The sequence below is a fragment of the Paenibacillus sp. FSL H8-0537 genome (genome assembly GCF_038051995.1).
Lineage (GTDB): Bacteria > Bacillota > Bacilli > Paenibacillales > Paenibacillaceae > Pristimantibacillus.
This window is the reverse complement of the sequence record NZ_CP150290.1, coordinates 1162568-1277910: the sequence shown is the minus strand read 5'-3', so window position 1 is coordinate 1277910 and position 115343 is coordinate 1162568. Positions and strand designations below refer to the sequence as shown.

Genomic DNA, 115343 nt, shown 5'->3' with positions numbered 1-115343 from the left:
TTAGGCAAAAACTTAAATAAGGTATCCGCTTTATTTGCTAATTTCCAAGTTGCATCTGAGAATTTATCACGCTGCTCTTGCGTCTTCATGAATCGACCATTCTCATTGACGATGTAGTCTTCTTCGACAAAGCCCCATGAGAACGTTTTTTGCCAATCCTCCGTCATAAGAGCATCCAGGAATTTAATAATTCTTTCTGGGTTCTTGGCATTAACGGTAATACCGAAGCCATTGTTTAAATTAAGCGGACCAAGGTCACGATAATAATCTTTAATGCTCGCATCGTAAACCAAAGGCAAGCCTACATAAGTTCTATTGTCTTTTCCTTGGGTAGTCAAGGAGTCCTCTGCCGCTTGGAAATTCCAGTGCTGATCAAACATCCCCAGAACCGTGCCGCTTGACAATTTAGCCATGTACTGATCATAGTTTTGTGTGAAAGTCTCTTTATCAAGAAGTCCAAGGCTATTTATTTCATTAAGCTTTTGGTAATACTTTTTGGAAAAATCTTTATTCGAGAATATTTCCGCTACTCCATCCTTTACAACAACTCCGCCATCGTTCGGGTGCCCGATTAAATGCTGCGGAGCGTTGAACAAGCCCCAGTTTCTCCAATCGCTGTTCAAAATCTCGAACCCGATGGTCGGACTGCCGTCAATCGTCGGGTATTTCTCTTTATATTTGGCAATCAAATCAAAATACTCATCAAGCGTTTTGACTTTCGGATAATTGAATTCCTTCAATACTTCCTTTTGTATCCAGAATGCAGGTCCTGAGTACCATGTACTGTTTACTTTCCCGTTAAACACGCCATAGTTCGGCAAAGTATAAATATGTCCGTCTGTAGGATCCTTCATCATGTTCCAGAAATCTGCATAATGCGCCTTAAGATTAGGAGCATGCTGTTCGATGAGATCCTCAAGCGGAATAAGGGCCCCTGCAGTAACCAGCTTCGTATTGGAGGTCATTACATCTGGAAAATCTGAGCCTGCAATCATTACGCCGAGTTTTTGCTCACTATCACCAGCGAGAAATTCAAAATTAAGTGTTGCTCCCAATTCATCTTTGATCTTCTTATACACCTTGTTATCAGGTGTCGGCTGCTGGCCGGCTTCCCCGATATAGAAACTAATTTCAAACGGCTCCACTTTTGCCGTTCCATCTCCGCCTGCTGCTGATGTTGAAGAGTTGTTGTTTTTGCCGGTGTTTGTATTATTATTTCCGCTGCATCCCGACAGAACCACGCTAAGCGACAACAGCATAACCATACTGAGCCTAAACAGCGGTTTGGACTTGCCCCCCATGTAAAGCACCTCCATCTAATTTTAGCTACATGAAATACCAATTCCTGCATGTAACCTCTCTACATTATAAAAGCGCTTTCATTATTCAACTATTGCTTAATTATAGTTTTAACCCTAAAAACTTTATAACTTATTGCTTTTATACTTATTCGGAGACATCCCCAGCCTTTTTTCAAACTCCTTCAGAAAATGACTGTAATTGCTGTAACCGACACGTTCCGCGATTTCGCAGTTTTTCAGCTTATTATGCTCAAGGAGACTTACCGCCTCAGCAATCCGAAGGTCATGGACCGATTCATTGAAGCCAAGTCCATTCTTCTTCATCAGCAGCTGACCCAAATAAACCGGATTCAAATAAAAAACTTCCCCTAGCTTCTTGATTGTAAGATTTTCGCGGAAATGCTCTTGTATATAGCCGTTGATTTTCTGCACGATACCCTGCGATTTTCGCGTCTGCTCCTTTAATAGGAGCTCTATGCTCTCTTCGCCGCATACTAAGAGCCGACTTAAAAGATCATTGAGATGGAGCACAGAGCCCGATATTTCCGGAATGCTGTATTTTCCGAGCATGGCTTCGGCTGGAGTATCGATAGTCTCCCGTACATACTCGATTATTCTATACAAGAGGTGAATGACGATTTTTTTTACAATATCGGGAGCAATAAGCGTCTCTCGGAAGCTGCTTGCAGCTGAATGCACAGCTTCCTGAAAGCTTGATTTGTGAAGCAGCTCAATCGCCCCCAGCATACCGTCCATGAGATGAATGTCATAGTGATAATGAAAGGGCTTATCCCGGATATCGCTATAATAAACAACTTCATTGTAGTCCGATTTGTAAAAGAGATATGCGATCGCTTGCTTCGCTGTTTGCAAGCATCTGCCTATGCTGAGTAAGGACGACTCTTCCATACCGGCTGCCACAAATAAACGCCGACCCGCATACCGACGCATCAGCTCGTCGATGACAAGGCAAGCTCTGTCCTCATCAACCGTTTCGATCGTATATCCGTAAACGATGCCAAAGCTGTTCTCCTCCAAGTCAATCAGAAACATAAACGGCTCTGGGGCCAGCAGCGATACGGCCGTCTCTCTCAATTCAGCGAACATGAAAGCATCCGCTTGAACGAGATAGAAATTCCATTTTTCCCTTTTGACAGATAGCGTTATGAGCGGCATTGACAGGACGGAATCCTTCGACATCGACTGCTCCGTCAACAATTCTTTGATCCAAACAACCGTTTCTTCGTATGTAGCAATCTGGTCAAAGCTTTGCTTTTCACCCTCCTGCATCAGCTCTCGGTGAATACCTTCAATTTCCATTTCAGCTTCTTCCTGAATGATAGGCTTCAGCAAATAATGATTGATTCCATACCGCATCGCCCGCTGTGCATATTCAAAATCACTGTACCCGCTCACAATCATAAAACTAACTTTTTTCGAATGGCGCTGCCGCCAGGCGGCGATCATTTCAAGCCCGTCCATTATCGGCATATTGACATCCGTCACAACCAAATCAGGCAGCTGCTCTTGGATTTGCTGTAAGCCTTCTAACCCGTTGCTGCACGTTCCACAAACCTCAAAACCTAGTTTATTCCAATCAATCCACAGCTGCATGCCTTCCAGAGCGCCCGGCTCATCATCAATTAACAGTACTTTATAGGTCATGTGTTATGCTCTTTCCTTCGTCAAAGTTGTCTAGCTGCTGGAGCAGCTTTATTGGAATTTCAAAAGATACTTTCGTCTCCTCATTCGGCTCACTCACAATATTGAAAATCACCAGTTCGTTATAATAAAGCTCCAGTCTGCGATACACATTTCGAATGCCGATACTCATATCGGGCGAGCTTTCATTGCGGATAGATATCATTATTTCCTTCAGCTTGTCAGGCTCAATTCCTATTCCATTATCAGTGATCACGACCCGGAGCCGATGATGATTAACTGAAGCGCTGATTTTAACCGTTCCCAGTCCGTATAAGGCTTGTATGCCATGCTTGCAGGCATTTTCAACAAGCGGCTGTATGCTCATCTTTGGAATTTTATAGCGCAGCGCTTCCTTATCGATATCGAATTTGAATTCAAACTTGTCTCTAAAACGAAATTTTTCGATTTTAAGGTACATCTCAATAAACATCATTTCTTCCTGAAGCGAAACGATGTCCTCTTTCCAGCTCAGTAATCGTCGGAGCAGCTTGGACAAGCTTTTAATAATATCCGTCACGTCTGCGTAGTTGTGCTTTGTGCATGCAACAAGAATAGCGTTTAACGTATTAAAAAGAAAATGAGGATTCATCTGGCTTTGCAAAAAATTCAACTCGGCCTGTACCCGCTCCATCTCCAAGCTTTTTTTCTGAATCTCCAGCTTATACACGTTGTTGAACAGCGAGTTGATTCTAGCTGTCATCAAGTTGAAATTTTGAATCAAGCCACCGATTTCATCGTGGCCCTCATCCATATGAATGAGTTCAAACTTCTCGTTCGTCACCTTCTGCATATGCCGGGACAGCCGCTTCACCCGGTAATTGTATGATCTGAGCATGACATAGATGAATAGGGATGCGATCAAGCTGACCACTGCAGCCGAAATCGCTACAAACAGCCGCATATCCAGCATGGCATTCGAAACCTGAGTCCCTTGTGGAAGTCCGATCAAACGCCATCCCTTCACATATTTGGCCCTGCCGATTGCTATCTCATGGATACCTTCTTGCTTGTATGACTCTGGCAGCTTAAATACGGGGTAAGCATCCTTGATATTCCCCCTCTGATAGCCGCTTTGGGCAGACATAATAATTTGATTATGATCATTGACCAAAAACAAATTCAAATAATCTTCTTCCCGCATGATTACATCGTAAATTTTACTAAGGTCGATATCGATTCGAAGCAGCTTGTCATACTTATTGTAGGAATCATAGTAGTTCATACGTTCGATGATGCTGAAATAGGGGACAGTTGAAACCATATCATTCACTCCAGCTGCGCGGTATGCTGAAACGATTACCGGATCGGTCGCCTTCTCCCACTGTTTGTACCATTCGCTTTTCAGCACATTATCATTGATCTTGTGGTAGTTGCCTCCCGACACAACCGATTGATTGTTTGTAAAAATACTGATGCGTGAAATTTGATTATTGACCGGTATATAGCTATTCACCCGGTTTCGAAGCTGTTCATCGAACGCTTCATAGAAATCGGCTTGATTTTCATAGGTACGGTCCAGCATTTCATACAACGTCTTATCGGTGTACAAGGCATGGCTGACAGCCACCCCGCCGTTTATATAATCGTCAATATCCTTTCTCGCCCGCTCCAACGATATTTCAACATTCTGCTCCTCGCGCGACTTGATCAAGTCAGCCATCCGGTCCATAAACAGCAGATTAATGACGATAATCGGCAGAAGAATGCCCACAAAAAAAATAAGAAGAAACTTGTAATTTAAAGGAATATCGTTCACAATTGTACCGAATCTGAATCTTCTTCCCTTCATTTGTACACCATCCCTGCCGCTATCGCTTCCTGTTTTCGAAATCCGTTTTAAATACCGAAGGCAAAACCCCAGTGTGCATTTTAAATTTATTGATAAAATAATCTACCTTCGGGTATCCGACCTGCTGCGCCACATCGGATATTTTCATCTGGGTTCGCTTTAACAGCCGCATAGCTTCCTCAATCCGCTTCTCATTCAAATACACGTTGAACGATTTCCCCGTATGCTTCTTGAACAATTGCCCTAAGTACGCTGAATTCATATGAAAATGCTTTGCCAAATCATGCAGTTGCAGCTTGTTTCGATACTCACGGTCCACATACTGGATCATATGAAATATCGTGTTATTCTCATTTTGCTGGTTTAACGCATGCAGAACGTTAGCAGTCTCCAAGCATAGGCAGCGAACATAGCCCTTCAGAGCGGGATAATCCTCCTTGCTACCCAGGCTGCCATGCTCTCTTTCCATCCCCATCATAAACGTATCCGGGTTTCCATTTTTTTCGGCCAGAAGCCTGCATATCGTCAATTCCAGATCGGCTGCATAGGCCCTAGCCACTTCGATATCCGGCAGATCGCCAGCAGCAATCGAATCGAATGCCTCTTCTACGCAGCTTTCGATGGCTGCGAAGCTTCCCTCGGCCACAATCTCCGGCAGCTGTCTGAATTTGAGCTTGGACACGACATGCTGCTGGTTTCTCTTCTCAACCTCGTGAAAATAAAACACTCCGCTTTTGCCTTGGGTTCGCTTCTGCTTCCAAACTTGCAGCGCTTGCAAATATAACTCTCGTATTGCCCGAATCCCTTCCCCTCTATCACTGATAGCTATAATGACAGGTTGCCCCAGCGTAATCACCAAATTCGTTTGAAGCAGAAGGACCTTTTCCTGAAGCTTTCCGTCCGCATTCGAAGAAGATTCAATGAGCAGCCCCGTTCTTCCCATGCTGTCTTGGAAGGAACATGCGATGTCCTGTGAAAAAACGCCTCCCACCTGATACCTCAAATCGAGAGAGAACGGGAGCGTGTCAATCAAGATACACCTTAACTCCCCGGACTTTTCTTGAAGCTGTAGCGAAAGACGGACTTGCTGCTCTAAATCCGTATTATATTCACCTTGAATGAGACGGTTAACCATATGATTGAAGGCAAAATAATGCTGTTTCAAGCGATTTTTCTCATCTGCTTCCTTCTCCTGTAAATGTTGGTTAAGCTTGACCAATAATGCCTCGATCTCCTCATCGTCAATTGGTTTAAGCAAATACTCCGCTACCCGTTGACGTGTTGCCGCGAGCGCATATTGAAAATCATCATAGCCGCTTAAAATAATAAATTTAGGAGGATGGGGAAGCATCCGATTCGTCTTCTCAATCAACTCCAAACCGTTGATCACCGGCATCCGGATATCCGTGAAGACCAACTCGGGACGCAGCTCCTTAATAAGCCTCAACGCATCCGGACCGTTTAATGCTTCTCCGCAGACTTGAAAGCCATAGCTTTCCCAATCAATCATCATTTTCAGCCCTTCTATGACCCCTGGTTCATCATCAACCAAAAGCACGTTCCACATAACCTCACCCCTATCTATGAGCGCATTCATTCGGTTTGATGTAATCAGAATAAAAGTAAGATATTTCGTCTCCGTTGCATAAAAAAACCCCTCCATTCATTCTTCATCTAGGTTACTATGTTAAGTAAACTAGACTTAGAACTCATTTCAGGGGCCTGAGAGGTATGAAAATATTTATCATCCATGAGCTTCTGGTTGCCGCCTCCTTTCTAGATAATTATAAAATGTAAGCGATTACAATACAACATGATAAATTATAGGCTTAATCCCCTATATTATGTATTCTGTATTCATTCTTTCGTTCTTCTTGATCTTGGTCGGTATATAGGCCTCCACTCCGCCATTATTAATAGAATTATATCAATATCCAATAAAAGAATAATAAAGGAATTTAGGGAAAAAATAAATATAAAACCGCGGAGCACTGAGCTTTCGCGGTTTTATTTTTATGAGGGATATTTTATGATTGGCGCTTCCCAGGCCAAATCTCCCTTATTTTCTTCTATAAAACTTTTCCCAATCGTAAATGATTTCTACGAGTGAAAATTTCGATTGGTATCGTTCATTTTTTTCCCATTCCCTAATTGCTTGTTTTCTTGTTTGATAAAATTTATAATCGCTTATGTTCCAAGAACAATATACTTTTCTGTACCATTTACCATTATTCATACAACCTGCATAACGACGTACAGCTTTAGCAGCTTGGCGTTTTGCCCAACACGTTTCGGGAGTCGTATGATCGCTACTGACGGGTGATTTTTTATAGCTTCTGCTCAATTTCTCTAACCTCCTTCTGGGAAGCTAGAGACCGTCCAACGTTTTCATATTATTCACCCCTTCTCTTTTTCTTTATAATACGTTATATCAAATAATGTCTCTACTCTAACCTCAATATACTCATCTTCTACTGCCCGGCCCTCTGTTCATATCCGCTCCGCCATTTCCCCTTGAGCTGGCGTCCGACTGGGTTATCGCTTGAGCGGTAATGGCCTCGCATGAGGCAAGCACCAAGGAGCAGCTAAGCATCACAATAATTAAAATAAAGCCATATCTTTTACTACGCATCTTTAGCTCACCTCTTTTTAGCGTATAAGCGTTAGCGGAGGAAATATTTTTTCCATACACACTCATAAAAATCCTTAAAGCCCATGTAGGATAACACAATCAGCAATGGATACACCGGGTAGATATAGCGGGACTTGATTTCCCATAGCAGATAAAAGGCGATAAAACCTAAAATGACCAAAATTAAAGAGGTTTCTTCGTATCGTTTGGCTCTAATGCCACTAAGCAAGCGAATGAAAATCCCGCAATACATCAGGAAGCTCATCACATACAGCACCCAGAGCACCCCACTTCTATAATTCGAATCGGCCTTGAATAAGTCTGTAGCCCACGTCGTATAGCTGTACCGCTCCAGTTTAAAGCCCCTACTCCCCCCTGTATCGGAGGAGCCATCGTTACCCATGCCGTACCTCTCCATCTGATACGTTCCTTCCGTCCACGTCCAGATGAGCTTTTTAAAATACATTTTCGCTAAATCGCCTGCACTCGCCTCAGATAGCTTATTGCTGATCGACTCCTTAAACAGCTCTACACTGTCCGCCTTATTATAGCCCGCATCTCTTTGATAAATATTGTAGCTTTGCCTGCTGTCCCAAAACCCAAACGTATTCAGGTTGATGCCCATATTCAGCCACATGTAGACAGGCGCAGAATTATCATTGACCGATTCATCTACAACATTCGTGGCCTGCAGAACCGCGTTCTGCGACCAGGCCGGAACATTAAACAACGCCGCCATTAGGATTAACGAGGCCACGGCCTTTTTCACTCCAATTTTCCTTATGTTGAAAATAATGCTGAGCAGCACAGCAATCAGAAAAATGACGCCGATGCTTCTGAAATAGTTGCCGATGGCCAGCAAAATCGCAGCGAGGATCATCGTCTTAATCGATCTTGTTCGGATAAACCTCACAGAGAAATATAAAGCACTGGTCAGAAAAGCGGTAGCAATCACATCGTTATAAATAAAATTGCTCATAAACAGCGCAGGAATATAGGTTGCTCCAAACACTAGAACGCCATAGTCATGTTCCTTAGACTTGCTATTCAGCTCTCTATTGAGCAAATAAATCATTACTGTAGTAACGAGCGTAAATAAAATATTGAAGATTTTGATGACCAAATAATTATCAGGAAATAGCTGCAGCAGCGTTTTTAAGTATAGAACGATGGAAAAGTTAAACGGAAACATATAAAGATATCCGCCCGTGTTAAAGGTGGAATAATCCTTTTGATACAGCATATTCATCGCCAGAGAAAGCACCGTTTCGGAATCATCCGTCGGCAGGCGGGGAAACAGGAAAATAATCGCGATTTGGAGTGCACACGAGAACAGCAGCGTGGCCGGGATAACGATTTTCCAGCTGTATTTGTTCAGCTTTAAGCAAAGTTTATATAGAAAGATGCTTAACGCGAGGACTGTCCCTATGATTAAAATAAATAAAACAAGCTGCTGCTTTCCCAAGTGTGGGGTGTCGCCGTATTCGTAAAAATGATATTCCGCCCTCACAAAAAATGACGACGCGATAAAAAGCCCTATAAGGCATGCAAGCATGATATACAATATTTTTTGAATGCCCTTAACCATGGACAACCTCCTTTACACCATTAATATAGAAGCATTATAAATCCCTAATCTGAAAATCTCATGAATAGGCAAAATAAAGACGCTCTAGGGGCAAGCTCCCGAGCGTCTGGTTTGGCAGATGTATGGTATTTGGTTTTTGTATTGAATAATCGTTATTAATAAGCCTCATAGATAAGCTCGCTGTCCATTTCAAGCTTATGATTAAAAGCTGCGTAAATGTAAAGTTGCCCCGCTGGACTGTCGCCAGCATCGTAGCCTAATCGAAAAGTGCGGTCTTCGGCAAACTCCAGCTCAGCCAAAACGAGCTCATTTACATCCTCATCAGGATGCAGGCTGGCAATCAGAGCCAGCGCGCTTTCGCATAGCTCGTCAAAGTGCTCCCACATTTTTTTTATAATAGGCGACAGCCGTTTCATGTCCGCTTTGGTGGCGACAGCCACAGTTGCGGCAAGCTCTTTCTCCCTATATTGAAGCGTGGTGGAATAGGATGAAAGAGCGACATCGTATACAAAGGTTCCGACCCCTTTGATCGTATGATTAGGCTCGACAATGAGATTGCTCGAATAATCTACCCGCGCAAGCTTTGGATTATGGCTCGTGTCCAGCTTCGGAATTTTATTTTCTGAGCAATAAAGCTCTTCTAAAAACACATTATGGCTAATGTCCAGGCCTTTAATATGATTATTGAAGCATCTTAAGCTTTGCAGGGCTGAATTGCGCGTTACGTCCAATTCCGTAAGATGATTGTTGTTGCAGCGAATTTCAAGCAGGCTCGGACATTCCTTTACGTTCAAGGCTATTAAATAATTGTTTCCGCAATCAAGACGGGAAAGCTGTTTATTTTGATCCAAATTTAAATTAAAAAGGGCATTGTAGCCGCAGTTGAATTGCTCTAAATTCGCGTTGTGATCCACTTGCAATTCCGTAAGGATGTTCCAATAGCAGTCCAGCTTGACGAGCATGGCGTTGTGGCTGACATCCAGCTTCTGAATTCGGTTGAACCCGCAATCCAATGCTTCAAGCTTCCTATTGTTCGTCAAATTCAGGGCATGAATCTCGTTTTTGTTGCAGTTAAGCTTTTTTAGGTTTATATTGCGGCTAATATCTAGCTCCATCAGGTTATTGTAGGAGCAATCCAGCTCTTCAAGCGACGTAAAATGTTCAATGCCTTTCAAACTTGAATATTTTTGGCTTGCTAGCTGCAACGATACGATTTGCTCCACATCGCTCGTCTGAATCCATTCGCGATTTTCACAATAATTTTCTAAAATATATGTTTTGAATCGTTCATCTCTAAAATCTTCTGTAATATTCATAGCGCTCCTCCTTGGGGCAAGTTCCTAATGAATGTAGAAAAACTAAATTTATCATAGCATAAATTTGGATATTTTTATTCCTATCACTCGACAAAACCCGTCATTTGCTCCTTCTTCTCTACCATTTACAACTGTATTTCAATAAGATATATTGAAATGGCTAGAAATGTTAGCGCTAACATTTAGTGAGAAGGGAATGATGCAGCCTGTTTCGAAAAGCTTTTAGTTTGTATCTAGCTTAGCTTTAAAATAATCCATTTTTGAGAGGGCGGACCATTTATGAAAAAAAGAAGCGCAACATTATTCGTACTTGTTTTGGCAATGTCTCTTATGTTCAGCATGACGGCATCGGCCAGTGCTACTGTCGTAGCCTATGGAATGACCTATTCCGATACACTCACAGCTGGGCAAACCTCTGCCTATTTTCTTTCTAATGCTAAAACGTCTGGTACAAGCGTTAAGGTAACAGCATCGGCAGCAAATGCGATTCAACTGCATTACTACTGGACCTACAATAATACAACACTGGACCTTGGCACATACGTCGTAAACAGCACAAACTACAATGGCGGTGCGGCCTACTACAGCCCTGGCACTTTGACTACAGTAGTAGAGCGCGTTCCAGGATCGACGACTCCTTTACCTTCCGTATCCTATAGCATTTCCTTCAACTAATAGGATCGGACATCGAATAACCACGCCCACTGATCCAAATCAGCGGTAGTGGTTATTTTTCATAGTGACTGAAGTTGCTGGATCAACCTTCCACTGCGCGTATAACGTCACATTTTCCACGCCTAAATTCATAACCGTTAAATACCACAGTAAAGAATTTTATATTCTTCTGCTTCGACCTGTTTCGCGAACTCAATCAACTTACATAGCGTATCAAGAAGCTCTTTTTTGCTAAATGACCATTTATCGTAATAGCCGGATTGTTTCGGGTCTTCTTTGAATCCAAGCTCGCTCTTATTTTTATCAGGATTGTAGGTTTTAATCCATTTTAATGAATCTTGCATATAACCAAACATGTCGTCATGTAAATGGACAACGTTTTGTGGATGTTTTTCCATATACTTTGAAACGCCAGTAAAAATGGGCTCTTGTTCCCAATCTTGATTGGAAATAAGTATGAAGTCATGCACTAGAGTTATATCAAACCTCTCCTTTTTAAATGCTGCCCATATCGTCTGGAGTCAACTCTATTATTTATACAGGTTTTAAATGACATCCCCATTTTAAAATCCCAGTTATATGTATTATATCATCTCCCCCATACCAACAGGATTTTTTTGTAATTAATATAGAAGCATTATAAGTGGCTAATCTGAAAATCTCATAAATAGATAGAACAAAGACGCTCCAGGGTGCAGTCCCCAGAACGTCTTTATTCGTTTAATTATTTGATATTTTATTCCAGCTCCCAAAACACGCTGCCGCTTTCGATCCGAATCCACAGCCGCTGCTTTGCCCGCTGTAGCAGTAGACTCAGCTGCTGTTCCGTCTGCTCTATTGTAAATTCCTTCACCAGCCAAGGCTCCTCTGCTGCCCCGTCTAGATCATGGGGCAGCACAACCGTACTAAGTCCAGCGGAACCGCTCGTTATAAGCTTGGCTGCAATTATGGACGTCTCCTCTTTGGACCCGTAAATCTCCGATACCCAGCCCTGCCCGATAACGATTTCCGGTTTAAGCTCAGTCGCTGTAGCGGCAGCATCAGCGGTCCAATACATCTGCACGCCGATGCTTGATAGTGAATAGTCGATTTGAACCCCCGGAAACGGTTCTGCTTCAATTAATACCGCAGCAGCATCCGGATGAAGGTGAAAGCGCTGCTCCGCCTGATGTCCGCCTTCACCGTCCAGCCAATCAACCAGCAGCAGCAGCGGTACCTCTTTGCCCATTAACAGCCAACGTCGGTGCAGCAGCGGATTACTCAGCCGCAAATACCCGTTATGCGAGGCGTCGACGAACTCATAAGCAGCTGTGCTTTCGCGGCGGTGAGTCGTGCATTCAGCCAAAGGCTCGCCCCAGGCTTGAGTTGAAACATAGGGTGTCTGGTCCATACCATCAATGAGCACCGTATTGTGAGCAGCGGTGCTTTTGAAATAATGCCGCCACTCCCCCTCCTCGTAAGTATAGCGGCCGGGATCAGCAAAGATTAGCTGCCGCCGCCAGTACCACTCCAGATTAAGTGCATCGGCATGGCCGTGGGCTCCTCCCATCGGCGCGGCATCGAAGAACAGGTGCTGGTCGACATTTTTCATAATGTAATATCCTGTCTGCGGGAAGTCTTTCCCCGTCACAGGTGAATATCCGTGCTCCTGCCGCTCGACCAATCGCTGGAATGCTTCAGCTCCAAGCATCCACAGAAAATCCGGGCTGACCTCTCCAAGCATGGTTAACTCCTCGTCGTCCAGTATTCCGCCCAGAATGGCGACTCTGGCACGTCCATTGCTGACCCATTCCGAGTCGCCGATAGCCGTAGAGCGGTTATCGGGCCTAATCATCGCCAGTGTGAAGGAGGTCATCCTGTGGAGCTGCTGTCCATATGCTTCTGGAAATGGATGCCCTGCTAGACGCCCCAACAAATATGGCGTGCCAAACATCTCAATGCTGCCATCATGATAGTGGGTGGTCAGTTCAGTCTGGATGCCCTCTGGCCCAATTTGATGATACTGGCATAGTTGCAGCCGCTCCATCGCTAGTTGGCGCCAATAAGGAGCCTTTGGATGTTCAGCAAGAAACACGCCGATCATGAACAGCCCTTGCATATGCATAATCGCATGGTTGATGTTCGTATCCCCTAAGTAGGTGCTGAGGTAATCTGCATGCTGCTCCAGAGCCTCTTGCAGCCCGGTGAAAAAGTCCTCATCCAGCAGGCGACTGCTCTGCATGTAGGCATAAGCCGATATCCAGGACTGGACACGCAGCCCAGTTTCCAACAGCCGCCACGGCCCTGGCAGCTGGAAGTAAACAGCAGCCTCATAAGGCGGCCGCGGGGACGGCGGCGGATTTTGCTCCCGCCAGCTGCGGAAATGCTCCTTAAAGGCTTGTACATATTTTTCATCCTTGGTCATTAAATAGGCTTTGCCAAGATCCAGCATATGCCAATGACGGTTTACTCCCCAAGTGAACTCGGGATCACGCGAGGGATTGTAGAGCCAATCAACCCGCTCGCCCATCTGTATCCAGGTGGTGAGATCATTTGTATATGGAATCATGAGTTCGTTCCGGCAGGCATGATCAGCAATCAGGATCGAGGCGGCGGCATGGTCCGGGTAATACTCGCCATATCGCTGGGCGGCTTGCTCCAGCTCCGCTCTAGTAAGGTAATAATAGGTGCTCATAGCAGCCTCCTGTTTTTTCTTTGGGCAGTGTCGCACAAGGGCAAGTTCGACTCCCTGATACCGACCGATACAAATCAAATCATCGTCTGCATGACGAAAAAGGAACTGCCCCATAAACATAACGCTCATTTACGGGGCAGTTCTTTCCTAAATCTACTCTAATGTTAATCCGTTATGCCGCTACTCGTTTGACAGCTTGCCCTGCAAGTTCAACGAATTAAAGCTTGGGTCTGCTTCAATTGTTGTCAGTCCGGAATCTCTGGCTTGCTTGAGCGCGGTATTGTAGCGAGTGTTCAGATCAGTTATTGTCTGTCCTACATCTCCACCAACCATTACAAACTTCACGAATGATTCTGCCCACTTTGACCCCTCAACCTGACTCTCCGTTGCTGACATCGGGTTAGCCGGGTAAATCGCATCATATTTTTTCGGCAGAAACCCTGCAATCCCTGGAATTTCCGGCTTCTTGGCATTAGCGAGTACTGTCGGAATCAACGATACGCCATAACCTTGCTCAAAATATTCAGTCTGCAGATCTACGCTGTAGATGTAATTCATGAATTTCCAGGCTGCATCCTTGTTTGCGGAATTGGCGTTAATGCCAATGTATGATCCGCCGATAACCTGCGAAGCACCCGAAATTTGTCCGCTTTGAGTCGGGGGCTGCGCCGCCGCCCAGTTGATTGTTGTCGGGAACTGCCCCTTGTAAACGCCAGGCTCACCAGAGTGATTGAAATACATTCCAATCTTACCCTGTGCGAACTGGGCACGAAGCGGGTCAATGTCGAGGCTCTCTACACCCGGCATCATACTGCCGCTTTCCACCATCTTGCGCATAGCTAAAGCGATATCCTTATACATCCCGAAGTCAAACTCGCCAGTAACGTAATTGTAACCGTCAACGCCAGTCGTCGTGCTGGCTGGCGCAACTGTATTTCCTGGACGTCCAAAGCCGCTTGAACCCTTGAGCGGGCTTGCGAAGCCGTAGATGCCCTCCGCCTTGCCCAAATCCGTAATGAGTTTGGCATCCTCTACTAGCTCGTCCAGCGTTGTTGGAGGGTTAGCAATACCTGCACGCTTGAACAGATCGACATTGTAAATCAAACGCCAAGTCTGTCCGGTATTTGGCAGCGTGTAAATTTTTCCATCAATCTCGTTTTTGTGTTCGATAATAACGCTCTCGAACGTCTTCTTCATTTCATCGCTCATGTAATCGTTAATCGGAGCAAGGTAGCCTTTTTTAACATAAGTTTCGAAATCATCAATTTGCAGCACATCCGGCGCTTGCTGGCTGGCGAAAGCAATATCCACAGCTTGCGGATAATTGTCGCCCATAACGCTCATCTCAACTTCAATGTTGTCCGTGTTGGTCTTGTTGAATTGATCAACCTTACCTTTCATAAACTCAGCATCATGGCGATCGGGAGTCCAGTAGACAATCTTTGTCTTTGTGCCTGAGGAACCTGAAGAGCTTGATGGGCTTGAAGAATTTCCTGATTTGCCGCTGTCCCCGGTTGTTGTGTTTCCCGTGTTGGACGAGCAGGCGGCCAAGGCCATAATAAGCAGTGAACTTACTAGTACTAGCAACCACTTCTTCTGCATTTGCTTTCCCCCCGAATTATGTTTTCTGGAATGAGTTCGTCACTCCTTACTATTAAGAATAACGAGTATGATCTGACATGTGAGTACGGTATCTCAACTGCGGTAAGGGGGGGATTTCATCTTTTCTTCAGATCTTGCTGTTCAAAATAATGCTGCCGATAGGTGGAAGGCGTCATTCCGCAATGCTTTTTAAACATCTCGCTGAAGTACGGGCGATCCTCGTAGCCAAGCTGTAAGGAAATTTGCTGTACCTGCATCCCCTCCATCAGCCACTCCTTTGCCTTCTCAATCCGCACATTGGCAATGTAGCTCGCAAGGGTCAGAGAGGTCTCGCGCTTGAACAAATTCGCCAAATAGCTTGGACTCAAATGCACCGCTTTGGCGCAGCTGTTCACGGTCAGATTGGCATCCAGATGCTCTTGTATATATAGCTTCACCTGATTGATTACTTTGGAGTGCTCCGTATGCTGCCTGCTCTGCAAACAGTCGCAGCATAAGGCGCAGAATTGAACCATCTCGCGCATCCATTCCGCGAAGTTTAGTAGTGGCAGCGCCTGAATATGAGACATTCGCTCCACCAGTTCAGGGGTCAGATCCCCGCTCATTATCTCCAGCATCGTGCGGTAGACAGTCACACTGAGCGATTTAAACTGCTGAACCATCATTTCAGGGTCTGGATAACGATTCTGCAATACCCAGTCAAGGAACAGCTCATCGAGCATATGCTCTGTCTTCACCTTGCTGCCGCTTCGCAAAGCATATAGCAGACCCTTCTCTTTCTCCGGTGCGTAGCGAGGCGTCATTGTATATTCCTGCAACTTAACATAGCTATAGCTATAACTGCCCGGAGTTACACTATAGAAACGATGATTCAACGCCTTCGCGGCCTCCTTATACGCAATGGAAATTCCTTCTGGCCCTTCATGGACCAAGCTGATTCCCACCGACACTGGATCCATGAGGCTCTCCTCAAGCCGAGCCTTAGTCTCCGACCACGTTTTATCCGCTTCAGCAGGATCCTTGCTCTGCAAGAGTACGACTAGCCGCTGACCGCTCTCCTGGAGCAAAATCCCCTGCCCCTGCCCCTCCAGCATCTGCCGAAGCAGCACAAGCATAGCCTCCCCCATAGCCACGGAATGCTCCGGCTGTGCAGGCTGCCCACTATCCAGCAGCAGTACCTGATAAGAGGGCAGACGCTGATCCAGCTCCCATTCCTGCCACTCCAGCTCCCCTCTGGCTGTCTGGGGCTGATAGAGCAGACTGCGTAGATACTCCTCACGCTGGTGCAGCCTGTTTCTGTGCACCTCCTGCTCCAGCAGTCGCATTTTGTCCGATCTATCCTGCTCTTGTTCAATTGCCTCACGGACCTTCAGCACACTCTTCACCACCTGAGCAGGGGTGAACGGCTTCAGCAAATAATCAGAAGCGCCAAGCCGCACAGCCTCTTGAGCGTAGGCAAAATCATTAAATCCACTCATGAAAATCACCTTGGTCGGCAGACGCTCCTCCACAACGGCGCGAATCATCTCACAACCACCCAATTTCGGCATGCAAATATCCGTCAGTACGATATCGGGCCGCAGCTCACGGATGATTTCCAGCCCCTTCTGGCCGTCTTCAGCCGTTCCGACAATTTTGATGCCATGCTCCTCCCAAGGAATCTGATAGGCTATACCGCTTACGACCATCTTTATATCATCCATTACGCACATCGTCAGCATACTCATAGACTATCCCTCCCGTGGAATGGTAATGACAACCGAAGTCCCTTCATAAGGAACACTCTTAAAATACATGGACGCCTGTGCGCCATAATTCAGCTGCAGGCGACTGTAGATATTGTATAGTGCATAGCTTGTATGACCCTGGAACTGTCTCAGCACCTGTAAATTCAGCAGCTCCGCGTCCAACCCCCGTCCGTTATCGGTCACCTGCAGCTCAAGTTGTCCCTCTGTTTGCCGCGCGCGAATGGTTATCACACCCACTGTGTCGAAATCCTTGAAGCCGTGTAAAATGGAATTTTCCACAAGCGGCTGCAGTAAAATTTTGGGCAGAGGCATATCCAGTACTGATTCATCTGGAACCTCCAAGATATACGTAAACAATCCCTCATAGCACTGCTGCTGCAGCAGCATATACTGCTCTACATGCTCCAGTTCCTGACGAAGTGTGATCATCTCCTGACCGTTATTCAGCCCCAGTCTAAATAGCAATGACAAGGAAACAATCATCTCCCCCACCTGCTCGCTGCGGCCTCCCTGGCTTTTCCAAAGTATCGTATTCAGCGTATTGTACAGAAAATGGGGATTAATCTGGGCCTGAAGCGCCTTAATCTCGAATTTCAGCTTTTCCTGCTCCGTATACTTATTCTCTTCAATTAAATTCTCGATCTGAATGAGCATCCGGTTAAAGCGATAGCCGATTACCGCTACCTCGTCCTCATATTTGCTCTCGAAGCGAGCCTCCAAATCATTATTTTCCACTCGTTGAATCAGACGATACAGCTTGTGGAGCGGTTGCAACAGACGACGGGCCAAGAAATTAGAGAACATCAATGCAATTACCATACAGACCAGCATAATACTCAAAATCAGCCAGCGGATCTGTCGCATAGGTCCGAGCAAATCTCCCTTTGCCTGAACGCTGGCTAGTATCCAATCGCCGTTAATACCAAGCCTGGAGTAATTGACAAGCTGCTCGTCCTGATTATTCGTATAGGAAAATGCCCCTTCCCCCTCTTCGGCAAACCGATTAAGAAAAGAAGCACTGCGGAAATCTTCGAGCGGCGGACTTGCCGAAGGCAGTACGCTGTAACCGTCTCCCGTTAGCAAAAAAAGCCTAATCTGATCGTCAATCAGACTCTGCTCAATAACATTACGGAAATATTCTTCTCTAATATTGACAATGAGATACACGCCGGGCAGATTATCATTGTTCACAGAGTTGCGCAGAGGACGCACCATGAGCGTTACCACCTGCTTTCCCCCCTGTAATAGCTTGTCCTCATGTCCAGATTCCCAGCGTACATTCCAAGAATAATCCTTAATCTCTTTCTTATAAAGCTCCGTGAATACCACATTTTCCGCTATTGTATCCTTGGTTGAATAAAATTCGCCGATTGGCGTGGAGAGCAGCACTGATTCGACTGCTGGCTCCACCTGCTTAAGCTGTGCAAACGGTGTTTGCATGAGCGAGAGGTTTTGGTAGAAACGTGTGCTGTTGCCATAACGCACATCGTCCATCACTCGGCTGTACGTCTCGCTCATCATCAGGGAATACGATGAAACAATTATATGCCTCATGCTCTCATCGAGTGCCTGAACCGTCTTGTTCAACATCGTCTGCTTCAGCTTCAGCGCATTCTCCTCAATAACCTTGGCGGCAAAATTATAAGCTAATCCGCCAGTAGCGCTAATGCAGAGAAAGGCTAACAAAACATATAAAATCTGAATTCGATTTTTGAGCGAAAGCTTGTAAAAGCTCCATTTCATAGCTCGTCATCCTTTTACAGCTCCGAGGGTCACTTGCATGAAGGATTTATTCGTAAACAGATAGACGACCAGCAGAGGCAGAATCGAGATGCAGGCTCCGGCCAGCATCAGTTGAGACTCAGACGCCGCGCCAATACCATAGCGTAAATTGGCCAGTCCCACCGGGAGTGTCTGCAACGACTTGTTGCTCAGAGTAAATACCAGCGGCAGTATATACTCATTCCATGAATTCTGGAATACGCTTAGTCCGGCTACCGCAAGCGCAGGGCGCAGCAGCGGCATAATAATTTTCCAGAATACCGCAGCAGGGCTGCAGCCGTCTATCCATGCTGCTTCATCCAATTCACGCGGAATCCCCCTCAGGAAGCCGATTAATATAAAATAAGTTGCCGCGTGGGCACTGATAAGAATAAGAATGACGCCCCAGAGCGATTTTTGCAAGCCTATCATAACCATTAGATCAAATTGAGGCCGTAATACGACCGCACCGATTGAGATAAACAGTGTACTGGCAAGTAGCCCTGTATATGCTTTCTTGCCTGGAAACTCCGTCCGGTCTACCGCGTAGGCCGCCATAGCCGCTACCAGCAGCGTGCCCATGGTCGTCATCGAGCTGACAAAGATACTGTTCAACGTAAAGCGAGAGAAATTCGCTTTATTCCACGCCGTTACATAGTTGTCGAATTGCCACACATCAGGTAAAATTTTAGCTCCCGCAGTCAATTCCATATTTGTCATAAAGGAACCGAAGAGAACGACTACTATCGGAAACAAAGTAATACCTGCACTGATAAGGAGAAATGACCACAGAAGGGTCTTCCCTGCGATTTTTGTTATCATTGACCATTCCTCCTATTATTCATACAACTTGTTCAGCTTCTTGGATAAATAGAAGTAGATAAGGGTTATAATACCAACAATGACAGCTGTTACGAAACCAACAGCACTTCCATAGCCGAGCTGCTGCTGAACTTGAGCATCAGGAGAAATCGGGAACAACAACTTGAAGAGATACAAATACATGACCTCGGTCTTCCCGTAAGGTCCCCCTTCGGTCAGAACCATGATGCTCTCATATCCTTTAAGGGAGATTGTAATTGCCAGCATAATGATCATCTGCATGACAGGTCCGAGCAAGGGAATCGTGATGCTCCAGAACTTGCGCACCTCGCTTGCTCCATCCAGGGAAGCCGCTTCGTATAGATCCTCGGGAATACCTTGAAGTCCGGCGAGAAAGAGCAGCATATAATTGCCGACCGCTCCCCATATAGCGATCATGATAGTAGTAAGCATTGCATAATTTGGTCCTAGCCAGCTGATTGGCTCGCTGATGATATGGTATTTCATTAGAAATTGGTTTAATACTCCATTATAAGAATTGAAGATGATGAAAAAGACGATGGACATGACAGAGGCGCTGAATACAGTTGGCAAATAATAAACGGCCCTAAGCAGCGAACGACCCTTTATTTTCCGATTTAAAATAAAGGCGAAGATCAACGATAGCGGAATGGTCACAATCAGCTTGCCGACTGCGTAGATACCTGTATTTACGACCGAGTTCCAGAAATTCTGATCTCGCGTCAAACGGGCAAAATTACCGAAGCCCACAAAGATCGCCTCACCATAACCTTGATAGTTATAAAACATAAACCGAAGTGCCCACAGCAGAGGATACACGCCTAACACCAGCGTCAGCAGCAGACTTGGAAAAATAAATAAATACGCCGTCCTTTTGTTCATTTAAAGCCTTCCCCCTTTTTCTCCTCTGTTGAAAACAAGTATAACGGAGGGATGATTCGGCAGGAGAGAGGCGATTCAACTTTCTAGTGTAGGATAATCTAACTATCCATTGCGTTTTCGCAAAGAAATGTAAGAAAACATAACATTGAAGCTCGATAAATTTCAAGCACTTGTAAAAAATACGATTTCTATTTCTGGGGCAGACTCAATTGGAATCAAAAAAAGAGAGGTTTGACACCCCTCTTTACGATCTTCTTTCATAAATCCCTATGTCATTAGCTGCTGCTTGGCAGAACACCATCGGAGGCATTGTTCCAATTTACTCGGCGCGGCTCACACGAAAGCCTTGATCCGGGCCAAAGCCGCTCGCCTCGAACTTGCCCCTATAAGATATCTCGTTGTTTCTGATGTCGCCAATCCAGCCGCCACCCTTTACAACCCTTAAAGAACCACTATCGCTATCCAAATCTCCGTCTTCATACCAGTTCCAACACCATTCCCTTACATTGCCTGACATATCGTAAAGTCCTAGCTCATTAGGTTTCTGGACACCGACTGTCTTTGTTTTATTTTTGTTGCTTTCTATCATTGTCCAGTTCCATTCGCCTGATAATGGTTTGTCTCCAGCGTTTTTCCAATACCAGGCCACTTCATCTACATTATTGCTTCCGCTGTAGGTATAGCTGTTACTCGCCTGACCTCCGCCTGCAGCGTATTCCCACTCCGCTTCCGTCGGCAATCGATAACCATTCGCTCCCTCATTGATCGTTACGGTCCATTTTAGATTATCGTGCTCACTCTTATTACTAGGGTCTTTTTTATTTTTGTCTATCTCGTAATACGGCTTCAGGCCCTCTTTTATACTTCGTTTATTACAGTATTCAACAACATCATACCAGCTAACCATTTCTACTGGTAAATCGTCGCCCTTGAATCCGGAGGGGTTGCTTCCCATAACCTCAACCCACTCTTTTTGAGTTATCTCATATTTGTCGATATAAAAGCTTGATATAGTTGCACTTTTCCCATAAAAGTTGGACTTTGTATTCACAAAGTCCCCACCTTTTACAAAGACAAGGCTATCATTATTTTTATTATTTTCGGTCTTTTCCGTCTTTTCGGTCTTCTCGATCTTCTCGGTCTTTATTGCCATTTCGGTCTTCTCAGGCATTTGTTGTGAGCAAGCGGTAACAACCAATATGATTACTGGTAAAAGGAAAATAAATTGTTTTCTCATTCATATTTCTCCTTTAAGCAGATAGAAAAAGGATGCAGGCAGCTATCTTTTATTGAAAAATATAAGGCCGCCGGCTGTGAGGCCGGCAGGCCTTAGCGAGCCTTATTCATAATTAAATAACTTTCTCATTATTCCGAAAACGGTCTAGCGCCTGTCTGCTACCCTACTTGCAGCTGGCCTGTTACCATAACTCTTACCACACCGTTACGTTAGAGCTGCCGCTGCTTTGATACCCCTCTGTCGCAAACACCTGGTAAGCCCAACTGCTGCCCAGATTCATTCCTTTACTTTTCCATGCATTAACGTGGTTGCTGAACGTGATTGCGGAGTTGACCCCAGTTGCCCTCTTCGACTGGCGGACACTCCAATACTGAGGGAACGTTTGTGTGCCGTCAATGGATGGCGCGTTGTATCTCATAGTCGTATAAATGTCATATGTGCCTCCATCGCTGGATACGGTTCCTTTAAACGTTCCGGTAGGACGATACGTGCCCCAGCTGTCAACGACGTAATATTCAATAAGCGAGTTTCTTGTCCACCCGTAAAAAGTCAAATATCCATTGCCAGACGGAGCCCAAAGACCGGCATTGTAGTTAACTACCCGGTTTGGCGATCCGAAATTCCAGCCCTTACCCACAACAAAATTCCCGACATTCGACCATGTCACACTATAATTGCCGCCAGAGCCATTGACAGCATTTACTGATCCGCCACCATCGGTCCAATTTTGCCAATAGTCTGTCGCTGCACTTGAGGTTGCTGAGAACATACCCAAACTCATTGAAGCTGCAAGGCATACCGTCAAAATTTTCTTATTAAGCTTTAATTTAAACATGAAAATACCTCCTAATTTTTTGTCGTTATCTGCCTACCTATATAGTGTGGTTTCTTCTCATTGCAGCACAACACTTATCCTGTGTCATGTCTCAATAGCATTTTACTATCACCTCCTTCTTTAGGTAAATTATAGCAAGTAAGCGCATACATTGATACATTGTAAATTATAGGTTTTTCCATGATGCATCCTTATGCCCCTTGCCTTGCTTTTCTCGGTCGTCATGGCAATATGCGTTTGGATACAAAAAAAAGGAGTTGACACTTTCATGCCCTCCTTTTGCATCTTTACCTTCTGAGATTTTCAGTTGCTCCAGTCGAAATCTAATACCAATTCACTCGTGTGACCGAGAAAATGATAGTTATAGCTTCCGATTAATTTTTCCAGCTCTCCTGTACCGTTAATGATTTGAGCAGGGCTATCAAGAGTACCGTTATCAAACATGCCGTTTTCACAAGCTGTAAAAGCTCCATATTTCCCATCGTAATGACCTTCAAAGTGCAGGAACCCCGCAATTTTGGATTTGGCCTTTTCAGCATCTTCCATATTACTATCTAAGTAATACAGCAAGTATTCTAAAGTTGCTTTCCCTTCCAAAATACCTTTAATTTCATATTCCACTTTTGCAGTATTAATGGGGAAGTTGCTTAGATTATTTTCAATGGGCTGTTCCTCCCACTTTGTTACAGTAAAAATGGCTGTTTCCATATCATCACTCAATGGCATTCATTAATTCATAGAAATACTTGGATTCCTGCGTCTTATTCAGACTATACCAGGCATCTAATGTTTCTGGTGAAAACACATCTAGCTCCCTCAAGACATGTACAGAAAACTCCAATGGCGCTATACCAGATGCAGTAATTAGTTTTCCATCCGTTACAGCTGGCTCCATTTTGTAATATTTTTCTCCCGTATAAGTGGAACAGACCATTTTAAGGTATTCCAAATCATTGCTTGTATGCTGGCGCGAGTTCAGCAAGCCAGATTGGGCAAGTCCCATTGTCGCACCACAAATCGCTGCAATCCATATCTCTTCCTTTAAACACCTCTCTGCCATTTTTAAAATGGGTTGGTGAATGGTTTCCGTCCAGGTATTTCCGCCGGGTAAAATCAATGTATCTTTGCTTTCGATGCTGCATTCATCCAGTCTGATATCCGGCAGTATTTTCAGTCCACCCATTGTCGTTACAGGCGTCTTTTCATTGCTCACGGTAACGATTTTGGCTGGGAACAGCCCCTTTTTAAAATATCTTCCCGAGTTCAGCTCGGCAGTTAAGTAGCCGATTTCCCAGTCTGACATCGTGTCAAACACATAAAGATAGACCGTATTCGTCATTTGCAAGCTCCCCTTATTTTACAAGTCATCAAAGGATACCAACCATCCTTGCATCGGCAATCCATGATTATCTTCATTATAAAATAGCTTCACTGACATCTACTGTCAGTGAAGCTATGAAAGCCGATAATATTCCATTAACTCCGATGCAACAGCAACTAATTTTTCCTTCATGCTCCACGGTTCGATGACTTGAATAGATTTCGCATAGGGAAGCAGAAAATAAGGAACATGTGTAAGCATAGAGGCTTCCTCCAGTAAAAAAACGGCTTGATTGGCTGTCCGCTCTTTCAGATGATGCCCCAAAAACCAATGCAAGCATAAGTCATCCAATGCCTCTGATCTGCCTTCGATCATTAAAGAAATTAACCCAGCCTTTCCCACTAAATCAGGCAATAGATTTTGCATAAAAAATTCACGGGCCGAAAAAGCTTCAGGACGCTTAAAGAGCATTGGAGTCCGCTTGATTTGTACAATCCGTTCTGCCCGAAAACTGCGGATCTCCTTCCTAAGGTGACAAAATCCAACTGTATACCATTTATTGTTCCAGTTAACCATTCCATAGGGGTCGATCACCCGGTTCTTGGGTTGTTCTTCATGGCTTGTCCGGTAATCCATTTCTACAGAAAATTCGTTTGCTACAGCCTGCTCCAATTCCGCCAATACCGGCTGAACAGAAGGGTAGCCACTGCGGTTTATCACTTCAAAACCAGCTAAATGACGGCTAAGCACGTTTTCCTGCTCCTGATTCGAATACATTTTCAATTTGGATGTGGCACTGTCTAATGCCTCACTCAAAGGGTATCCGGCCTCTTTTGCAAAAGCAGCAGCGTGAAGGAGTGCCTTCTTCTCTTCCATATCAAATAGCAGAGGGGATCTGATAAAATGATTCAGCAAGCGATACCCACCATTATGGCCTGTATCGGAGATAATTGGCACCCCACTGGCACATAGTGCATCTATATACCGATAAACCGTCCTTATATTTATTTCCAGCTTTTCAGCTATTTGTTTTGCAGTCATTTTCATGCCCGAATTCAGCATCCAGAGAATCGCCAGCATATTATCATTTTTTGGCATCGTGTACACCCTCAGCTTCTATATAAAACGTAGTATTGGATAGCCGTCAAATTAACGGCGAATATCGCCATAGCACCTTGCATTTGCAGCCCTAACAGACCCGAGGACGAGGCTATGTGATAGCCATGACGGTGTTTTAGTTCACTGTTCTTTGCTTCAATTTTATAACGTTCTTTCGTCTTGGCTTTAACATTGTTTTGGCGTGGCATAATATCCTTAGGCACTATAAGGTCGTACAGTGCCGTGTAAGGGCTGAATGCAAATGTAATTTGAGGCTGTAACAATGAGCTTCCCGTCTTTCACTGTAATCATTTAATTATACAGCAAAGAAGGTACTGCTTCCTATTGAGGAACAGTACCTTCTTCAGTTAGGAGACTTTTTCAGTGGTCTCGTGTAATAAAGAAATCATCTCTGACGTGCTGCTTAAATCAGGTCTGAAATTTGCAAAAGTCTTTGAATAAGGGTTGCAACCTCAGCTCGGGTAATAGACGCCTTCGGTGCAAGCATCGTGGCGTTTCGTCCAGATACTAGGCCAGCCTGCAAGCTGTCTGCAACGCTGCCGTATGCCCAACCGGATACGGTTGACGCATCTTCAAACGGACGAAGTGTTACCTCTTCTGATTGAACGGACAGCTTAGTCGTCAGTCCGGTAATCGTCATCGCTCTGGAGAGAATCGTCATCGCTTGTTCTCTAGTAATCTTGTCGTTCGGTCGGAACGTTCCGTCCTCAAACCCGCTAATCAGTTGATACGCCAATGCCGTGCTGATCGCACTGTTGTACCAGTCCGATGTCTTCACGTCAGCGAAAGCCGTTGACGCGTTTTGCGGTTTCAACCCCAATCCGCGTACAAGAATGGCTGCAAACTCAGCTCGGGTAATATCGCGATCAGGACTGAACAGTCCGCCGCCCGTACCCTCAATGACCATCCGCGATCCCATATCGTTAACGGCATCCTTCGCCCAGTGTTCCGCGACATCAGAGAATTCGAGCGGATGCCAGACGACCGTGTACGTACTATTGGTTAAACTGTTGATCTGAGCGTAAAACTTGCCATCAATCGATACGATTTTAGTCGGTACGTGCCGCACTGTTCCGTCCGCATCAACGACGATCCCCGTTGTAATTCGGTTAGGATCAATGCCATCCGGCAAAGCCACTATGCGTTCAACATAGATGTTGAATGTCGTGACTTCCACTGTTTTCCCGCCATAGGTACCCGTAACCGTGAAGTCCAGCGCGGGCACGACAACGGAGAACTCGCCCTTCGCCGCCGCATTCTCGAGCACCTTCCCCATCGTGTCCGGCGTTTGCGCAACCATAATTTTTAATTGGATGTCCTCCAGCTTCACGTTTGTGCCGAGCTTCCCTGCTAATTCGTCAATGTTGATTTCCTTGGCCGGCAACGTATAGGTTCCCCTGTTCGTCTGCAGAGTGAGCGTCGCTGAGAGGTCCTCCATATTTTTAACCATCTGACCGTTCAGTTCACCAACAATGACATTTGACGCAGACTTAACCGGAATGGTGACGACTGCATTGACGCCCTCCGCATCCAGCTTTGTCTGCAGCTTTACCGGATCGATGGCGACTGTCGTTATCTTGACGCCACCCGAATCAGTCGTTGTCGCTTTTCCTGCATTTTCAATCTTGCCGTTAACCAGTACATCTACCGACTCTTCGTTCGAACTGGCCGTTCCACTCGATGCTCCGTTCGTAGGTTGAGGAGGCGATTGCTCGGCAATCACTATCGCCGCCGTTTGACCAAACTTCAAGACTTGACCTTGCGCGTCTACCTCGGCTACACCAATCTTGTCCCCGTTCGCCGCAGGGATCATGCGGTCGCCTGGTACGGTCAGGTATCCCGTAAGCGTGTCGCCAACATTCGGTACGTTTACAGTGCCGTTACCGAAGTTGAAGTAGACCCGCCTGTAATCACCGTCGGCGGCAGGCGTTACCGTAATCTGAGTTTTGCCGTCGTTCGCCGCGCCAGCCGGATCACTTGCTATCACCGTCAAGCCTCCAGCCGGAACGGAAGCATTCGTCGTGAAGCTCAGCGTTGTAGACGGTCCAGCAGGAACGGAGCCGCTGGCCGCCACCCGCACTTGAACCGTGTGTTCACCGCTCAACTGCGGCATATTGGTTCCGTCGTATCGGACGAAAGCTCCGCTGTCAACCGAGAATTCCATTGTCGTGTCCAGACCAATAATCACATTGTTCACATCGTCGGCACTCACATTCGGTGCCGCTGGAATGGTTGCATCCGATTCATGGATGGTAACTTGAGCGGGAATGGAAGCAAACGCAGATTCCGATGCGATTACTCGCACGTAGTAGATGCCCGGTTCCAGCCCGGCAACCGACGTCCCGGTTATATTCGTCCATATTTCCGTATTTCCTTTTTTGAAGTCCATCGTAACATTCACATTGAGAATCGAACCGTCATTAGCTCCGTTATAAGTGGTATCCGTCACGGTTATATCGACTGGAGCTGACGGACGGACTGGCAGACTCAGCGTCTGCGCCGCGCTGTCGGTCTTTGTCGTGCCATTGCCCTTCTTCACGACGTTCACGGTTGTGCCCAACCAATTGCCGTCGATCGCCACCTTACCATTGCCGTCCACCGTCACCGCTGTTCCGTTAATGGTGTAGGCACCAGCTGACTCCAGTCCCGTCAACTGCTCAGCCGCATAGTCGATTCCTGCCGACGGTGTCGCTTCCTGCGTCGCAATGAATGCCGCGATTGTCACCGTCTGCGCAACAGACGCAAATGCCGATGACGTCGCTTTGACGCGCACGGAGTACGTATCCGGTGCCAGTCCTGTTACACTCGTGCCGGTTACATCCGTCCAGCTGCTAGCCGCCCCCTTCTTGTACTCCATCGCCGCCGTCACGTTCGTCAGCGTGCCGTTGTTCCCGCTTATGGACGTCTCGTCCGTTTTTTCAGCGGTCGGTGTCGACGGGCGAGCCGGCAGACTCAGCGTCTGCGCCGCGCTGTCGGTCTTTGTCGTGCCATTGCCCTTCTTCACGACGTTCACGGTTGTGCCCAACCAATTGCCGTCGATCGCCACCTTACCATTGCCGTCCACCGTCACCGCTGTTCCGTTAATGGTGTAGGCACCAGCTGACTCCAGTCCCGTCAACTGCTCAGCCGCATAGTCGATTCCTGCCGACGGTGTCGCTTCCTGCGTCGCAATGAATGCCGCGATTGTCACCGTCTGCGCAACAGACGCAAATGCCGATGACGTCGCTTTGACGCGCACGGAGTACGTATCCGGTGCCAGTCCTGTTACACTCGTGCCGGTTACATCCGTCCAGCTGCTAGCCGCCCCCTTCTTGTACTCCATCGCCGCCGTCACGTTCGTCAGCGTGCCGTTGTTCCCGCTTATGGACGTCTCGTCCGTTTTTTCAGCGGTCGGTGTCGACGGGCGAGCCGGCAGGCTTAGCGTCTGTGCCGCGCTGTCGGTCTTTGTCGTGCCATTGCCCTTCTTCACGACGTTCACGGTTGTGCCCAACCAATTGCCGTCGATCGCCACCTTACCATTGCCGTCCACCGTCACCGCTGTTCCGTTAATGGTGTAGGCGCCAGCTGACTCTAGTCCCGTCAGCTGCTCAGCCGTGTAGTCGATTCCCGCCGACGGTGTCGCTTCCGGTGACATCGGAGCGGTTACCGTAACGGAGTTAGAATCCTCGGAACTGGAGCTCTTTGCCGCTATATTCGCCGCTTGAACCGAGAACGTGTAGTCTCCTGCGGGTAGACCTGTCACCGTAATCGGACTGGTAGTGCCCGACGCAGTAATGTTGCCCGGTGAGGAAGTAACCGTGTAGCTCTTAATCGCGGCACCACCGTTGCTTGCTGGAGGATTAAAGGATACCCTCGCCTGATTAACGCCACCTACAGCACTAACGTTCAACGGAGCGCTAGGTGCTGACAGGTTGTAGAGGCTGAATTCATATACTCTAAAATAGTTATCGTAATTAGAGGTAATAACAAGCTTGACATATCTCGCAGTAACTGGGGATGAAAAAGCCTTCATGCCCGAGTTATAATACGAGGTTGGAGTCATCGTATCCGCAGCATTCGGGTCGTTGATCTTAGAAAAGTTTACGCCATTCGAACTGACTTGCAATTCGATACCCGAAATGTACCAACCACGATACATTTCCCATGCATTAAAGTTCGTCTGTGTACCTAAATCGATCGTTATATAGCCCCCTGTGGTTGTATTGTTTTGAGACCAGAACGTAGTATTATTGCCATCTACTGCGTTACTTCCCACGTAAGTATTAAAAGTGCCACTTACCGTCACCGACTTGTTCAATGCCAAGTTCGTCGCGGTTTCTGCATGAATCTTTTGCAAATTCACAAAGAACGAAGCGTTAAATATGAGTAAAAATGCCAAAGTTGTTGAGATGAATCTTTTGAGCTTAGTATTTAGTGAGTTCATTTCAGTATCCCCCTAGTTGTTCTGATGCACACTATCGTGCGTGCCAATATAACGAGAACGATAGTAGGAGGCCACTCATGTATAGAGTGACCGGCCTCTCATACCATCGTACTTAGTTGCAGAACTTTATGAGCGTTAAAAGGCTTAAATCAGATCCGATTTTTGCAATAATCGCTGTATGATGGTCGCAACCTCGGCTCTTGTCATATTCCCCTTCGGTGCCAGTAAATCACCGCTTCGGCCGAATACAACGCCTGCTTGCACATTGTCCGCAACGCCGATTTGTGCCCATGCAGCTACTTCCGCTGCATCAGCGTACGGATGAAGGGCAGCCTCTGCCGATTGCTCATATAGCTTCGCCTTCAGACCGGTTATCGCCATCGCTTTGGATAGAATAACCATTGCTTGCTCTCTTGTAATTTTGTTGTTCGGACGGAATGTGCCATCCTCGAAGCCATTGATAAGCTGTAAGGAATAAGCTGTATTGACCGCTCGGTTAAACCAATCGGTTGCTTTAACATCCGAGAACGGCGTTGCTCCATTCTCGAGTTTGAGACCTAATCCGCGAACGATAATTGCTGCAAATTCAGCACGAGTGATTTCCAGGTCAGGGCTGAACAGCCCGTTGCCTGTTCCCTCGACGACCATGCGCGATCCCATATCGTTAACGGCATCCTTCGCCCAGTGTTCCGCGACATCAGAGAATTCGAGCGGATGCCATACAACCGTATAATCGCTGTTCGTCAAGCTGTTGATTTGTGCCACATACTTTCCGTTAATTAGACGGATTTTAGTTGGCACATGACGTACGGAGCCATCTGCCTCAACGACAACTCCTGTCGTAATCTTGGCCGGGTCCACTCCATCCGGAAGCACCATCGACCTTTCCACATATGCATCAAAATTCGTTACTTCGATAATCTTATCTCCGTATACTGCTCTCACCATAAAGCTCAGCGGCTGACCAACAAGCGTAAACTGGCCTTTGACTGCTGCGTTCTCCACAATCTCCAACGTATTTGTTGTCAGATGGGCAATTTCAATTTTCACTTTAATATCTTGCAAGGCGATGGATTCACCTACCTGCTCGGATATGGCAGCAATATTCATTTGTCCTGCCGGAAGCGTGTAGGTCGCATTTTCGGTTTTGAATACGAGGACGGCCTGCTTGTCCTCCATGTTTCTCACCATTTGACCGTTCAGCTCTCCGACGAAAATGTCAGAATTTTGTTCAATTGGAATCGTGACTACCGCTTGAAGCCCTTCCGCAGCGAGTCTCTCATCCAGTTTTTTCTGATCCACAAAGACCGTTATTTCGGTTTGATTGTTTCGTCTTCCAACCGTTGCGTTACCCGCATTCTCAACTTTTCCGTTAACCAGAATATTCACACCGTTGTTCGGAGTGTTCGGCGTATTCGGAGTGCCCGATGTCGATGGAGCGGAAGGCTGGGATGGCGTATTGGATGCTGCCGGAATGACTGCATTCGATTCCGCAGAAGCAGAGCCTCTACCCGTTGCATTAATTGCTTTTACCGTAAAGGTGTAGCTTGTTCCATTCGTCAGGCCTGTGAGCGTAATTGGACTTACTCCTCCAATTATGCTGATATTTCCTGGTGATGCTGTCACCTCATAGCCTGTAATCGCACTTCCACCATTATCCGTTGGAGGCGTAAACGTTACGACAGCTTGCCCGTTGCCCGCCACTGCGGACACGTTCGTTGGCGCTTCAGGAATTGTGGATGAGGTCGCACTTGTGAGATTCGATGCCCCGCTCAAGCCTCCCACGTTTTCTGATTTTACGACGAAGTAATAGGTCGTGCCATTGATCAGGTTTTGTACGTTGAAAGTAGGTGATGTGACAATCGCCACCTCAACGAGGTTATTTGGGTCAGCATCCGTTGCCATATAAATACGGTATTGCAAGGCATCCGATACTGTACCCCAGTTCAGCGTAACTTGACGGTCGCCGCCATCAGCCACAAGATTTTGTGGATTTTCAGGAGCATTCGGCAAGTTTACAACTTGCGTAACGACAAAGGAGACGGATGTCATATGATCTGCAGATAAGGTCACCGTTACCGTATAGGTGCCTGCTGGCAAATCGTCTTTTGTATGAATATTAAAATCGGTTGACGCGCTGTTCATTAGAATGGAATCTGGCTGGGTTATTGCAAAATCGTTAGCGTTTGCGCCACTAAGCGCTGCCGACAGGTTCGACAGGGTGCCCGTTCCCGAATTTGCGACCAGAATGATTTTTGTTTGTTGAGTGCCTGCTTCGTATCCCTGCACAAGTGCCGTTAACGACTGATCCGTAATTGCACCGATAGAATAGGAAGCTGCTGCCGTGACCGTAATCGTCGAGGTACCTTTTTTGCTGCCATCCACCGTCGACGTTGCCGTAATTGTGTAGGTACTTAACGGTGCATCCGCTGCGACCGTGACATTTCCCGTGCTATCTACTTCCACCTTGTTGTTCACATCATCGCTTGTCCAGGTGACTGTCGTCGCTGCTCCTCCCACTGTATCTACTGATGCTGTGAGCTGTTTGCTTCCTCCACGCTCGACGCTCGCACTACCCGGATTCACGCTGACGCTGTTGATAGCTGGCGCGGCCGTGACCGTAATCGTCGAGGTGCCTTTTTTGCTGCCATCCACCGTCGACGTTGCCGTGATCGTATAGGTGCCCGGCGTTGCATCGGACGCTACCGTCACATTCCCCGCGCTGTCTACTTCCACCTTGTTGTTCACGTCATCGCTTATCCAAGTGACCGTCGTCGCTGCTCCGCCTACTGCGTCTACCAATACTGAAAGCTGCTCGCTTCCTCCTTGCACGACGCTTGCAGTGCTTGGACTCACGCTTACGCTGTTAACTGCTGGTGCCGCCGTGACGGTAATCGTCGAGGTGCCTTTTTTACTGTTATCTACCGTCGACGTTGCCGTAATCGTGTAATTACCCGGCGTTGCATTCGCTGTTACGGTTACTTTCCCCGTGCTGTTCACCGCAACCTTGCTCGAGTTGCTGCTCGTCCAAGTCACCGTCGTCGCCGCTCCTCCTACTGCATCCACTGTAGCGGTGAGCTGCTCGCTTCCCCCTTGCATGATGCTTGCCGTGCCTGGGTTCACGCTTACGCTGTTAATAGCTGGCGCTTCTGTGACGGTAATCTTCGAGGTGTCTTTTTTACTGCTATCTACCGTAGACGTTGCCGTTATCGTGTAATCGCCTAGCGCGGCATCTGCTGCTACGGTTACATTCCCCGAGCTGTTCACCGCGACCTTGCCCGCGTCGCTGCTCGTCCAAGTCACCGTCGTCGCTGCTCCTCCTGCTGCATCCACCGTAGCGGTGAGCTGTCTGCTTCCTCCTTGTGCAACGCTTGCAGTGTCTGGACTCACTGTTACGCTATTAATTGTCGGCGGCACAGGCGGCACATGACTGGATGTCCGAATTTGAGTAGTCGTTCCATTGGTCTCCTGCCATCCGACATATAAAACATTGTTTAACGCTGCTGCCGCAGGAAATTGTGCGGCTCTCGAGGCGTTTACGTTCAAGCCCTGGACTGCGTTTCCATCTACGCTCGTCCAACTCGTACCGTCATATTTTTTAACCCGGATTTGAAAAGCCGTTCCATTGTACTCCTGCCACACTGCATATAAAGCGTTATCGAGTGCCGCTAACTTAGCATAATTTGCTCTGAAATTAATATCCTTGTTTATACCATACATCCCGTTGCCGTCTGCACTCGTCCAAGTGCTGCCGTCGTATTTCTTGACTCGAATTTGATTATCATTCGTTCCGACTATTTCGTCCCACGACAAATATAGGCTGTTGTTGAATACAGCAAATGAGAGGTTGGATGCGGTTTTTGCCGCATTTATATTCAAACCGCTCGTACCTCCGCCGTCAATGGACGTCCAATTCGTCCCATCATATTTTTTGGCACGAACTTGAACAGCGCTTCCGTTGGTTTCACTCCACGCCAAATATAAAAAACCATTGTATTCCGCCATTTTAGGGAGACCCGCTCCCAGTGACGTATTTGCGTTCAAACCGTTCACACCGCCGCCGTCAACGCTTGTCCAAGCCGTGCCGTTATACCTTTTGACCCGGATTTGATTCGCGTTGCTGCTGTTAACCTCATTCCAAGCCGCATACAGATTATTGTCATATACAGACAACTCAGGGTATGATACTCCTCTTGAGGCATTAATGTTTAGCCCATCTGGGCCGCCATCAACGCTCGTCCAACTCGTGCCATCATATTTCTTGACCTTTACTTGATTAATGGTGGTGGCTGAGTTTCTTTCAACCCATATAACATATAATTCATCGTCAAAAACAGCCATAGCAGGGGTATCCGTCGCTTTTCCAGAATCTACATTCACTCCACTTGCCCCATTACCGTCTACGCTCGTCCAGCTCGTGCCGTTATATTTCTTAACACGTATTTGGGTCGCCGTTGCATTCGGTTCCTGCCATGCTGCATATACTTCGTTTCTGAATACAGCTAATGCCACGTTGCTGCCATCTTTTGCAGCGTTTACGTTTATGCCATTAATACCTCCGCCATCCACTGATGTCCAGCCGGTTGCCGCCCAAGCCGTACCTCCGCTTGATAGAAGCGATATCAAAAGCATAACGGCAAGTACAAGATGTACCGTTTTTCGGATTATATTGTTCATTCTTCGCTTACTCTTTATTGGAACCAAACTACATCTTCCTCTCCGCATTATCATTCTGTCGCATAGTCCATATGATCTAGCTCAGCATACAGGAAGGCACCTTAAAAAAACCTTAAAAATCGACAATTTTCTACAAGAAAAACAGGCCCCATCGTAAACGATGAGAACCTGTAATGAATGCCTATATGGAGGCCTATTTTGAAGCTCTGTCGCGTTCAGCCTACAGCCTGTTAAACTCGCGAGGCAGGGATGCGTATAGTGACTTTCGTACCAAGCCCTAGCTCGCTCTCCAGCTCCAGCGAAATTCCATATTCGTATTTCAAGCGCTTGTTAATATTACGCAGGCCGACCCCCTGCGGCTCAGCTGTATCATTCCGTTCAAGCAGCGTCTCCAATCGCTCAGATGCGATTCCGACTCCATTGTCGGCTACGACAATTCGCCAGCCCCCATCCAGCTCTTCCACCGTCATTGTGACCATGCCGCCTTCCATGCGATCACCGATGCCGTGACGAATTGCATTTTCTACAAGCGGCTGCAATATAAGCGGCGGCATTCGCAAGCTATATGCAGACTCCTCGATCGTATATTCGAAGCGAATTCGATCCTTGAAGCGGGCCTGCTCAATCTCCACGTACGTACGGATAAGACTAAGCTCTTCTGCAAACCCTATGCGCTCCTCCGTATTGCTGAACCGAAAGCTTCCTCGCAGGTAATCGGCCAGATCGACAATCATCTTCCGACCGCGCTCTACATCCTTATAGCTTAATGCCACAATACTATTCAGCACGTTATACAAAAAATGAGGCTTGATCTGCGATTGTAAAAACGCCACCTCCAAGTGGACAGCACGGCCAAGCGATTCCTTCATGGCGAGCAGGCTGCCGATTCTTGCCTTTAGCTCATTAAGATCGAACGGCTTTGGCAAGTAATCGTTCGCCCCTGCTTGGAAGGCCGCCACCTTATCCTGCGGCTGATAAGCTGCCGTAACCATCAGAACGGGCAGCTCCAGCAGCGAATATTGCCTTCGAATTTCCTGGCATACTTCATAGCCCGACATGCCTGGCATCATTAAATCGAGGATAACGAGATCGATTCTGCCCGATTGATCCAGCTGCTCCAGCGCCTCGTACCCATTCTTGACTGCAATGACATGATAGTCGAGAACTTGAAGGACGTCTATTAAAACCTTCAGGTTCACATACTGATCGTCGACGATTAGAACCGTATGCTTTCCGCTTGGATTCGAATAATATGGCGTTTGGAAGGAATAATCAGGTTCCTTGAGCATCGCCTGAGCATTTGAATAGGATGAAGACCATGATGCTTCTCCCCGTTCTTCGGCAATCGGAAGCGTGAATGTAAAGGTCGATCCGACTCCCGGCGTGGATACAACCGCAATCGTTCCCTTTTGCAGCTCGACCAGTTGCTTGGCAATGGGCAGCCCTAATCCAAAGCCGCGATGCTGTGCTCCCTCAAGTGATTTGAATGGTTCAAAAATATAGGGAAGATCTTGCGGCTCAATGCCTTCTCCTGTATCCTGCACCGAAATTTCGATTTCTCTGCCCTGCTCTCTTCCGGTAATGATGATCTCCCCGTTGTTCGTATGCTTAATCGCATTATCCAGTAAATTTCCGATAATCTGACTCAAGCGGATTTCATCGGCAAGAGCAGAGGACAGCTCTGCAGGCACCTGGTTCACAAGCCGAATCTGGTTTTCCATGCACAGATAGGAATAAAAGCGCACCTGCACCTCCGCTACCGAACGAACATCGATCGGAACCGGAACCATCCTCAATTCTCCCTGCTTCAGCTTGGATAAGTCCAGGATGTCATAAACGAGCTGCGAAAGCTTTCTTGTAATGTCGGTAAGCAGTTGGAGCTTTTCCCGCTGCTCCGCAGTTGGGGGCTGCGCCGTATCGCTTAACATCGATTGGGATATATTTAGCACGCCGTGAAGAGGCGTCTTGAATTCATGCGAGGTTCGGGCGAGAAAATCATCCTTTTGCTTGTCCGCTTGCAGCAATTTCCCGGACAGCTCCTCAATTTTTTGGAAAGCGTTCGAGAAACGAAGCGACATCAGCAAGGCAAGCATTAGCAAAACAAGAAATGGTTCAATCGGTGGAAGCGTATAGATCGGCACACCGAAATAGACGTTCATATTCTGGTTTAACACTAGCGCATTCAATGCCATTGCGGCCACAGCTAAAAACCCGCTGCCCGCTACTTTATGCAAAGCCGTATATACGAATACATATGTGGCGTACAGCAGCGAGATCGTAACATATAGCGACGTCACTTGGCGAAAAGGGCCTGTTGAAAGCTGGGAGGCAAAGCCCATATTCAGCATGACAAGTATCGCTCCAGAGGCTAGCCCTCCTCGCGTAAGCCATTTAAAGCAGTAGGGCCGAAAAGCAGTATAAACATAAAGAAAAAATCCTAAACCAACGCCCACTGTAGAGACCATCTGGATACGAAAATACAGCCAGAATGGAAAGGGGCCGACCGCATTAAATAGCACTCTTTCGCCGCTTACGCTTGTAAATACAGCAATACATAAGCAAACGAAGCCAAACACCACCAATGAAAAATCATTTCGGCGTTGCGAGAATAGCCCGATAAAATATAACCCCATGATCAGAAATGCGGTTAACGCGATCCAATCATGAGCGGTCGCCTGATCGCGAATGCCGGACATTTGCTCAGCCTTGCCTAAGAGAAGGGATTCACCGATCCCGCTGCCAACACGAAATTCATAGTTGGCTACTTGAACCAGAATCTCATTCCAGCCTGGCTGCAATGTAAAATAGCTTACATATGGTTTATTAAGTGCTTTGTAATGCTCTTGCTCAGCCGGATTCCCGCTTGATCCGACAATTTCCCCGTTAACAATGAGCCGATTAGAAATTAGGATCGACGCTGTTTTCAAGCCGTAGATTGCACCCGTATCACCCATCTGAAGCTGCAAGCGATAGGTCGCCATGCCAAGGGTATCCATCTGCTTTGACCATAATCCGGGAACCTGAATGAGCGCAGGTGACATGACCCCCGCAGCGTCAGAGGAGAGAGCGGGCAGCTGGGTGAGCAATTGGTTTGGATAAAATGTCCACTGACCATCCAGCCGAACCGCCCCTTCCTCCTCGAACCTCCACGCCGTTAAGTCCATGACCCCATTCACTGCTGTCGGCATAGGCTTCAGCTGGATCGTTGAATAAGTCAACAGCATGACGTAGGTTGCAATCAATAAGGATAAGGTTATGAGAGCCGCCGCCATTTTTTTTCTCATCAGCCTTGCCGCTCTGTCTGGTCTGTCGTTTCTTCTATTAGCCGCAAGGTCTCTGCCTCTAGCTCAGCTCCCAAATGCAGGCGGACTGCTTGCTGCAGCTGTAGACAAACACGGTACGCCTCATTGCGATTGCCCATCTTCAAGTGCAGCTTAATTAACTCTCTTCCGTCCAGCTCCGAATCCGGGGCTAGCGACAATAGCTTTTGCAGGCTGTCTATTGCAAGTGAAAGCTTTCCCTGACCTTGAAAATGGGAGTGCCCTTTGCGAAGCAAGTGAACGTACGAGGCTTTCAGCTCCAGCTGTCTAGCAGTGGCCCAATTGAAATCGCAGGCTTCCATATATTCACCTTTGTACAGCTCGTTTATTTTATGATAGGATCTTTCATCCAGCTCCACCATCGCCAACGTACTGCTGAGCAGCTGCTCAAATACAATAACGTCGACCGTCACTCCGTCCAAGGAAGCGCCAAAGCCTTGATCTGCTTTTGTAATATGTATCGGAATGTGATGCTCCGCCAGACTTTTCCTTAAATAAGACAGGCATGTATACAAATACGTCTTCGCCTTGCTCAAATCATAGCCCGGCCATAATGCCTCAATAATGGAGGCGGTTCCAACAGGCCTCCCGGCATAATGGATGAGAAACGCGCAAAGCTCCTTTTCCTTCTTCGTTTTCCATGTCAGTCCCTTGTTTGTGTTATCAGGCAATACAAGCTGGAAGCCTCCCAAGCATTGAACAGCAGGTCCGGCCCCCGCTCTCTGACGTGAAAGAATAGCGGACTCGGCTAGGGTCTGCTTGATGCGCGACACCGTGCTCTGCAATCTGTCTATTGTAAATGGCTTCAGCAGGTAGTCAATCGACTGAATTTCAAACGCTTCGACCGCATATTCGGCAAAAGCCGTTGTGAATACGATCGGCATTTGCGGGAACATGCTTCTGATGATTCTAGCAGCCTCCGTGCCCTTCATTCCCGGCATTTGGTTGTCTAGAAACACGGCATCTGCGGGTGACTGACCTAAAGCCTCAATCGCTTGAATCGGATTCATATATCTTCCTACTACTTGAACATCGTCCATTTGCCCTAGCAGTATATCCAATAAATCCAGTGCATCCTCTTCATCGTCAATGAGCATTACACGAACCATTCGTTCTTGTCTCCTTCAACTATTATGCCTGTACCCTCAGAACGTATGAAGCCGCAGCTCATAAAAATACTGCACGCTTGGATGCTTTAGCTTGATTTTTTCACTCAGGTTTACTATTCGTTTTTTTCCGACTCGTCTGTCTACTAAAGCTAAAATATTCAATAGTATATCGCTGCTCTCCATACTTTCCTCTATAGGGGAGGATAAAAAATGATTCGCTACAACGACAAAATTGGATTTGCTTAATGCTGACTGTGCCGACATAAGCTCCTTGGCATGCTCGGATATTTTTCTGCCTCGGGCGATGACTGCCAGTCGATCCTCTGGAACTAACCCCTTGGTCTCTATTCTGACTGCTTCCATTTCAGCAGGGCTGATCGGAATCTGGATACTTGAATCATTTTTAATTTCCAGCTCCGTCTTATACCATCTAATGGAGCTCGCAGCATCATTCATATTAAGCACGTTCTTTTTATCTACCGCCAAATAACAAAGCCCTGCTTTATCGGGCAAATAACGATAGCTGGTTGAACGGTATTCGACTCTTCCAATTAACGCAGGACAGAGAAAGCTCTCCAGATTTTGTTTCATTTTACTCCAGGACATGTGCTCCTCCTATGTTTCGTATCTATTAAGTAAGCTTAAACGTCGTTGCTCAAATAAGTCAATTAAGAATATGCATTCCCTCCAGCAAACTTCAAGCATATTTAAAGCATATTTCAAGCAAAAAAACCTCTGCCGCTGTCGGGAGAGGTTCACTTATTCCTTGCCTTTTGATGAAAAACGACTGGCCTTCATTTGAAAGGCTACACCCTTAGCCAGCCCCGGAACCCTCTAGCACCATAATAGGATTCTGCTCCATTATGATACATGAAGACCATGTTATAGCGACGATCACAAAAAACAGCACCGCCGAGCTCTCTAATATTAGCGGGTGTTTTCACCCAGCTGGACGTTTTCAAATCGAATTTCCCAAGCTCCTGAAGCTCCCGATATTGCTCTTCTGTCAAAAGCTCAATACCCATGGACTCCGCCATTTCTACCGCACTATTTTGCGGCTTATGCTCTTTCCGTGACTCTAGCGCCTCACGGTCGTAGCAAATGCTTCTGCGCCCTTTAGGACTTTCCGCCGAGCAATCCATAAAAATAAACTCGCCCGTCTCATTGTCATAACCAACGACATCCGGTTCACCGCCAGTTCGTTCCATTTCATGAAGCGACCATAGCTTTCCGGCTTGAGCTTCAAGCTTCGCTTGGACGCTCGTCCATTCAAGACCTTGATGCCGATCTGTATTTTTATCGAAACGGGCTTTCAAGGCTTTAAGCAATTCCTCCTGCTGTTCTGCTGACAGCTCCTTTGAAGCACTGTTTGGACTCGTTGTCATCTTTATTTCTCCCTTCTATATTATAATGCCGCCCTACATGATTCAGCCTGACCAAGGCTGCACGGTCCTCTTCAACAAGAGCCAGTGTCAGCATCTTACGTAATTGCGTTTAAAGCCGATTCGGCCTTTATCGACATCCTTCTGAATATTGCCTGCGGCGTCGAGACGCTTGCTCTTGGACTTCGCGTCCGTCACCTCCACCGGCCCGATAGCCGTGGCGGTTTCGACCGCCTTGTCATGCAGCGGCACATAGGATACAGCTGTCGTATAGACGAAATTATTCATCGCGTATTTGGCGCGTTCAGGAGCATCGTGAATCGTATCACGAACCTTATCCAGCATTCCGGACAGCTTGCTCTCGGAAAACTCGCTGTCCTTACGGCTGCCAAGCAGCCAGCAATAGCAGCTCCAGCCTGCCGACATACGCAGCTCCTCGCCGCTTGCCATCCATTTATCAGCCACCTGCTGCGCAATATCTGTTTCCGCTAGCGTTACCGCTACGACGTAATCAGACAGCATGAAGAAATAGGCAGCGTCTATCCAGCGGTCAAAGTCAGCCTCCGACATCGCCTTAGGCTCCGCAATTACGCCGGCAAAATACATCGCGTCGTAATTTCCGGTCGCGTAAAGCTGCTCGGCCAGCGGCTGGTTTTTTTTCGTTTTCCGAGCAATCGGCTTCATCGCGCCTGTCGCCACACCAAACAAGGGCTCATGTGCTCCATTGGATATATATTTTTTTTTGGTGTGCTCCTTGCCAAGCGCTTCAAGCTCCTGCATAACCTCTTCGAACTTCATCAGAATCCCTTCCTTCTCTTGCCATCAACCATCCATATTGTAAAGAGCTTGTCCGATAACTGAAATGAAGCGTTATTCGTACTCCTCTTATTATAGATTTCCCAGAGTGAAAAATCAGCAAACCTTCTACCTAAATATTCGCTTTAGTCCTTCATGAAACATTGAATAAATACTCATTGTAATGCATAATAATAAAATCCAAATAAACATTCGAGGGGAACCAAAATGACATATACATGCGAGTCCAATCACTTAGAAAACTATTTAGAATTATTACCAGAGGTTGATTATGATCATTTTTCAATCAAAGCTTTAGCCGCGGAACTAGATCGCCAATCGTCCAATGAAATGGATTATGTTAAAAATGCTTTTGAATATGTTCGTGACCACATCTCGCATTCATGGGATATCCAAAGCTCTCGCATTACGTGCAAAGCATCTGATGTTCTTTTCTTCAAGGAGGGAATTTGTTATGCAAAATCGAATTTATTATGCGCTTTATTAAGGAGCCGAGGAATACCCGCCGGGTTCTGTTACCAGCGTCTAACCTTGGGAGATACTCCTGATACAGGTCACGTTATCCATGCGCTAAACGCCGTTTACATGAGGTCCATTGGAAAATGGATTCGATTAGATGCACGGGGAAATAAATCGGGGGTAGATGCTCAGTTCTCATTAGAAGAAGAGAAAGTGGCTTTTCCAATACGCGAGGAATACGAAGAACTCAATTATCCTATCATTTATACGAAGCCCCATGTCAAAACAATCAACGCTTTACTTCAACATTCAGATTGCACCGCTATGTATCTCCATGGTTTGCCTTCGAGCTTGTAGTCTTAACTTCTATAAATGCTTTTCCATTAGAATGCAAAATGGCGGTACAGAGATATTTCCTCTGTAGCCGCCATTTTTATAGGCTAAGAATACTATTTTTTACAGATAGCTTATGACACCTTTATATCAAATATTATATCCTCCCATTGGCTTCGCCTTGTCTCAGAACCGATCCAAGAAGTGACCTACTGATTTTGCCGAGCCAGCATGTTGATTAGAACGGTTACTGCCTCCGCTCTCGTCGCATTGCCAGTCGAATGGAACCGGTTATTCCCCATACCTTGAATGATGCCAAGATTCTTTATCGCAACTATCGCGCCTCTCACCCATTCAGGTATATCCTTGTCGTCCGCGAAGCCCGTTGCTCCCAATTCGGTCGAAAGCTTAAGCGCATTGGCAATCATAGCGACCATCTCCGCACGCGTTATTTCTGCGTTCGGTCGGAACGAGCCATCTCCATACCCTTTAATAATACCTTCTTGCATGGCTTGCGCGACGGCTTCCTGTGCCCATGTCCCAATCTTATCCGCATCGGTGAAGTTTAGCTCCACTCCCACTGTCTTTGGCTTCAACGCGTTCATCAGCATGACCACGAATTCAGCGCGGGTCACCGTGTAGTTCGGTTTGAAAGTACCATCCGGGTAACCGTTAATCATTTCACTTTGTACGGCTTGCTTAATGGCCTCCTCTGCCCAGTGCCCACTAATGTCGCTGAAAACAATCGTCGGTTGTGGATTTGTAGAGGGATTCTCTTCAGACCCATTATCAGAAGGATTGCCAGCGGATCCACCGTCAGATGGAGCTGTACTTGGAGGCGTCGATCCGTTACCTCCAGGGGCGGCATTCACGGTTACGGTATATGTCACCTTCGTGATTCCATCCTCTGCGGTAACGATGACTTTCTGACCTGTTGCCAATACGGTAGCCAGGGTATTACCGTCAGAATCGTATACATTGAAAGCTGCCTTCGGTGCTGGCGTAATCGCCGCCTTGAATACGGCTAACGTTGTACCGTATGGAATGCTCGTAATGGTTTCGTTAACCGTACCTCTTGAGCTTACGATCCCTATCAGCGACGTTAGCGTAGCCACATTGCTCTTCGCAACGCTTACCGTAACCGTCCAGTCTTGCGTGCTACCATCCTCCGCAGTCACCGTGTATACGACCGGAGCTGAGAAGTCATTGTTGGTTGTTCCACTTACCTGATCTACCGTGCCGACCTTGGCGGATGCGTCGGCAGACAACGTAAACGTGGCCACCAAGTTGCTCACGTCCGTGCCGTTCGCCACTTCAATTGCAATCGTGTGGGTGGTCGTATTAATCGTTGCGGCTCCTGTCTGCTCTGCCAAGCTGAATGCTGTGATCGCTTTCGCACTGCTTGCCGCAGCCGTCGCAATGCTTACCGTAACCGTCCAGTTCTGCGTGCTTCCGTCAGCCGCCTCTACAATATAGGTCACTGCATTCGTAAAATCATTCGCGGTTGTACCACTCACTTGATTCACCGAACCAACCATTGCCGATGCTCCCGGTGATAACGCGAAGCTTGCCACAAGACCATTCAAATCCGTTCCATGCGCCACTTGAACCGCAATCGTATGGGCTGCGGCATTAATCGTCGCCGCTCCTGTCTGCTCTGCAAGGCTGAATGCCGTGATCGCCTTCGCACTGCTTGCCGCGACAGTCACCGTGACCGTCCAATTCTTGATGCTGCCATCCTCCGCAGTCACGACATAAGTCAACGGGGTCGTAAAATCATTCGTCGTCGTACCACTCATTTGTGTTACATTGCTGACTTTAGCTGCGGCTCCCGCGGATAATGTGAAGCTTGCTTTTAGACCATTCAGACTAGTACCATTCGTCACTTCAATCTCAACCGTTTGCGCGGCAGCACTGATCGTTGCTGCTCTGCTTTGCTCCGCAAAGCTGAACGCTGTAATATCCTTTGCACTGCTCGGCGGCGCAACGGTCACCGTAACGACCCAATTTTGCCTAGTTCCATTTTCCGCCTGCACTACATAAGTAACGGGATTCGTGAAATTGTTAGATGTTATGCCACTTCTTTGAGATACGCCATTAACCCTGGCGCTGGATGATAAAGTTAACGAGAAAGTGGCGACCAAATTAGCCACATTCGTGCCGCTCTTCACTTCAATGTCTACCGTGTGGGCAGCTGCATTAATCGTTGCCGGCTTGGTTTGCGAAGTAAAACTGAACGCCGTAATGTCTTTTGCATTGCTCGCTTCAATGTAGACATTAACGAGCCATTCCTGAGAACTGCCATCTGCCGCTGTTATGATATATGTGACAGGCGTTCTCATATCGTTGGCAGTAGTACCACTTATTTGAACGACACTGCCGATTTTCGCTGTCGCTCCAGAAGACAAGGAGAACGTTGCCTTCAAATTAGACAAGCTAGTCAGGCTCGTTCCGAAGGCGACCTCAACATCTACAGTATAGTCAGTCGTATTAATAACTGCAGCTTTCGTTTGTGTAACCCCAATTACTGAAAATGCCGTGATCTCTTTCTCGCTGCTCTTCGTCACGGTGACTGTCCAATTTTGCGTGCTGCCGTCCTCCGCCTTCACCTCATAGATGACCGCATTTGTAAAGTCATTGGCCGTCGTCCCGCTTACCTGAACAATAGAGCCAACCGAAGCCGTCGCGCCAGCAGATAACGTGAATGCGGCTTTCAAACTAGTCACATCAGTGCCGCCCGCCACCTCTACCACTACTGTCTGGGCAGCCTGATTAATCGTTGCTGCTTCGGTCTGTTCAGCGAAGCTGAAGGCTGTAATATCCTTTTCACTGCTAGCAATGACGGTCACGGTATAGATAACCTTCGTCAAACCATCCGCCGCGGTTACAATGACCTTATTGCCAGAAGCCAGGGTCGTCGCCACAGTCGCTCCGTCTGCATCGTAAATTTCAAAAGTCGCATTAGTTGCTGGTGTGATCTCTTCCTTTAAAACAGCTAATGAGGTTCCGTATGGGATGTTTGTTATCGTTTCGTTTGCCGTTCCGCCCTGGCTGACGACTCCGATACCGGAAGTCAATGTGGCCGCGGAGCTTTGTGCAGCCCATTGTGCATATAAGGTCGTATAAGGCATAATCTGCAAAGAGCCGCTATAGCTATTGCCGTGCCCGTTTGGCTGTGTGTTCCAGCCGCTGAACGTATATCCCGTCCTCGTTAGGTTAATTGGCCCCGCATAAACACTGGCCGTTTCACCCGGAAAATACGAGTTGGCGTCGCTTGGAACAGTCCCCCCGTTGTTTCCGTTCCCGTCATATTGCAGTTGAAACAAAGTATCCTGCAAATAAGGATAGCCGTTATTACGCAGCGGATCTACCGCCCATAGGTTGACAAAATCCCACCCGGCAACAGGTCCTTTCATACTTGAGTCCAGGTAGAGACTGCCGACATTATTCCCCAAGTCCCTGCTGCTCAAATTTCCTACGTCAGCAATTCCGCTCACATTCCCGCTGGCGTAGCTGTTGCTATACGCCCCTGTACTATTGGCGTAATCATACCCTATCAAGCCGCCCACATAATATGATCCGCTTACATTCCCTGTGGCAAAGCTGTCGCTGATGGAGCCGGCTACTTCAAGGTTGCTGACCAAGCCCCCGACATGCTGATCTCCGTATACATCCCCTGTGGAATAGCTCTTGCTGATCGTTCCATAATTGTAGCCTGTTAAACCACCCGTATAGTACGTTCCGTTCACCCGTCCCGTGGCAAAGCTGCTGTCAATTGCTCCAGAATTGCTGCCCACTAATCCGCCTATACTTTGTCCATCCAACATTCCTCCGGTGGCGTAGCCGTAACTAATCGATCCATCATTCTCACCTGCCAAGCCCCCTACTGCATAATCTCCTTTCACGTCCCCCGTCGCGTAGCTATACGTGATTGTTCCCGTATTGCCTCCCGTAAGGCCGCCTGTTCCATACGCTCCAAACACATCCACAACAGCGAAGCTATGGTCAATAATCGCATTCGTATTGAAAAGCGTGACACCATTGTGACCAACTAAACCGCCTGTATGATCGTCTCCATTTACTTGACCTGTTACATAGCTGTTTGTGATCATACCTTTATTAGCGCCAACCAGACCGCCTACCGAATTCAAACCGGTAACATTTACATTTTCCAGCTTTATATTATGAATAACACTCTCTACGCTGGTATTACCGAACAATCCCAGGTTATTACTCTGCTTATCAATAGTCAGCCCAGAAATCACAAATCCGTTGCCGTCGAAATTCCCCCGAAAAGGTGCATTCGATCTATCTCCAATCGGTGTCCAGTTATCCTTATAGCTGCTGGTATTCAAATCAATATTTTTTGTCAGCTTGAAAAAAAGATCCTTATTCAGATAAGAACCCCTGATTTCGTTAAGCTGATCGGCCGTTCCAATAAGATACGGACTGCTCGATGTGCCATTACCAGAAAATTCATTCGCCGCGAAGGCTTTGCCACTTCCGAAGCCCCCTCCAATTATGGCATTCCATAACATGACCGCCGTCACCAGCACGACCAACCATTTCGCTCCCGGTCTACGCATTGCTTTTCTCCCCTCCATTATCCCTTAGACGTTCATAAATAAGCTTATTACAGCCAAATAAAAGAATAATGATAGAATTCGACTCAAAAAAGAAAAAAACGCACAGCACCAAGGCTTTGCGGCTTTTTATAATGATGCAAGAAAATTTATTTCCCTAGTGACTTCGCTGAGCTTTTAAATATTCATCATAATGGCCAGCCTGGGAAACCGCCACCGCCTCCATCAGCAGAGTAGTCACCAAGAATCATTCCATAGGTTACGTTCTGTGCAGGTATTGGGAGTGAACGAATGTAAAGATTATCTATCACTGGACCTCCATCTACTGCTGTCCAACCTGTAACCTCGTAATTTTGATAGAAGATTAGAGGAGGGGTCTTTAATGAAACCTAAAGAAAACTTTAAACTCGCATTTGAGATAAAATAGGCCAATCATGCTATCATTAAAATAATCAACTTATTTATAGCGCATCTTGTAGATTGGGGTCGACTTCATCATGAGGGATTTTCTCCGATTGGGTACTCGTACTATCTTGCTTCATTTAGCTGTTATTTCCGTAGTTGCTGGTTTGGTCGCAAGCTATCTCCTCTCGTCTACACCGGGTTCCCCTCGGATTCAAAGCGAAGAAGGCATTCTAGATTTAACGCAGGATCATGTCAGTCAGAATTTGCTAAAGCTGCAAGGGGAATGGACGTTCTACTGGCAAGAGCTGCTTTCGCCTGAGGAAATACGAAGCCGCATCGAAAAAGGGGGACAGGCTGATCGATACATCAACATCCCCGGATCCTGGCTAGACTACAAGCTCAATGGTCAAGAGCTTCAAGGAGAAGGCTTTGCCACATTTCGACTGGTCATTAAGCTTAGCGAGCAGGATCGGAATGAGCGGCTTGCACTACGGCTGCCTTCTATTTTTCATGCGTATAAATTATGGGTTAATGGTGAGCTGCTAGCAGAAGTCGGTGTGGTTGGTCAGGCCAAAAGTGACATGACACCCCATCTGGCAACGAAGCTGGTGTTCTTCCAGCCCAAAAACGATAAGGTAGAGCTGGTTATGCAAGTATCGAACTTCCATCATAAGCGAGGCGGCATCACCACGTATATAGAGCTGGGCGGCAGTGATGAGTTAACGGTCAGGACAAAGCTGAAGGTTGCCACAGATATGTTCATAACGGCAGGCCTGCTGGTGATTGGCTTGTATAATCTGCTGTTGTTCGTGCTGCGACGCAAGGATAGGGCTCCGTTGTACTTTGGTCTGTTCACCGTGTTGTTCGGCATCCGCTCTTTGCTCAACGGCGAGATTATGATTACACAATTGCTTCCTCATTTTCCCTGGGAATTGCAGTTCAAGATTGAGTATTTAATTCTTTGCATCAGTGGTTATATCATCACCATGTATTTTGAATGCATTTTCCCGAATTATGTGTCGCGATGGTTTCGTCTTTGCACCCATATCGCAACTGGCGCGCTCTGCCTAATTGTTGTGATGACCCCTGCGCTAATCTATTCCAAATTGTTACTGGTGATTGGTGTAATCGTTGTACTGCAGATGGCGTATTTGATGATCGGGCTTGCCTACGCGGCTTTGCGGCGTATGGAGGGAGCGCTGATCTTCCTGCTCGTGTCGGTGGTTACTCTCGTTACGGTTATCAACGATTTTTTATATTACAGCGAATGGTCACCCATCGGAAATACATCTCCGTTTGGTCTGTTGGTATTTACGATCGCACAGATGATTCTGCTTTCTTCAAGATTTACGAGGGCGGCAACGAACGAAGAGAGGATAGCACGCGAGCTGCTGGGAGCGAATAACAAGCTGTCTGAAATGAATACCAATTTGGAGCGGATCGTGATGGAGCGCACACATGAGTTATCCGCAGCTCACGAAAATCTCCGCACGTCATATGAGCGGTTACTCCACTCTGAGCAAGGGAGGAAGAAGCTGCTTGCCTACATTACACATGATTTGCGCATGCCGCTGTCCAGCATGCTTGGTTATGTCGAGGCTGTGAAGGACATGGTTAAGCCGGAGCGCAATGAACAGTACCTGAAGTATATTCAGGACAACACGATTAGGATTAATCGCATGATCGAGGAGTTGTCCTTCTTGTCACATCTGGAGACGGGGCAAATAGCGTATCGAATGGAACCGGTTCATGCGATTCACTTCTTGCGTGGTTTTTTTGAACAGTATGAGCTGGTTGTGCGTGACGCAGGGCTGGATTTCATACTGGATATCGGAAATATAGAAGACCAACGACCCGACATGCCTGTTGTTGAGATGGATGCACAAAGATTAGAGCAGGCTTTGTTTAATCTAGTGTCGAACGCGATGAAGTTCACCACTAGCGGCGGGGTGGTGCGTCTTGCACTTGCCTTGGACGAGCTGAAGGATAACCGCTGTGCGATTATTAGCGTACAAGACTCTGGTACGGGTATTCCTCCGGAGCAGCTTGAGCAAATCTTCAATCGCAATTACAGATATGATCGATCAGGCATGGAAAATGGCATAGAGGGAAGCGGCCTCGGGCTGGCGATTTGCAGGGAAATCGTACAAGCGCATGGCGGGGCGGTTCGAGCGGAGAGCGATGGCAAGACGGGGTCGATATTCTATGTATCGCTGCCTCTGTATTTTTGAGAAGCAGGAAGGTGATGGCATGAAGGATACGTACAAAATTATGATCGTCGATGATGATCCCCATATTTGCGAAATAGTTCAGGTGTATTGTGAGAGAGAGGGCTTCACATCCGCCTACAGTCATAACGGGACAGAAGCTATGGAGCTGCTTGCGTCTTTCGAGCCGGATTTGATTGTACTGGATGTACTACTAGCTAATGAAAATGGCATTGATTGGTGCAGAAACGCCCGTAGCTACACGGATGCACCGATCGTATTTCTGAGCAGTCGTGAGGAAGACGAGGTGAAAATCAGCGCATTATCCGATGGGGGCGACGATTATGTGACCAAGCCGTTTAGCCCAGGCGTACTCATGGCCAAAATCAAGGCTCACCTTCGCAGAGTATCGAAGGGCAGAAGGGAACAACAGCTGGAGCTACCGGGTTTGACGCTCGATTTCTACGCACAGTCCGTCAACCTGGGTAGTGAACCCATCTTTTTATCAAAAAAAGAGTTCAATCTACTGTCCTATATGGCACAAAACGTGAATCGTGTCGTCAGTGCCGATGCATTGTTTCAGCTCATCTGGGGAATGGAGAGCCTGGAGGATACGAGAACGGTCGCTGTACACATCAGTAATTTACGCAAAAAAATCGAGGCTGATCCTGTCAATCCTGAGAGAATCATTACAATTCGCGGGGCCGGATATATGCTGGTTGCCAGTAAGCGTTAACATAGGGATAAGGTTGGTCGTGTACACGACTAATATCGTCTGGCGCAAAGCTATAACCTTTCAGCTCCTCACGACATTTTTTTGAATGCGGGAGCATATAACTGATCCTCTTTTTCCCAAGTCCATCTATGCTTATGAACCCGATATATCCTTATCACATACTGCACATGTGCGGAATGAGCAGAGTCAACACAAATAATCATCACATTCTAGGGACGCCTAAATCCAGTTACGGATCTGAACTAAAAATTGTGCAATCCACACGGGGCAGTGAAACTGTTCATTTCAAATTCTAAAAATAAGACGCTCAGGGCGGCATCTCCCGAGCGTCTTTTAAATATCGGCTACGCCGGATTATCTTCGTTTCTTGCGAGATAATTCTCTATTTTTACAACAATCATGTACTTATTGACTGCTTTTTTCACTTTCTAGATTCAACATATTCAAAAGCATAACAACCGCTTCAGCTCTTGTTGTTTGTGCACGGGGATTAAACGTGTTCGCCCCTGTTCCTTTCACTACGCCGCGTTCTTTCAGAGCGGCTACTGCGCTTTTTGCCCAGACCGGAATCAATTGATCATCTGAGAAAGAGGTGACTGCATTCGGGTCCAGTGGCAGCTCAAATGCCTTCCCAATCATCGTTGCCATCTCTGCGCGCGTGATATTTGCATTCGGCTGGAAGGTACCATCCTTATAACCGCTAATAATGCCAGCTCGCACAGCTTGTGCTACCGCAGCCTGTGCCCAAGCCCCAATATCCGCTTTATCTGTGAAGGTCAGCTCCGCTCCTTCTTCCTGAGCGTTCAATGCTTTCATCAGCATAACTGTGAATTCTGCACGGGTTACCGTTTTACCTGGCTTAAACGTTCCGTCCACATAGCCATTAACAACACCATCTTTTACTGCTTGCTTGATACTTGCTTCAGCCCAGTGTCCTGCGATATCACTAAGTTCAGCAGGCGTTGTTCCCTCTGATACGGGAAGCCCTGTCGATTGGTCTACAACAAGAACCGCAAATTTCGTAAAGTGATTAACCTCTACTGAAACCACATTTCCGATTGTCTTGCTGCCTTTCACTTCTACCCATTCTTTCTTCCCTTCATCGAAATAGAAGATCGCAACCCCTTGGCCGCTCTTCACATTGCTCGCATCGAAAGCAAAGGTGAGCGTTACAGGCTGGATGAAATTACCTGGAATGTTTTTCAATACTTCATATACCGAGCTTGCAAGAACCTCTTTATGGACTAACACATTTTTCGTATCTAGCCATTTCGTAATCGTTAATTTCAGTTCCTGATTGACTGCGCCTGTAGGAACGGTAATCGTGAACCGCTCTTCTAAGCTTACCTCGCCAATTGATCCTATTGGAAGCGTTAGGTTCCCGTCTTTTGACGTCACTTTAGCTGGAGCTGGAACAACACTTCCGCTATTGCTTCCATTATTGGGTGGAGCAGTTGCTTCATTTACCGTCACCGTATACGTAACCTGCGTTACGCCATCCTCAGCAGTGACGATGACTTTATTACCTGTCGCTAATACTGTAGCTACCGTTATTCCGTCTGCTTGGTACACTTCAAACGTCGCATCCGCTGCTGGCGTGATTGCTGCTTTCAGCGCTGCCAAAGTTGTACAGGATGGAATGGCTGTTATCGTTTCATTTCCTGTGCCCGTTGCACTTACGGTGCCGATTGTCGAAGTTAGCGTCGCCACCGTTTTCACTAACGTTACCGTATACGTAACCTGTGTGACTCCATCCTGTGCTGTAACGATGACCTTATAGCCTGTTGCCAAAGTTGATGCTGCTGTTGTCCCATCTGCTTCGTAGACCTTAACCGTCGCACCCGCTGCTGGCGTAATCGCTGCCTTTAGCGCCTCTAACGTCGTTGTGCTCGGAATATTCGTAATCGTCTCGTGCAATGTCCCGCCCGTGCTAACCGATCCGATTGTAGAGGTTAACGTTGCGGTGGTATTAATCCATCTAGCAAATAACGTCTTACTCGCCGTAATTGTAAAGCTGTCTGCCGCCGAGTAGCTCTTGCCGGTTCCATCCGCTCGCGTATTCCATCCCGCGAACGTGTAACCTGTCTTGACCAAATTGCCGATGTTTCCGATAACGCTAACCGTTGTTCCCCGCAAATACGCGGTTTCGGCACTCGGCAAGTCTCCATCGGTTTCACCGTTTCCGTTATAGGCGACATGATGGAGCTGAGAGCTCTGCAAGTAAGGATATCCCTCGTTAAGCGAGGAATCGATTGCCCATGTTTGCTCGAAATCCCAACCTTCATAGCTGCTTTGCAGCATCATCGCCGCTGTCGTTAGCCCCGTACCGCCACCTGTCCCCGAACTCGTTTGTCCTGTTGTTTCGCTATCGAAAAAGCTATTGTTAGCCCCACTATTGTTTCCTACTAAGCCACCTAAGCTTCCGTCACCTGTTACGGCACCCGTTGCATAGCTGTTGACGATAGGAGACCAGTTTCCGCCAACTAATCCGCCTGCGGAATTCTTCCCATTCACGCTTCCATTGAAGTAGCTGTCAGAGATAGATCCTTCATTGCCTCCTACCAATCCGCCTGCTGTCCGATGTTGACCGCTAATGCTTCCGGTAGCAAAGCTATTTCTAATCGTGCTATAGTTCACGCCGACCAATCCGCCAGCATATGTCGCCGCTCCGCTCAGACTTCCCGCAAAGAAGCTATTGGTAATGCTGCTTTCATTAGAGCCTACCAATCCGCCTGCAAAGTACCCGCTGACGCTTCCTGTGATGACTCCACTGTTCGTGATCGTTCCGCTGTTCACTCCAGCTAGTCCACCAACAACCTCTCCACTGCTTACATCGATATTTTCCAGAATGACATTGCTGACCGTCCCATGGTATATAAATCCGAATAGCCCTAGAGGATCGTAAGAATAAGTCCTACTAATCTTTAAATTCGCAATCGTATAACCGCTGCCGTCGAAGTTTCCTGCAAATCCATTACCATAATCCCAATTACCAATTGGCATCCAGCCTTCGCCAGCCGCATAGCCGCTCAAATCAATATCCGCTGTCAGCTTAAAACTCGCGTTTAAGAAATACCTGACCTGATTAAGCTCGGCCGCGGTTGCAATGAGATAAGGATCCTCTGTAGTTCCCGAACCACCGGCAAATACCGTACCCGTTGCCGGGAATGTCGCTGTTACCACTCCGGAATCGGCTGAATTCGTTACGATTGTTGCCCCCGCTAACGTGAAGAAATCCGAAGGCACTCCCGTCAACACATGCCCCCTCTTGGGCGTGATCGTCAGAGTTGCCGTGTAGGTCTCTCCCTCTGCAAATCGGGGAGCAGCCTCAGGAGACCAAGCGATTGATGCGGTATATTCATCTGTAGTTGTCTCCCGAACTGGCACTTCGCCCGCGACTGGCGCAGGTACCCCGCTAATCGCTGCAGTCGCAATGACATCTATAGCATTCATCGTCACCGTATACGTAATCTTCGTTGCTCCATCCTGAGCCGTAACAATGACCTTATTGCCCGATGCCAACGTCGTCGCTACCGTGGTTCCATCAGCCTCATAAATCTCGAACGTAGCATTCGTTGCCGGCGTGATCGCTGCCTTCAACTCGTCTAACGTCACATCGCCCGGAATGCTCGTAATGGTCTCCGTCGCTGTCCCGCCCGTGCTCACCGTTCCAAACCCGGATGTCAAAGTAGCTTTGGTGCTCAGCCAATGCGCATACAGGGTTGTATTCTTGGTTATCGAAAATGTGTCTTCTGACACATAGCTGGTACCGCTGCCGTCCGCTAACGTATTCCATCCCACGAAGACATAGTCGGTTTTGACTAAAGGATCTGAAGGATCTATATCTCCACTCACGGTAACCATTGCATCATTAGAATATACGTTGTTGTCAATCGGCACGCTTCCTCCCATGTTACCGTTACCGTCGTAGTTCACAAAACGGTAGAAAGCTTTCAAATAGGGATAGCCTTCATTCACATCCGGATCGATTCCCCAATAATCGTTAAAGCCCGGCCAATTTACATACGTACTTAGCGTCTTCATCTCTAAAGTTGTTTTACCTGTTCCTTTCCCCGTATCACTTTGCCCCGTCGTGTCGCTGTCGTAGAAGCTATTGGAGACTGATGCTCCTGGATTCAAAGCACCGGCCAAGCCTCCTGTAGGAGAGCTTTCAGCCCCTACCTTTCCTGTGGCGTAACTATTGTGGGTCTCCCATTGATTAATCCCTGTCAAGCCGCCTGCGTTTCTATGCGCCGCATTCACACTCGCATTGCTGTAGCTACTGCTGATTGATCCAGAAGCGAACCCTACCAAGCCTCCTACAGATGAACCTCCGCTTATCTTGCCGGTCGTGAAGCTTCCCCTGATTGCTCCAAAGCTGGACCCAACCAAGCCTCCTACATTAGCATTACCCACAACATCGATATCTTCCAGCCCGATATTAACAATTGAACTTAAAGCAGAGGTTTCTCCGAAAAGCCCAACACGATTACTTTGTGGTCGATTAATCGTAAGATTAGTAATTTTATACCCTTTGCCGTTAAAGCTCCCTCTAAATGGATTGCCAATCGGCGCCCAGCCTTCTCCTCCCGCAAAACCGCTTAAATCGATATCCGCGATCAGCTCAAAATATATCCCGGATCCCAAATGATTTCTGACCTCATCGAGCTCAGCAGCCGTTTCAATGAGATAAGGCTCATTGCTCGTACCCGTTCCTCCTGCAAATTCTACACCTGACGCAGCAGATACCTGATTCCCTCTAACGAACAGCCCGTTCCATCCGCCTAGTACTATCAACATCGCTAAGATGATAGACGTTACTTTCTTACTTGCTCGAAATCTTGTACTCATGTCGTTTTCTCCTCCATACCACTATTGAATTCGGAACTAAGTATAGGTCCCAAACCATACAAAAAAACACTAACCAAAGTTAGTGTTTCGCAAATATTGTAGAAAAAAGTCTAATTTATGAGTTCCAACTCCTTTGCACGGGCGATTGCCTGACTCCTTCTTTTAACTCCCAGTTTTCCGTATACGTTATGAATATAGCCTTTGACTGTCCCTTCTGTTAATCCGAATCGATAGGCAATTTCCTTATTCGTCAATCCATCTGTCAGCGCGTACAGGATCTCTGTTTCACGATTTGTAAGTGATTCGAATAACAGCTGTGAAGCTTTCGCAGAAGTTGATGACGGATCATCTGTTGGAACGATTGGTGAATAACTTTGGCTGCGAGCTTCATCTAATGATTTCACATACATCATTCGGGCAATCATTTGCTCCAGCATGACCCGTATTTCTTGAGTGAAAACGCCGGCTATGAGACTGTTCTCCAAGTAAAGTGCGAATGGCGTTAGTCCTCCTGTGAAAAGAACAGGCATACACAGTACGGATTGGGACTGGTTTCTATGAATAGAGGGATCAGCGGAATAAGAGCTGTGCGAAGCATTAGCAAGTACCACCGATTCGCCTGTTTTTAGTACATAACGGATAATAGACTCACCATACGAAGCTCCGCTGCTATCGCTCAATGAGACTTCCTTTTCAACGACGTAGGTCTCTCCCTCGCTACCCACAATAAATCCCTTTTCCGCACCAGAATAGCGGATTGCAAGCTCCAAAAATTGGGCCATTGTATGACAATGGTCTAGTGAATTCATCCATTCTTGCTGCTGTTTGTATTGCCTATTGTCCGCAGTAAGCCAAGAAGTGGATTCAGACTTGATTTCGTTTGCTCTAGGCTCCTCTGTAACTGCCTTGTCTTCCCCTATCCTATCAATCGCAGCTGTTCTTAACCCTTCATTTGTTTCTCTCAGCTGCCTTGCTTTGGCAGTAGCACCCCATCTTGAATAAGCGTCACATGCATCGGCAATAAGAGCCTCCGCACCGTTCACACTCTCCATCTGCCTATAGAATACAGAGGCCCGTTCACAAGAAATAGCCGCCATTAGCCCCTCTCCCGCCTGGCGGGCTGCCCGAATGGCTTCCTCGTATAATTGTGCAGCAGCAACTCTATTGCCCTCCATCCGATAGCGTTCAGCTGATAAAAGCAAATAAGTAGACGAATCCTTGCCGCTATAGCCAGACCATCGCCTCATGGAACGCAAGTGCTTACGCAACTTAATCCGTATCCTCTTCTGCTCATTTGGCGACGCTTCCGAATACATAGCAGCAAGCGTTAATGAATGGTACATCCTCTGTTTACGAACATGCGGCCGAGTTTGGAGGAAAGTATTTCTCTCACCTCTTTCAACCCATTCAAGGGCTTCCCGGTACCGCCCGAAGAGATAAGCAATCTCTATGTTACAGGTGCATGTGTAATAGACCTCGTTATTCAAAAAATCCTTGTTTGGCTCATTCAGTAAGGGCGTAACGTATTGATCGCTTTCTCCAGCCCCATCTTGCATTTGTGCGATGTACCAATTCGCCCTACGAAAAATATTACGTGTGACACCGTCCACAAGCTGCTGTGAAGTCTCTTCATACACTTTTATCCGTGCAGATAATGAATACAAATCGCCGGTGTAGTTTGTTATAGTCGTCATCATCGCAATACTAACATAGGTTAGATTAGCCGATTCCATCCCATATTGGATCGATTTCTCAAACTGCTTAATCCCTTCATCCGGAGTAACAATTCCGACAAGACCTTTCAGATAATATAATCGGCTTCGCAGGTCTGCGCTGTCAAAGGAAGCTGCTAGATGGAATGCCTGATCTACATATTGAGGCCCCGTACGGAAACCTGACATTTTATAAATAACCATCCCGTAGCTGGCAAGCATAAAGGAGAAAGCCTCATTGCTTCCATGCTTTAGACCATACCGAACAAATCTTGAGAATAACACAGCTGACTGCTCTAGACTTAGTACATAGACAGGGAGCGAAATCGCCATGACCAGGTCTGACAATGCTTTATAGCGAGGGTCACGATTAATCGGTAAATGAGGAACCTCGCTGCCCTTATTGAACAATACGCTCTGTGTCATTAATATTTCCTTTATAACTAATGCTTTGGAAGGCTTGCTTGGTAAATGCCAGCCCAATTCTGCTAGCGCCTGCTGCCCAATATGGACAGCCGTTTCATCCTTCTTCAAATACGAATACATGGCAATACGTATTAAATAGATATGAGAACGTTCAACCACGTTTGTTGTGCAAGACATTAAGTTTGCAAGTAGCTCCTCCGCACGCTCTGTATAACCACACATATATTCACATTCGGATATCTCCAGCATGATACGGTAATCAAGGGACGCTGTATTCTTCCAGTCACCGCCAGACAGACGTAAAGCGATCTCATAAAAATGGAGCGCAGCCGTAAATGCTGTTGTTGCCTTAGACTTTATACCCGCCTGATAGTTAAATGCGGCAAGCTCTCTCTTCTCCGCATCATCCACTATCTTCTCGCTGCCCAGATTCAAGTGATGCACCCTATCAAATATAGTAAATACACTCTCACTTAATAAATGATCGCGTATGACACGGCCAATGGTCAGATGTAAGCTCGCTTGGTTCGATTCAGACATTGTCATATAAGCCGCCTGTTGAATACGGTCGTGCAAGAATCTATAATAACGTTCAACACCGTCTGACTCATCACTGTCATTTTCTCGGCAGATTAGCCCCTCTTCCTCTATGACATGCAGAAGTCTGCGTACATGCAGCAGGGGATATCCACTTACTAAAGAGATCGTGAGTGGACAGAAACGATGTCCGATAGCTGCCCCTATGGCTAACAGCTCGATCTTTTCGGGGGATAGCATACGAATACGAGCCTCAATCAAATGTACAATGTCAGGATTCTCAGGAATTTCCGTGATGACAGATGGTTCCCAGACCCATGAGGCCTCTACTTCATCATAATAAAGCTTATTCTCTCGATACAGATTGTCCAGTAAACGATTCAGGTATAGTGGATTGCCGCCTGTTCGGTGGTATAACACCTCCGCAAGCGAGCGAATACGGGCGGAGTTCTCATCAAGAACATCCGACACGAATTGTCTCACTTCAATGTAGGACAGAGCCTCGAGATGGATATGATGTACAGATAATTGCAATTCATCATGCAAGGAAAGCGACTCCGCCATCCATACAGCTGCATCCACTTTATTCTCTTCATGTTTTTGCCATCCTAAAGTGAATTCCTCCCGAAACGCACTGATTACTAGTAAGCCAGGCCGTGCCTGATCGTGTACAATTGTACGAAGAACATCTATTGTAGCAGGATCTGCCCATTGAAGATCATCCAAGAATATGACTAAGGGATGCTGCTTATCTACAAAAACTTTTATGAATATAGGTACTAAGCGGTTAAAGCGAATAGCAGCCTCAGCAGGATGCAGCGGCTCTATCGCTGGAATGACATCGAACAGCTCTGCAGCTTCTGGTAACAGCTGTACAATAACAGCTGCTCCCTGGCCTAAAGCCTTTGTTAATTGTTTCTTCAGTTTCGCTACTCTATCCGGCGATTCGCTCCATATTTGTCGGATTAGGCTTCGCAAAGCTTCCAGCAATGAAGAGAACGGAATGTCGCGATTCATCATATCGCATTTGCCACTAATGAACCGACCTCCATCCCTTATAACTAACATCTGAAGCGCTCGGACGAGCACCGTTTTGCCACTGCCTGCACTTCCGCTGACGAAAACGAACGAAGATGCACCAGCTTTTGCCTGTTCGAAAGCATCTCGGAGAGCTCTTTCTTCCCTTTCACGACCAAAGAGGGTCTGAGGAAGCCGAAATCGGCTTGCCTCATCTGCCTGAGCGATTTCGAAAAATATGACTTCTCCCTTTTCCTCCATCGATAAGGCACACTGCTTCAAATCACTTAATAAACCATAAGCACTCTGATAGCGCTCTTCCGGATTCTTCGACAACAGCTTCATAATAACAGCCTCAAGCGAGCCAGCCACATCGGAACGCCATTCGCGCAGAGGCTTCGGTACAACAGCAAGGTGCACATGTATCCATTCTTCTAAACTTTGTGCATGAAACGGCAGACTGCCTGACAGCATCTCATAAAAGATCATACCCAGGGCATACAAATCGCTGCGCCCATCTAGCATATGATTGATTCTGCCCGTTTGTTCAGGAGACATATAGGTGTAATCCATGAGTAGCGGATCTGTGAGAATAGCTGATTTCATATCCAATTGAATTTGAAGATTCGCCGGATTTAAATTTCCAAATAATTCATTTTGCTTATGAGCCCGATGTACCGACTCAGTTAGTCCTATAGCTATACGTAAGAAGGAAGCGACGTCCATTGGATCTCCGTTCATCATTTCCTTCAAATGAATAGCTTCTGTAAGTATCATCCTAGGTCCCTCTCCAATCCGTACGCAGTGCTTCTTGTTATTCTATCATTTTATTCGAATCAGGGCGCTGCGGATTGACCGTGCCAAAGATATGAAACGGTGTTATCCCATTTGCGAATAGGCTATCTATCAGCTTGACCAATTCTTCCGACGATAAATCTTTGCCGTTGCGTATCCAAAGGCGAAACATAGACATTAATGTTGATATGTAAAACTCAATCAGGTATGGCGTTAAGATATCATTTGTTGGAAGGTCCACAATCAATCTCTCAAAGGGAATTTCTCTTTTCAGACGTTCAAGAAAATGAACAGAACCATAGTCACCTAAGAGGGCTTTTAGGACTGAAATTTCTTCTGTATTTTCCAAGCATTGAAGGGCATCTTGGAAATTATGCGTAGAAAGCTCCCTGCTTGCCATTTCCTCCTTAATGGATTTCAAAATACTCTCTTCCACATAGTCCAACAACTCATAGATATCTGTAAAGTATTGATAAAATGTACTGCGATTATATCCTGACTTGTTAGCAATCTCTTGAATAGATATTTTTTCAATTGGTTTTTGGCTATATAAATCACAGAAAACACTTATAAATGCTTGCCTTGTTTTGTCCGTAATTTCAGGTTGCTTTTTCATGATTAGCCTCCATTTTCTGTTCAATACATTATCCGACAGATATTAAAAATCTGATGGTTGATGACCGTATAGTGAATACATACAATATTATTATACAACACGTTGTTTGATCATCAACAAGGATCATCAACTATTTTAGGGAGGCTAACATGAGAATTTTATTCTTCGGTAGAGGTGTAATTTCGACCCAATATGCGTGGGCTTTTGAACAGGCAGGGCATACAGTTGAGTTTTACGTCAGAAAGGGGAGAAAAGAAACCTTCGGAAGCAGTATAGAGCTTGAAATGTGGGACGCACGAAGAGGGAAAAAGATCATAAAAGAAAGCTGGAACGTCAAACTGCATGAGGAGATCCTTCCAAATTATGATCTCATTATTGTGAGCGTCAACACGGAACAACTTCCGGAAGCAGCACAATTCCTATCGACTGCTGCAGGAAACACCCCTGTCCTCATATTCAATAACGTTTGGCAGGATTTGAAATCATCGATCGCACCATTGTCAATGAACAATGTTGTCTTTGGCTTCCCCGGAGCAGGAGGCGGCATAGCGGACAATAGGCTTCGAGGTGGCTTTTTGAAAATGCTATTTCTTGAAAAACCACGGGCAGGCACTGAGCATATTAACCAATTGGTCAAAGAAGGTTTTGAAAGTGCCCATTTTAAAATTAATTGGGTAAAGGATATGCAAAACTGGCTATGGAACCACTTTGCCATGAATGCAGCTATGGAAACCGAGGTATTAAAACAGGGAAGTTTTTCAGCACTCCTGAATCATAGGACCTTATTTGCAAATGTTGGGTTAAATATGAGAGAAATGATCCCTGTACTTAAAGCAAGAGGTGCAAAGCTTGATGCCATTTCTCTCATGTTGACTAAAATTCCACCGGTACTTCTCGGCATACTTTTTAACAAGGTTATTTTTGCAAAAGGCAGCTTACCGCGACTTTTTGTGGAATACAACAATAGTAAAGCAGGTTTTGCGGTACTTGAAGTTGTGAGAGAAGCAAAAAAGGCAGGCATACCTTTGCCACGTCTTACGATGGCATTTAAAAATACTGAATATGCAAAAGAAATATAAAGAAGCCTTCGATGGTTTCGAGCCTAAGCCGAATCTGCTTCTTGGCCTAAAAAACACACCCCTTAGCATGCATCGGATTACCCGCGGGTTTTTCCAATGACTATTCTAAGGGGTATCTACAACGAACTTAGACACGCTCATGCAAGACCATTGGGGTGTCCATCCTCTGTCCACACATTCATTAACAAACGTTTGGGTTAACATTAGCACAAGTCCTTTTTTTTCGATGCTCTGTTTTTGTTGCAATGTCAATTGCAATCACAGCATTAAATCTGGCAGTTATGCCCCACCTTACCTCAGCGAGGCATATTTGCTCGATCGAATGAACTCGCGATGGGCTTCCTGAATCGAGTTCACGCGCATCAGCAGCTCCTCGGAACCGCCATGCTTCAGTTGCCCCGCAATCTGCATGAGCTTGAACGTTCTGTAATAGCTCGCATCCGCTTTGCTTCGACTGTGCTGCAATACGTCTTTATATGCTTGGCGTTCCATCGAGAGGCTGATTGCTTGATCATATAAATTGGAATCTTTTCGCTGTAAGTAGTCCATTTCGTCGGTGCGCAGCTTCTTTCCCAGCATGAGTACATTTCGAATAGATGCCAAACGCGTCTGATCATTCGTCGCTAGAGCGTCCTTGCTTTGCTGCATTCCTTTGAAATAATTACTAGCCAGCTGCACGGATTTTACATTCACGCCATTTCCCTCCTAAATACAAATGTCGTCACATGCAACGACGCCTCTGTCCAAGCATCCGATTGCATCTACCTTCTCATGACAGATCATTGTTCTTCGTCAAAAAACTACAAATATTTCTTCTAATTTATCATGGTAGATTGCTACGCAAATGAAATGTAAAGAAAACTTTATGTTCAAGCTCGTTATGATGCTGACGCCGAAGACAGGAGCCGATACGTATGTTGAGATCGGCTTCACAAGTGCCTCAGGCACCTCGTCACCTTCCGTCCGTATTCTTCGCCCATATCGATTTTTCACCTCTTAATTTTATCACAGCACATGAGACCACTTGTGCATGACAAAGAAAACTTTATGCGCACCTTGCGCTCAATCGCATCCGCCAAGATATGGCCATACCGAACTCGCAGCAAAACAGCCTGCTCCGATGGGAGCAGGCTGTTCTAATTGTTTGATCTATTATTAAAGGTTAATGCAAGGCCGGATCATACTTCATCACAATCACTTTATCACCTAAGAAGGAGTTCGTATTTGGTCTAATAATATAGTTCACATAGATGTTGTCGTTCCTGTCTGAGCTGATCTGTAACCACATAATTTCAGCTACGTTAGCTGCGGAGATGCCGGCATACTCTACGACGCTCCAGGAATTGTTCTCGAATTTCATCACCGTCACCCTGTTGCCGAGTGAAGCATCCAGATAAGCAACGTAAGGATTACCCTGTCTGTCGAAGGCGATATCCGCGATGAGCTTCCCACCATGCGTTTGGATCGGGAAATCAGCAATGCCTACAGGCACCCAAGCATTCTCCACATATTTCACCACGGTCACCTTGTTATCTTTCGTATTGACGATATAAGGTACGCCGCTTGGATCAAGCTTGAAGGATGCCCCATAATAACCGCCTGGAACCGGGGGAGTGCTGAGAGAGGTCTTGGCAAGATTCGCACCCTCGTATTTCACAGCGGCAGCTAGAACTCCACTCTGAATGGTGTAATACGTATAGAATAGATAAAGAGTCTCTACTTCTCCTTCGCCATCAGAGTCTTTGCCAAACGCGATGACTAGATTATTAAAACTCCCAAACCCTATACTATCTATTCTTTTCCATTGGCCATCTATTAACCTCACCAAGTATATGGTATGAGTGGTCGTACTGGCATCGACATAAGCCATATAAGGAGTGTTCCCCTCGTCGAACACAATCGACATATTTGTTCCGAAATGCGTTATCGTACTGCCTACGGTTTCCCAAGCTTCCCCATTATATCGATATACCACGGTTCTCCATGATGCATCAATACGAGCAACATAAGCAAAATAAAGGTTGTCCTGACTGTCTATGGAGAGAGTTACGTCTACTGAACTATTCTGAGCCTCAGGGAAGGTGCCTGGACCGCCAACGATCTGCCACTCGTCTGTCGCTCCCACATATTTCTTCACGAACACCTCTTTATTAAAGTTCAATACAGCAACATAAGGAGTGCCATTACTGTCGACAACGACGTTGGACTGGCTGGACACAGCCAATTCTGACGTATCACCCAGTTCCAGCCACGATGTCATCGTCCACTTCGCGTACAGGGTAATATCTTCGGTCACCGCTGCCGAGAAGTCATAGGTAATCGTCAACTCGGGATCGCTGTACCAACCACCGAACCGATACCCCACCCACTTCGGTGCGGCAGGTGCCACAGCTTGTTCTCCAGGAATCACCGCCTGGCTCGTTACGGCTGGCCCGCCGTTGCCGTCGAAGCTCACCGTGTAGCTATTAAATGACCACTTCGCGTACAATGTGAGGTCAGCGATCACCTGTCTCTCCGTGAAGAGATAAGCTTCATTCAGTGCCTCGTCGCTGTACCAACCGATGAACGTATAACCGTCCTTCGTCGGTGCGGCAGGTGCCGCAGCCTTGTCGCCCTGTTCCACATGCTGGTCATCCACCAGCGATCCGCCGTTGCTGTTAAAGCGGACCGTGTAGATGGCCGTCCACTTCGCGTACAAGGTAAAGTTAGACGTCACCTGTGTCTCGAAGTCATAGGGTGTGTTCAGAACGGCATCCTTGTACCAACCGACGAACGTGTAACCGTTCTTCATCGGTGTGGCAGGGGCCGTAGCCTTGCCGTTATATTCCACCGGCTGGTTAACCACCGCTGACCCGCCGTTACTGTTGAAGCTCACCGAGTAGCTGTTTATCGTCCACTTCGCATATAGCGTAAGGTTAGCCGTAATCGGTGTCGTCGAGAAGCTGAAGCGGCTCGTGCCCGTCAATTCGCTGTCAGTGTACCAACCTTCGAATGTATGGTTGCTCATCGTCGGTGCGCTAGGCGCCGTAGCCACGGCGCCATCTTCCACCGTAAGGTTATCCACTACCGTGCCGCCGTTGCTTTCGAAGCTCACCGTGTAGCTGTCTTTTGTGGCAATCGTCCACTTCGCATACAAGGTGAGGTCTTCCGTCACCCTTTCTGTCTCGAAGTCATAAGCAATCTCAAAATCTATATCGCGATACCAACCGCCGAACATATAGCCTTCCAACGTCGGTGCGCCAGGCGCCGCAGCCTTGGCTCCTTCGTAGACCGTCGCGTCAGGTACCTGCGACCCGCCGTTGCTGTCGAAGCTCACCGTGTAGCTGTGCAGCCACTTCGCATACAACGTGAGGTCTTCCGTCACCTGTGTCGCGAAGTCGTAGGAGATCGTAAGCGCGCTATCACTGTACCAGCCGCCGAACACCCAACCGTCCTTCGCTGGTTCAGTCGGTTCGCTTACCGGCAAACCGTAGCCTACCGTCTGAGCATCCACCGCAGACCCTCCATTGCTATCGTAGCTCACCGTGTTGTTGTTCAGCGTCCACTGAGCGGTGAACTCGACATCGTGCGCGGGCATCGTTGTCGAAGGAGCAGGCGACCATCCTGTGAATGCATGCCCCTGCCAAGTCGGAGCGGCAAGATACGATTGGATCGTTGCCCCAAGCGGTACGTTAACAAACTCAGTTGCTTTGCCGGAGCCATTGTAATTGAGCGTCATCTTGTAGCTATCGCGCTTATAGTACAGTTTCAGCACCGTTGTGCCTTTGCCCGTAATCAGAGCCTCCAGCACCGTTCCCGGTACGGTGTCATTGAACGTAAAGCCCTCATAGGACTTGGTTGGATTCGTCAGGCTCGCCACAGTATCGGTTGTCCCGCGATACGATTCCGTATCCGCAACCGTATAGGTGTCGCTTCCGATATTCTGCAGCAAGTAGACGACCTGGTAAGACGTGTCCTCTCTCCCTGTCCACATTGCAGTATAGGTGGTGTCCGAAGCAGGCATCTCACTTGGAACGTCCGGCGACCACCCGGCGAACGTATATCCCTGTCTTGTCGGCACGGGTATACGAGCAGCGATATTCTTGCCTACTGCTTCCGTTAACGAGCTTCCAGGCGCACCCGCATAAGCCCAATTGAAGGTCATCGTTCGATTCATCGGGTAGTAATCAACCCTGACGACCGTCGAGCCGTCTCCCTTGATAGTGACACCGCTTAATGTACCTGTCGCATAGCCTTGGTCCTTAAACTTGTCGGAGCTGATCCGAATCTCCGTGCCGGTTGTTCCGGTCAAAGTCTGCGTTTCGACAGGCGACGTCGATGTCTTGGTGTTCGGGTCTATTAAATAATGCCGAACGGTATACGGCGTATCCGTGTTCGGGATCCAGTACGCGTACAGATTCCAATCCGAGGCAGGCATACGACTCGGAATGGTCGCCTTCGTACCGCCGGAGGCAGTCCAGTACCAGCCGTCAAAGGTGTATCCCGGATATACCGGGTTGTTCAAGCTGATTTCCGCGTTATATGGGGCGGCGACAACCTCGGTCATGCCACCATTCTCCGGATGCAGTTGGAATATATAGTCGCCCACTCTGGCCAACCAATTCAACGGAATCTTGCGCGTGAGTGAATCTGACGAGTACGACAGCGGCGCCCCCTTCCAGGTGATGACCAGGTTGCCCTCGCTCACCTGAATATCCTTGTTCACCACTTCAATCTTCCCGGTATCCGCTCTATACCTGAAATTCCTGTTGTCCACCTGAATATCAAATCTCGAGCGGTCATACACCTGGGTATTCATCTCTCCAGTCTTCAAATCAAACGTACTCATCGTGAGCAGCGTCTGCGGAACAGAGATGGATGACGCGGAACCCGCCAAGTTCACTGTCGGCGCATCACCCTGCGAATAGGCAAAGTCGACAACTTGCTGCTGTTCCCCTACCGTGTACAGCGGCCATGTATTCTCGTACACCGGTATGCTGGCCGAGAGCAATCCATCGCCCAATTGTGCACCTATTGAGCTCTCCAGATAGATGCCAATCTCAACTAACAGAGCGCCTAAAGAACGAGATGTCTGCTTCCCATTCAGCTGCTTCACCTGATAGTAGAAGTACCCCCATAGATTCACATAAGCGCCGGGTTCTACGGATAACCCGATGCTATTGAGCTTGACACTTCCAACCCCTGCTTTGAGCTCCAGATGAATGCCAGCCCGCAATCCGAGCGTCCCCATAACATAGAAGGTGAATTGATAATTGCCGTCACCCGGCAAGCTTACGGTGCTACTCGATCCTGTGAGCCTAAGCACGTGCAGGGTAGCCGAGTAGCGCTTCGCCGTCGTATAGTTAAAATCCGCCCCGATCGTCAAGTTCACATTGGCTTTGACGACGAACTCTGCGGTAAAGTTGACTTCAACAATACCAAGCGCCACGCGCATGCTCTTGTCGACGAGCTCTTTCTTGATTAACGGAACCCAATCCGTTTCGTTCTCCATCATCTCTTGATACTGCGCCCTCAGCGACGCCTCGTCTACGCCGGTATCTTGCACGCCATCGATTAACGCTTGAATCTCGGTTGCGATGTCCCGCACATGACCTAGTATGCCGCCATTATTCGCTTTATCCCAGTCGTCCAACGCTTCCTGCAGCTTATCGTGTTCGACGGTGGCGATTTTCGCCGTAACGTTGATCCCGGTATAGCTGTAGGCATCCAGATTCGCGGTGACACGATAATCACTCGGGTAGGGTATGCAAAGAAACCATACGCATGCCTCTCCCCATTCCGTCTCTCCATTTACGCCTAGCCCCAGGCTTATCTCCTCAAGGAAAGTACCGGTCATATGGATGACGAGGTCACTCTCCTCATGAATCCGAATGACAATATCGGCTCCCACTTGAAGCGAGGCGCTTACACCGGAGGTTTGGCCGGCAATATGCTTCAGCTTCGTGCCGAGTGAAGCGACGACGGTCAGATTCTCCACGCTGACATTGCTCTGGTCTGCCGAGAGCATCTTCACTTCCATCTGTGATTTGAATTCATTCGTACTCAAAGCCAGAGCGGACAGATAGTCCGCAGCTTGAATGACGAATCCGCTGGCTGTCGCCTGCTGTTCAATCTGATCCTCAAGCTTCGCGATATCCTCCTTCGACAGCAGCTGCTCGCCGTCAATCGCTTGCTGCTGATAGATGTCGAAGACATGCTTAATATCTTCCTCTGTGGCATCGGTATACGTAATGATATCCTTTTCCGCGTCTGGCACAATCGACGTAATGCGTCCATAACCGACCAGTTGGGAGCTTACATCCGTTAGTTCACCCTCATAGAAAGCGATAAAATCGCCCACATCGACGGTGGTGAGTTCACTCAAGCCTAGTGACGCATACTGGCTGTCGCTGTAGTTCATCGCGATATGATCTACTGTGATAGAGTGGTTGTCCCGCTCTCCGTCCTCGTCTGCCTCTGCGCTCACAGGCAGAACATCCGGCCTGAACAACACCTGCTTGGCATCCGCGTGATCATAGGTGTAGGTGCTGCCGTTAATCCCCGTAATCTGTACATAGGCGATAGCACCATCGGCGTCACCGGTTGTTTCTACCGTGCGCTGATCGGGGCGAACCCCTTCATAGATGGCGACGGCATCGCCAACTTGAATCCCGACTGCACCAGTATACGTGAACGTTCCGCCGCTTGCATTCGCCGCAGCGAGACCGGTATCGCTGTCGCCCACCGTCGTCGTGACCACCGGAATCGCCGGCGAATCTACATCCGCGCCATTCAGCATCATATCCGAAACTTCTGCGAAGGGCAGATAAATCATATTCGGATTCAACGGGATATTCATGACTTCCTGCTTGGCGACGCTGAATACATAGATGCTCGTCGTCGCGTCTTGGCCTTGGAAAGACAGCTTATCGTCCGTCAACGTAAGCTGATAAGTATTGCCTTCTTCGAACCGACCGGTTGCAGACGCTACCTTGAAGAGTCCGTCCGCAGCGGTGACGGTAATCCCTGCGGAGTCCGGATTCGCGATATCTTCAAACGTCATACCCGCTTGTACCTCTGCTGCCGTCAGACTGCCGGTCGCATCGTTTACAGGGATGGTGAAGTCCGGTGCGACATTCAGCACCGAATAGCTGGGAATGTTCTGTACCGCATTACTAATGTTATCGATATACTTTGCATACAACCTCGTATCAGCAGTAATGGTACTGCCATTCGCAAAAATAAGAGAAAGCTCGCTATCCCTAAACCAACCTTGAAAAATATACCCTTCTTTCACAGGAGCAGGCAGATTACTTAGCGCTTCCCCTTGCCGTACCGTTCGAGCGTTAATCTCCGTGCCTCCGTTGCTCTCGAACGTAAGCGTATATGTAGAGGCATTAGGGGTAGAACCGCCTCCGTTCGTTCCTCCCCCGCTATTGCTTCCACCATTATTGCCGGGTTCAGATGTCGGCTTCGGTGTCGGTGCCGTTGGATTCTGATTTTGCCACGTCTGCACAACTTCGTTATTGCGCATGAAGAGAACAGCCGCTTCCGCACGAGTCGCTTGGACATGCGGATTGAAATTGCCATTCCCATCTCCGAGGAACAAACCTGCTTGCCACAGTTTGACGACCGCGTCAACCGCCCAAGAAGAAGCATCGGCGAGATCCCCCGGCTTCGTGGTTACGCGATTGCTTGTTTGATAGGGAATCTGATAGCTTTCGAAATACCGCAAATTCAGCGTCGCCATCTGCTCTCTGGATACGATTGCGTCCGGAGAAAAGTTCCGACCGCCCGTGCCGGTGACAATCCCTTTCTTAGCCGCCCATTCTACATATGGCGCATACCAAATGCCCGGCTGCACATCGGCAAAGGTCGAGGTTGAATACTCGCTTACATCCACACCTGCCATTCGTCCAAGCGCCGTCACATACATGGCACGCGTCATCGTGCTCTGGGGCGAGAAGGTGCCAACGCCCGTTCCGCTGAATATGCCGTTCTTCTGGACATATTCGACCGCATCATAGAACCAGTCCGTTGGACGAACATCCTGAAACCCAGGTTCGGCCGCTATCACCGGCTGCGTTGGCAGTTCGGCCGCTATCACCGGCTGCGCCGGCAGTTCGGCCGCTGCCGCCTGTTGCACTGGCAGTACGGTCACCAACATGCTGATGACCAGCAACCATGTCAGAATCTGAGATTTCAACTTCCATACCCGCTTTGCTATCTTCTTCAAACCCATCCAACCCTTCCATTAGTTGCTATGAATCTCTTTTACCTCCATACCGCTCTCCCTATCAGATTAAAAACGGTATAGTCCTCCTTCGCTTCGTCCTTGTAAATATATGTAGATTTATGTCACTATTTTATCATCGTTAATAGGACCAATTGCGGAGTGCAAAGAAAACTTTAAATTCGCGTTTACTCGCACTTGCGTTAAGGAAGCGCGAGACCTGAAGGTTGTCTCGATCTGAAGAAAGTTTCCTATCGTCGCTCAGCTATTTGTAGGTCACTTTTCCCTTTAATGATGATAATATTTAGATATTTAACTTGCTTATCGAGCAGTCGCTAAAGCTGCAAGGGGAGTGGGCATTCTACTCGCAAGAGCTGCTGGCAGAAGTCTGTGTAGTTGGTCAGAACAAGAGCAGCGTGCCCGCCCATCTGGCAACGAAGCTGGTGTTTTTCCAGCCCGAGAATGACAGCGTAGAGCTGGTTATGCAAGTCGCCAACATCCAACATAAGCGAGGCGGCATCATCAAATATATGGAGTTGGGGGCAGTGATACGTTAGCGGTCAAGACCCAACTGACAATCGCTGCCGAAATGTTCACCACCTCAAGCCTGCTGGTGATCGGCATGTATCAGTTGCTGTTATTCATACTGCGACGGAAAGATAGGTCCCATTGTATTTTGGCCTGTTCACCTTACGTTGTTCAATCTCGTATCGAACGCCATGAAGTTCACCTCCAAAGACGGGCTGGTGCAAATTGTGCTGGCTGCGGATGAGGTGAACCTTTCCCGTTGCGCGAAAATTAGCGTACAAAACTCTGACACGGGTATTCCTCCAGACCAACTCGAGCAAATCTTTGATCGTAATTACAGGTATGATGGACCGAGCCCGGGGAATGGCGTAGAGGGAAGTGGGCTTGGACTGGGGATTTGCAGGAATATCGTCCGGCGCATGGAGGAACGGTTCGAGCGGAGAGCGACGGCAAGACGGGGTCAATTTTCTATGTATCGCTTCCTTGTATTGGAGTCTATGGCAGCGACACTTATATAACCAAGCGGTTCAATCCTGAGATGTAAGCGTCAAATCTGTGTCTAGGGCGTGACTGAAAACCCGTTCAGTGGCACCTTTCACCGCCTTTTCGCCCCCTGCTTCGTTCCGTTTGCTTGACGTACCCCCGGTACGCCTTCACAAGCGCGCCTTGCATGGAACCAAAATTCGGCAAAATTTGCTGTCCTCAGAGTTCTCAGACACGCCCTAGTAACAACAAAGAAGGGCTCGTCGCCCCAATGTCATTAAGTTAAGGATCAAGTTCAGAAATCAAGGACAAGAGCAGGTTATTGAATAGATAACCCGCTCTTGCCCTTGAAAAAACCTGAAATACAACTTAACATGCAGTTAGAAATGTGTAGTGCAGCTTCGCTTTAAGAGATGGCTGACTGCGTATAGACATGAAAAAACCCATCATAGATAGACGTAGAACGTTTTGTTTTTCTACTATCTACTATGATGGGAGCATATCCGTTAAGAAATCGTCTTTTTCAAGCTATTCTAGGCTCTGTTCGAGCTCCAGCATCTCAACAAACTTAATATCGGCAGGTGCAAAGCTGTATTCTTTCAGCTCCTCACGAGAAACACAACGATAATCATCATGATTGACTAAAATAATTTCCCCGCTTACATATGTCGCTTTATACGCAACTAGCCGAATATGAGTAGCCCCATAATAATGATCGATCACACCAAACCATTCATGGGGAAAAATCTCAATCTGCATTTCTTCCAGCAGCTCTCTGCGGAGACAGGTCTGCGTCTAATCTCCCTGCTCGATTTTCCCGCCGGGAAACTCTCATAGCCCTTCATGCCTCACATACTCCGCCTCCCCTAGAAAAATAAACGGCGACGTGAAGCTATGCTCTTCCTTGTATTCACGAACAAATATGGCGATACGGCTGCCCTCAGACTTTACATCGAGTTACTTTCCAATTACTGAATACTTAGGATCTTCCTATAATATAGGCCAGGATTGCCTTAACATCCATCTCATCCACAAATCCATCATTATTGAAGTCCGCTGCTGCCAGCTGATCCGGATTTAGTGTGATTAGTCCCTTCAGATACTTCACTAGCAACTGGGCGTCCGCAGACGATACGCTGCCAGAGCCATCAAGATCCCCCTTAACAATCTGGACGTAATAAGCTGTGTATGTGGTCTCCGCAGTAATTATCATCGCCTTCAACTCTTCGCTACTCCGCTTGGTCACACCACCATCGTTGCTCCAGCCTGTGAACCGATAGCCACTATCTGGAGTAACAGTCGGCACAGCTACTGGCTTGGCTCCAACCTCAACGTCCTCGCTCTGTGCGCTGATTGTCCCATGATCGCCAGGCTGATAGCTCACCTTCAATAAATGGAGAGAAAGGACAGCTGTGTTCGAGATTAATTGCTGCCCGGAGGCACCGGTAATGATGACGCGATACAGATAACCGTTCATATTCTGTAATACCGGATTAATAGTCAGGCTGCTGCTCGTTGCTCCACTCACATCCGTAAAGCCGTTACCTGTACCTGTCGTATCTACCTGCCATTGATAGGTAAGGCCACTGCCGCTAGCTGTTACAGAGAAGGTAGCAGTTGCACCAACATCCACCGGTGTATCTTCCGGCTGCTTAGTAATGCTTAAATCGGCTCCTACCTGGTACAATCCAGCATTACCGCCGACAAGCAGCTTCCCGTTTCCATATTGCATAGCACCAAAAGAAGTGGAAGTAATGTCACTGTCTGGTGTCGCGATGGATGTCCACGTAGTCCCGTCATCGGATGACATGAGCACGGTTCCGTTAGAACGCAATACATACACATTATTGTCTTCATCAACAGCTAGAGCGCGGTAATTGCTGCCTGAGGGCAATATTCTGGTTACTGTAGTGCCTACAAGCTTCCATACTCCGTCTGCCCCGGAAATATATGTTGTCCCTCCGGCTTGAGCAAGGTCGCTAAAGTCAGTATCTGTAGAGCTCACCTGAATGGAATTCCAGGTAGATCCTCCGTTAGTCGAATAGTAAATATTTTTTCTCAGATCTCCTAAGATGAATCGACTGTTAACCTGATCGTATACAGCATTTATAATACGAACGCCACTGAAAGTATTTTTCGTCCATGCCTTCTCTTCTATATTCCCAGTGGATGAAGCTTGCCGATAGATGACATTGCTATTGCCAGCTCCCATTACAAAATTACTTCCGTCAGTAACAACGGGCCCAAGCAACAAGCTTTCCACTGGAAAGGCGGATGGAGTCCAACTGGAGCTGGTATTGGATGTATCATTCATATAACCCAAGAAAGAAGTAGTCGTATAATCAAAAAAGTCTGTAGTCATGTTATATCCCGTCGCATAGGTTCTATCTCCAATAAAGGACAGGTTTGCCAGGCTAAAACTCTTGCTCGAACCGAAGGTATCCGAGCCAATGATTTTGGTCCACGTCTGCATATCCGTGGATTGGTGAGCGACATTATGGCCACCAGTCAATTGCGATTTGTAATAAAAGGTACCGTTGTTGAAATAGAGCTTCATCGGGGAACCTATGTTATCCTTGAGCAGCTTGTATTTATACTGCGGAGCCGTTGCTGAACCATCTGCTTGTACCTCGTCCTTGGAAAGCAACAAGCTGACCAGCAAGGTGGAGACCAACGACAGGCATAAAGCAACTCTTCCTACTTTTTTGAGCATAAATTGTTCTTTCTCCTCTCGATAATGCAAAAATGCATTCCATATTTCCCATGATGCAAGCAGAAATACCGCTTAAAGAACGTCTGCCAACGTATACAAACACAGGGGGCGAATTGCCCCCTGAACTGAACTAATTAAATCAGACCGGATTGCCGCAGAAGCCTTTGAACCATCGCTGCTACCTCGGCGCGAGTCATATGCTGCTTAGGTGCCAGCTCAGCAGAGCCTCTACCGGATACAATGCCTGCCTGCACGCTGTCGGCTACACCGTCTTGCGCCCAGGTCGATACGGCTGTTGCATCCTTGAACGAATCGAGTACGGCGGTTGTGGATGTGGTCACAGAAGATTGCTTGTCCTTGAGTCCCGTCAACTTCATCGCCTTCGCCAGCATGACCATCGCCTGCTCACGCGTAATCTTGTCATTCGGACGGAATGTACCATCTTCATATCCGCCAATCAGTTCGTATGCTTGTGCTGTGCTGACTGCCTTGCTGTACCAGTCCGTCTGCTTCACATCCGAGAATGCTGCTTCTCCCTGCTCGAAAGCAAGTCCCAGCCCCCGTACAAGGATAGCTGCAAACTCCGCGCGGGTGATGTCGCGATTCGGACTGAACTGCCCATCGCCAGTCCCTTCAATAATCATCCGTGATCCCAAATCATTCACAGCCGACTGTGACCAATGCGAAGCCACATCGTCGAATTCCACCGGATTCCATACAACGGAATAGGTGCTGTTAGTCAAACTGTTAATTTGCGCATAATAGGTTCCACCATCATTCACGATCTTCGTCGGTACATGCCGCACGCTGCCGTCTGGAGCAACCACGACACCTGTCGTAATCTTGTTCGGATCGACTCCAGCCGGAATCACGATGCTCCGCTGCACGTAAGCATTGAATTTCGACACTTCAACAGTAGTATCACCATTCACGGCCTTCACTGTAAATTCAATCGGCGGCACCTCGAAAGTGAACGAGCCTTTCGCAGCTGTATCCTCTACTATCTTCAGCATACTTGCTGTTGTCGCAGCGATTTCAATGTATATTTTTATATCCTTCAGTGCAACGGACCTGCCCATTTTCTCCGTAATGGAATCAATCTGGATTTGACTTGCAGGGAGCGTATACGTCGCCTGAAGGGTCCTGAGTTCGACTACCGCCTGCTTGCTTTCCATGTTCTTGACCATTTGACCGTTCAACTCGCCAATGATTACATCCGAGCTTGTGCTGACCGGAATTGTGATGACCGCTCCCTGGCCTTCTGCTGCAAGCCTTTGCTCCAGCTTCTGCGGATCAACCTGAATGGTTATTACCTTCTGGCCGCTGCGATCGCTTGTGACCACCGTCCCCGCTTGCTCAGCCTTGCCATTGACTAGAATCTCCACGCCGACAGCCTGGGATGGCGTTGTCGTTACAGGCGTACCGGTACCACCACTGGTGCTGCTGCTGTAAGGGTCCACTGCATTGGATACAACTGAAGCAGCGCTCGCCCCGATTGTATTCACAGCTTTTACCGTGAACGTATAGCTTGTTCCATTGGTCAAACCAGTCACGACGATTGGACTTGCCGTTCCTGTCACAACAACTCCACCCGGCTCGGCAGTAACCTCGTAGCCAGTAATCGAGCTGCCGCCATCGCTTGCCGGTGCTGTGAAGCGGACCGTTGCTTGTCCATTTCCCGCAATAGCTGTCACGTTCGTTGGCACTCCCGGAACGGTTGCAGGCGTCGGTGTGTCAGGTCCGGAACCACCTCCGGCGCTTGGAGTTGCACTCTGCTGTACCGAAGCATCGCTCAGCCCATGAGCATTGCCTGCTTTAACCGTAAAGTAATAAGCTTGACCGTTGCTCAGATTGTTGACCGTGTAGACAGAGGCCGCTACACTCGCGATCTTCTGTTCACTATATCCCTCTGGCTCTGTCGCCATGTAAATGTTGTAATATGTCGCTTCTGTTACTGTAGTCCATTCCAGATAAGCCTGACTGTCTCCTCCAACTGCTGTCAGTCCTTGTGGAACAGCAGGTACGTCCAAATTTCCAGACGACGGCGAGACTGTTACTTTACCGGGATTCAGTGTCTTCTCCATCTCATTTGCCGAAGCATCTGTGACACTAAATTGATTCAAGTCTGACGTCTGCACGGTCAGAGCCTTCTGTCCATTTGTCGCCTCGTTCTTGATGAGGAAGCTCACCGTGAACAGCTCGTCTCCAGCCATAATCGGCGTATCTCCACCGTCACTGTCTACCCAGACCGTCTTGAGCCAGCCTGATGTATTATTATAATTGGAGTCGAAGTAGTCGCCCGCTGCACCTTGAATATCCGTCACTTCCAGGGCGCCTGCATCAAAGTCTATTCGCAGCATGTAGGAGCCGACTCCAGAAATCTCGCTAACGGCTCTTACCGAGACATTGACTGTCTCACCCGGCGCTCCGGCTATACTGCCAATGCCGATCGTTACTGTATGACGCTGCCATTTGGCATAAAGTGTCGTGTTCGCCTTAACTCCTGCTGAGGAGAAATCCCAGGCTGATGTCCCTTCCGGGTTGGTGTACCAGCCCATGAAGCTGTAGCCTTTCCTGATCGGAGCGGGCGGCTCGCTGATGGTTGCTCCGCTGTTTACATCGATGACGCTCTCCACCAAGCTGCCTCCTTGTGAATCGAAGGCCACTGAATACTTCGCTGCTGTGACGTTAATGCTTCCATTAGAAATATAGATTGAATCGGATGGATCATTACCAACATAATTCGTTACATTTACCATTAAATCACCAGGCAGTACACTTTCTTTGATTCTGAAGTTCAGTGTAGCAATCTTGGTCTTCTCCAAAATTACTGTATTTGAAAGAAGTGCATTGAAGTGAATGCTGCCTGTTGTGCTGCTATCAATTGTGTAGGTCTCTGTACTGCTTACATGAAGCTCGTCATCCACTGACAGCAATTCAAGTGAACTGGCATCGTATTCGAGCGAGAAATCAAATTTATAAATAAGGTCTTCCGGCTCGGAAAATACTGCCATACTTACTGTATCTCCCGGCTTGCCCTCCGTACTGCTCACTTCAATGGCAGGCAGATTATCTGTACCCGAGGAACTTCCGGCTCTAACCGTCGGACTGACGGACAGCACCAGACAAATAACCAGCAAGAGGGATACCCATCTTCTCCAGCCTGCCAAATTTCGCTCCTTCATCTCATAAAATTTCATGTGCTCAACCCTTTCCTGAAATGATCGCCAAGATTGACTTGACATCCTTGTCATCACAATACCATCGCCAATAATATTTTCTGCTTCCAATTCCCATCTGCCAGATCAAGCTTCATGACAAATATGTTGTAGTTGTTTCGAGATGCCTGATTTCCCTGCCTTCGTCCATTTGTCAGATGCTGCATAAGCGCGCTCCAACCTTCATGTCTGGAATTCGGGAACATATCCAAGGGTCAGCATACAAATAAGCAGCATTAGAACTATCCTTCTTGCCGTCAGGACACTTCTGATCATTTTTTGTTGATTGCTTGCCCATTCCTTTCTTCCTTTTGTTCAATTACAAAATCTACAAGCTTTTTTATCTCTCTCCTGCAATGTGCGTATGCCCCCACAGATCGTCATACTTTTGTCCCCTTCCTTTTAGCCTAGTATAAAAAATCGCACCTTAAAAAAACCTTAAAAATCGACATAATTCCACAGCATGCTGCCTTCACAAAGAACGCATATATGCCAAATTGCATGAATCATTACATGAACAATGACCTTGATCAGTCATTTTCTCCTGCAAAAAAACAAGTCATAACCACCGACTAAGCGGTGGTTATGACTTGTTTTAAAGGTAAATGTGGCCGTTTCACATCCATTTCACATCAACAAACCGTGTACAGAAAATACGAATTATCCTTCATAACCCTCTGCTTCATAATAAGGATTTTAATCATGTTCAAGGCATCTTTTTACAACATGTCGTTCTACATCAAATGAAATTGGACTCCTTTTAGACATTGCAAAAACCCCCATCATGGTAGCAGTAGAAGTTTTGTTTTTTCTACTATCTACTATGATGGGAGCATATCCGTTAAGAAATCGTCTTTTCCCATCTATTCTAAGCCCTGTTCGAGCTCCAGCATCTCAACAAACTTAATATCGGCTGGCGCAAAGCTATAGCCTTTCAGCTCCTCACGACGAACCCAACGATAGTCATCATGATCGACTAAAATAATCTCACCGCTTACGTATGAAGCTTTATACGCGACTAGCCGGATATGAGTAGCGCCATAATAATGGTCGTTCACACCAAACCATTCATGGGGAAAAATCTCAATCTGCATCTCCTCCAGCAGCTCTCTGCGGAGACAGGACTGCGCCGATTCTCCCTGCTCGATTTTCCCGCCAGGAAACTCCCATAATCCTTCCTGCGATTTTCCTTTTTTGCGCCGAGCGATTAAGAGCTGATTCTGTTCATTGCTTATAATTGCCGCTGCCACCTCGAGCATTCCAATCACATCCTCCTAAACAATCGCTTTATTCGCTGCCGGCACTAAGGCAGGAGGCATTTCCTTCTTCAAGCGCCACACAAAGCTCATCGGCTTATTCCCTTCGTGCCTAACATACTCCACTTCTCCTAAAAACATAAACGGCGACGTGAAATTATGCTCTTCCTTGTATTCACGAACGAATAAAGCAATGCGATGGCCAAGCTGCTTATGATGAATATATCTTTGAGCGGTTTTCGTCTCCTCCGAGATGCGGCTTTGAGTCTGCCAATGGAACAAACGCTCGTTAATCGCATAGTCTTCGTATAGGGTGGACGGCGAGAAATCCTTATCTGATTTATTGAGCGTGATAAAGAAAATATCCGTCCCCTTATCCTCCAAATATTTCACGCCTTCACGGAAGCTTGGCGCCTTATCCTCGTTCCAAACCCCAAAAGCCGCTAATATTTGATTGGTCGAATACCTGCAATGCAAATCTAATGGACACGCATATGGAAAAGCATTGGACTCGTCAACGAAATTTATATGCTTCATATTATAGGATAAAATATCAATGATCTCTTCCCGGAACGCTGGGCAGGAAATAATAAATTGAATGCCCTGCTCCATACTCGTAAAGCCTTGCTTGCTAGGCTCAGATGAATAGAACGTGTAGTAGAACAGATTCAGCATGAGCAGCTCTTCTTCTGTAGCCGCGATTTTTTCACCAGATAGGTAAGCAATGAGGAACTTTAATAGCCTACGCGAGTTAAGGCTTAGCAAGGCAGGCAATCGTTTGACTAAGTGATCCTCCTGCTCCATTTCGAAAGCATCTAGAACCTCTGCTTCTACCATCAACCCTCGAAAGGAACGTTTTCCTGTTCTCCCGCCATAAAGCTCCTGCAAGGTCATCCCATGGTAATGGGCAAAATTCTCAAGGCTCAGCTCAAGTCCCGTGTCCCCTTCAAAATATTTCAGCTTATAAATCAGGCTTCGTCTGTTTATCGTTGCCTGCTTCAAATTATATAGAATGAAGGTTTTGGCCAGCTTCTCTAGCTGAATAAAGCTGCCCTTCGGCAGACTCGAAAAACCATGCTCTACATAATGCTGGACAGAATGCTTCGTCTTTCCCAATATCGCTCGAAACTTATCCTGAAAATTGTAATCCTTATGCGATTGGCCAATAAAATCGAGAACCGTCAAGCATTCCTTCCCTTCCGCTAACCGAAGGCCCCGGCCTAATTGCTGCAAAAATACCGTCAAACTTTCCGTCGGGCGCAGGAACAACACCGTATTCACTTCTGGTATGTCGACACCCTCATTATAGAGGTCTACGACAAAAATCATTTTTAGCTCGCCATTTACGAGCTTATGCTTGACTTGGCTCCGGTCCTGTTCACTTGAACCGCCATGCAACGCTTGCGCTGGAATACCCGCTTCATTAAACACTTTAGCCATATAAAGCGCATGGTTAACCCCTACACAAAACCCAAGTCCCTTCACATCGTCTACATCGGTCACATATTTTTTCAAGCTGTTAATAATTTGTGTGGCTCGAATTTTGTTGTTCGTATATAGGTTCTCAAGCTCCTGCAGATCATAGCCACGTCTTGACCATTTCACTTGAGACAGATCCACATGATCGCTCACCCCAAAGTATTGAAAGGGACAAAGCAATTTTCGATCAATCGCATCTGTCAGACGAATTTCCGCAGCAATCGTATCGTCAAAATAATGCAGAACATCCTTGCCGTCCATCCGTTCAGGCGTTGCCGTTAGACCCAGTAAGATGCTCGGTCGGTAATGCTTTAACAGCTTCTGATAAGTTGGCGCCGCAGCATGGTGAAACTCATCCACTATAATAAAATCGTAGTAGTCTGCTGTTGTATGCTCCGTTAACTTAAGTGTATTAAAGCTCTGAATACTGATAAAAAGGTGATCAATAGACCCAGCCTGATGACTCCCGACATGCAGCTCACCAAAGTTCAAGTCCTTCAGAACAAAGCGAAACGTGTCCAGGCTTTGCTTCAAAATCTCTTCCCGATGGGCCACGAATAACAGCCTGGCTCGGGCATTCCGCTGTGTAAAACGTCGGTAGTCAAAAGCGGAAATGACCGTTTTGCCTACACCTGTAGCGGCGACAAGCAAATTTTTCGACCTGCCGTATAACGTTCTCTCCGCTTCCAGCTTCTCAAGGATTTCCTTCTGATAATCATAAGGCATAATATTGAAAGCAAAATACATCGTTTCTTGATTCGAAGCATTTTTATCCCGTTTTCCAAGTGCTTGCTTCAGTCGGTCTTCATGCTCCGGATCGTTAACTGAATAGCTGGCAAACTCACGATCATTCCAATAGCTTTCGAAGGTCGCTTCGATTTTTTTCAGCACGTCGTAGGAATCCTTCTCCGTTACCTTCAAATTCCACTCTAGCCCACTTGTAAGCGCAGGATTCGAAAGATTGGATGAACCGACATAAGCGGTCGTAAATCCCGTATCCCTTTTGAAAACATAAGCTTTGGCATGCAATCTTGTACGGCTGCTATCATAGGAGATTTTAATTTCCGTATTAGGCAGCTTGCTCAGCTCCATAACCGCCTTGAAATCTGTCGCTTCCATATAGGTAGTCGTGATTACCCGCAGTTGCCCGCCTCGTGCGGTAAATTGCTCAAGCTGCTCCATGAGACAACGAAGCCCACTCCATTTGATAAAAGAAACGAGAAATTCAATGCGATCCGCCGTTACAATTTCCTGCTTTAATTCGTTCAACATATTGGGCTCGGCATGTGAGCCTGTGAAAAGCGAGCTTTGAGATAGCGGCGTTGTTGGACGTACGACCTTATCATTTTTGATCGCACGATGAGAATTTAGCTTGGCATAAACGTAGGTAAGGATTTCCCCTTGCTCGTGCAGCTCCAGCTCCTCATAATCCTGATGATCGAGACTATTTCTGAGCGAGGCTATCATTTCGTTGCAGGCTCGAACCTGCGCCAGTACCGCTTCCTCGTCGCTGCTCGAACTCTCACGCACCAGCTTTAATGCTCGGCGAATGACAGTCGCGATATAGTTGGAAAGCAGCTTCCGCGCTTCCTCCGGATCAAGCGGCTCCTTGCCAATATCATAGGCCGACGGATCTAATGCCCCCAGCTGCCTCAACGTTCCGTTATTGATGACCTGTTCATAAAGACCTTGCTTCATGGAACACCTCTGTGTGTTTGGAATCAGTCATTAAGCATGGGTTTTCTATCTTATATTTCTTGAGGTTCTCAGATATAAACTAAATTAGTCCATAAACATAGTTGAACATATAGATATGTCTATGGCAGGTGCATCTAACCCTACAAATTTAAAATTTATTACACAAAAATCATACATGTAGGATACAAATGTAAACTGCTCATACGTTTTAAACTCAGTATATCCAAATATTTTTACTACATCATCAATAAGCACCGATTCATCACAACATATTCCGATTCTATAAATTAAATCATCTACAATTTCAAGTTCTATATTATTAAATGAATAAATGGGATACCCCGTATCGTCTATTATTCTAATATCTTCAAATCTAGATTCATCAAATTTACTGCCTAATGGAATCCCTTGGAACGCCCTATCTGTCAATACATCTTTAATTTTATATAAAAATTCATACTTTTTCTCCACTTTGTCCTCCGCTATCAATAAAATCCGAGTTCTATAATAATCATACCAATATCCACCAAAATAGTATATCCATGAGTCGAAGAATGTAGAAAAGAACCTCCTATACAGGAAGTTCTTCACTTTGTTATTTGAATTAGGAGCTTAGTACAATCATCCCATCTCAACCACGCCACGCACTCCAGATGAGCGGGTTGACTTATTCACTATTTCAATCAGCCGTACATTTCCATCAATTTCAACCGTATTTCCAGTCAGCTTTCCGTTCATTGGATTCATTTCGCATACTAAAATCCGTTTATTCGTTACGCAAACGATTATATGTTTATTAAAGAAGGGAGTGACGCTCTGGTAAAGCAAATACTTAGTTAACGGGGCATAACTCATTACATAAAAATAATAATAGTAGGTTTCATCGGGTTCAACAGTTTGCTTCAAGTATTGATAAAAATACGGGTTTCTATTATACATTTAATCTATCCTGTTCGCATTGATATACTATCCAAATCAATTACTATTCTATACTATCAGAGCATGTTGATTAACCACTAAATGGTAGAAAAAACCTTCAACTCGTTAAAATATTTGTAGCCCTAATCTTGACTATCTACTTTTATACACCTAACCGTCAACATAAATTTGTCAGCAAGTGTATGCTCACATGAAAAAACCTCCACCACGTTATGGGGGAGGTGGCCTATTCATATAAATAAATGCTTATTTTTCTATAACTCTGGCTACCTGATGCTTGCAGTTGGAGCAACTTCCTTGAAGAATAATGCCGTGCGTGCTCGATTTTACAGAGAAATCTCTGATGGTTGTGGTGTCCAAGCAGTTGCCACACCAGACATTGCTAATGTATTTTCCACGCACATCCTCTGGTATTTTGAGCCACTCGCTCATTGCTGCATAGGAAATGACACCCGAAGCATGGTCAATATCGTCTTCTTCCTCAGCGTGATCTACCCATTTGAGATCAGAATACGAGCCTGCCAACGAGTCATGTATTCCCCAGCATTCACAATCAGGTGTATGAACAATAGCCTTCACGCGGTCTTTATATTTTTCAAATAGGTCGGGTGTTTTCTCTTTATTCAATAGCTGAATGACTTCTTCATAAGAATCAGTGAAACAGTCTCCCATGTCTTCGAAAATGTTAGCCTGCTCATGGATATACTGGACCACCACTTCACAGAAGTAAACCAATAATTCAAAAGGCCAAATCGTACCCTTCCCAATCGTTTTCAATTCAGTGAGAGCTAGTTTTACTTTAGATACCCTTAGCTTGGGCAATCCACGTGTTGGATAAAACTCCTTGTAAATTCGCTCTTTGGATGCATTAATCATTTCGAGTAAGGCCGATTCGCCTTCCAGTTTGACAGAAACATATACCTGAGCATCTTTATTGGTTTTGACTGTCTCGTACAACAGATCAATAAGTTCATCTTTCGAGCAATCACTAAGCTTGCGTTTGATTTTAGCAGGAGTCAACAATACAATCATCCTCGCATATCGCCATAAAACGGCCTTTATTTGACTTTTCCAAACAATATCGGAAGCCCATCCGAACATTTTATAATGAAAGAATACAATTCAGAATATAGTCTTTATGATTGATGGAAAATATGAAACCTAAGCTAGATGTAATACTAAGCTCTTCTCAGCAGCATGTTTGAACTCCGTTTCATGAACGTGATCTTTCAATATTTTTGTATGCAGTCCTACTTGTACTTGTCTATATTACCTGTAAAGCTCAATGCTAACCACAAATATCCTATTTCATTAATCTCCCCAATATAGCCTTATCACGCACTCCACATGCCATGTGCATGAAAACAATATAATGTTCCCACACTCAACCTCACGATATTTTTTTGAATGCGGGAAAATATTACTGTTCCTCTTTTCCCCAAGTCCATCAATGCTTATGATCGCGATATAGCCTTACCACGCACTCCACATGTGAGGAGTGTGTAATATTGTCGAATATCTATGAGCATCTTATGTTACCATAAACAACAGATTTTCGATATTCTAGTAGTGATGATATTAAAGTCCATCGCAATTTCAATCCGCTCGTGTCGCTTGATCAATCGTTGAAAGAGTCCACGAAGTTAATTCATTTTCATAGGTTCTATCACTTCGAATAGAAATTGATTATCATTTAAATATTCTCTTATGTATGCTTGGGCGTATTGTTGTTCCTCGATCAAACTAGCTGTTTCTCTTGGATCAGAGGAATGATGGCAGTAGTTCTCGATCATGAACATAATGAAGAAACATTCCAGATACCGAACATAGTCCGCTTCCAGCGTTCTTACACTCTTGTAGCCTTGGATAAACATCCAACGATGCTTCGGCCAAAGCTCCAATAAGGTACCTGCCATATCATAAAGATAATACCCATAACCACATCTTCCGAAATCAATCGGGTAGGGTTGATCATCTTTAAAAACAATATTGCCGGTATGTAGATCTGCATGAATGAGTCCATACTTTTGATCATTTCGATGCATTACGGTAAGTTCGGATACAACCTTCTCAGCCGCAGCCTGATACGATTTCCATGCTTTTTCTGATAAAAAACGTGTATAATACCGTTCCAACTTAGCCATATCACGATTAAAACTGTCTGCTCCCCATATGGGTCTCACAAAATCAGGAGGTGGGACGAAGCTCGCAGCTGCCTCATGCAGTTTCCCCATCAATATGCCCATCTTATTAGCACAGCTGTCCGTAAAATCTCCACTTGCATGTTCTCCCTCTATCCACCGCATCATCGTGACATAGGGGCGTTTATATCCCTTTTCTGTATCTATTTCCAATACATAAGATCCATCGCAACTTGCCAGACCTTCTGGTACTGTTAGATCATCCAATTCGTTCAACGCTTGAAGCAAAATAAGTTCTGAATGGATCTCCTTCTTGCTCAATCGATCCGAATGAATACGAAGCAAATAACTTTTTTTTGAACTTGTCTCAATTTTATATGTGATTGTATCTGATAGTTGTATAAACTGAATTTGCTCCCATTCCAGGTCATACTGTTGAATGGCTAATAAAGCAACTTTCCTTGCTCTGACTAGTAACGACCGCCGTTCTTCATCTGTATCAAATCTAAAAAAATCATACATATGTTGTCCCCCTGCAATTTTGTATGAAGCAATAACCAAATAACTGTTATAAATGTTATTGTAACAATAGCAATGCCATGAAAATATATAAAGAACAAGTAAAAATTATTTTTTACACAAAAAAAGTCACATTAGAATTTAATCCAACGTGACTTTTTTTGAACTATTTATTTGAATAAACGATCTTTTTAATACTATCACTAGAAAGACCAAATCGATCTGAAAGTTGATCAATAGTTACACCGTTCGAAAATTTTTGGCAGATCTCATCGTTTCTAAGAATCAAATATTTTCTGCTACCAGAATTTTCGCCCCATTTTTTACGTAATCCTTCAGCTCTAGGGACATACACCATCCCACCATTTACATACTTCTGTATTTCTTTTAGTAATTCTTTTGGAAAGATGGTGTCAGCATTTACATACTTCATGATAGCTCGCTCCTTAAAATAGTAAAATTTTAAAGGTAGCAAAGTCTACGCTATAACAATTATCACTGTGCAGATTTAAGCGGTTACTTATCTTATTAGCTCCATACAAACAACCGCCGTTGTTCATAGAATAGACTTTGCATAGAGCATATCTCAAACCTTGCCATAGTGCCCCTCCTACTTCAACTAACTACGAAACCATAGTAGTGCTTACAATCCCTGTTACTATACAATAAGAATGTTCACGGGAAGTGGGATATCGTCTCAGTAATAACATATTACCTCACCTGAGTTAAGTCAACAAAATTAAATAATACATTTGAGCAATGCTGTCACATTTCATTTATGATTTCAGAACCATCAATATTAAGCACTCCACATGCCATGTGCATGAAAAGAATATAATGTTCCCACACACAACCTCACGACATTTTTTTGAATGCGGGAGCATATTACTGTTCTTCTTTCTCCCTCGTTCATCAATGCTTATCATCCCGATATATCCTTACCACGCACTCCACATGTGTCGTCCACGGGTAACGTCCCTGTTTTTATCGCTTCTGTTATAGTGTCAAGAATCGCAGTATTTGTGGGCATTTGCAAAGAATTTATGCTTTCTTGCCAAGGATTATTAAGCATTAACAGCACTTTTCACATCAAATTCACATCAGGTTTATAGCAGCTATTTGAAAGTGAATTGATGTTTTCTGAATCATTCCAAGCACTTTTGAATTAAATCGTTTTGTTGGCATCAATTAGCCCCCTTGTAATAGTAAAGCGTCGAAGTACTTTCAACTTCACGCATAGAGCTGAGTGTAGGCTTTTCTTGCCTACTACAGAAGCGGAAATGGTTTCTGCATATCCCCGTGTCGAAAGACGTAGCCGTTCATAAGCGGACGGAGATCGAACGTGTCGTAGGTGTTGATCTGGGCATCAACTTTGTCGCGACGGCGTATGACACGGATGGCAACACCGTCTTCTTTCGAGGAAGAGCGCTCAAACAAAAATGAGCGAACTACTAGAGGCTGCGCTCGGAGCTGCAACGCAAACAAACCCCATCGTCCGTCGCAGGTTGAAGCAAATCGGGGAGCGAGAAAACCGATGGATGACCGATGCCAACCATCAGGTCAGCAGGGCACTCGTGACACGGTATGGCGCGAACACGCTGTTTGTACTGGAGGATTTGACAGTGATTCGGGAAGCCACGGAAAAAGGTGAAGCAAGCACAACGTTATGTGACGGTATCATGGGCATTCCGCCAGCTTCGGGAGATGGTGACGTACAAGTCGCAGTTGGCGAAAGCGTTGACGATTGCCGTCAAACCGCGAAAAGAAATCGAGACAGGCGCAAGCATAGATTCCGTTGCCAAGCCTGCGGCTATGCAAGCAATGATGACCGGATCGGCGCGATGTATCTTTGTCAGAAAGGAACAGAGTACCTTCTTCCAGATGCAGGCTCAGCATGACTGGGCTTGCAGGGTAGCTGTCAGTCTGCCCATCGGTAAGCGCAAGCTTGCCTGAGGATGTAACACCACGCTCTTAGGAACGCGAAAAGATCGGAGTCGCCATGACGTTCGTACGATCGGGTAGTTGCAAGCTCCCACTTCAAATGATAGTTAAGTGGGGGTCATTGACCCGACATTTATCTACCCTATAAAAAAAGAAAGAGTTACCTTGAAGCCATTAGTTCCGCTGGCTTCAGGGTAACCCTCCGTTTGTTAACCTACTTACTCTGTTGCTCCAACATTCTCAATAAAATGATTACTGCTTCCGCTCTGGTCGCTTTTGCATCGGAATTGAATTTATTTGCTCCTGTGCCTTCTATAATGCCAAGCTTCTTCATTGCTGCTACTGTGCCTTTCGCCCATGACGAGATGTCGTTGTCGTCTGCAAAGCCGGTTGCGGCATCAGATTCGACTGCAAGTCGGAGTACCCTACCGATCATTACCGCCACCTCGGCGCGTGTAATCTCGGAATCGGGGTGGAATGAACCGTCCGCATAGCCTGTTATTAGGCCTGCTTGCACCGCTCGCGCCACCGCTGTCTGCGCCCAAGCTCCGATCTTCGACGTGTCTGTGAACGTCAATGTCGTTCCTTCTCCTTGCGCCCCCAGTGCATTCATTAACATAACAACAAATTCCGCGCGCGTCACCGTCTGATTCGGCTTAAACGTTCCGTCACGATACCCATTGACGATTCCTTCACTCACTGCTTGCTGGATCATACTCTCTGCCCAATGTCCCGTAGTATCGCTAAAGTTAAGCTTTACTTCGTAGGATTTGCTTACAGCCAACACCGCATATTTTGTAAAGTGATTTACCTCTACGGAAATTTGATTGCCGTTAACCACGCCCCCGACTTCCACCCATTCCTTCTTCACTTCGTCATAGAAAAATATTGCAGCTCTTTGGTCGTTCTTAAGAATTGATGGCTTAAAATTAAAGATTAGCGTTACCGGTTTGCTGAAGTTCTCCGAGAAATTTTTCAATATCTCATAGACCGGGCTGGCTAGTAACTCTTTTTTCGTTAGAAGGTGTTGAGTGTCCAGCAATTGTTCAATCGTTAATTTCAATTCTTTGTCTGTTGCATTTGCCGGTATATCGATTTTAATCGATTCCCCCAAACTAACTTCGCCCGCCTTACCCGCAGGAAGCAATAATTCACCGTTCTCTGAGATTACTTTGTTATCAGTTGGTGGTGTTGGATCCAGTGCTGGTGATGTCGGTGCAACTGCCGCCGCTCGTGTCACCGTCACCGTGTACGTCTTCGTCGTTGTGCCGTCCTCTGCCGTCACCACCGTCGTGATCGTGTTGCTCCCAACGTTCAAGTTAATCGTTCCAGACGTTGCTCCGCTCGCAACTGCTATGCCGTTCACCTTCACCGTCGCGTTACCGTCCGACACTGTCGGTGTTGCGGTGATACTGCTCACGCCATTAGCCACGCTCGCCGTGTAGCTTGTCGTGCCAGACGCAAAAACCGGGCTCAGCGTTCCGCTCGATAACGACAAGCCGCTCAAGTCAGCGTTACTGCTTAGCGCTGCCGCCGCTCGTGTCACCGTCACCGTGTACGTCTTCGTTGTCGTGCCGTCCTCTGCCGTCACCACCGTCGTGATCGTGTTGCTCCCAACGTTCAAGTTAATCGTTCCAGACGTTGCTCCGCTCGCAACTGCTATGCCGTTCACCGTCACCGTCGCGCCGGCGTCCGATACCGTCGGTGTTGCCGTGATGCTGCTCACGCCATTAGCCACGCTCGCCGTGTAGCTTATCGCGCCAGACGCAAACACCGGGCTCAGCGTTCCGCTCGATAACGACAAGCCGCTCAAGTCAGCGTTACTGCTTAGCGCTGCCGCCGCTCGTGTCACCGTCACCGTGTACGTCTTCGTTGTCGTGCCGTCCTCTGCCGTCACCACCGTCGTGATCGTGTTGCTTCCCACGCTCAAGCTAATGTCTCCCGATGCTGCTCCGCTCGCAACTGCTATGCCGTTCACCTTCACCGTCGCATTGCTGTCCGACACCGTCGGTGTTACCACAATGCTACTCACGCCATTAGCCACGCTCGCCGTGTAGCTTATCGTGCCAGACGCAAACACCGGACTCAGCGTTCCGCTCGATAACGACAAGCCGCTTAAGTCAGCGTTGCTGCTTAGCGCTGCCGCCGCTCGTGTCACCGTCACGGTGTACGTCTTCGTTGTCGTGCCATCCTCTGCCGTCACCACCGTCGTGATCGTGTTGCTCCCCACGCTCAAGCTAATGTCTCCCGATGCTGCTCCGCTCGCAACTGCTATGCCGTTCACCTTCACCGTCGCGCCGGCGTCCGATACCGTCGGTGTTGCCGTGATGCTGCTCACGCCATTAGCCACGCTCGCCGTGTAGCTTATCGCGCCAGACGCAAACACCGGACTCAGCGTTCCGCTCGATAACGACAAGCCGCTTAAGTCAGCGTTGCTGCTTAGCGCTGCCGCCGCTCGTGTCACTGCCACTGTGTACGTCTTCGTTGTCGTGCCATCCTCTGCCGTTACCACCGTCGTGATCGTGTTGCTCCCCACGTTCAAGTTAATGTCTCTCGATGCTGCTCCGCTCGCAACTGTTGTGCCGTTCACCTTCACCGTCGCGCCGGCGTCCGATACCGTCGGTGTTGCCGTGATGCTGCTCACGCCATTAGCCACGCTCGCCGTGTAGCTTATCGCTCCAGACGCAAACACCGGGCTCAGCGTTCCGCTCGATAACGACAAGCCGCTCAAGTCAGCGTTACTGCTTAGCGCTGCCGCCGCTCGTGTCACCGTCACTGTGTACGTCTTCGTTGTCGTGCCATCCTCTGCCGTTACCACCGTCGTGATCGTGTTGCTTCCCACGCTCAAGCTAATGTCTCCCGATGCTGCTCCGCTCGCAACTGCTATGCCGTTCACCTTCACCGTCGCGCCGGCGTCCGATACCGTCGGTGTTGCGGTGATACTGCTCACGCCATTAGCCACGCTCGCCGTGTAGCTTATCGCGCCAGACGCAAACACCGGACTCAGCGTTCCACTCGACAGACTCAACCCGCCTAAGTCAGCGTTGCTGCTTAGCGCTGCCGTCGCTCGTGTCACCGTCAATGTGTATGTGTTCTTCGACGTGCCGTCCTCCGCTGTCACAAGTATCGTGATCGTGTTGATACCAACATTCAGGGTAATCGCACCCGATGCACTGCCGCTTGCCACCACCGTACCATTTACTGTTAGCGTTGCCTTGCTATCTCTCGCCGTCGGTGTAACCGTGATGTTGCTCACGCTGTTCGCCACGTCAGCAAAGTATTTCGTATAGTTCGCTGGGTCTTCCATAGGTGTGCCGCTTGATAACGTCAAACCGTTGTGTTTTAAAACCGAGTCATTGCCAAGCAAACGCGTCACCGTCAACGTGTACGTCTTCGTCGTACCGTCCTGCGCTGTCACCAGTACTGTGATCGTATTACTGCCCAAGTTCAAATTTACCGGGGACTGGCTGCCACTTGTTACTACCGTCCCGTTCACCTCCACCGTCGCCCAGATGTCAGACAATACCGGCTTTACCAGGAGACTAGTCACACCATATAAGTTGCCTAACGCATAGCTGATGTTGCCAGGTTCAAAATCAATGTTATAAGGAATAACACCATTCTCTTGGTAAAAAGTCAAATCACTCAAATCCGCATTGCTGTCCCTCTGTCGTGTCACCGCCACCGTGTACGTCTTCGTCGTTGTGCCATCTTCTGCCGTCACCACCGTCGTGATCGTGTTGCTTCCCACGCTCAAGCTAATGTCTCCCGATGCTGCTCCGCTCGCAACGGCTATGCCGTTCACCGTCACCGTCGCTCCGTCGTCCGATACCGTCGGCGTTGTCGTGATACTGCTCACGCCATTCGCTACGCTCGCCGTGTAGCTTGTCGTGCCAGACGCAAACGCCGGACTCAGCGTTCCGCTCGATAACGTCAAGCCGCTTAAGTCAGCATCGCTGTATTGTATAATCCTTCCATTATCCCCCACCGCTACATAAGTGCCGTTAGCGGAGATGACACCTATAAGCGAGTCCGTGATTCCTGACGAGCGACTCGTCCAGGTTACCCCGTCGCTGGAGGTCAATATACGTCCGCTGTGCCCCACCGCTACAAAATTACCATCGTCGTAATTCACAGCTCGAAGATGATTCGCGATGCCCGACGTGCGGCTTGTCCATGTCAACCCGTCACTGGAGGTCAATATCGATCCTGCTGTTCCCACCGCCACATACATGTTGGCGTCGTTGCCGACGACATTGGTTAGATTATCTGTAAGCAATGGGGATGTTTGATCCGTCCAGTTCACTCCATCACTGGATATCAAAATCGTTCCTTCGCCTCCCACTGCTACAAATTTGCCATCGGTGTACGTGACAGCATGTAGTTGATTCGTGGTGCCTGACGTGCGGACCGTCCAGGTCTCTCCATCACTGGAACTCACTATCGTTCCACTATCCCCCACCGCCACAAATTTATCAGTACCATAGCTGACGCCCCTTAATATATCCGTAGTACCCGCTTCAGCTGTGTGATCCGTCCAGTTCACTCCATCAATGGAGTTCAACACTTTTCCAGAGTTCCCCACCGCTACAAACTTACTGTTACCGTAGGTGACAGCGTTAAGTGTATACAAGCCGGACCTACGGATCGTCCAGAATGCTCCGTCTATAGAGCTCACTATCGTTTCATCTAGCCCTACCCCAATAAACATACCACTACCATAGGAGACGCTATATAGAGAATTCCCAGTCCCAGACGTTTGACCCGTCCAGGTCACTCCATCAGTGGAAGTCAATATCCTCCCATTGTAGCCCACCGCCACTAACTTATTATTACCGTAGTTGACATCATAAAGATAATTCGAGGTGCCCGATGGACTGCTTGTCCAGCTTGTTCCGTCACTGGAGGTCAATATCGTTCCAGCTTGCCCCACAGCCACAATCTTGCCGTTTCCGTAACTAACGCTCAATAAACGATTATAAGTCCCCGACGTTTGCTCCGTCCAGGTCACTCCATCAGGGGAAGTGAATATCTGCCCATTGTAGCCCACCGCAGTATACTTATCATTGCTATAGATAACATCAGTAAACTCATAAATGGTGCCCGACGTTTGGCTTGTCCAGCTCACTCCGTCACTGGAGGTCAATATCGTTCCTTCGCTTCCCACTGCCATAAACATACTGTTAGCATAGATGACGGAATTTAAAGACTCCAAGGTGCCCGACGTTTGGCTTGTCCAGCTCACTCCGTCACTGGAGGTCAATATCGTTCCTTCGTATCCCACTGCCACAAACTTATCGTTGGCATAGATGACAGAATAAAGATAAAGCAAGTTTCCCGGCGTTTGGCTTGTCCAGCTCACTCCGTCACTCGAGATCAATATCTCACCAAATTGCCCCACTGCCACATACTTACCGTTGCCGAAGCTTACGTCACTTAAATCTAACAGTGTCCCCGACGTGCGGCTCGTCCAGCTTACTCCATCACTAGAGGTCAATATCGTTCCGTTGTCCCCCACTGACATATACATACCGTTCACGTAGCTAACGCCATTCATATCTTGACTCGTGGGTATCGGACTCCGAATATTCCACTGATCATAAGAAGCTGCCGAAGCCAACGCTGGAATCATGCCTACCAAAATGAATAATAAGGTTAATAAGAAAAAAAATCGTCTGATCATAGTTTCTTCCACTCACCTATTCCTAATTAATATTGAGCTTACTTAGAAAAGTATAACAATGACAAGGAGTTGAATTCTTAACGAATTCTTAACGAAATTTAAAATGTATATCTGTGCTACACTTTCTTCTGGCAACCTGATATATTTTAATAAAAAGTGATAACTATGGAGAGTGACCTACCCCTGATGAATTCAGACAAAATTTTAATCGTTGACGACGAACCCGAAATCCGTCAGCTCATCCGCATTCACGTCGAACATGCTGGAATGGAAGCTTTCGAAGCTGAATCAGGACATGAAGCAATAGCGCAACTAAAGGGAACTCCCTTTAGCTTGATGATTCTCGATCTGATGATGGATGACCAAAACGGATTCGAGGTCTTACACTATCTACGAGAGAATGAATTGGAGCTACTAGTCATCGTGCTTAGTGCCAGAAGAAACGAAGAAGACAAAATCACCGCACTCGGTCTTGGCGCAGTAGATTTCGTTACAAAACCCTTTAGCCCACTGGAGCTTATTGCCCGTTTACAAACCAATCTCAGACGACTACGTCCCAAAGCTCCTCTCAATACCGCTGTGATTCAACTGAATAATTTGAAGCTCGATGTTGACAATCTACTCCTTATTAATCATGGAGAAAGCTTTACCTTGACCCAGATGGAGTGCGAACTCCTTCAATTGTTTATGAGAAATCCTGATCGCGTACTAACCAAAAGAGAAATCTATCAGCAAATCTGGAATCACGAAAATTATGATGATAACACGTTAAGCGTTTTTATGAATCGGCTACGCAAAAAGATAGAACCTCTCCCCTCTTCTCCACACTATATTCATACTATTCGAAGTGTAGGTTATCGTTTTTCGGGAGATGGACTATGAAACTTCGTACAAAAATGTGGATTTTCGTCATTTTGAGTTACGTAATAAGCTTGGTTGTATTCCTCATTCTCATCAAAACAATAGCGAATGTCGCAAATGATGGATATTCCTTGCATATTCTAGACAATATTGCACATTTCGCACTGGAATCCGCGCAGGAGCAGCAAGTATTCAGTAAGCATGGAATTGAATCAGCTTTAACGCCTTTTTCCAAGGAGCATCCAAAAATCCGTTTTGAATGGATCGCCTCTGATGGCACAGCGATATACGACTCTTCCGGCATCATGAACCACTATCAATTTAAAGAACTGTTCGATCGATTTCTCGACATGAGGTATACACTATCAACCGACGGAAATCAGGTTTCACTGGCCTATGCATCAGAACAGAATGGAGAAACCTATTATTTACTAATGGGATTGCCTGCTGATGCGTTAAAGCCAGGCCAAATGTATTTCTACGTTCGTTCCTTCTCCGTATATTTTATTTTTGCATTACCTATATTGGTCGCATTTTTAATACCATACATACTATCTTCATGGTATTTTCACTCCATTAATCGACGTATCCGCAAGTTAAATATGGCGTTGAATCAAGTTAATATCCAAACGAATGTAATGGAACTGAAGGATAACTCCAAGGATGAAATCGGCCATCTCACTCGGCATTATAATGACATGACTCGAAGAATACGAACACAAGTCAATCAAATCGAACAATTGGAGAATAATCGCAAGCTCTTACTGTCTAATTTATCCCACGATTTGCGAACACCTTTAACTATGATGCTTGGCTATGCTGAGTTGATTCGAACTGGCCATTACAAAGATGAGAAGGATCTGCAAACCAGCGCCAAAATCATTCTTCAACGCTCCCGATACATGGCCAAGCTTCTTGATCAAATACTCGACGTTTCACGACAAGAAACCGATAAGCTGGAAATCCATTTCTCCTCCTATAACTTATCCGAGCTTATTCGAAAAATTGCTTCTGATTACCTTTTTGTTATAGATGAACAGGAATTGTTATTTGAGGTAGCCTTACCGGAAATGGAGGTTTTTGCATGGATTGATGCTTCATTAATCGAAAGAATGCTCCGCAACTTGCTAGATAATTCCATTCGTTATGGGAAGGATGGACACTTTCTCCACATCGAGCTGATTGAGGAAGAACAAACTGTGTGTATTGTAGTGAAGGATAAAGGTGCAGGAATTCCTCCAGCAGAACAGGAGCGAATCTTTGATCGGTTCTATCGTGTAGATCGGGGAAGAAAGGGTGAAGGCCTTGGCATCGGACTATCTATCGTAAAGGGTATAGTCGAAGCGCATCAAGGCAATATTCAACTGACGAGTATCCCCTACGAGGAGACTACATTTCTAATTAAGCTGCCGAAGAACTAGATGAGTTAGAGAAGCGATGCCTACACCTGTAGCGGCGACGAGCAAATTTTTCGACCTGCCGTATAACGTTCTCTCTGCTTCTAGCTTCTCAAGGATTTCCTTCTGATAATCGTAAGGCATAATATTAAAAGCAAAATACATCGTTTCTGGATTCCAATCCTTTTTATCCCGTTTGCCAAGTGCTTGCTTTAGACGCTCTTCATGCTCCGGTTCGTCAGCAGAATAACTGGCAAACTCACGATCATTCCAATAGCTCTCGAAGGTCGCTTCGATTTTTTTCAGAACGTCGTAGGAATCCTTCTCCGTTACCTTCAAATTCCACTCTAGCCCACTTGTAAGCGCAGGATTGGAAAGATTGGATGAACCGACATAAGCGGTCGTAAACCCCGTATTCCTTTTGAAAACATAAGCTTTGGCATGCAATCTTGTACGACTGCTATCATAGGAGATTTTAATTTCCGTATTAGGCAGCTTGCTTAGCTCCATAACCGCTTTGAAATCTGTCGCTTCCATATAGGTAGTCGTGATCACCCGCAGTTGCCCGCCTCGTGCGGTAAATTGCTCAAGCTGCTCCATGAGACAACGGAGTCCACTCCATTTGATAATGGAACAAAAAAAAGAACAGTCCTCGTTACTTGACTGTTCTTCCTATAATTCTAGCCTCTGTATGATACACTCAATCCAAGAAGGTACAGCGTCTGAACAAAATGTAATTGAACCGTCGTCCACTTCCAGAATTATCCTTCCTTCTGATAGACTATTGTCAATCACAATTAAATGGTCTAGTAAGTGCAGGTTAGAGAGCAAGTTTTGAATAGAGGTTTGATGACGTCTTATAATATCGTCTGAGGGAATATGATGTCCACCATTTTTCACCCGAACAGCAACCCGTTCAAGATTCAAATGATAATCTCCAAGACCCACATAAAACATCGTAACCCTGAATCCATTGGCCTTGGCAGCATTCATGAGACGTATGACATTCCCACCTGCTAGTGTTGTCTCCACGGAAAAGTCACGACTATTCCGGATACATTCCTTGGCTAGTTTTATCGCTTCCTTCCCAGCAGATACCTTTCGACTTTCAGGATTAACCGAATCAAGACCTCGTGCCAAAGCATCGGGATCAATATTAACACTTATTCCGATTCTGTCCACAATAAGGTTTCGAATCGTGCTTTTCCCACTCCCATTGTTCCCAGCAAATACATACATGATTGGAGTCTGATCAGGCATCAGGATCCCCCTGCCCAGTAACAGGTATTATAAGTCCGTCATTGTATTCCCTTACCATTTCACCTTCATTCGTCTTATAAACAATATATGTTTCGTTAGCCTTAGCATCCAGCTTGGCTCGATCACCTGTGAGTTTAATAAGCTTTTGAAGATCTTTCATTTGATCCATTTGTTTCACCGTCCTTAGCCTAGACTTCAAAACCTATACACAGATTATAACACAAAAAAATTTCTGACTAAGAGAGCCAAGCCCAAGAGAACTGGAAATCGCTCATTTCAAATAAGTAAACTCTACTCATTAGCATAGAAATGTTTATTGAAGGAGTACCTAATCTTTTGTCGTTTTTGCCAGTCGATTCTGGATATAAGATTGAAGGGCTTGATCCCTGCAGTAGATATAACAGCCCTTCATTCCTCTGGACATTAGGATTTTGTAGATATTCTTGATAAGGGCATTGAGTCTGGCCGGATCGTTTTTCAAGCCCTTTTTCCCCGTTACATCTTTATAGTCCTTGAAATCAGAAAACAAAGTGCCTGTCTCAGCATCGTATCTTAAATCATTACCGATAATGACACCGACATACTCAAACTCCAGCCCTTGTGTCGTATGAACGCAGCCTATTTGGTCAATTCCTTCAGGATGGATGGCCCATGATTCACGAATGGCGTAGCCGTTCCATGGCATTTTAAAGCCATGCTCCTCCAAAATAACATCTTCAATCTGTCCATTTGTATTCCCTAGTTTCGGGCCTGTCCAGCTCCATGCATAACCGGCTAACAGACGTGCTTTATGACCGTTAGCTTGTTTATCTTTAATAAGCTCATACAAACGATGCGGTGAATCAACAATGCGAAAATCGAAAACCGCCTTATCCCACCCGTTAAAATTTCCCGTCTTCCTGATGTCTAGCACGTCATCAACCCAGTTTAAATAGCCTTCTGCTCCAGCACATCGAAATTGAGCATGCAAAGAATACTCATGGTATTCTGCTCCTAACTCCTTGCTCATTCTCTTGATTTCATCTACCGTACCGATATCATCGGGTCTAATCCTTTGCATATCGTCGATGAAAAACACGCTAGTTTTTGTACTTTTGATAATGTCTTCAATTTGATTCACACCTTTATACATATAGGCGCCTTTACCTTTCAGACGATGTGCTTCATCTACGATTAAAACGTCAAACGTATCAGCATCCGTATCAACAAAGCTGCCCGATCCTAGAAACAAGCTCTTCGTTCTCGTCTTCGATCTGGAGCTTTGCTGCGTCAACATTTCCACCATCACATTTCGAAAAGAGGAATTAGGCGCGACAAATTTTACATTTAAGCTGTTACGCAGCAAGCCTCCAAGAGAGTTCATAGAAATAACGGATTTCCCCGTACCTGGCCCACCTTTTATGACAATCGTCCTCTTTTTATCTTGTTTCTTAGCAAGGGTTACGATGGTCTCATAAGCAACCTTCTGCTCATCGAGAAGTACAAAATCTGAATTACCATCAAATAGAGCGCTTATGTGGTCAATCAACGCTTTGGAAGGCGTTATTTTCCCATTTTCAATATTGTAAAGGAGCTCCATTCCTTTGCCTTTGCCAACATATTTAAAAATAAACTCTTGCAGCTTCTTCGTCTCATGAGACAAAAATAAAGGAGCCTCCGCAATCATTTTCTCATACTGTTTGGACTTGAGAGGTTCAGGATTTTTTTCTTGGTAATTATGCAAGAAAGCAACAGAATGTGCGTTAACATCCTGACTATGTACGGCTGCATTCATATCAACGATATATTGTCTATAAGACCATGCTTGGTAGGATGGATGCGTAGTTTCTCTCACCCCGCCATTTAATGATGTCTTGACGATATCTTCTTTCTCCGTCGACCATGCTTCTTCCCATTGCTTGAGCTCCACAATAATGAAGTTTTGATTCTGTTTATCGTCCTGACCGGCAATGAGGAAGTCGATCCGTTTACTTGTAGATGGAATATTGTATTCAATCAACACGCCACAGTCATCAGCAACCTTCGAATTCCGGATGATCCGTTCCATGAACTGCATCGAATTATTCCAAGAACGTCGTTCCGAGATCGCAGGCTTCCTCCCTAGCTTTTCAACAAACGCAGCTTCGATCCTATTAGTAATCTTATTGTCATCCACTGCCTCTTTAAAGTCAGCAACAGAGCTACTGTATATAATCATTAGGCACCTTCTTGTGTTGGAATGCTAGCATGTAGCCTTGATTCAAAAACTAAACAAATCTTATGTAGAGATTCTTCTTTCCGAATTCTTATGCTGGTATAATTCGACAAAATGAGGCAAGACTCCTCTTTATGCAACAGGTTTTAGAGGATAGACATCTATTGTAATGTCACATTGGTATGTGAGTATTCTCCCGTCCAATCAAGAAAAAAGCTGAAAGGATGTCGGTTAATAGCCTAACATCCTTTCAGCGGAATCTTCTTTTAGGAGAGAAGCAATGATTACCCTTCCATCCTCCTTAATGAACATTTTAATTGTATATTGAGGACACTATAACTGAATTAATCCAAAGCATCTTTTGTTATTAATAGGAACGGTATTAATAACTTTCTACCTACTGATTATTCTCTTCTAATTTCACACTCATTACCTTCTTTGCATCATCAATATGTGCATGATCTAGCCTCACTTTGACACGACCTCTCCGTCGCGCTTCACGCCATAAAAGCAGCTCTTCTTCATTCTCCAACTTCAACTCGGCTATTTCCAATGCCCGGTCGAATATATACTTTGATGTGAAAGCGATGCTTCGAACCCCATGACCACCGGGGAGAATGTTTTTTTTCCTTGTCTCCCAGTCCTCGATTTCGAATACTATATAAAGTTTATCCGGAGGATTATTCTTTGAGGGAATTACTGTGATTTCGCCGCGTTTCATAATCTTCCAATCCCTTATTCTTCCGTAGTATCTCACACCTACTATTTCATTAGTCTTATCGAAAAACTTCTTTGATTGATAAAGCGCCACATACTCCAATTGTGTAAGGATCTTATGATTCGTAATATTCTCGAGCGGGGTATGATAAAAATTATGCTTCAGCGCTACTTCCAACTGTTCCTCGCGGCTCATGCAACCGACCAGTACATTTTTTCCGCTATACTTGTTATCGTAATACTCCTTCGACCCTTTTGGTCGAACAGCTCGCTCATATGCATTCTCCGGACTGTCCAAAATAATCTCATCCAGAAACTCTTCCAACAATTTTGTTGATCCCGGCAGAAAAGGAAATGCCCCGACATTAACCGCCCTTATGCTTTTGTATAATCGATGCTCCTTATATATCTTTTCATCCGGGTAAGGGAACAATACATACGCCCCAAACATCATCCGCTCGAACTGCTCCGAATCTTTCTCCGCATGTACGATAGCGTCCCGGTAACGATGCATCGTGTTGATATCCTCCTCTTCAGGCCCTGGAAGCCCGCCATAGTTCGCATAATAAGGCGTCCCCGGCTCCGCAGGATTCAATCGATATTTCGCATCAAACACGTACTTATACTCCGTAGAAGTCTCCATTTTTCGAAGAGTAAGTACGTTATCCGGTTTCTGCGTAAGCGTCGGTCCCCGAAGCGCTTGATTGTAAAACAGCTTAAAAATTTCTCCGTTTTTCGGGTTGCGGTAAGTCACCGTCGACGCGGCAGATTTCTTAAGCTTAACAAAAATCCCACTATAATCCAACTTTATGATGTCTTGCCTGACCAACACATACTTGTTACTTAGCAACTGATGTATCTTAAGGAAGCACCAGTATTCATAAAGAGTGGCTAAATCCTTCAAAGACAACTGGAATAAGTCATCCTGGATGATGAGGCCTTTGAGCAGCATGAGGTAGTACTTGTATACTTCTCGATAACCTGGGGCCATCTGCATCACTAAGGAAACGGACATTTGCTTCATAGTTCCCACTTGTAAAAAATCAAACTGAAGCACCCTTCGAACTTCCTTCTGCATACGGGTCATCGTCTGAGCCAACAAAGGGTCCTCTAGTCTTTTCTGGTCCTTTAGTAACTGCCACAAGTCTTTCAGCTTCCGCTCAATACGGAGGAACACCCATCGAACGAATCGATTTTCCTGCGTATCATAATTAACGACTCTTCGAGTATCCAACACATGCTTTGGAACAAATTTTTCGCCTCTGACTCGAATCATTCCGTTAGCGGGATCTTTGACCAGTTGCTGCGGATATTTACTCAAGTAATGTAAGGTTTTGTTATTGATTTTCTTTGCCCTATCGGCCGGGACAATGCGTTGACTCTGATGCATTTGCGTATGAGGGGATCCTTCTATACGTTGAACAGCTTTTATAAGTTGGTCAAAAAGATAGCGTAATATCGTAAAATATTCTGTTGAACTTTGCTGCTTCGTCTCTTTCAGGCCCGTTAGTTGATATGTTTTGCGCAGGAAATCAAAGGTCAGGTTATGAATCTGGTGATTAACATCTTGAAGAATGACCTGATAATCCCTCTTGTAATCCATCTTCACAGGGAAAACCTCCAACCTAATCCTCAACAGAGATGAAGCGCTTGACCGTAATTCCAGCTCTGAAAATCCGACCTCATTCCCAAAATTCAAGTTCCCTGACAGAACCCGCTTTCCCTTCGGCAATACCGCCTCGCGCAACGAATAATTTTCATGGTAAAAAGATAAGTCTATATCCTCTTTCTTCTCAACCAATAAATTGTAGGTTTGCGTCTCGTAAAAGATCGGAAAGCAAGCTTGTTCGTTCTGCCAAGGCTCTAGCTCTCCACGATTGGGATTAAAGACAGCAATAGATAGAACCTTCAATTGGTCGGAATGAATAGATATGTGAAGATCCGCCTGCTCCCACTCTCTCTCTTCTGTCCGATGTAGCTGGAGCATATCTACCGTTGGATGATACGGTTTCCCCTCTAAGTAGAGATCAAACAGATTCGTTTCAATGTGCAGGAGAATCACGCTCTTTTTAAGAGACCCAAAATGAAGTGTATCCGTCATCATAAAGCCTCCGTAGCATGTAGATAAGCTTCCTACTGGATTGAGGATATTTGGCATTATTTTCGGTTACTTGCTTAGTCCACAACTGCTCAACATCTCTTTCTCCATCCAAATATTCTTTGCTTTGAACGGTGGAACCCGTAATACAGAGCAATAAGAGCTCGATGATTACCTTTTTCACTACTGAGTTGTTGCCCTGAATTCGGGGTAGAATCTTCTGCATGATCTGCATATCCATTGCCTCATCGGTAGTCATCAAAGAGAACCGTTCGTTGTATATCAAGTAGAAACAAATTGAATCCCTGACACGGAAACCAACGTGCGCGTGGATATTTTCAAGAATCGTGTTGATTCTTACCAATTGACCTACAGTTCTTTGGACAATATCTTTATTGTTTATGTATGCGTCCTTTAACTGTAAGTAGTCGCTGGTCAAAAAACTCGCCGCTGGATATACAGCCTCTGATTCTTCTTCCGTAATACCTACAATATCTTCTAATCCATAAAAACTGTCGAGTTGGATATGATTGAATTCGATGGTATTGGCTCGGTCCAATACCTTTTTGCTAAAAGGATGCGTGGTTTCATCCATGTTCACCGTACCTATGAAGAAAACATTTTCAGGGATACAAAAATTGCTACCTACTTGATCTTCAGTAACAATTTTATCGGTCACAATATGCCCATCTTGCCAACGTTGCGTTTCTAAGATACTGAGTAAATCGCTAAAATAGTGTTCTACTCTCGCTAGGTTCATCTCATCTAAACAAACAAAGTAGGGTTTCTGCCAGTTCTCCGGCTCAGAAGCCGATTCTAGTACGTAAGTTAATTTTCCTCGGCGGAATGTTCCACCCAGATCCTTGTAACCTATTAGATCGGACGGGTCATTCCAATCCGGTCTAACCGGAATAAGCGTAAACTGAGCATTCGCTTCTGTTGCCCCAAGGGCTTCTGCAAATTTTTGGATTAGCTTTGTTTTCCCAGTGCCAGAAATACCGGCCAAGATAACGAAAGGTTTTGTCTTTAAAGAGAGATAGAAGTTTTCAATTAAATTGTAAGGATATTGAAATCCTTGATGAGCAATATAATGTTTTATTCTTTTTAACATTCCGGAAATTTGATTATCCTCTTGTTTTTGATGAAGTTCTTCCTTTTCAATATTATCATCATTTATGTCTGTTTCTTCAATCTCTAAGTGCAATCGTTCCCAAATGGGCCTAAACAAATGAAAATAACGATGCAGCTCAGACTCCAAATCAAATCCTTTTTCCATGAGCTGATCTGGTTTAAATAACTTAGTTATCCCCGTTTTTGAACTAGTCTTTGTCCGAATATAATATACGTAGCTTTCAATATGTGGTAGTTTTTCTTCAGAATTAAGCCATTCTTTGGTTATGACAAAACCTTCTTCTTCTAGCAGTCGTAAAATAATAGCCCTATATTCATCCACTGAAAGAATGTTGATAAATTGTTTTTCGATTGATTTTATCTGTGCTTCTTTCTTTTCTTTAACAGTAGCATTAATTCTTCCGTTTGAGGAACCACCAGAACCAAAACAAAAGGTTACTTCAAGTAGATCTTTTTGAAATACCCATGAGTATTGAAAGCTGAAAGATTTATCTTCATGTATGGATATACCCGACCAAAGATAATCCTTAGGCTGATTACCATAAGGTGTGGGACTACCAATTCGAGCTTCTATAATATGATCAGATTTTAATTGATTTTCATTTAAAAATGAGCGAGCAAAACTTCCAGCTGCATCGTTATAATATTTAAGAACTGCTTCATTTTCTTTTCGTAATTCTGTCATCAGATTTTTCTTTTCGTCCATTGTTTTATCTGTTTTTTTTATTGACTTAACAGCATGGGAAATTCCCCTGTAAGTTTCGAACAACTCTGAATCAATTATTGCATTTATACTCATTTTCAGGTTACCACCTTGAACAAATTTTATAAACTCTACAACTCTAATTATAATTACTAAGACATTCAGAGATATTCATGGAATCTCAAATCACTTCTTATTGTTTGGAAACTCCAAACAATAAGATACATTCCTTCACAACTCAGCAAAAACATTTAGTTCTCTACTTCACGATTTATTTCCCACTAAAATATCTCTAATCATTTATAATTATTTTAATTTCCATATTTATCTTAGCTATGCAAAAAAACAAACATTAATAGGTACCATTTTCATCTTGAGGTATTACATATCAGGCCTACCAGAAAGTCGGTTTATATTGAGCCAAAATCGGTATACCGTTTTATCAAAAAGACGCCGAACTTTTAGTTCCGGCGTTGTATTTTAGACTTTAGAATACTAAATAAATGATTTCTATTCTCTTTACTAAAGAAATCTTTCCCCTTGATAATCCTGGTTATCACAGAAAATTTTTAAAGTTATTAATATAGCCCGACTCTTTAAAAAATAGTTCATCTACCCCTGCTCTAGACTGATATGCAATATATCGATTCAAAACGTTTTGAATATACTCTTTTCGTAAATACAACAATTTATTAAGTTTTTCCGATTTCACATCATTTTGATGAAGAGTGGTAACTTCATAGAAATTCCATTTAATAATCTTCACCTTTTTTTCATCATCAAAAGGAACTGCCATATAAAAACAATTTGGAGTATCAGAGTTTTTGAGGCTATCACCTGTTAGATTTGTTTCAACTCTTCCTACCAAAAATTTTATTTGTGATTCGACTTTTTTGATATTAAAAGTATCACAATACGGAGTAATACATAATAAATATGTATTATTAGTAGTTTCGTAATAAATTGCACCCGTTTCAATTCGATCATCCGTACTCTCGTTGAACTTTAACAATTTAGTAAAATTATAAATTTGTGTTCTATATGATTTACTAAACTCAGAGTCATCCCCAAAAAAGGCTGGCCATAGAACAAGTAAGTTAATTAATTTTTCTTTATCAATTTCAAAGTTCTCTATCGCACCAATTAATTCAGTTTTAAAATCATTAAATGACTTCTCAGCATTTTCAGAAAGAAATTTCAATATCACTCCATTAATATCAATACCTAAAATATGTCTTTTGAACTGACTGCTTAAGTTAATTTCAAAGAAAGTACTAATTTTTTTAAGATTCTCTTCAATAAAAGGATACCCATTCAAAGAAGCAACTATATCACTTTGTAATGACCTAACGCCATTTTCACTTATAAACTCATCCCAAAGCATTATGACAAGGAACAAATCTTTTTTTATATTTTCTTTATCCACTAAATCGGATATCTTTTCCTCTAAAGCTTGCAGGCCTTCTTGATGCTCTTGAATCTTATCTACTAATTTTGAAACAAAATCTGAATTTTTAAAAAGTTTAATTAAGGCTTTATTCGTTTCACCAGACCCAATTTCTAGAATCAACTTAACGATCTTTTCTAAAGGAAACCCTGCGATAGTAGCCTTTTTTAAACTAGATAGTTTATTTTCAACAAAAAAATTATATTGATATTTTTCTTCCTTATTTTCCATTATAATACTTAGAAATTTATCAGTTAAAAATCTGGGGATATCATTTTCCGGGATCTTAGCAGTAAGTATTTGAGAGAAAATCACCTTTTCAAAAGGGGCGCTAAAATCTAGCATTGCTTTACTTATGTTATTATTGATTCTTGCAGCTGTATCCATAAAGTGAAGAACCAAGCTCTTATCAGCCAAAAGTTTTTGTGAGATTACTGGAATAATTTCTTTTGCCTTAAAATGCTTCTTGGAAATAATAAAACCGAATAATTTATGCCCAGTATCATTAACATTTTCAAAAAAATCCCCATCGCTTTTTGTTATTAACTTTCTGTTTTTTAAATATTCCATGATATCATCAAAGTCATCGGATGCAGTATAAATCACAGCACACTTTAAACCTTTATCAGAACTTGCATACTTATGCAAAATAGCAGAAGCCGCTGCTCCTGGTTCTATAGTTTTAGAATTTTCCAAATCCCAATCGACGATAAGAAGTTTAATGGTTGATAGTAAATTTGCTAGAACATCAACCTGAGCAACATCAATAGTTGAATTATATTTGAACGGAGTAGTAACAAACCCCTCTTCCATTAACTCAGTATGATATGATGCCTCTGGCTGTAAAGTGTATTTTTTAGGTGAAGTTGGCGCTGCTGCTGCTGCTGTCTCATTCATACTCGCGTTACTAGATATATTATCCTCTTCTACTCCAAATAAAATTGCTGGATTTACGGAAGCATAATCAATATTACTTAAGTCTAGTTCAGTAGCCTCTTCAAGCACCATGACGTTCAAATCCAACTGATCATCTATTATTAATATTGAATTAAAATAGTCTTTAACAATATGATTTACGTAACTTAATTCTGCAGTCGAACTCATTTTTGCACCTCTCGTAGTATAGCATCTTTTTTAAACTGAATACCAAAACATGCTCCACCCAAATTTTCAATGCTGTTATTGTTGTCTTCTAGAAACAAAAAATGCCCCCGTGATTCTAAGGTATCTCTTGAAAGAAATAGTCCTAGACCCCTACCTTGCAATTTTTTAGTAAAGTATGGTTCAAAAATCCTTACCTTATCTGATTCTTTTATCCCCTGCCCAGTATCATGAATAAATAATGTCTGATTTGTTTCAGAGTAATAAAAATGAATCGCTCGTATATCCTGATTAAGCATCCAATAAATCGAATTTGATACTACATTTGCAATTGGAGTGAATAATACAGGTTCAATTTCTCTTACTATTAAATCTTCAGGTATATCATTAACTATCTCTATTGTGTATTTTCTTATATCGGTCGAAAAATATTCCAAAACATCTTCAATAAATAGTTTTAAATTTATATCTCTAGCTCTTTTTCTTGACTGCTTATATAAGGGGCTCATTCTGGCTTGAAGCCTTTCTAATGAAGCAAAAGATTGATTAACTCTCTGAATAACTGAAGCCAATGGAGTTGGTTTAAGTGCTTTAGATAATGCGTCAACATTTTCCCTAATTATTTTATTTAAAGCGTTAAATTCGTGACTCGTCATTTCGGCCGCAAGTCCCACTGCAGATAGATCACGATACATTTCAACTTCTTTTTTCAGCAGTCCTATAAGAAATTCATCATTGTTAAATACACTTACACTTTCTAAATTATCAACGACTTTATTTAATAACAATTCTGTATTTTTAAACACTTTACTTATCTTTATTTCATTCTCATAAATTAATATCTTTTCTTGTATTCTACTAATATTCAAATTGAAATCTTGTAATATTTCTTGAATTGATTTTTGTAAAGTATTATCATTCATTAGTACTGTCTTATTACTCATCTTATACTGATTAAACTTTTTCTGGTAGTCATCAAGCTCCTCTATTTCTTTGTTTATTTTATGTCTATTGTCTTCAGTTGATTTTAGCAATAGATTTATAGTTTTTTCTCGGACTTCATCTAATAATGTATAATGGTTCTTGAAGTAATTGTAATTTGATTCATTTATCTTTTTAATGAAACTATCAATCCATCCAAGGGCCTCATCTAGATTTTCATTAATATTGAATATATCCTTGTTTTCACTATTAACCCGTACACGCTCAAGTTTGCTCACCAAAATTTCAAGCTTTTGATTACTCCTTATGACTTCACTTGCACATTCGTTATTCATTTCCTCAACCAATTCAATTAGTTCAATTGAATGATTATATCTTGGATTCAATTCAAGTTTAAATCTCCCCAGTAAATCTCTTTTCTCAATATACTCTCTCTTAAAAGCGTAGATCAGATCATATTTCTCCAATTCATTTCTGCATAATTCGATTTTATTTTTATATTTTTCGTATACTGCATCGATATCTGTCGATAGTGTGGATGATCGGACCTCCAAAGTTCCTCTAAATTCATTTAAACTTTTGTTCAGGTCTTTAAAATATTGCTTTTCCTTCTTTTCCTCTTCTAATTGTTGTTGCCTAGCTTTCTCATGCCTCTCATGCTCCTCTTTTAATGCATTAATATAGTTGCTTCTATTACCTTCATTTTGAGTAGTTTCTAAATATTCAAGTGCCCACCATTTTAATAAATTGATAGCAACATTTCGGAAGTAATTATAACTCGAGTTTTCTACAAATCCTTCCCTGCTTGATTTATCCACCAAATTTGGATTAGAGATTTTACTAATTTCCATGAACCCAAACATTCTTCGATGGCTAAATAAATATGTGGTAGCACGTCTAGATCTTCTTTCTTCCATATGTAAAAAATCGTTTCCTTTTTCGCCATACGGAAGAATTCTTAATCCATCCCTATAAACATAAATTCCTCCGATGTCTTGGAGCTTGTCTTTCATGTCTCGATGTTGGTCCTTATTCAAAGTGGAGGAACTTAGGTTACCCTCCAAAAAAAACCATTTTAAATATATAGGTCCAAATTCTTTATAAGTTTTATCACTAAGCCCTATAGATAATTCACTTGCAGGGACATTTACATCCTCTACTTTGCCTTGTCCTCGCATAAATGCCTTGCCTATGAACATCCCATTAATTATTTTACCCTTTAATGCATAATCGTAAAGTTTAATGTCATCCTTATTAAACCACTGTTCATCCTCTAATGAATGCCCGTTTATGTGAATTTTAGGATTAAATCCATCATCTTCTCTTATTTCATCATTAGAAAAAGTGGGATTTGTTTCTGGTATTTGTGAATCTTCCAATTCTAATTCTTTATCATAAATATCTATATAATTTTGGAAAGAGTATAAAAGGTCTTTTAATCTTCGATATCGAATTTTCAGTGTTTCATCCTGCACTTGAAGATTTTTAATATTTTCATACACTCTCCAATCCCAGCTAGAATCTATATTTGTAAGGTAGAATATAGTCCCTCCCTTACGATTCTCGATTATTTTCATCCACTCTAGGACTTTTTGTTCTATTTCAAAAGATTCAATTTGTTCCATTACAAGATTTCTGATTTCACTGTCCCAACCTGAATCATTATATAAATTATTTAACAACATCTCTTTCAAATCATTTTTATTATCCTTCAAATATGTAGAAATTTCCTCAAGTGTATTAAAAGTTTTTAATGGAATTTCAATATCATCAAGAAACATTTTCTCATTTCTGAAAAGTTCCCAATGAAGATATAGAATACACCATTTTCCATCCAATTTCTTTTTAGAGATAATTAAAAGCTGATCTCCTAATAAGGAAACTGCCAATCTTCCTATTCCTTTCTCACCGATTTTAACTCTATTTTTTTTAGTATGTTTAATAACTTTCGTTCTTTTTGAATAAGTCCCAATTGTAAGCCAATTTTGTTCTAAGTCATCCGCACTCATTCCTTCCCCGTCATCGCAAACTAAGATGCATTGTTTATCGGTATTTATGTCTATAAGTCCTTCTGAAGCATCTGCATCATACGCATTTCTTAACAACTCAGATATAGCGGTTACTTCATCTCTAATTTGCTGTTTACCAAGGAGATCTACAGCCCTAGCTCTTGTCTTAAATTTCGCCATTTTCACATCTCCTAAATTTATTATTCCCCTTAAAAGTCTAAATCCTTATTATCAAATATAAGTACTTTTCAGCAGCCGGCACATTGTTATACAATAATACTTTATAAGGAGAATTATTGTGGGGGGTACCATGTGAAATTTTCAGCTATAGATTTATTCTCTGGAGCAGGCGGGGTATCCGAAGCGTTAAAAAAACACTTTGATATAAAATGTGCCGTGGAATTCGATAAAATTATTGCAACTACATATGCACTGAATCATGGCAACAACCACCTGTTAGTCAAAGATATAAGAAAAATCAAGAAAAAAGAATGGAGCAAGATCAATAAACAACTGAATGGTGGAAACCTGGACCTTCTCGTCGCAACACCGCCGTGTCAGGGTTTTTCCAGACACAGCCGCAAAAAGAGTGGCGTTAATATCGACGATCGTAACAAACTCATAATGGAAGTTATAAAAGTTGCGAATATATTCCAACCCAATTATATCCTATTTGAGAACGTCGATAATATAGTCAATTTCAAAATATTTCATACATTCTTGAGCGTCCTTACGAATTTGAACGCCGATGGATCTAGAAAACATTCTAATCGGCCTTCATATCACTTACGTTTCGAAGTTGTCAATGCCGTTAACTATGGTGTTCCTCAACATAGAAAAAGACTGATTCTTCTAGGTAAGAAAATAAAAACGTTTCCAAATATGGAAGCTATTATTCAGGAAACACCCAAAGGTTTACCATATGTTACTAAGCCGCTTTCTTTATGGCCTGAAAAGAAAAAAGCACTCACGTTAAGGGAATATTTATTGCCATTTAAGTTATCAAGTTTGGAAGCTGGCGGTTCTGATGCAAATGATAAGCTACATAGATGCAGGAATTTATTTCCTAATAATCTTCTTAGAATTAAAAGCACTCCATGGAACGGAGGAAGTCGTAGCGATTGGAAAGATAGTAACCTAGTTTTAGAATGTCATAAAAAAAAGAATGTAAGTTTTAGTGATGTTTACGGTAGAATGAATTTCGAAAGTTACGCACCTACCATAACTTGCGGTTGCCTTTCTTACTCAAAAGGTAGATTCGGTCACCCTGAGGAAGATAGGGCAATAAGCATGAGAGAGGCAGCACTAATACAAACCTTTCCTATTAGTTATAAATTCACTGGTAAACTTGATGGAAAACCATATGAAGGTTCTAGTGAAAACATTGCTACTCAAATAGGAAATGCTGTTCCAGTTAAACTAGCTCAGACATTCGTTGATCTCATCTACAATAAGTTACTAAAAGAATCTCAACAAGAACTTCTTTTAGAGCATCTAGTTGCTACTAAAGCATAAAATCTAGACCTATGACAGATTCTTAAGTCTCTTTTTTATTATGAAGTTAACTGAATAAATCTTCAACTACCGAATCATCATCCTTTTAGAGGTTTACCGTACCTTCATGGTCATACACCCGTCAACAGCCGAAGCTTTAACTTCGGACACATTGGATAAGCTGCTATCTTTCATCGAAACAGGATAAGGTGATGAATACCTCTCACTACTTGATTAAGAAGCCAGTAGTATGGAAAGTACGTGTATCACCCACACAGGTGTTCTTTGCGTTGAAACATCATGAATAAGACTTTAATTCCCCGGTACCAAAAACGGCATCACTTATTTATAAGCAAGTTCTATGTTGAAGATAATCCATTCCGTCATGTCAGAATCTATTGAGCCATTAGCGGCGGTACTTGAAAATCAAAAAGAAAGTTGATATACAAAAAATGAAGTGCTCATTATTAATGTTCGTGCCTACATCACAGAATTATCCGATATCTAGTGCGCCTACACCAGCTTTGAAAAAATCTTGAGTACGATAGAGAGAACGGCTCCTATCGAGTACTAGTTCCCCTGCTTGTGGTATAAATGGAATATTCACTATTCAAGATCGGTTTTCCGGGCAGCTAACTCGAGTGATGATTGGGGGGATTTTTAGAAAGGACGGATTTTCGAATCGTCAACTATAGTATTTAAAACGTTATGGTGTCTTTCAGCCCAACAAGAAACTATCGTAGTACTGCGGTAATGAAGCTGACGTTGGATTTTTATATGTAGAACTATAAATAGGTCAGTCAAACAGAACAAAAAATTATAAAGGAAGATGATTATATGGAAGATAGGAGCTCTCGTAAGTCTAGAATGGAGCAGCTTAAGAAAAAGATGAAAAGAGATATTTCATATGGAGAATTGTTTAACGAATGTATCGAAGTACTGGATGTAAACTCTCATATCTATAGTTTCGAGAAATCACAAGAATTAATTGAAAAGATGGAAAAAGAATTTAGATTCACTAATACCGGCAGAGTTGGATGGAAATATATCACTTATAAATTCTCTATTAAAAACATTTCGGATTTATATAGTCATAGTCTTGATTTAAATTCAAATTATTTTATCATCCTGAATGGAAACAATTTTCCGGTAATAGAAACGACTATTGGAGATGTAATTAAAAATTTCAAAGACATTGCTTTTGTTGGGTTTAACACGTGGATTGTTAATTTTGATGAAGGTATTATTATTGAAAATTACCACGATGAAGAAATAACAATCGGTAAGAGAGACATTTTGTCACGGGCATCAGCGGATAGATGCTCGGAGTAGCTCTGTATAGCCACATTATACGGCGGGCAGTGACGACCAGGCTCGCTTGTTTTCCATCATCAGTAAGGCTTATCCTCTGTAAACGTTGCATCACCGCACACCAATCGATGCGACCCGAGTTGCCACACATCCCCACGCTGCGTCTCTGACTCATTAATATCATCCAGGGCGCGCTGAACGTCGAAATCGCCCTCTATTACTGGATCTTCAACGTCCTTAATCTCAGGCAAACTGCTAATCAACTCGCATATCTCATCCTGCTGGAATCCAGACAACTCCATTTTCGATCTACCAGCCTGCAACTCCTCCAACAACCGAGCAGTGCTTCATCATCCCAGCCATCTGACACTTTATTAAGCGCCAGATTGAGCAGGTTTTCCTGCTAATCGACTAGATCAAAGACATAACCTCAGTTCCGTGTGGCCAAGCTCGTTAACTATGATCTTATACCTCTGATGGCCGCCCACCATGTTTCCGGCAAGCTCCTTCCAAACGATCGGCTCCACATAACAAAACAATTCACTGCTGCGGCGGAGCTTTTCATATTCCTGATCTCCCCGCTGTAGATTGATGCGCGCGTTATAGGATGCAGCATTTATTTGATTTGCTATTATCGTCCTAATATCCACCTAAATGCTCCTCTCAATAAAAAACCACTCGATTGAGTGGTTACCATGGTCCATTTAATATTTGCGCAATGAGTTGAATACCGAAACCCCATCCAATAAGTTTTATCCCTGTCTTTGTGAAGCCCTTTCTCCGATGAAGCTCCTCGTATGCCTTCTCAAATTCGTCCTGTGCTACATGAGCATCCACATAAGTTGGTATGCCTATTTGGTCAAGCGGCGTTCCTTTAAAAAGAAGCCAGGTCCCTCTTGTAGATATTAATAATCCCCCAATCCCAAGCAGCCAAACAATCCAATCCAGACATTCCATAATGGTTCCCCCATATCACATATTTTCTTCCAGTATCGGACAATATGTGACACGGGTCAAGGTGATACCTGAAGAAGATCCAGCTGCTTGCTTTGGATCTTCGTCGAGTATAGGTTTTGGAAAAAGCATCGAGCGCTCTCTCATTTCCTTATTACTAAACTTCAAAGTCCTGCAGAATATCCTCGCTTATAATCGCCAACAAGGCATATATCAAACAAGAGATTCCACCCACCTGTACTACACTTGTTTCAACCACACGACCACTTCCACATGCGTAGTCCACGGAAACATATCTACCGGCTGCACCTCAACCGTCTGATACCCGCCATCCTCCAACACCCGCAAATCCCGCGCCAATGTCGACGGATTACAGCTAACATAAACAACTCTATCCGGCTGCATTGCCAGAATCGTCTCCAGCAGCTCAGGATCGCAGCCTTTACGCGGCGGGTCGACGACGATGACGTCGGGCACAATTCCGCCCTCCTCGCGCCAGCGCGGAATGACGACCTCGGCAGGTCCAGCCTCGAACGTCGCATTCCCGATCCCATTCAGCTCCGCATTACGCTTCGCATCCTCAATCGCCTCCGGCACGATTTCTACGCCGTAGACGCGCCCAGCTTGCCGTGCCAGAAACAGCGATATCGTCCCGATCCCGCAATATGCGTCAATGACGGACTCTGTCCCGGTCAGCGCCGCATATTCCACCGCTTTGCGGTACAGGGCCACCGTCTGCAGCGGGTTCACCTGATAGAACGATCTCGCCGATATCGCGAAGCGAATACCGTCGAGCTCATCATAAATAACATCGCTGCCCCACAGCACCTTCGTCTCATCGCCAAAAATCACATTCGTGTTCCGCTCATTCACATTTTGAACGATACTCGTCACACCTGGCAGCTCCTCACGGATGCGCTCCACCCAGCGCTCAGCCTGCAGGAGCTTGCGTCCGTTCGTCACAAGCACGACCATCATCTCGCCCGTTACAAAGCCCGTACGCGCCATCACATGGCGCAGCACGCCGCGTCCGCTCTCCTCATCATAGCCAGTTACGCCTAGCTCGCGCCCAATCGCCTTCACTGCCCGCACAATCTCATCATTGCGGTCATGCTGAATTAGGCAATCGTCCATGTCTATAATCCGATGGCTGCCACGCGCATAAAAACCAGCAATCAGCTTACTTTCCGCACCATCACCGTCATTAGCATGACCGCCTGTCATCATGCCAATCGGCACCTGTGCCTTATTCCGATAGCGCCAAGGCTCGTCCATCCCAATGGTCGGATGCACAATAACAGCAGCTTCCGCCGCTTTATTTTCCGCCGATCCACCTGCCTGTGCCTTCTCCGCTTCCCCAGCGACACTCAGCTTCCCGATCCGCACCAGATTGTCCACCACATGCTGGCGTTTCCAGCTCAGCTGGGCTTCATAGCCCATATGCTGAAGCTGGCAGCCGCCGCATTGCTTATAAATATCGCATGGCGGCTCGACGCGGTCGTCGCTCGCGACCAGCAGCTCCTGCAAGCGCGCATAGCCATACTGCTTCTTCGTCTTCATGACCTTCGCGCGCACGCGCTCACCAGGGAGTGCGCCCTGCACAAAAAGGGTATAGCCATCAGCGCGGCCTACCCCTTCCCCGTCATGCGTCAGTCCGATAATATCGAGGACGACCTCTTCATTTTTGCTTACCGGCACATTTTCCGGCGGCTTAGACTGGGAATTGCTGCGCCCACGTCCGCCGCCACCTCTGTTATTCCTTCTGTTCATTGCTCTACCCGCTCCGCTCTATATCGCCATTAACGCAAGCAGGCCGCTAAGCGGCCAACTTTCTGCTCTTATTCTTTTTCACAAAATGACTCGCCATCATACACGAATCCCTGATCTTTCCTATCCAGTTCAGCGCAACCAGCGCTTCGCTTAAATCACCAATAGCAGCCTATGCTGTTTTGCGGATAGCCATCCATCATTTTTCGCTCTTAGCTCTTCGTACTTTGTTCATCGTCCTTCGCTCTTACGCTCACATAAATCCATTATACTACCGATAGGTCGACTCGCCCATCTCATCGGCAAAAATTCGCAAATGAGAAGGCAGCACCGAGAACGTAAACGGCAGCTTGCCGCCGTACTCGCCGTCGAGATTAATCTGCACGTAGTCTGGCGTCGTGACCTTCATCTCATTCGTGCGGAAATGGATAATATGCGGATCATTCATATGCTCCCCGCGCAGCGCAAGCGACACGAGGCGGATAAACTCTGGCAAATTGCATTTTCGCAGCAAAATCACGTCAAACAATCCATCGTCGAGCTTCGAGTCTGGAGCCAGCTTCTCAAACCCGCCAACCGAGTTGCTGTTGCAGATGAGAAAAAGCATAAATTCCTCATGAAAATCGCCTACGCCTGCGGCCTGGATTTTCAGCTCGGTCGGGCTGAGGCGCGTCATTTTCTCCATGCCCTTCATATAATACGCCAGCTGCCCAATCATCGTCTTGAGCTTGCTCGGCACATCATACGTCAGCTCCGTCAACGAGCCGCCACCCGCAATATTAATAAAATAACGCTCATTCGCCTTGCCGACATCAATCGGGCGCGTATACTGCTGAATGATCAGATCGACCGCATATTCCCAATGCTTCGGAATGCCAAGCGCCCTAGCGAAATCATTCGTCGTCCCTAACGGCAAAATGCCCAGCGGTGGCAAATTCGGCTTTTCCGCCAGCCCATTAATAACCTCATACAGCGTTCCGTCGCCGCCCGCCGCAATAATCAGGTCGTAGCCGCGCTCCGCAGCTTCGGCAGCCGCAAGCGTCGCATCGCCCTCGCCTATCGTCGCGTGGCAGCTCGTCTCAATGCCGCCGCGCTCCAGCCGCTGCAAAATATCTGGAAGCCTGCGCTTCATTTCTTCCCTGCCGGAAGAAGGATTATAGATCAATCTTGCTCTTTTATATGCTGACATCAGCGTGACCTCCAAGCCATTTGCAATTTCTCATGTGTCGGCAGGCCTACCTATCGCCTTCGCGCATGCGTAATTCGTGTTTTGCTTTCCACTTCCAAATATTCACGTTCCACTATTATACGATTACCCGCCTACCCAGGTGTTCATTTCATTTACCAACCATCTATTTTACTCCATCCTTGCACCCTTCAATCCAATTCATTTCAATGCACTGCACTTCAATGAACTGAACTTTATTTCCATCCAATCCAATTCACTATACTTCATTACACTTTTTTTCACATCAATTCACTTCAGTCCGCTCCAAACCCGCCAGCCAATCCACCATATTCCGCACCAGCCAGCGCTCAATCGCCGGATCAGGCAGCATTGGCCTGCCGTTATAGCGATAGTCAAGTCCCGACAACCGCTCCGGAATGACCTCATTCGTGAAATAGCCGTTGCTCAAAAATAACGGCACGACGATAACCGCTTCCTCCGGCCGTTCCACCTGCATGCCCTTCAACCGCTCAGCGGCCTGATCAGGCAGCAGCATAGCCGTTTCCGCGCGCGCGAAACCGCCCAGTTCGCGTATACGACCAGCTAGCGCATCGAGGCCTTGCTGCCAGCGCTCATGGAACACCGGCTCCTTGCTGCCGTGGCCAATTAATAGCAGCGCTTCGCGGCTCGGGTCCGCGCTAAGCGGCTTTAAATTTTCCAGCAGCAGCTCCGCAATTTCGGGATCATCATTAATCGGCATCCCCATATGGACATGCGCGTTCACCCGAAAAATGCCGAGATCGCCCTCAAAATCCGAGATCGGCGCAAAGCCAAAAGCCTGTCCAATCTCATCGATATGCGTACTGCCTGATGAAATAAACAGCGGTAGCACATACAGCTCGGTTACGCCCTGTGCCTCCAGCTCGTCAATGCCGTCCTGTATAAGCCGGCCCTCTACAATTTCAAGAAAAGACGAATACACGGGCACCTCGGCCCGCTGCATCGTCTCTGTTGCCCGCTTTACTGCTTCATCTACAAGCCGCACCCACTGCGCATCGCGCGAGCCGTGGCTTATAACGAGAATACCGGGTTTTTTCATGGCTTTCACGCACCTATCGTCCTAAACGTTCTAAAGCCATTTTATACCCGTCGTTGCCATAATTCAAACAGCGCTTCACCCGCGAGATTGTAGCCGTGCTCGCGCCTGTCTCCGCTTCAATCTGATTGTACGTGCTGCCCTTTCCGAGCATGCGCGCTACCTCCAGACGCTGCGACAGCGACTGAATTTCATTGACCGTGCACAAATCATCAAAAAACACATAACATTCCTCAACGGATTTTAAAGTTAGGATGGCCTCAAACAATTGATCTACTGCTTTATCGTTCAGCTTTTTGAGCTGCATATTCTTCACTCCTCTAGTCTTCGAACCGGACTTCCAATGCTCACATTGTAGCTTTTTTAACCGTTT

The 115343-nt window shown here is 45.6% G+C and carries 69 protein-coding genes and 2 pseudogenes (1 of these 71 cut by a window edge); 13 read left to right on the top strand and 58 right to left on the bottom strand.

Going from position 1 to position 115343, the window contains the following annotated elements; all coding sequences use genetic code 11:
• The 8 genes from MHB80_RS05160 to MHB80_RS05125 form a co-directional block, all read right to left on the bottom strand.
• On the bottom strand, positions 1 to 1301 hold the 5' portion of the coding sequence (locus MHB80_RS05160; RefSeq protein WP_341281174.1) for an extracellular solute-binding protein. It extends 391 nt beyond the left edge of the window; 1301 of the gene's 1692 nt are visible here — the first part of the coding sequence; the start codon lies at positions 1299 to 1301; its stop codon lies beyond the left edge, outside the window.
• A gap of 123 nt (positions 1302 to 1424) precedes the next feature.
• Positions 1425 to 2966 carry a response regulator gene (locus tag MHB80_RS05155; protein WP_341281173.1) on the bottom strand — a complete coding sequence of 514 codons (1542 nt, stop codon included), beginning with the start codon at positions 2964 to 2966 and terminating at the stop codon, positions 1425 to 1427.
• Positions 2956 to 4794, bottom strand: a complete 1839-nt coding sequence (locus MHB80_RS05150) for a sensor histidine kinase (protein WP_341281172.1) — start codon at positions 4792 to 4794, stop codon at positions 2956 to 2958. The genes MHB80_RS05155 and MHB80_RS05150 overlap by 11 nt, the downstream gene beginning before the upstream one ends.
• A gap of 19 nt (positions 4795 to 4813) precedes the next feature.
• A complete protein-coding gene (locus tag MHB80_RS05145) occupies positions 4814 to 6361 on the bottom strand; it encodes a response regulator (protein WP_341281171.1) in 1548 nt (515 codons plus the stop codon).
• A 492-nt stretch (positions 6362 to 6853) separates the two neighbouring features.
• Positions 6854 to 7138, bottom strand: a complete 285-nt coding sequence (locus MHB80_RS05140; protein ID WP_341281170.1) for a hypothetical protein — start codon at positions 7136 to 7138, stop codon at positions 6854 to 6856.
• A gap of 120 nt (positions 7139 to 7258) precedes the next feature.
• Complete coding sequence (locus tag MHB80_RS05135; RefSeq protein WP_341281169.1) at positions 7259 to 7426, bottom strand: hypothetical protein; 168 nt, start codon at positions 7424 to 7426, stop codon at positions 7259 to 7261.
• A 31-nt stretch (positions 7427 to 7457) separates the two neighbouring features.
• Positions 7458 to 9014: a glycosyltransferase family 39 protein gene (locus MHB80_RS05130; protein WP_341281168.1), complete on the bottom strand. Its 1557-nt coding sequence runs from the start codon at positions 9012 to 9014 to the stop codon at positions 7458 to 7460.
• 155 nt (positions 9015 to 9169) lie between these two features.
• Positions 9170 to 10330, bottom strand: a complete 1161-nt coding sequence (locus MHB80_RS05125) for a leucine-rich repeat domain-containing protein (RefSeq protein WP_341281167.1) — start codon at positions 10328 to 10330, stop codon at positions 9170 to 9172.
• Positions 10331 to 10609: 279 nt separating this feature from the next.
• Here MHB80_RS05125 and MHB80_RS05120 point away from each other — a divergent pair, with 279 nt between their 5' ends.
• A complete protein-coding gene (locus MHB80_RS05120; protein WP_341281166.1) occupies positions 10610 to 11005 on the top strand; it encodes a hypothetical protein in 396 nt (131 codons plus the stop codon).
• A gap of 137 nt (positions 11006 to 11142) precedes the next feature.
• On the opposite strand, the gene MHB80_RS05115 is transcribed toward MHB80_RS05120, so the two are convergent.
• The 19 genes from MHB80_RS05115 to MHB80_RS05025 form a co-directional block, all read right to left on the bottom strand.
• Positions 11143 to 11403 carry a hypothetical protein gene (locus MHB80_RS05115; protein WP_341281165.1) on the bottom strand — a complete coding sequence of 87 codons (261 nt, stop codon included), beginning with the start codon at positions 11401 to 11403 and terminating at the stop codon, positions 11143 to 11145.
• 338 nt (positions 11404 to 11741) lie between these two features.
• The gene (locus MHB80_RS05110) at positions 11742 to 13679 is read right to left on the bottom strand and encodes an alginate lyase family protein (RefSeq protein WP_341281164.1); all 1938 of its coding nucleotides are present in this window, start codon (positions 13677 to 13679) and stop codon (positions 11742 to 11744) included.
• A gap of 180 nt (positions 13680 to 13859) precedes the next feature.
• Positions 13860 to 15281: an extracellular solute-binding protein gene (locus MHB80_RS05105; protein WP_341281163.1), complete on the bottom strand. Its 1422-nt coding sequence runs from the start codon at positions 15279 to 15281 to the stop codon at positions 13860 to 13862.
• 116 nt (positions 15282 to 15397) lie between these two features.
• Complete coding sequence (locus MHB80_RS05100) at positions 15398 to 17008, bottom strand: helix-turn-helix domain-containing protein (RefSeq protein ID WP_341281162.1); 1611 nt, start codon at positions 17006 to 17008, stop codon at positions 15398 to 15400.
• A 3-nt stretch (positions 17009 to 17011) separates the two neighbouring features.
• Positions 17012 to 18772 carry a sensor histidine kinase gene (locus tag MHB80_RS05095; RefSeq protein WP_341281161.1) on the bottom strand — a complete coding sequence of 587 codons (1761 nt, stop codon included), beginning with the start codon at positions 18770 to 18772 and terminating at the stop codon, positions 17012 to 17014.
• A gap of 6 nt (positions 18773 to 18778) precedes the next feature.
• Positions 18779 to 19612, bottom strand: coding sequence for a carbohydrate ABC transporter permease (locus tag MHB80_RS05090; RefSeq protein WP_341281160.1), 834 nt, complete (start codon positions 19610 to 19612; stop codon positions 18779 to 18781).
• A 15-nt stretch (positions 19613 to 19627) separates the two neighbouring features.
• A complete protein-coding gene (locus tag MHB80_RS05085; RefSeq protein ID WP_341281159.1) occupies positions 19628 to 20515 on the bottom strand; it encodes a sugar ABC transporter permease in 888 nt (295 codons plus the stop codon).
• A 319-nt stretch (positions 20516 to 20834) separates the two neighbouring features.
• Positions 20835 to 21752: an SUMF1/EgtB/PvdO family nonheme iron enzyme gene (locus tag MHB80_RS05080; protein ID WP_341281158.1), complete on the bottom strand. Its 918-nt coding sequence runs from the start codon at positions 21750 to 21752 to the stop codon at positions 20835 to 20837.
• Between the two features lie 193 nt (positions 21753 to 21945).
• Positions 21946 to 22587, bottom strand: a complete 642-nt coding sequence (locus tag MHB80_RS05075) for a glycoside hydrolase family 11 protein (protein WP_341281157.1) — start codon at positions 22585 to 22587, stop codon at positions 21946 to 21948.
• Between the two features lie 303 nt (positions 22588 to 22890).
• The gene (locus MHB80_RS05070; RefSeq protein WP_341281156.1) at positions 22891 to 23295 is read right to left on the bottom strand and encodes a DUF3224 domain-containing protein; all 405 of its coding nucleotides are present in this window, start codon (positions 23293 to 23295) and stop codon (positions 22891 to 22893) included.
• A 4-nt stretch (positions 23296 to 23299) separates the two neighbouring features.
• Positions 23300 to 23926 (bottom strand): type 1 glutamine amidotransferase family protein, encoded by a 627-nt coding sequence (locus MHB80_RS05065; RefSeq protein ID WP_341281155.1) that lies wholly within the window; start codon positions 23924 to 23926, stop codon positions 23300 to 23302.
• A gap of 114 nt (positions 23927 to 24040) precedes the next feature.
• A complete protein-coding gene (locus MHB80_RS05060; protein WP_341281154.1) occupies positions 24041 to 25006 on the bottom strand; it encodes a YafY family protein in 966 nt (321 codons plus the stop codon).
• Between the two features lie 424 nt (positions 25007 to 25430).
• Complete coding sequence (locus MHB80_RS05055) at positions 25431 to 29450, bottom strand: S-layer homology domain-containing protein (RefSeq protein ID WP_341281153.1); 4020 nt, start codon at positions 29448 to 29450, stop codon at positions 25431 to 25433.
• 144 nt (positions 29451 to 29594) lie between these two features.
• A complete protein-coding gene (locus MHB80_RS05050) occupies positions 29595 to 34127 on the bottom strand; it encodes an S-layer homology domain-containing protein (protein WP_341281152.1) in 4533 nt (1510 codons plus the stop codon).
• 230 nt (positions 34128 to 34357) lie between these two features.
• Positions 34358 to 37411 (bottom strand): ATP-binding protein, encoded by a 3054-nt coding sequence (locus MHB80_RS05045; RefSeq protein ID WP_341281151.1) that lies wholly within the window; start codon positions 37409 to 37411, stop codon positions 34358 to 34360.
• Positions 37411 to 38556 carry a response regulator gene (locus MHB80_RS05040; protein WP_341281150.1) on the bottom strand — a complete coding sequence of 382 codons (1146 nt, stop codon included), beginning with the start codon at positions 38554 to 38556 and terminating at the stop codon, positions 37411 to 37413. Before MHB80_RS05040 ends, MHB80_RS05045 begins: the two co-directional genes overlap by 1 nt.
• A gap of 36 nt (positions 38557 to 38592) precedes the next feature.
• Entirely contained in the window at positions 38593 to 39162 is a 570-nt protein-coding gene (locus MHB80_RS05035) for a hypothetical protein (protein ID WP_341281149.1), read from the bottom strand.
• 200 nt (positions 39163 to 39362) lie between these two features.
• Complete coding sequence (locus MHB80_RS05030; RefSeq protein WP_341281148.1) at positions 39363 to 39941, bottom strand: DUF4256 domain-containing protein; 579 nt, start codon at positions 39939 to 39941, stop codon at positions 39363 to 39365.
• Positions 39942 to 40028: 87 nt separating this feature from the next.
• A complete protein-coding gene (locus MHB80_RS05025) occupies positions 40029 to 40736 on the bottom strand; it encodes a DNA alkylation repair protein (protein WP_341281147.1) in 708 nt (235 codons plus the stop codon).
• A gap of 225 nt (positions 40737 to 40961) precedes the next feature.
• On the opposite strand from MHB80_RS05025, the gene MHB80_RS05020 reads away from it, so the two are divergent.
• Positions 40962 to 41570, top strand: a complete 609-nt coding sequence (locus MHB80_RS05020; RefSeq protein ID WP_341281146.1) for a transglutaminase-like domain-containing protein — start codon at positions 40962 to 40964, stop codon at positions 41568 to 41570.
• Between the two features lie 185 nt (positions 41571 to 41755).
• Here the strand turns inward: MHB80_RS05020 and MHB80_RS05015 are convergent, their stop codons facing one another.
• Complete coding sequence (locus MHB80_RS05015) at positions 41756 to 46132, bottom strand: S-layer homology domain-containing protein (RefSeq protein WP_341281145.1); 4377 nt, start codon at positions 46130 to 46132, stop codon at positions 41756 to 41758.
• A gap of 494 nt (positions 46133 to 46626) precedes the next feature.
• On the opposite strand from MHB80_RS05015, the gene MHB80_RS05010 reads away from it, so the two are divergent.
• The gene (locus tag MHB80_RS05010; RefSeq protein ID WP_341281144.1) at positions 46627 to 48765 is read left to right on the top strand and encodes an ATP-binding protein; all 2139 of its coding nucleotides are present in this window, start codon (positions 46627 to 46629) and stop codon (positions 48763 to 48765) included.
• Between the two features lie 19 nt (positions 48766 to 48784).
• The gene (locus MHB80_RS05005) at positions 48785 to 49477 is read left to right on the top strand and encodes a response regulator transcription factor (protein ID WP_341281143.1); all 693 of its coding nucleotides are present in this window, start codon (positions 48785 to 48787) and stop codon (positions 49475 to 49477) included.
• 405 nt (positions 49478 to 49882) lie between these two features.
• On the opposite strand, the gene MHB80_RS05000 is transcribed toward MHB80_RS05005, so the two are convergent.
• The 3 genes from MHB80_RS05000 to MHB80_RS04990 form a co-directional block, all read right to left on the bottom strand.
• On the bottom strand, positions 49883 to 54328 hold the full coding sequence (locus MHB80_RS05000; RefSeq protein ID WP_341281142.1) for an S-layer homology domain-containing protein: 4446 nt from the start codon (positions 54326 to 54328) through the stop codon (positions 49883 to 49885).
• A gap of 110 nt (positions 54329 to 54438) precedes the next feature.
• The gene (locus MHB80_RS04995; RefSeq protein ID WP_341281141.1) at positions 54439 to 58797 is read right to left on the bottom strand and encodes a BREX system ATP-binding domain-containing protein; all 4359 of its coding nucleotides are present in this window, start codon (positions 58795 to 58797) and stop codon (positions 54439 to 54441) included.
• 37 nt (positions 58798 to 58834) lie between these two features.
• Positions 58835 to 59431, bottom strand: coding sequence for a TetR/AcrR family transcriptional regulator (locus MHB80_RS04990; RefSeq protein ID WP_341281140.1), 597 nt, complete (start codon positions 59429 to 59431; stop codon positions 58835 to 58837).
• Positions 59432 to 59580: 149 nt separating this feature from the next.
• On the opposite strand from MHB80_RS04990, the gene MHB80_RS04985 reads away from it, so the two are divergent.
• On the top strand, positions 59581 to 60510 hold the full coding sequence (locus MHB80_RS04985) for a 2-dehydropantoate 2-reductase N-terminal domain-containing protein (RefSeq protein WP_341281139.1): 930 nt from the start codon (positions 59581 to 59583) through the stop codon (positions 60508 to 60510).
• Between the two features lie 291 nt (positions 60511 to 60801).
• Here the strand turns inward: MHB80_RS04985 and MHB80_RS04980 are convergent, their stop codons facing one another.
• The gene (locus tag MHB80_RS04980) at positions 60802 to 61203 is read right to left on the bottom strand and encodes a hypothetical protein (RefSeq protein ID WP_341281138.1); all 402 of its coding nucleotides are present in this window, start codon (positions 61201 to 61203) and stop codon (positions 60802 to 60804) included.
• Between the two features lie 151 nt (positions 61204 to 61354).
• Here MHB80_RS04980 and MHB80_RS04975 point away from each other — a divergent pair, with 151 nt between their 5' ends.
• A complete protein-coding gene (locus MHB80_RS04975; protein WP_341281137.1) occupies positions 61355 to 61510 on the top strand; it encodes a hypothetical protein in 156 nt (51 codons plus the stop codon).
• A 162-nt stretch (positions 61511 to 61672) separates the two neighbouring features.
• Here the strand turns inward: MHB80_RS04975 and MHB80_RS04970 are convergent, their stop codons facing one another.
• On the bottom strand, positions 61673 to 68695 hold the full coding sequence (locus MHB80_RS04970; RefSeq protein WP_341281136.1) for an InlB B-repeat-containing protein: 7023 nt from the start codon (positions 68693 to 68695) through the stop codon (positions 61673 to 61675).
• Between the two features lie 344 nt (positions 68696 to 69039).
• Here MHB80_RS04970 and MHB80_RS04965 point away from each other — a divergent pair, with 344 nt between their 5' ends.
• Both MHB80_RS04965 and MHB80_RS04960 read left to right on the top strand, forming a co-directional pair.
• Positions 69040 to 69279 (top strand): hypothetical protein, encoded by a 240-nt coding sequence (locus tag MHB80_RS04965; protein WP_341281135.1) that lies wholly within the window; start codon positions 69040 to 69042, stop codon positions 69277 to 69279.
• Between the two features lie 138 nt (positions 69280 to 69417).
• Positions 69418 to 69768, top strand: a complete 351-nt coding sequence (locus MHB80_RS04960) for an ATP-binding protein (protein ID WP_341281134.1) — start codon at positions 69418 to 69420, stop codon at positions 69766 to 69768.
• A 493-nt stretch (positions 69769 to 70261) separates the two neighbouring features.
• On the opposite strand, the pseudogene MHB80_RS04955 reads toward MHB80_RS04960, so the two are convergent.
• The 11 genes and pseudogenes from MHB80_RS04955 to MHB80_RS04905 all read right to left on the bottom strand — a co-directional run.
• Positions 70262 to 70513: pseudogene (locus MHB80_RS04955) on the bottom strand (8-oxo-dGTP diphosphatase MutT); the annotation flags it as partial.
• Positions 70514 to 70712: 199 nt separating this feature from the next.
• The gene (locus tag MHB80_RS04950) at positions 70713 to 72446 is read right to left on the bottom strand and encodes a dockerin type I domain-containing protein (RefSeq protein WP_341281133.1); all 1734 of its coding nucleotides are present in this window, start codon (positions 72444 to 72446) and stop codon (positions 70713 to 70715) included.
• 134 nt (positions 72447 to 72580) lie between these two features.
• Positions 72581 to 75646, bottom strand: coding sequence for an S-layer homology domain-containing protein (locus MHB80_RS04945; RefSeq protein WP_341281132.1), 3066 nt, complete (start codon positions 75644 to 75646; stop codon positions 72581 to 72583).
• Between the two features lie 53 nt (positions 75647 to 75699).
• Entirely contained in the window at positions 75700 to 75831 is a 132-nt protein-coding gene (locus MHB80_RS04940; RefSeq protein ID WP_341281131.1) for a hypothetical protein, read from the bottom strand.
• Between the two features lie 696 nt (positions 75832 to 76527).
• A complete protein-coding gene (locus tag MHB80_RS04935; RefSeq protein ID WP_341281130.1) occupies positions 76528 to 76923 on the bottom strand; it encodes a (deoxy)nucleoside triphosphate pyrophosphohydrolase in 396 nt (131 codons plus the stop codon).
• Positions 76924 to 76938: 15 nt separating this feature from the next.
• Complete coding sequence (locus tag MHB80_RS04930; RefSeq protein WP_341281129.1) at positions 76939 to 80097, bottom strand: DUF3427 domain-containing protein; 3159 nt, start codon at positions 80095 to 80097, stop codon at positions 76939 to 76941.
• Between the two features lie 84 nt (positions 80098 to 80181).
• Positions 80182 to 80568, bottom strand: a complete 387-nt coding sequence (locus MHB80_RS04925; RefSeq protein ID WP_341281128.1) for a hypothetical protein — start codon at positions 80566 to 80568, stop codon at positions 80182 to 80184.
• A gap of 150 nt (positions 80569 to 80718) precedes the next feature.
• Positions 80719 to 81036 (bottom strand): hypothetical protein, encoded by a 318-nt coding sequence (locus tag MHB80_RS04920; RefSeq protein WP_341281127.1) that lies wholly within the window; start codon positions 81034 to 81036, stop codon positions 80719 to 80721.
• A gap of 246 nt (positions 81037 to 81282) precedes the next feature.
• On the bottom strand, positions 81283 to 82068 hold the full coding sequence (locus MHB80_RS04915; RefSeq protein WP_341281126.1) for a DUF6155 family protein: 786 nt from the start codon (positions 82066 to 82068) through the stop codon (positions 81283 to 81285).
• Positions 82069 to 82679: 611 nt separating this feature from the next.
• The gene (locus MHB80_RS04910) at positions 82680 to 83699 is read right to left on the bottom strand and encodes a phosphotransferase (protein WP_341281125.1); all 1020 of its coding nucleotides are present in this window, start codon (positions 83697 to 83699) and stop codon (positions 82680 to 82682) included.
• 163 nt (positions 83700 to 83862) lie between these two features.
• Positions 83863 to 84129 carry a CD3324 family protein gene (locus tag MHB80_RS04905; protein WP_341281124.1) on the bottom strand — a complete coding sequence of 89 codons (267 nt, stop codon included), beginning with the start codon at positions 84127 to 84129 and terminating at the stop codon, positions 83863 to 83865.
• Between the two features lie 1214 nt (positions 84130 to 85343).
• Here MHB80_RS04905 and MHB80_RS04900 point away from each other — a divergent pair.
• Positions 85344 to 85649 carry a hypothetical protein gene (locus MHB80_RS04900; protein WP_341281123.1) on the top strand — a complete coding sequence of 102 codons (306 nt, stop codon included), beginning with the start codon at positions 85344 to 85346 and terminating at the stop codon, positions 85647 to 85649.
• 202 nt (positions 85650 to 85851) lie between these two features.
• Here the strand turns inward: MHB80_RS04900 and MHB80_RS04895 are convergent, their stop codons facing one another.
• Positions 85852 to 91320, bottom strand: a complete 5469-nt coding sequence (locus tag MHB80_RS04895; protein ID WP_341281122.1) for a cadherin-like beta sandwich domain-containing protein — start codon at positions 91318 to 91320, stop codon at positions 85852 to 85854.
• 186 nt (positions 91321 to 91506) lie between these two features.
• Here MHB80_RS04895 and MHB80_RS04890 point away from each other — a divergent pair, with 186 nt between their 5' ends.
• Both MHB80_RS04890 and MHB80_RS04885 read left to right on the top strand, forming a co-directional pair.
• Positions 91507 to 92202, top strand: a complete 696-nt coding sequence (locus MHB80_RS04890) for a response regulator transcription factor (protein WP_341281121.1) — start codon at positions 91507 to 91509, stop codon at positions 92200 to 92202.
• A complete protein-coding gene (locus tag MHB80_RS04885) occupies positions 92199 to 93602 on the top strand; it encodes a HAMP domain-containing sensor histidine kinase (RefSeq protein WP_341281120.1) in 1404 nt (467 codons plus the stop codon). The genes MHB80_RS04890 and MHB80_RS04885 overlap by 4 nt, the downstream gene beginning before the upstream one ends.
• 18 nt (positions 93603 to 93620) lie before the next feature.
• Here the strand turns inward: MHB80_RS04885 and MHB80_RS04880 are convergent.
• The 8 genes and pseudogenes from MHB80_RS04880 to MHB80_RS04845 all read right to left on the bottom strand — a co-directional run.
• A pseudogene (locus MHB80_RS04880) lies at positions 93621 to 94205 on the bottom strand (phospholipase D-like domain-containing protein); the annotation flags it as partial.
• Between the two features lie 45 nt (positions 94206 to 94250).
• Positions 94251 to 94838, bottom strand: a complete 588-nt coding sequence (locus MHB80_RS04875) for a zeta toxin family protein (protein ID WP_341281119.1) — start codon at positions 94836 to 94838, stop codon at positions 94251 to 94253.
• Positions 94831 to 95007 (bottom strand): hypothetical protein, encoded by a 177-nt coding sequence (locus MHB80_RS04870; protein WP_341281118.1) that lies wholly within the window; start codon positions 95005 to 95007, stop codon positions 94831 to 94833. The genes MHB80_RS04875 and MHB80_RS04870 overlap by 8 nt, the downstream gene beginning before the upstream one ends.
• Before the next feature lie 159 nt (positions 95008 to 95166).
• Positions 95167 to 97035, bottom strand: a complete 1869-nt coding sequence (locus MHB80_RS04865; protein WP_341281117.1) for a DUF2075 domain-containing protein — start codon at positions 97033 to 97035, stop codon at positions 95167 to 95169.
• Between the two features lie 394 nt (positions 97036 to 97429).
• Entirely contained in the window at positions 97430 to 99853 is a 2424-nt protein-coding gene (locus MHB80_RS04860; protein ID WP_341281116.1) for a restriction endonuclease-like protein, read from the bottom strand.
• Positions 99819 to 101777, bottom strand: a complete 1959-nt coding sequence (locus MHB80_RS04855) for an AAA family ATPase (protein ID WP_341281115.1) — start codon at positions 101775 to 101777, stop codon at positions 99819 to 99821. The genes MHB80_RS04860 and MHB80_RS04855 overlap by 35 nt, the downstream gene beginning before the upstream one ends.
• Positions 101778 to 102237: 460 nt before the next feature.
• Complete coding sequence (locus MHB80_RS04850; RefSeq protein ID WP_341281114.1) at positions 102238 to 104232, bottom strand: response regulator receiver domain; 1995 nt, start codon at positions 104230 to 104232, stop codon at positions 102238 to 102240.
• Complete coding sequence (locus MHB80_RS04845; RefSeq protein WP_341281113.1) at positions 104229 to 107360, bottom strand: ATP-binding protein; 3132 nt, start codon at positions 107358 to 107360, stop codon at positions 104229 to 104231. The genes MHB80_RS04850 and MHB80_RS04845 overlap by 4 nt, the downstream gene beginning before the upstream one ends.
• 132 nt (positions 107361 to 107492) lie before the next feature.
• On the opposite strand from MHB80_RS04845, the gene MHB80_RS04840 reads away from it, so the two are divergent.
• A complete protein-coding gene (locus MHB80_RS04840; RefSeq protein WP_341281112.1) occupies positions 107493 to 108695 on the top strand; it encodes a DNA cytosine methyltransferase in 1203 nt (400 codons plus the stop codon).
• Between the two features lie 816 nt (positions 108696 to 109511).
• Positions 109512 to 110006: a hypothetical protein gene (locus MHB80_RS04835; protein ID WP_341281111.1), complete on the top strand. Its 495-nt coding sequence runs from the start codon at positions 109512 to 109514 to the stop codon at positions 110004 to 110006.
• A gap of 669 nt (positions 110007 to 110675) precedes the next feature.
• Here the strand turns inward: MHB80_RS04835 and MHB80_RS04830 are convergent.
• From MHB80_RS04830 to MHB80_RS04810, 5 genes are all read right to left on the bottom strand, one after another.
• Positions 110676 to 110942: a hypothetical protein gene (locus MHB80_RS04830; RefSeq protein WP_341281110.1), complete on the bottom strand. Its 267-nt coding sequence runs from the start codon at positions 110940 to 110942 to the stop codon at positions 110676 to 110678.
• Positions 110943 to 111179: 237 nt separating this feature from the next.
• Positions 111180 to 112709, bottom strand: a complete 1530-nt coding sequence (gene rlmD / locus MHB80_RS04825; protein WP_341281109.1) for a 23S rRNA (uracil(1939)-C(5))-methyltransferase RlmD — start codon at positions 112707 to 112709, stop codon at positions 111180 to 111182.
• Between the two features lie 268 nt (positions 112710 to 112977).
• Positions 112978 to 113895, bottom strand: coding sequence for a diacylglycerol kinase (locus tag MHB80_RS04820; RefSeq protein WP_341281108.1), 918 nt, complete (start codon positions 113893 to 113895; stop codon positions 112978 to 112980).
• Positions 113896 to 114178: 283 nt separating this feature from the next.
• Positions 114179 to 114973: a CbiX/SirB N-terminal domain-containing protein gene (locus MHB80_RS04815; protein WP_341281107.1), complete on the bottom strand. Its 795-nt coding sequence runs from the start codon at positions 114971 to 114973 to the stop codon at positions 114179 to 114181.
• Between the two features lie 13 nt (positions 114974 to 114986).
• The gene (locus MHB80_RS04810) at positions 114987 to 115277 is read right to left on the bottom strand and encodes a YerC/YecD family TrpR-related protein (RefSeq protein ID WP_046231556.1); all 291 of its coding nucleotides are present in this window, start codon (positions 115275 to 115277) and stop codon (positions 114987 to 114989) included.
• Positions 115278 to 115343: the final 66 nt, after the last annotated feature.

Coding starts and splice junctions, on each gene's coding strand:
- MHB80_RS05155 (WP_341281173.1), bottom strand. CDS start 2,966: ATGACCTATAAAGTACTGTTAATTGATGATGAGCCGGGCGCTCTGGAA.
- MHB80_RS05150 (WP_341281172.1), bottom strand. CDS start 4,794: ATGAAGGGAAGAAGATTCAGATTCGGTACAATTGTGAACGATATTCCT.
- MHB80_RS05145 (WP_341281171.1), bottom strand. CDS start 6,361: ATGTGGAACGTGCTTTTGGTTGATGATGAACCAGGGGTCATAGAAGGG.
- MHB80_RS05135 (WP_341281169.1), bottom strand. CDS start 7,426: ATGCGTAGTAAAAGATATGGCTTTATTTTAATTATTGTGATGCTTAGC.
- MHB80_RS05130 (WP_341281168.1), bottom strand. CDS start 9,014: ATGGTTAAGGGCATTCAAAAAATATTGTATATCATGCTTGCATGCCTT.
- MHB80_RS05125 (WP_341281167.1), bottom strand. CDS start 10,330: ATGAATATTACAGAAGATTTTAGAGATGAACGATTCAAAACATATATT.
- MHB80_RS05120 (WP_341281166.1), top strand. CDS start 10,610: ATGAAAAAAAGAAGCGCAACATTATTCGTACTTGTTTTGGCAATGTCT.
- MHB80_RS05115 (WP_341281165.1), bottom strand. CDS start 11,403: ATGGAAAAACATCCACAAAACGTTGTCCATTTACATGACGACATGTTT.
- MHB80_RS05110 (WP_341281164.1), bottom strand. CDS start 13,679: ATGAGCACCTATTATTACCTTACTAGAGCGGAGCTGGAGCAAGCCGCC.
- MHB80_RS05105 (WP_341281163.1), bottom strand. CDS start 15,281: ATGCAGAAGAAGTGGTTGCTAGTACTAGTAAGTTCACTGCTTATTATG.
- MHB80_RS05100 (WP_341281162.1), bottom strand. CDS start 17,008: ATGAGTATGCTGACGATGTGCGTAATGGATGATATAAAGATGGTCGTA.
- MHB80_RS05095 (WP_341281161.1), bottom strand. CDS start 18,772: ATGAAATGGAGCTTTTACAAGCTTTCGCTCAAAAATCGAATTCAGATT.
- MHB80_RS05090 (WP_341281160.1), bottom strand. CDS start 19,612: ATGATAACAAAAATCGCAGGGAAGACCCTTCTGTGGTCATTTCTCCTT.
- MHB80_RS05085 (WP_341281159.1), bottom strand. CDS start 20,515: ATGAACAAAAGGACGGCGTATTTATTTATTTTTCCAAGTCTGCTGCTG.
- MHB80_RS05080 (WP_341281158.1), bottom strand. CDS start 21,752: ATGAGAAAACAATTTATTTTCCTTTTACCAGTAATCATATTGGTTGTT.
- MHB80_RS05075 (WP_341281157.1), bottom strand. CDS start 22,587: ATGTTTAAATTAAAGCTTAATAAGAAAATTTTGACGGTATGCCTTGCA.
- MHB80_RS05070 (WP_341281156.1), bottom strand. CDS start 23,295: ATGGAAACAGCCATTTTTACTGTAACAAAGTGGGAGGAACAGCCCATT.
- MHB80_RS05065 (WP_341281155.1), bottom strand. CDS start 23,926: ATGACGAATACGGTCTATCTTTATGTGTTTGACACGATGTCAGACTGG.
- MHB80_RS05060 (WP_341281154.1), bottom strand. CDS start 25,006: ATGCCAAAAAATGATAATATGCTGGCGATTCTCTGGATGCTGAATTCG.
- MHB80_RS05055 (WP_341281153.1), bottom strand. CDS start 29,450: ATGAACTCACTAAATACTAAGCTCAAAAGATTCATCTCAACAACTTTG.
- MHB80_RS05050 (WP_341281152.1), bottom strand. CDS start 34,127: ATGAACAATATAATCCGAAAAACGGTACATCTTGTACTTGCCGTTATG.
- MHB80_RS05045 (WP_341281151.1), bottom strand. CDS start 37,411: ATGAGAAAAAAAATGGCGGCGGCTCTCATAACCTTATCCTTATTGATT.
- MHB80_RS05040 (WP_341281150.1), bottom strand. CDS start 38,556: ATGGTTCGTGTAATGCTCATTGACGATGAAGAGGATGCACTGGATTTA.
- MHB80_RS05035 (WP_341281149.1), bottom strand. CDS start 39,162: ATGTCCTGGAGTAAAATGAAACAAAATCTGGAGAGCTTTCTCTGTCCT.
- MHB80_RS05030 (WP_341281148.1), bottom strand. CDS start 39,941: ATGACAACGAGTCCAAACAGTGCTTCAAAGGAGCTGTCAGCAGAACAG.
- MHB80_RS05025 (WP_341281147.1), bottom strand. CDS start 40,736: ATGAAGTTCGAAGAGGTTATGCAGGAGCTTGAAGCGCTTGGCAAGGAG.
- MHB80_RS05020 (WP_341281146.1), top strand. CDS start 40,962: ATGACATATACATGCGAGTCCAATCACTTAGAAAACTATTTAGAATTA.
- MHB80_RS05015 (WP_341281145.1), bottom strand. CDS start 46,132: ATGCGTAGACCGGGAGCGAAATGGTTGGTCGTGCTGGTGACGGCGGTC.
- MHB80_RS05010 (WP_341281144.1), top strand. CDS start 46,627: ATGAGGGATTTTCTCCGATTGGGTACTCGTACTATCTTGCTTCATTTA.
- MHB80_RS05005 (WP_341281143.1), top strand. CDS start 48,785: ATGAAGGATACGTACAAAATTATGATCGTCGATGATGATCCCCATATT.
- MHB80_RS05000 (WP_341281142.1), bottom strand. CDS start 54,328: ATGAGTACAAGATTTCGAGCAAGTAAGAAAGTAACGTCTATCATCTTA.
- MHB80_RS04995 (WP_341281141.1), bottom strand. CDS start 58,797: ATGATACTTACAGAAGCTATTCATTTGAAGGAAATGATGAACGGAGAT.
- MHB80_RS04990 (WP_341281140.1), bottom strand. CDS start 59,431: ATGAAAAAGCAACCTGAAATTACGGACAAAACAAGGCAAGCATTTATA.
- MHB80_RS04985 (WP_341281139.1), top strand. CDS start 59,581: ATGAGAATTTTATTCTTCGGTAGAGGTGTAATTTCGACCCAATATGCG.
- MHB80_RS04975 (WP_341281137.1), top strand. CDS start 61,355: ATGAAATGTAAAGAAAACTTTATGTTCAAGCTCGTTATGATGCTGACG.
- MHB80_RS04950 (WP_341281133.1), bottom strand. CDS start 72,446: ATGCTCAAAAAAGTAGGAAGAGTTGCTTTATGCCTGTCGTTGGTCTCC.
- MHB80_RS04945 (WP_341281132.1), bottom strand. CDS start 75,646: ATGAAATTTTATGAGATGAAGGAGCGAAATTTGGCAGGCTGGAGAAGA.
- MHB80_RS04940 (WP_341281131.1), bottom strand. CDS start 75,831: ATGCAGCATCTGACAAATGGACGAAGGCAGGGAAATCAGGCATCTCGA.
- MHB80_RS04935 (WP_341281130.1), bottom strand. CDS start 76,923: ATGCTCGAGGTGGCAGCGGCAATTATAAGCAATGAACAGAATCAGCTC.
- MHB80_RS04930 (WP_341281129.1), bottom strand. CDS start 80,097: ATGAAGCAAGGTCTTTATGAACAGGTCATCAATAACGGAACGTTGAGG.
- MHB80_RS04920 (WP_341281127.1), bottom strand. CDS start 81,036: ATGTATAATAGAAACCCGTATTTTTATCAATACTTGAAGCAAACTGTT.
- MHB80_RS04915 (WP_341281126.1), bottom strand. CDS start 82,068: ATGATTGTATTGTTGACTCCTGCTAAAATCAAACGCAAGCTTAGTGAT.
- MHB80_RS04910 (WP_341281125.1), bottom strand. CDS start 83,699: ATGTATGATTTTTTTAGATTTGATACAGATGAAGAACGGCGGTCGTTA.
- MHB80_RS04905 (WP_341281124.1), bottom strand. CDS start 84,129: ATGAAGTATGTAAATGCTGACACCATCTTTCCAAAAGAATTACTAAAA.
- MHB80_RS04895 (WP_341281122.1), bottom strand. CDS start 91,320: ATGATCAGACGATTTTTTTTCTTATTAACCTTATTATTCATTTTGGTA.
- MHB80_RS04890 (WP_341281121.1), top strand. CDS start 91,507: ATGAATTCAGACAAAATTTTAATCGTTGACGACGAACCCGAAATCCGT.
- MHB80_RS04885 (WP_341281120.1), top strand. CDS start 92,199: ATGAAACTTCGTACAAAAATGTGGATTTTCGTCATTTTGAGTTACGTA.
- MHB80_RS04875 (WP_341281119.1), bottom strand. CDS start 94,838: ATGCCTGATCAGACTCCAATCATGTATGTATTTGCTGGGAACAATGGG.
- MHB80_RS04870 (WP_341281118.1), bottom strand. CDS start 95,007: ATGGATCAAATGAAAGATCTTCAAAAGCTTATTAAACTCACAGGTGAT.
- MHB80_RS04865 (WP_341281117.1), bottom strand. CDS start 97,035: ATGATTATATACAGTAGCTCTGTTGCTGACTTTAAAGAGGCAGTGGAT.
- MHB80_RS04860 (WP_341281116.1), bottom strand. CDS start 99,853: ATGATGACGGATACACTTCATTTTGGGTCTCTTAAAAAGAGCGTGATT.
- MHB80_RS04855 (WP_341281115.1), bottom strand. CDS start 101,777: ATGAGTATAAATGCAATAATTGATTCAGAGTTGTTCGAAACTTACAGG.
- MHB80_RS04850 (WP_341281114.1), bottom strand. CDS start 104,232: ATGAGTTCGACTGCAGAATTAAGTTACGTAAATCATATTGTTAAAGAC.
- MHB80_RS04845 (WP_341281113.1), bottom strand. CDS start 107,360: ATGGCGAAATTTAAGACAAGAGCTAGGGCTGTAGATCTCCTTGGTAAA.
- MHB80_RS04835 (WP_341281111.1), top strand. CDS start 109,512: ATGGAAGATAGGAGCTCTCGTAAGTCTAGAATGGAGCAGCTTAAGAAA.
- MHB80_RS04830 (WP_341281110.1), bottom strand. CDS start 110,942: ATGGAATGTCTGGATTGGATTGTTTGGCTGCTTGGGATTGGGGGATTA.
- rlmD (WP_341281109.1), bottom strand. CDS start 112,709: ATGAACAGAAGGAATAACAGAGGTGGCGGCGGACGTGGGCGCAGCAAT.
- MHB80_RS04820 (WP_341281108.1), bottom strand. CDS start 113,895: ATGTCAGCATATAAAAGAGCAAGATTGATCTATAATCCTTCTTCCGGC.
- MHB80_RS04815 (WP_341281107.1), bottom strand. CDS start 114,973: ATGAAAAAACCCGGTATTCTCGTTATAAGCCACGGCTCGCGCGATGCG.
- MHB80_RS04810 (WP_046231556.1), bottom strand. CDS start 115,277: ATGCAGCTCAAAAAGCTGAACGATAAAGCAGTAGATCAATTGTTTGAG.